A 115,343-nucleotide genomic window follows, 5' to 3' on the forward strand; every position below is an offset into this window, starting at 1 on the left:
AGCCAATTGTTCTTTCGTAAAACGGATTATTTCCCACAGGTAAAAGTTATTTGTGTTTTTGCCTAATTGTCATCGTAAATGAAGTCAATATAATGCACCCATCGAAACGGAACACACCGTTCGGACCAAATTAAAATCGAAGATAGGATGAAGAAATAAATGACTGCTCAAACAATCAAATCGAACCGTGCTGTATTTCGATAAGTGATTTTTCGATTTAGCTGAAAGATTAGCGATTCATTATCCTGATTGAAATCTTTTGTATTTTACTGCCTTTCCCACCCGGCCCACGCCTGGTGGGCTTTTCGCTTAACTTGCTCTCGGAGAGGCTGCTTCGTCTTTCCTGCTATTAATACCAATCCAAATCGGAACGACAACAATGTGGACTAAACTTCGTGACTCAATGCCTTTGCAGTTGATGCTGGCAGCGATAATGGCCTGGCTTTTTGCCCTTACTTTTTCATCGACGGCGGATGTGTCGCAGCAGAGCTGGTATCACCTGCTGATGCTGGGAAAAACCAGCTATATCGGATTGCTGAAAATGGTGGTGGGAGTGGTTGTTATGCTTTCACTTCTGGAGGGAATCACCAGTATTGGTTCGACGGTTCGATTGAAGAAGCTGGGCGTAAGCACCTTGCTGTTTTACAGTTTTACGACCTTGATTGCGATTAGCCTTGGTTTGGGGACGTCATTATTGTTACCGGCATGGCAGCCATTGAATGAATTTGCCCCGGTAACCGATGGTGTCAGGTTGATTAGTGAAGATGCTGCGGGTGGTACTGCTATTGCGGCAAAACTCCTGAACATGGCGCTGGTTAATCCGGTCGCGGCACTGGCAAGCGGTAACTTGCTGGCTATCGTTTTGTTCTCGTTTATGCTCGGGCTGGCTTTGCTCTCAGCATTGCCTGCCAAGCATCCATTATTCGAAATGCTGAGTGGTTTGAACAAAGGGGTCAATGCCATGGTACGTGGTATTGTCCGGTTTGCACCGCTGGCTGTTTTTTCGATTGTGTTTGAGTTCACTCTGTTTGGAGGGGAATCGCTGTTTGGCCAGTTGGCCCTGTTTGCTCTACTGGTATTTGCCCTGACTTTGATCCATGGCGTGGTGGTATTGCCGACCATTGCCAAAGTAGCTACAGGTATTCGTTTTACTACGTTATTCAAGGCAATTTCAGCACCGCTGGCGATGGCCTTTGCGACCTCATCCAGTTCGGCCACGTTGCCGCTGGCAATGCAAAGTGCGGAGGATAAACTGGGTGTATCGAAAAGTACCAGCAGTATGGTATTACCGCTTGGCGCAGTGATGAATATGGATGGTACCGCTTTATTTGAAGGTGTTGCCGCTATTTTCCTGGCACAGTTATTTGGTGTTGATCTGACCACGACAGGGCTCATCATGATTTTCATTATGGCGATGGTATCATCGGTTGGTGCCCCTGGAATGCCATCTGGCTCAATGTCTGGCATGCAGCTGGTACTACTGGCGGCGGGAATTCCACTGGAAGCTATTGCCGTATTGCTGATCATCGAACGTCCGCTCGATACGTTCCGAACTGCTGTTAATGTGGAAGGGGATTTAATCGCGGCTCTGGTCATTGATAAATGGCAGCAGCGAGTGAGTTCACCAGAACTGGCAAGTGAGGGGGTATAGAGACAAGTTGGTTAAATTGGCTGGATAAAAGAACAAGGCTGTTGCCTTGTTCTTTTTCTGTTTTATCGAATTTAGATAAAACGGATATTGACCGCCTGCAGCTTGCTTGTTGAGTCATCCATGATGAACTCGACCAAGCTGCCTGATACTGGCTGGCTCTTGCCGTAGATACTTGTAGCATCAAAGCGGATGTCACCGCCAAGGTCGCAAGTGATCAGGCCTGTTTTATTCTGCGGGTTAAAGCTACGGATAATACCGGTTTGTGAAGTCATCGTGTTTTCCTTTTTGCCCAAACTTTGCTTTGTTCGCCTCATGGCATTAGCGTTAAGTTTGTGGCTATCAAATTGAGTACAAATACATTCCGGCCATGCTGGTTAGCGTGGCTGGGTTCTTTGAAACTCATTGACCTTTATCTCTTCACCGCTAAGAGTTCACCCTACTCATTAGCTCATCACTGCATGATCGTCTGCAACGTTAACGACGACAGTGGAAAGAAATCATCTGCATGATCTTTTTGGGAGGTTCTTCTTACTTTGGCGAGAAGTGAGGAGTGTTCTTCGAAAATCATTGTTAGGTCTGAGTTCCAGACTTAAAAACACTAAACAGAAAATTAGGGGTTGTAAACATTTTTCTTGCACAAAAATGTGACTGATTTTTACTTTTTTGCTAATTAAGTGTGTTTTACTTTGATTTTAAATGATTTTTAATCTGTTTTTTTTACATCTTTTTTTACTGTGCAGAGTGAAATATTTTCTTTTCCTGTCCCTCTGACCGGTTTGGTCGGTAGTTTCTTGCTCAAGTTTTTCGAACAAGACCAATCAAAATATATTATCGAGTGTGAGTAAGGTCACACCTATGATGTATATCAACACGCAGAAAGACTGCGTAACTAAAACCGACAACAGCTCGAAAGTGAGGAAGTTATGAAAAAGTCAATTGCAGGTATTATCTTAACCGTAGCAACATTTTCAGGGGCAGCTTTGGCTGATTTTCGACATGGACTTGACTTGGATGTCTCACCACAAAAAGGTGGTGCATGGGTTGTTGTCGAAAAAGCGGGTCAGCCTCAGGCGGGCGTTCAGGTTTCTCTGCATGGTGAGAGCTATACAACCGCTGAAAACGGCCGGGTGTTTGTTTACAGCAAAGGCGAATCAGCCCAGTCGGTGACGATCAATGCCGTTGATGAAGAGGGTAATAGTGCATCGGTTAAACGTTTTATTCCTGCGAGTCGCTCTTAGGTTATTGTTTTCAGTAAAAAATAAGACATTCGATAACAGCTTGCTTATTTGTTTCTGTATAAAGGCAACGGCTTGGAACCGTTGCTTTTTTATGCCGTCCAATATTTGAGACAGCGTCGTGTAGACTTAAAGTAGGTCGATAACCCTTTACTGCTTATGGGATTGGGTTGTCTTTGTATCAGTTGCCTTATGAAGTAACAGCTATGTTTAGGTTATTGATTGTCGTTGGCTTAGATTTGTTTTTTGCTTTGGCAGTGTCAGGTTGTTCATCGACGCCGAATACTCAGCAATCTTTCCGAGAAGGTCATGAGTTACGCCAGCAGATGGAATTCGTTCGGACCATTGAGCGGCACAATCAGGTTTTTCCCAATATCCGGCTTGATCGGCTGCCGCATTAGTTTCATCTGACTGGGGGGACATGTGCCAGATCCGGTTCGCCGCAGTGGCTCAGGATCTCCATTCTTGCCTCGTCCCTCATAGCCAGTGCTGCGCTCCAGTCTTGTCCTTTGGGATAGATTGGATTGCTGATAATGACACTGACATCCCCACGCCTTGGAAAAAGGGATTTATCGCGGAGCTTGGATCGTGTTCCGCAAAGGGTGATGGGGATTATTGGCAGGTTGGCATCGATGGCTGCGGTAAAAGCTCCCATATGGAATTGATGCAGCCCTGCCATACGGTAGAGGGTGCCTTCAGGGAAGAGGCAGAGTGGCTGGTTGCTTTTTGCACTGCCTGCGATCCGTTTGGCATCGAGAATGCCTTTCTGCACATCAAAACGTTCAACAAATTCAGTGCCGAGCCGGGAGAGAAAAATCCGGGCTAATGGGTTTTTGAGTAGTTCGGCTTTAGCGACAAAGCGGCAATTCAAATCGGTAGCTGCTGTCATGATTAGGCCGTCAAGGTAGCTGGAATGGTTTGCGACCAGGATGAATTGGCTGTCGTCACTGGGCAGGTGCTCTTCACCTTCAATGGTGAGTTTTGTGTTTGTCAGTTTTATCAATGAACGGGCACCAAACCGGGTGATGGCCCAGCACCAGTCACGGTTAGGTATCGCGGCAACCAACAGCCAGACGCTCGGTGCCAGAATCGCCATAACTAACCACATATAGGTGGCGTAGCCAAAATCGAGCAGCATGCGAGAGTAGCGTTTTAACTGTGGCCGGATACCGGCCTGTACCAGGCGTAGCGCTTGCCACCACACAGCCCGTTGGCGAATATCAAGCTGGTTTTGTTCGTAGAGTTCTTTGCAAGCTGCGCGGCGAATTTTCCCGCTGGAGGTTTTGGGGATGGTATGAGGCGGAACGATCACGACATCGTCTGCCGGGTTATCGAGTAAATCGACCGACAGGTTATTGATTTGGTGTTTGAGCTCTTGTTTTCTGGTTTCATTTGTTTGCCGAGTTTCAGCCAGGACAATCAGACGCTCGGTTCCTGATTGTTTGTCGTGGCTGGCAAAGGCGGCGACACAGCCTTTGCGTATTCCATCGATATTGCAGACGGCTTCTTCCAGTTCGTGGGGATAGATATTACGGCCTGCACGGATGATTATGTCCTTGGTGCGGCCGGTGAGAAAAAGCTCGCCGCCGATGGTAAAAGCGCGATCCCCGGTATTGAGCCAGTCACCGTGGTAGAGCTGTTTGGTTTTTTCCGGATCCCGGTAATAGCCCTGAGTGGATGAAGGGCCTTTGAATTCCAGCTCTCCTTCTTCTCTCTCCGGCAGCTCTCGCCCGAACTCATCGACCACTCGGATTTGGTGGCCAGGTAATGGTTGGCCAAGTCCGATAATTTGGATCGCATCGGTATCATCGTCAGTTGCGGTGATGGCACGGCCAAAACGTACCATCGGCTCGCGCTGGATCCGTTCTATTCTTGGTAGTCTGACATCGGTGGGAAAGGTTAGCCCGACGGATGATTCTGCCAGTCCGTAGACGGGGGACATCGTTTCCGGACGGAAACCATATTTGCCGAAGCGCTCGGTAAAGCGTTTGATGGTGCTGGGGCTGACCGGTTCAGCACCGTTCCAGGACAGACGCCAGCTGCTGAGGTCTAACCCTTCCAGCTCGCTGTCATCTATTTTGTTGATGCATAGTTCATAGGCGAAATTGGGTGCCGGGGATAATGTGCCTCGGTGGCGGTGGATAGCCCACAGCCATCGCTGGGGTTTTGACAAGAAGACCAGCGGTGACATGATTACCAGTGGCATAGCGTGGTACAGGCTGCCAAACCAAGTGCCGATCAATCCCATGTCGTGATATACAGGCAACCAGCTGACAAAGACATCGCTGGAATTTGCCTGGACGACCTTGCCCATCGCCCGAATATTGTGCAGCAGATTGTCGTGGGTCAGGGTTACGCCTTTGGGCTGGCCGGTACTGCCGGAGGTATATTGCAAAAAGGCAATATCGTTTGGGGCTGCTTCACCGACGTTCATCTGCTCGGGGGCATGTTCAAGTTCGGGGACGGTAACGACTGTTTTGATGGAAGGTACCAGCATCCGTAACAGGTGGGAAAGCGGTTTGGCTTCCGGTACCGTGATGAGTAGCCGTGCCTGAGCATTGTGGAGAATATTGGCGTGGCGTTTTAAGTGATCTTCTATCTGGGATGGCCGTGCTGGCGGATAGATGGGAACGGGAATGGCTCGGGCATATAAGATTCCGAAAAAGCTATAAAAATAATCATTGCTGGTTGGCAGCATGATAGCGACACATTCACCGGGAGCGATGTCTTGCTCGATTAATCCGCTGGCAATTTGCAGGGCTTTTTCTCTGAGAGTGCGATAGCTGATTTTCTCAACATGGTCGGCATCCTGGTACACGTAGAGGTGGGGGCGGTCGGGATGGGTACTGACATGCCAGTCCAGAACCTGTTGCAGGGTTTCGACATGCTCCGGTGCCGACTGGACAATATCGAGCTTGATTTGCTGGATCACCTGTTCGGATATCGCATGATGGTGATGATTGCTTGCCTGGAGTAATTCTCGCAGTAAATCCCGCGGAGTCTCTATGGTTGCCAGAGTCTGGTCGGGCAGGGAAGTCTCAAATGTTGTCTCAGTACGCTGAATGAGTTCTGCTCGTGTCAGGCTGTCAAAGCCAAGATCCTGATCCAGGCGGCAGTCTAGAGTGAGTGGGACGGATGGTTTTTCTCCTTGCCGCAGTTCCAATATTAGATCTTCTATCAGCTTTAAGACTGATTCGGCAGTTTGTTCCGGCTTTTCTGTTTTCAGGGTTTTGGGATTGACCGTCATAGCAAGCATCCTGCAGCAGAGTGTGGCCCCAATGGAGCGATAAGATAGAAGACTAACGCTTGATTGAATTGTAGTTAAAATCAGTGAATGGGAAGGTTCTGGCTGATAAGTTTTGATAACTTTTACTTATTTTCGAGAAGCTTGGCAAAGTTTGGTGACGGTGGGACGGGAGGTTTTTTTGCGTTTTTGAGGACCGAGTACGGAGGGCTAAAGGGTTATGATTATGACATCGGGGAAAATAAAGGCCCCGCAAGCGGAGCCGTTATCAATCAGGGAGGCGTTATACTTCGCTGGCAATGAAACCGCCGGTCTGGTGCTCCCAGAGCTGAGCGTAAATGCCATCACGTTTCAGCAGTTCCTGGTGCGAACCTTGCTCGGTGATTTTGCCGTCATCGATGACAATTAGGCGATCCATCGCTGCGATAGTTGACAGGCGATGGGCAATAGCGATGACTGTTTTGCCTTTCATCAGTTGGTACAGACTTTCCTGAATGGCTGCTTCGACCTCGGAATCGAGGGCAGAGGTGGCCTCGTCGAGGAGCAGGATCGGCGCGTCCTTGAGTAAAACACGGGAAATGGCTACGCGCTGGCGCTGGCCGCCGGATAATTTCACTCCCCGCTCGCCTACCTGGGCATCGTAACCGGTATTGCCGTGAGGATCGGTTAGCGTGGTAATGAACTCATGGGCATGAGCCTGTTTAGTCGCTCTGAGCAAATCGGCTTCGCTGGCATTCGGGTTGCTGTAGAGAATATTCTCGCGAATCGAACGGTGCAACAATGAAGTGTCCTGGGTTACCATGCCAATCTGGCCGCGTAACGAGTCTTGGGTGATATCTGCAATGTTCTGGCCGTCAATGCGAATGGCACCTGATTCCACGTCATAAAATCGCATCAGCAAGTTGACCAAGGTGGACTTACCTGCACCCGAGCGACCGACCAGGCCGACTTTTTCTCCGGGGCTGATATTCAGGTTTAGTTTTTCAATTACGCCTTTTTCTTTACCGTAGTGGAAGCTGACGTTATCGAATTTAATCCCGCCTTGGTGGACGTGCAGATCGGGTGCCTCCGGTTTGTCCTCGATTGCTACCGGTTTTGACAAGGTTTTCATGCCATCGACCACAGTACCGATATTTTCGAACAGGCCTCCAACTTCCCACATAATCCATTTCGACATGCCGTTGATACGTAGTGCCAGGCTGACGGCAATGGCGATGGCACCAACACTGATCGCTGCATTTGTCCATAGCCAGATTGACAGCCCGGTGATGATGAAGACCAGCAGATAATTAATGGCTTCTACTGAGATATTAAATCCGGTGACCAGGCGCATTTGGCGATACACCGTATCCATAAAACCACTCATGCCCTGCTCTGCGTATTCAGTTTCACGGTTGGTGTGGGAGAACAGTTTTACCGTGGAAATATTGGTGTAACTGTCGACGATCCGGCCTGTCATCATCGAACGGGCATCGGCCTGTTCGGTCGCAATATGCTTGAGCTTGGGAACATAGAGAAGTTGGATGCCGATATAGGCTGCCAGCCAGAGCAGCATTGGCAGCATCAGACGGTAATCTGACTTGCCGATCATTACGATCATGGAGCCGAAATAGACCGTGATATATACCAGTACATCCAGCAATTTCATTACGGTTTCCCGTACAGAAAGCGCCGTTTGCATTACTTTTGTCGCAATTCTTCCGGCGAATTCATCCTGGTAGAAAGAGATGCTCTGGCGCAGCAGGTAGCGGTGTGCCAGCCAGCGGATCGACATCGGATAATTGCCGAGCAGGGTTTGGTGGACGATGAGCGAGTGCAGTGTGATGAGCAAGGGGACGACAATCAGTACGATTAGTCCCATCGCCATCAGTTTTCCACCTTCTTCTGCCCAGAAGGTGTCGGGATTATGGGAAGTCAGCCAGTCAACCAGCTGGCCCATGAAGCCAAACAGGGAGACTTCGACGATGGCAATTAACGCACTGAGAACCGACATTGCAATGAGCGGCAGTTCGAATCCGCGGGTGTAGTGGCGCAGGAATGCGAACAGCTTGCCAGGCGGTTGCTCGGGTTCATGGGGTGGAAATGCTGAAGACAGCTTTTCAAAACGTTTGTACATAGAGTGATGATTCCGGTTGAGCTTAGGGGCCGGCGACTTAGGCCGGTACATTTTTTATTGTTGACAGGGGAGGCGCTTTCGTCGTCGTTGCTGGCTTTGCACATATGGAATGACACTATTTTTTCAGAAGCGACTGAATATCCATAGTTGACAATTATTGTATAGCTGCGTGCGAGCGTCTGTAATTGGTAAATTCATTTGGAAGCGAAAGATAAAGATAAGTAAAGACGAAAAAGCCCGTATTTGGTGTTCGGGCTTTTTCAGGCGATTTATCGGATATACTTTTTAATCTTAATCCGGCTGGCTGTAATGTTTGATGATCTTGGTTACTTCATCAATTCGGCGGATGAAGCTTTGCTTAGAGGCCCGTTCAAATTCTGTGTGATCGCCGTCGCCGAAAGGGCCGAAGCCGTCGAGCGTCGGAGTACCGGCTCCAGAGGTAACGTTGGCATCGCTGACCCCACCACGTTGCTCCGTTTTAAGCGGGTAGCCAATAACTGCAGATAATGTGTTGATAAATTCTTGTTGATCAGCAGATGGTGTCATTACGTTACGCTGTAACCCACCGCTTAGTGAAGCTGTGACCCCCTCGACGCCGTGTTGGGTGATCAAGGCCGGAATTGCGTCCAGAATGCGTTTTTGCTCATTAGTTTCGGCAAAACGGGCTTCGACCATTAATTTGGCATACGGTGAAATAGTATTGGTGCTGGTTCCTCCTTCGATTAAGCCGACATTAACAGTGCTGCCTTGTTCAATCTGGGTTAAATCCGTCAGGGTGATTAATAATTTAGCTGCCGCTAGGTTGGCATTTTTTCCGCTGGTATAGTGGTTGCCGGCATGGGCGGCAACCCCTTTGAGTTCGATGCAGTAGGTGGCAACGCCTTTGCGTCCGTTGACGATTTCGTGGTCTTCACCTGCGGCCTCGAAATCAATGCAGGCGTCATAGTTGATGGCAATTCCCTGGGTTAGTAGTTTGCTATCATCGCTTCCGGTCTCTTCGTCGCTGACCAGCAGAAAGTCGACATTAGTGATATAGCCGTGTTCATTGAATATATTACGCAGGGCTGACAGGGCGACAAAGTTCCCGCCTTTCATATCACAGGTGCCCGGGCCATATACCCACTCTGTATCTTCACTAAATCCCTCGAAGGTATCTGGTGGGAAGACCGTATCAAGGTGTCCCATTAGTAGTAGCCTTGGCTTGCCTGCGACGATCGGACTGGATAGAAGAAGATGGTTCCCGATATGGTCTCGTTGAAAAATTGTTGCCGCCATGCCGAGTTTTTCCAGCCAGGTTTGCATTAGTTTGCCATTGGCATCAACCCCTGCTTTGTTCTGGGTCCAAGAATTATTTTCAACCAGAGTTTTTAAGTCCGAAAAATCGATACGCTTCACAACTTGATTCCTTCCAATGTAATTGCGCTGAACGGCTCATCTGTTGATGAGAATTACCACCTAGGTCACTGTTCTCGACTTTGTGCAACACTATGATGTGCAACTATATTACTACCTATTTGAAGTCGTTTGGATGCCTGTTTGGCATAAATTTGAGGTTCGGGTGATTAAGGAGTAAATCATGGCCCCTCATCGTGTTGGTTTATGGATGTATCAGAACTCTGGCGGAACGGAGATTGAACGCAAGATCGTCTCGAAGTTGAATGAAAGGAATATAGAAGCTATTACAGGGCTGGATTTGAATCACGCCTCGGCGCATAACGGCAGTATTTTCTGTAATGGTCATGTGATGGAAGAGCTCGACCTGTTTTTTTCTTATAACGCCGGGCAACAAGGCCCATTTCAGGTGTACTTGTACCAGACCCTGAGCAGTATGATCCCGACGATTAACAACTACTCGGCGTTTGAACTGACAGAAGACAAGTTCCGTACGGCGCATAGGCTCAAGACTTATGGTATTCCGACGGCTGATCATATTGTCTGTAATAAAAATAATATTGAGCAGCTTAAGGAACACCTTCGTTTCTGGCAGGGAACAGCGATTTGCAAGCCGGTAAACGGTTGGGGAGGCCGGGGGATCATCAAGCTGGAAAGTGAACGGGATCTGGATTTGCTCCATCCGTACATCTCCCAGCAAGATTCACCGCAGTTCTATATTGAACGGGTGATCGAGAACGATTTTACCGACTACCGGATAGATGTCGTTGATAATAAATATGTTGCTTGCTATGGCCGTAAAGCGGCGCCGGGAAGCTGGAAAACGAATGTTACCAGTGGTGGCAGCGTGATGCGTCGGGAGCCGACAGCGGAAGTGGTTGAACTGGCATTGAAGGCCGCGAAAGCAACGGGGTTAGAAGTCGCCGGTGTCGACATTATTTATGACATTGAACACCAGCAGTATGTGGTTCTGGAAGTCAACGGCATTCCGGCATTTGCTACGCCGGATCAGGAGCAGGCTGGTCTTGATTTCAACGATACCAAGATTTCTTACCTGGTTGATTTGATTGAGCGCACCGTAACCCAAGGTGACTCTACTAAACCGGAACTGTTCGCCACAGAATTTAACCCTGCAGATCTTGCAGCCTCTTCAAGCTCTCTCGTTAAGGATAAAATACTATGATTTCTCCAAAGCAGTCTTTGCCGACGATCGGTTTGCTCTACCTCGATCATGTTTTGCGTTTTTTCGACAGATCCAACTTCAAAGGCTGGCCAAACAAGATCGAGCAGGTGGTTTATCACTGGGGAAATGATAAGCAGCGTTTCATCAATGAGGTGAAACGCAAGAAGATCGATGTATTGATTGGTAATGTTCCGGCTACCGCCTATGAAACGTTTCGCGAAATTGCCAGGGCGCTGCCTGAGGTTGAGTTTATTCCGTCGTTGGATACCCAGTTCAGCAATAAGTCCAAGGAAAATGTGACTCACTTCTGTGAGAAGTACCAGCTGCCGATCCCGGCCACTAAGATTTTTTATCAGTCAGAGGAAGCATTGGCATATTTGCGTAGCGCGGAGTATCCAAAGATCGTTAAGCGTTCTTATGGGCCATCTAACTATGGCGGCTATTTCGTCCATAAAGTTGATAGTGCTGACGAGGCCGTTCGTTTATTTGCTGAAAAGCGTTACTACCCGGCCTATATTCAGGATTATGTTCCGATGAAAGCCGACATTCGGGTAATGCTGGTGGGTCATCAGCCGGTTTGTGCGTTCTGGCGTCGTCCACCGGAGGGAGAGTGGCTGACCAATACCAGCCAGGGCGGCAGTATGGATTACCAGGACGTACCGCAGGAGGTGCTGGATTTATCTGTTCGGGTCTCGAAGGCTGCTAATGCCGAATATTGGGCTTGCGATATTGCTGTGAGCACCAAGGATGAGTACACCATTCTTGAATGCGCAACGGCTTTTGCTGCATTCCCGTATATTCGTGACTGGATTGGTCAGTATTTGATGTGGCTACTTGGGCCTGATCATTTCAAAAAGCCTTATTTTGCCAATCGTAACTGGGAAGAGTTGGGCAAGATTGATTCTTCGCTGCTACGTACCATGCGCCACATTAGCTTTGGCCAGGCAAGCTATTCGACAGATACCGGTGAATATGCTCCGGCTGATGAACAGTATTCATTGCTAAAAACCGATCACGTTCTTGGTGAAGAGTGGCCGAGTGAAGCTTGGAACTTCCAGGATATGTATAAAAAAGGCGAGGAAAACCCTTACATTTCTCAAGAAGTAACGAATAGGTCGCCAGAACGAGCAGGGCCGCAGATTCAGCCTTTGGACAGCGGTATAGAAGATCATGCTGAGCTGGCTGTACCGCAGGACAATCTGGAGGAAACCGAGGGTTTACCTCAACCAGAGGAACTCGTTGCCTTCTTTAAAGGTGTTCGGGGGATTGGTTCCGTGTTGGCTGAGGAGATTGTTAGTACCTTAGGCGTGGAAGGAACCGTGTTTGCGCTTAATTATGAGCCGCAGAAATTGACCGGTTTCCGTAACCTGAAGCAGAAGAAGCTGGAAGCTATTCTGAGTAAATGGAGTGAATGTGAACTCACTTGTTAAGGATTGGCGATGAAAAAGCAATATTTATCGTATCAGGAAACGATTGATTTTCTTTCTCAGGCAATGGCGAAATACCCGAACCTGATCCGATTGGAAAGTATTGGTGATACCCATGAAGGCCGGCCGATCATGATGGTAACCATCTCTCAGGATGTTGCCTATGCCGATCTGAAACCGGCGTTGCTGTATACCGGTACGATTCATGCGAGGGAGTGGATCGGCATTGAACTGGCTGTGAATTTCGTTCAGTACCTGCTGGATAATTATCCCAGTAACCCGGATGTGGTTGAGGCTCTGACGCGTAATACGCTTTATATGGTGCCTTGCCTTAATCCCGATGGTTTCGAATATTCGCGTCAGCATTTTTCATTCTGGCGTAAGAACCGGCGGGATAACGGTGATGGCACCTTCGGTGTCGATCTAAACCGTAATTTCGGTATTAACTTCCGCCAATCGGCAGATACTAAATCGAATATTTACGGTGGTCCGGGGCCATTTTCCGAGCCGGAAACTCAGGCAATAAAACGATTTGTCGAAAGTCATAGTAACATCCGGATCGCGCTGGATTATCACTCGCAAGGCAATGTGTTCTTTCCTGCCCATAAATTTAACCATGAGGCGGAAATTGAAGGGACAGACCTGAACATTCTGTGTGCCAACATGGCGAATGAAATCCATAAGGTGACCAAGCGCCAGTATGGGATCCACCGTGGTAAGCCGCCGGCGAACCTGATCCACGGTAGTGGTCGTGAGTATTATTATGATCGCGGGATCTTATCTTCGGTAGTGGAAGTTGGCAGCCGTAATATCCCGGACTATTTGATCAATATGTCGCAGAGTGTGGATGAGAATATTCCGGCGTTACTCTATGCATTGGGAACGGCGATTAACTATTCCGATCTTGCGCCGAAAAGGCCGGAAAACTTCTCTGTTAAGGATGTGTCTGCAAATCAGGTTGAGTTAGTTTGGGATCAGTCGCCGGATGATGATGGCTGTTATTATCAGGTTTATCGCTGTGAGTCTCCTAAACACCATTGTACCAGGGAGAATCTGATAGCGATCACTTCACAAAGCGAATATACCGATAAGCAGCTTAAATCAGGACACCGTTATTATTACAACCTGCGTAAAGTTGATCGTGTCAGTCGGATCAAGTCACCTTTTGCGCCGGAAGTGAAAATCAAAACCTGCCTTGAAAAGGATGAGTTCGCGTTTACCCTGTTTCCGAATCCGGAGCAAATTGGTTATGTCGGTGAGCTGACTACTACTCACAATGCCGAGCACTTCGGTAATAATTCGCTATTTATCGGCGTCAATAAAACCAAAGGGGTGTGCTACGGTGTTATTGATTTCAATATCGATCGGCTCCCACCAGACGCTGTGATCAAGGATGCGGCTTTTTCCCTGTATCCAATGAACCGGGTTGGAGCCAAGATTGAAAACTATGGAGAATGGTCGGTATCTATCCTTAACCCTGATGATATTAGTGACATTACTAATTTCGATGAGATCCAGGCTGCGACACCGCTGCAAACACTGGGTGATGCGATCGACTCAGATCAGTTGACCCAGGGGATTTGGAACAATTGGCGGTTTAGTGCTCTTGAGAAGCAGTTAGTTGAAGATCAGATTGAAAAAGGACGTTTGCTGCTTCGCCTTCAGGGTCCGGATCGACTGCCTCTTGGCAATGATTCCCAGATGATGCAGTTTGATATTGGTTATGGTCGTTTCGGTGGTGGCATCCATTACCGGCCGAGCCTGGATCTTATTTATACCCGACGTCCGTATCATGTTGCGCTGGCCGCGACCGATTGTCATACCATCAACCGTGCAGAGCCGGAGCAAGGCATACTGCGATGTGGCTTTGATGATGAAGGGGACACCGTATTCGGTCAGGTGGCTTTTTCGCTCTCCTGTATTAGCGATGCTGCGGATATAGTGATCACCCAGGCCTATTTTGCAATTGAAAGCGAGTCGTTGGCTGAGGAGTCGCAGCCGATGCGTTTTACGGTTGAAATTGCTGAGTTAGATAATCCTGACTATGACAGTGTTAAGCAACGCGAGAAGATCGAATTTCTGGGTTATGAAGTCAGTAGTGAGGATTTGACGAAGTCGCCCCGCCAGCTCTTTATGTTTGACAGCTCGGCTAGGCAACACTTGGAGCAGTTTCATAGTGAAAGGAAGACCGTCAATCTGATAATTCGCGCCACGTCGTCATCTCGGCAAAAACAAGCCATTGTCAACTGGCATGGGCTTGAGAGTGAGAAACGGCCGGAATTGGTGATTGAATATATCGAACGTCGTAAACAGCCGCTTGAGTCGCCGCAGGCATTGCAGGCAACGTTACAAGATGGTTTGGTGAAGCTGACCTGGGATAATCCTGAACATACAGACTTTGTTGGTGCGTATGTGGTCAGAAACAGTTTCCATCCGCCTCGCACACCGTTCGATGGGGTGAAGCTGTATGCTGGTAAAGACAGCTATACTTTCGATCGGTTTGGGAATGCAAATATCCCGAAATTCTACTCGGTATTTAGTTATGACAATGTGCCAAACTACTCGGTACCAGCGACCCTCAAATTCAGTACCGATGAAGTTACTCCCATTGTCTATGACGAGTTTGAGCCTCAGGATGAGGTAGAGAAACGTTATCGGGACGGGGATTAATCCTCGATAGAAATCGTGCATTTACAGAGCGCGCTTGAGTGGCGATATATGACATAAGCCGTTCGCAGCAAACGTTGCGGGCGGCTTTTTGTTTACGTAGATAATTGTTCTGTTGTGCCATTAATTAATCAATTCAGCGCATGATTATCATTAATTTGAATCATGCTGGTTTGCTTTTTACACTGCAAGAGTCGGGAGAAACTGCGGATGAGAGACAGATGAAGGAATACATCGACAGTGTATTGACCATCAGGGATTTAGGCTCCGGTTTAGAAAGTAGCTCGCGGGATCGCCTGGCTATGCGATTACAGTTGGGGGAACACCTGGCAATTTCAGGTCCGTCCGGGTGTGGGAAAACCAGTTTGCTTTTGGTTCTGGCTGGATTAAGAGCGCCGGTCAGTGGTTCATTTTGTTGGCAAGGGCAACCTATTTGTGCTGAATCCCTCAGATGGTGGCGTCAGCAGTTTTGCTATTTGCCGCAATTGCCGGTGATGGGTGCTGATAATGTAGGTCAGGTACTGCGGTTACCTTGGCAGCTTAAAGCATTAACGTCGAAACAGCCTGATGATGGTCGTTGTCGGGAAATTCTCGAACAGCTAGACCTGCATCATGATTTGGATGTGCCGGTAGAGCAACTTTCTGGAGGAGAAAAGCAGCGCTTGGCGATTGCCAGGGCATGGTTAATGGAGCGGCCGATATGGTTGCTTGATGAACCGACATCGGCGTTAGATCCGGTCAGTCGCAACAGGGTGATAGAGTTGCTCTCAGCACTGCCTCGAATTTCAATTTCGGTTTCTCATGACCCCGTTTGGCTAAAAAGCAGCCATTATCGTCATGATATGGGAGGTCACCATGGATAATGCATTGGAGATCAGCAATCTGGCATTGGCTGGTTTTTATCTTATGCTCCTATTGCCATTATTGTTGTTTCACCGCTGGCAGTTAGGGCTGGGGCGAACTTTGGTTGAATCTGCGTTGAGGATGACGTTGCAACTGGCGGTGGTTGGGATCTACTTGCAGGCGCTGTTTACTTTTCAGAATCCGGGCCTGAATATTTTATGGTTGTCTGTAATGATATTGGTCGCAGGTTTCAGCATCTGCCGTCGGACCGAAGTGAATCTGAAAAAGGTGCTACCGGCGGTGATCATCGGGCATCTGGTCGCTTTGTTGGTGGTTTTGCCCTTGTTACTGGCTGGTGTGATCCAGGCTAAGCCCTGGTGGCAGGCGCAGTACATGATACCGGTTGCCGGTATGCTCTTGGGTAACTGCCTGACAGCCAATGTACTAGCTCTAGAGCGCTGGTATAGCGGCTTGAAAGATAAGCAGAACGAGTATCAGTTCTACCTTGCTCTTGGTGCTCCTAATCCTGTACTTCCGTTTATCCAGACTGCCGTTAGGGCGGCACTGTCACCCCAGTTGGCGTCAATGGCAACGCTGGGCATTGTCAGTTTACCGGGAATGATGACCGGGCAGATCCTAGGGGGGACTGAGCCCTTACTGGCAGTGAAATATCAGTTGCTGATTATGGTGGCGATATTTATGGCTGCGACTTTATCGGTTGCGACGACGTTGGCTGTTGTCAGCCGTTATGCATTTAATCGGTATGGGCAGTTGGTGATATAGGTAAGAAAATAATTAAATAAGGTAATCTAATTAGAAAAAGTATTTTATGGTGATATCTATATTAATGATATTAGGGTGATTAATATCATTAATGTGGTAGGTTCAAGAATTACAAAGAGTTAGTTTATTCAAATGAACCTATCACATTACTTGCTAATTTATATCAATTTCACTAAGCGCAAAGAGTATCAATAAGTTCTTTAGAATCATCATTACCATTAAGGAATGATTCATTTAGCCAATAAACGCCTTGTTCAATTTCATCTTCGTTATTAGCAGCCAAAAGTAAACCAGCACCTAATTGGTACTGTGCTTCTGGTTCACCGTTTTGAGCCGCTTTTTCGAATAGGCTTTGGGAACGTTGCTCATCTTGAGGGCAATGCTGGCCTTGCTGGTAGAGAGAAGCCAGGCAAAGCTGTGCGTAACCGTCACCAAACTTATCGCCAAGTTCTAAATAATACATAGCATTTTTATAGTCATTAGAATCAAGATAATATTGATACATTAATTCAGTGACTTCTGCATTTTCGACAGAAGACTCTTTTAGTGTATCTAGTAATTCATTTGGAACTGAAGCATTCAGAAGCTGCTCTTCAATTTCCGCCAGATTTAATTCTTTTGTATTGTTTGACATGTTTTTTTTATCCCCAAAAAGCGAGGAATAAAAATAACAGATTGAATGAGCACATTGAATAAATGTGCGTTTTTTAAAAATTGATAGTAAATCAATATGCTAGTTTTTTTTTATTTCGATTTATTCTTTAATTCAGTTGGTTAAGAAAACCTTAAAGTGTGATCTCTGTCTCAGAATCGAAGTTTGTTTGTTTGTTTTTTGAACAGTGGGGTTTAACTGTTGTGATTTGCTTATTATGTGAGCTGAATAGGTATTGCTTTCTTTATATGTTGTCGCTATTTGCGGTGACTTTGCTTGTTTGGCATAGATGGCGAGATAGGAAGTGGCGGTAGACTGAAGTTAAATCTGTACATCTTGCTTAGTACTTAGTTCATTTATTTCGTTTACACAACGTGACAGTAGTAACAAATATTGCGTGTTCTCAATTTTGAGGCTGTGTAAAGCAAGCGGAAATCAATGTGTTAACTATACTTCCAGACGAGTACGCTGATCATTGGTGTCGGAGTAACACCATAAGTCGGGATCATTTTTTTTCATACAGGGAAAAAGGTATGACTTTCATGGCTGAAAAAGGTAACAGTAAAAGTGATTACGTTTTAGGGATGGGAGAGAAAATTGTGAAATATCTGTGGTGGACGGGCTTAAAAAAAGCGGCGTCTTCCATGGATAACAAGCTGCCTAAGCCGAAACAACTGATTGTTGAGTTTCAGAAGGGATTGGCTGAGATTAGCTCTTTGAACAAAGTGTTGGGTGAAAACCCTTTTAGGCCGTTTTATGCGGATGATAGTGAGCTTAATTGCAAATCTTACGACAGTAAGCAAAGCTATCATGATGCTTTGCTGAGTTTCTTTATTGATCATGAAACGCCTGAGGACAAGGAAGATCTGATAAAGCCCCTGTTACCGCCTGAGGGACACCTTTTTAGCCATAAGACTCCGAATGAAAAGTGGTTTTTCCTTAATGGCATTGGAACAAATGAAGATATGGCAAGAATCAATGCTCGTATGCTGAGTGACATTTTCAAACGTCCGGTGACACCATTACATAACCCGACTAACGGTTTTATTCATGATTTGGTTGAGGTGCTAAATGGCAGGGGGAATTGCCGTAAAACATCAATTGCTCAATCGGCCAAAGATCAGATTTGGAGTGAGTTGCAAGTAATTAAAGAGAAACTTAAAACCGCAGGACCTACAGGAAGGAAGGAGTGCAAGGTTGTTGTGATAGCCCACTCTCAAGGAGGGGTTATTATGTCGAATGTTATCGGCATGCTGCTTGAGGAGCACCCGGGGGATCCTTTGCTGGATCAGTTGGAAGTCTACACTTTTGCATCGGCACACGATGAGTTCCCGTCGCCATGGGATCAAGAAAGGACTGTTTATGATGTTCCTTTCTGCGAGCATTTTGCCAATGATAATGATTTTGTAGCCCGGCTTGGGGTGATTAATGGTGGCGGAGAGAAGACAACAGGGAATGTTTACGTTAATCATGGAGCCGGTCATTTGTTGAATTTCCATTATCTGAGGGATTTTGAAAAGGGTAAATATGGCAAAGACAGCCGGTTATTTTCGCTTTGTAACGGCAAACGTTTGTCTGATTAATCTACGTATGATGGCTAATATAATTTTGTTTTTATTGGACAAAAAGCGCGATTATCGCGCTTTTTGTCATTTGGTCTGAGGCATTTTGTTGTTTCGTTAGTTTGGTTGTGACTCGGGCAGTAGCTGATTAAGTATGATGGTGACGATCGCTCCTGTTGTAATGCCGGAGTGAAACACGGGGGAGATAGTATCCGGCAGGTGTTGGACAAGGCGAGGCTCAAAGATCACGGATAACCCGGACGAAAGGCCGACACAAATTATTAAAGCATTGCGCTTGCTATCGGATGTCTTTATTAGCATTCGAATTCCGGTGTAGGCAATCATGCCAAACATTATTAAACCGACGCCGCCGATGACAGGTTTGGGGATTGTGATAGCCAGTGCGGCCAGCTTGGGAAGGGCGCTTGCTAAGATTAATAGCCCACCGGTGGTTGCAACAACGTATCGGCTGGCAACTCCTGTGATGCCGACTATACCGACATTCTGACTGAAGGAGGCCAGCGGCATGGCCGTTAATACTGCAGCGAGTGTGCTGCCCAAACCATCAGCCAGCACTCCCCGTTTTAGATCGTTGCCGCTAACCCTTACATGGCAATTATTGCCGAGGGCGATGAAATCGCCGGCAGCTTCGGCAATCACAACGATATACACCAGACTCATGCTGATGATGGCCTCCCAGGAAAACGAAAATCCGTATTTGAGAGGCTCTGGTTTGCCAAACCATGAGGCTTGCTTAACCGGTTCAAGTTCTACCATTCCTAATGTTAGTGCTGCCAAATAGCCACCAGCCAATCCAATAACAATGGCTGCTGCTGCCAGTATGCCGCGGCAGTAGATGGAAACTACTATAACGATAGCAAGCGAAATGATGGCCAGCGATAGCTTCGGCAAGGTGGCAAATTCCGTTCTGGTTGCAGGCGCATCACCAATCCAGTTCACCGCGACTGGCAAGATCGTCAAACCAATTAGGGTGACGATCACCCCGCTGACGATGGTGGGGAAGAGCTTGCGAACTTTGTTCATATAGAACCCCGCGACAATAACCGTCAGCGAGCCAATCAGTGAGGCTCCCATGATACTTCCGACCCCGCCGTCCAGCCCGATTGCGATAGCTACGCTTAGGAATGCAAAGCTGGAGCCCATGACTACAGGCAGGCGGATCCCTACAGGGCCAAGGCCTAGGCTCTGGATGATGGTTGCGATACCTGATGCCAGTAAGGAGGCATTGATCAGGGAGACGATGTGCGTGGGGGGGAGAGCGATGGCTGTACCGACAATCAGAGGCATGGCGACGATTCCCCCAATAGAAGCCAGTAGGTGCTGGACTGCTAGTAAGACAGTAAGGCCAAGAGGTGGACGTTCATTGAGGTGATAGAGCAGTTTCATCCGGGCTCGGTTGGCTGATATTGAGGCTGGGACTGATAGCAGGCAATGAGCTGAGCCGCGATTGAGACTGCGATTTCTGCCGGATGTTTTCCTTTTACTTCTCTGATGCCGATGGGGCAGCTCATTCGGTTTATGACAGACTGGCTGTAGCCTTGTTGACTTAGTCGGTGAATAAACCTTTTACGTTTGTTGGCAGAGCCGATCAGGCCAAAATATGTAAAATCTTCTCGTTTGATAATGGCCCGAGTGATCTCGTAATCGAGTTGGTGGTTGTGGGTCATCACCAGGTAGTAACTGTTAGCTGGCATGTGGATGACTTCTTCAGCAGGGTCGTCACTGACTAATTTTGTTGTTTTTGCCGGAAGGCGTTCGGGAAAGAGATGGTGGCGAGGGTCAACCCAGATAATCCTGAAGGGCAGGGTTGATATAATATGCAGCAAGGCCTTGGCAACATGACCGGCTCCGAATAGGGCAAGGTGGTGCTCTTGTCGATGGATAGGCTCGAAACTGAGTGTCGCGATGCCGCCGCAGCACTGGCCGAGACGGGCGCTGAGGTTGAATTGTTCTACTTTTAGTTGGTGTTCTCCTGTTTGCAACATCTCGCGGGCAATCTGTATTGCTTTGTATTCCAGGTGACCGCCTCCGATTGTGGCGATAATAGAATCATGGGTCACCAGCATTTTGGTTCCGGCGTTTCTCGGTACCGAGCCCTTGTTTTCCAATACTGTGACTATCACACAGGCTTGCCCTTGTTCATCGAGTCGAGCGAGTTCGTGAATCCAGTTATCGCTAAACATATTAGGATCCTTTGAGTCTCTGCTCACCTTATGGTTATCAATAGAGTTTAATTGGTTTTCTGTAGGTTTTTGATAGCCCAGAGCACACGCTCTGGTGTCGCAGGGGTATCAAGTTTTGGTATTTCACCACTTTCAGAAGTATAGGAAATAGCGTTTTTCATGGCACTTAACACCGATATTGCTAGCATGAACGGTGGCTCTCCAACAGCTTTGGAGTGGAAAATGGTTTCTTCCGGGTTGGTGTTGTGCTCAAGTAGCTGGGTTCGGAAGTCTGTTGGCATTTCGGCAATCGTCGGGATCTTATAGCTGGCTGGGCTGTTGGTTGTTAGCCTGCCTTGCTCGTCCCAGACAAGTTCTTCTGATGTCAGCCAACCAACCCCCTGAATAAATCCTCCTTCGATCTGGCCTTTGTCTATCGCCGGATTGAGTGAAGAGCCGACGTCATGGCATAAGTCGGCCCGCAGAAGTTTGTACTCGCCGGTCAGGGTATCGATGATGACTTCGGAACATGCCGCGCCGAAAGCGTAGTAGTAGAACGGGTGGCCCTGTGCCGTTTTTTCGTCGTAGTGAATTTTTGGTGTGCGGTAGAAGCCGGTGCTGGAGAGGGATATTTGATGAAGATACGCCAGCTGGATAAGTTCAACAAACGGCATTGAGTGCGGGCCTATATGAACAGAACCGCTGCGGAATATGACTTGTTCTTCTGTGGCATTGAAATGTGAGCAGGCAAAGGTGATCAGTCGTTGCTTGATGGCTTTGGTGGCATTTTGCGCCGCCTTGCCGTTTAAGTCGGCGCCGGATGAGGCTGCGGTCGCGGAGGTGTTCGGGACTTTGTCTGTTACGGTGTCAGTGATCTGGATTTGTTTGATATCGACCTGAAATTCTTCAGCTACAATCTGGGCGATTTTGGTGTTTAGCCCTTGCCCCATTTCGGTTCCACTGTGGTTTAGGTGGATACTGCCGTCGGTATAGATATGGATCAGCGCTCCTGCCTGGTTGAGGAATGATGCGGTGAAGGATATGCCGAACTTAACCGGGGTGAGCGCCAACCCTTTTTTCAGGATTGGGCTGTTTTGGTTAAAATCGTGGATAGCCTTACGGCGGGCATGGTAGTCACTGCTGGCCTCAAGTTGCTTGGTTACTCTCTGTAGCAGGTTATGTTCCACTTCTTGGCCATAGTGGGTGATGTTACGCCCTTTGCCGCCATAGTAGTTAGTTTTGCGGACTTCGAGGGGATCTTTTCCGAGGTGGCTGGCGATTTCGTCCATGATGCTCTCGATGGTGACCATTGCCTGCGGACCACCAAAGCCGCGGCAGGCGGTATTGGAGGCGATATTGGTTTTGCAGCAGTGGCCGGTAATACTGGCGTTACCCAGGTAGTAGGCATTGTCGCAGTGGAACATGGCGCGATCGATAATGGCAGCAGATAGATCCGGTGAGTAGCCGCAGTTGCTGGCCAGTTTCATTTCTATGCCCCTGATGGTGCCGTTGTTATCAAAGCCGACGGTATAGCGGTTATAGAACGGATGGCGTTTGCCTGTCATCATCATATCTTCTGTGCGGTAGAGCCGTATTTTCGCCGGGCGACCGGTAAGATGGCTTATCACGGCGGCCATGCAGGCAGGCCCTGCCGCTTGTGTTTCTTTACCGCCAAATCCGCCGCCAATCCTGCGGGTATCGACAACTACATTGCGCATAGGCGTGCCAAGTACTTTGGCCACTTGTTTTTGGATATCGGTTGGGTTCTGGCTTGAGCTATAAACAATCACTCCGCCGTCTTCCGTCGGAACCGCACTGCTGGCATGGGGTTCGAGGTAGAAATGTTCCTGCCCGCCGATTTGGATCTCTCCGTTAAGGATGTGGGGGGCTTTGCTGATAGCAGCTTGCGAGTCGCCCCGCTTTTGCCAGTGACTGTCATTGACAAAGTGCTTTTTCAGTAATGCTTCTTTGATATCGAGGATTGCCGGCAGTGGCCGGTATTCGATAATGGCCTCATGTGCGGCTTGATAGGCGGTTTCTGGATCGTCAGCAGCAACAACGAGGATTGGCTGGCCGACATATTCTACTTTTCCGTCAGCCAGCAGGGGATCGCCGGGAAAAATGGTGCCGATATCAATTTCGCCGGGAATGTCTTTAGCCGTGATTACTTTTGCCACTCCTTCGAAGTCATAGCACGGGCCTGCATCTAGTTTGGTGATCTCGGCGTGGGGGTGAGGGCTTAGAAGGGCATAGAGATGGAGCTGGTTGGGATAATCAAGGCGATCATCGATATAGATGGCTTCACCGCTGGCATGTTTGGCGGCACTTTCATGGCGGATGCTGCGACCGACGCCGGTCGATAAGCTTTGTTTACTGCCGGGGGGAAGGTTGTCAGCATTAATGGGGGAATGTTTGTGACTAGCCATAAGTGGTCACCCTGGTTTCAGTTTGGGGGTTCTGCTGTTCGATGAAAAAGCGATAGAGCATGTTTGCGGCAGTTTGCCGACGATAGGCGGCGCTGGCACGGAGATCGGATATTGGCACAAAATCTGAGTCCAGCGCGGCCATAGCATTGTTGATGGTTTCAAGACTCCAGCTATTTCCGACGAGGCTTTTCTCGCAATGGCGGGCACGTTTGGGTATGTCGGCCATACCGCCAAAGGCGATACGGGCAGAAGTGACCATGCCGTTTTCGATGCCGATATTGAAGCCGCCACAGACTGTGGAAATATCGTCGCCAAGGCGTTTCGAGATTTTGTAGGCGCGGAAGAATTTGTTGTGGTTGGCTGGTTTTGGGATGCTAATTTTTACAATAAATTCAGACGGCAGTATTGCCGTTTTCTTGTAGCTAAGAAAGGTCTGCTCGATCGGGCGAGTACGGGATTCATTGCCCCTGCGCAGGGTTATATGGGCTCCGAGCGCGAGCAGCAATGGTGGAGTATCGCCGATAGGAGATGCATTGGCGATGTTGCCCCCCAGCGTCCCTTGATTACGGATTTGCAGTGAGGCAAAGCGGTCGAGCATCTCCCCGAAATCAGGATAGTACTGGCTGAGAATGTTGTAGCAATCGCTGAGCGGGACATTGGCTCCGATAATGATGTGTTCATCGGTTTCGGAGACTTTTTTCATGTCGGTGACATGGCTGATATCGATTAACGTTTCAATCTCATTGTGAAGTTGGGTTACTTCAAGTGCGAGGTCGGTACCGCCTGCGACTATAGTCGCAGGCGGGTACATCAAGAGCAATTTCGCCAGCTCATCCGTGGATGTGGGGATAAAGGCAGAGAGATTGTCTAACTGTAGGCTACCGGGTTCGTTGCGGATGCTGTTGAGGGTATCGATGGTGGCCAGCATCTGTTCATCAAAGTGGTCTTTGAAGGGCGCTAGGGCTCCGAGTGACAGTGCGGCATCAAGAATCGGGCGATAACCGGTGCAGCGGCACAGGTTACCTGCCAGTGCTGCGATAACGTCTTGCCTGCTTGGTTGGGGGGCGTTTTTGCGAAGGGCAAACATCGACATGATGATGCCTGGTGTGCAGAATCCGCACTGTGAGCCGTGAAAATCAACCAGTGCCTGCTGAACAGGATGGAGAGAGCCTTCTTGTTCTTTAAGCCCTTCAACCGTGATCAATTGCTTGCCGTGGAGTGTCGAGACAAAAACCAGGCAGGCATTAACGGTACGGTATCTGAGTTGTCCGTTTGCCAGCTCGGCAAGAACAACTGTGCAGGTGCCGCAATTACCTGAGCCGCAACCTTCCTTGCTGCCGGTTTTGTTAGCCTTGGTTCGCAGGTAATTCAGTACAGTCATATTCGGAGAGAGTTTCTCTTCTTCCCGAAGTTTATGGTTGAGTAAAAATTTAATCAAGGGGGCTCCTTGGCCTAGGCAAAGGTAGAGCTGTTTTGGGCTAACACAATTATGGCAGCTTTGTCGGTAGTTCAAGGGCGAGAGGCTGAAGATCTTATGGGTGAGAGCCATGAGGTTTAGTACACTGTCACCAACGTTTTTCAGTTCACGTGTTTTTCAGTAAAAGGTTAGGTAAAGAATGGTCATCCCTTCAGATGTCTTGCAGAGAGTCGCGCAAGCAACTGATGCAGAAAGTATTAAAGAGACGCAATTAATCCAGTCACTTTGGGGGGGCTATGGCGAGTTGTTTCGTGCCACTTTAAATGGTGGCTGCTACGATTCCGTGATTGTTAAGCACATTAAGTTGCCGCGGCCGAAGCAACACCCACGGGGGTGGAACACGGCGCTATCCCACCAGAGAAAGCTGTACTCTTATCAGGTTGAAGTGAACTGGTATCAGCAGTTTGCTAACCAATGTTCACCACTGTGTCCGGTGCCCCGCTGCCTGTTTGTAGAAGCTCAGGATGAGGAAATCTTACTGGTATTGGAAGATCTCGGGACGCTTGGTTTTAGCGAGGTCCACAAGGTTGCGAATTCAGTACAGGTTAAAGCCTGCTTGAGCTGGCTGGCACAGTTTCATGCTCAGCACTTTGGCGTAGAACCTGAAGGTTTGTGGCAGACCGGGACATATTGGCACCTGGAGACCCGCCCCGATGAACTGGCTGCACTTAATGATGAGCCTCTTAAAGAAGCTGCCGGTCTGATCGATCATACTTTGAAGCAATGCCGGTTCCAGGCCTTGGTTCATGGTGATGCAAAGTTGGCGAACTTTTGTTTTACCCCTGATGGTAGTAAAGTCGCAGCGGTTGATTTCCAGTATGTCGGTAAAGGTTGTGGCATGAAGGACGTGATTTTGTTCATCAGCAGTTGTGTGCCATTTGAGGAGTGCCAGTTTCGAGTTCCTTTGTTGCTCGATCATTATTTTGCTGAGCTTAAGCGGGCTCTGACTAGATTTCAGCCACAGGTTGAGCCGAGCCTGGTTGAGCAGGAATGGCGACCGCTCTATTGTGTGGCATGGGCTGACTTCCAGCGCTTCGTTAAGGGTTGGAGCCCGGATCATTGGAAAATCAATGCTTATACTGAAGGGGTGGCTCAGCAGGCGCTGACTCAATTGAAGGAGATGCAATGAATTTTTCTATTGAGCAGCTTAGGCAATTACTTGAACAGGCAACAGAAGCAGCCTTAAAAGCCGGCAAGTTTATTGCGGGTTTTGATCGCACACAATTGCAAGTCAGTCATAAAGCGGGCGGAAGTAGCCTGAGTGCTCAGGTGGTGACTCAGGTTGATCTCGACAGTCAGGTGCTAATTATCGACACCCTCAGGCCGGGGATTGAAAAATACGACTTGGCGGTGCTGGGAGAAGAGAATGCCTGCGAGGACGATGTCTCTGGCCATGCCCGTTTCAGCAAGTCGTATTTCTGGTGCATCGATCCGCTGGATGGCACTTTGCCTTTTATTGAAGGTTCAGACGGTTTTGCGGTGTCCATTGCGTTGGTTGCGCAGTCTGGCTGGCCGCTACTTGGTGTGGTTTATAATCCCGCGACGGGTGATCTCTATCAGGCACTGAATTCGGCTAATGCACCTGAGATGAAACAGGTGCTGAAAAACGGTGCGCCCTGGCAGAGCAAACCTGATAATTCATTTTTTACCTTATTCGTCGATCGCAGTTTTCAGTCTGATCCGCGTTATCCTGTTTGTATCGAACGGCTGGATGTGTTGGTTCGTTATCAGGGTTTTGATGGCATGAAAGTGGTTAATACTTGTGGTGCGGTGATGAATGCGATTGGCGTGATGGAAAACACCCCGGCTTGTTATTTTAAATTGCCCAAGCCTAGCAAAGGCGGTGGTAGCCTGTGGGATTTTAGTGCCACGGCGGCAATCGCTCAGGCCTGTGGTGTTGTCAGTGCCAGTGATGTTTTCGGTACGCCGTTGGATCTGAACCGTATCGATTCTAATTATATGAATCATAAAGGAGCCATTTATAGCACTGGTGTGGATCATCAGGCTTTGCTTGAACTGGCTCAGGAATGTAGCCAATAACACGATTTTCCTGCTTCGGTTTTGCTATTGCAAAGCCGGATTATCATCTCTAATGCCCTCTTGATTTTAAGATATAAAGATATTTTCTTAGGTGTTACAGCTTGAGCTAGATTTTTATTTCGTTCGATTGAGTGTCCTGAATCTGATGTACCGCATTGGTCATAGCCGCTTTCTGTGAGAAGGCAGCAATATAGCTGAACAATCTTTGCTCACAGTTTCATAATTCGATAGAATTATTGCAATTGATAACTATTATCATTTTAATGGTTTGACTACTACGGTAGTAGCAGTTCTGCGCTTTACGCCGCCAGTATAGATGACGACAACCAGACCAGAACTGCATTGCCAGGGTAGGTGATCAGAGTGGCTGGTGCTTGATTCCCTCAGATGATAACCCGGTCAGAGAATTTACGGTGATACATATACATGTTGCCGTAAATAGCTACGCCTGTACGTAAGTTATCTTGCTTTATTTGTAGCTGAACGTATGGGCGGATTTTTGATAAGGAGTGTTAAATGAACCGTGGAGCGATGAGTAGTCTTCGGTGGCTGTTTCAGATGGCTGCCGAGCACAAAATCAAGCTGTGGTTTTCTATGTTACTTGCCAGTGTTAGTGCGGTGTTTGCACTGGCTCCCTTTTACTTTGTCTACCTTGTTTTAGCACATCTATTAGGCGGTGAACTGGCTGCCGCCGAGATTTTCCTTTGGTGTGGTTTGGCTGTTGCTTGCATGCTGGTTCGGTATGCGTTGTTGATGGCCGCTCTTATGCTTTCCCATAAATCGGCTTTTGCTATTCAGTATCAAGTTCGAACCTTGGCTTTGGGGCACATGGCAAAGCTGCCACTTGGCTTTTTCAGTCAGCGTAGTTCCGGTCGGATGAAAAAAATTCTGTCGGAAGATGTTGAGCGGATCGAGTTGTTTGTGGCCCACCACATACCGGATATGGCATCGGCGCTGGTGACACCGCTGGTGGTCTTTGTCTTCATGTTAGCGGTTGACTGGCGCATGGCGCTGGTTGCGCTTGTACCTTTACCGCTGGCGATCATCAGCCAGGCATTCTTGTATCGTGGTGTGGAGGAAAAGACCCAGCGCTACCATGAGACCCTTGAGCAATTGAATGCCAGCGTCATTGAGTATGTGCGGGCCATGCCTGTGATCCGGGCGTTCAATGCCGGCGGTAAGCCGCATACCCTGTTTACTGACAGCCTTGCCGCATATCGTGAGCTGGTGATGAACTGGATTAAAGACTCAGGCTGGCCGTTTGCCGCATTCAAAACTCTGCTTGATAGTGGGTTGTTGGTGTTGCTGCCCATTGGCGTTTATTTCTGGAGCCAGGGTTCACTGGATATTGCCAGCTTCATGCTTTGTATTCTGCTTGGTGTCGGAATGATGGAGCCGTTGTATAACCTCTGCATGCTCAGTGGTTATCTCAATCAGATTTTCGAAGGGGTTAACCGTCTGCAGGATTTGCTGGAAACACCAGAGTTGTCTGAGCCTGGGGAGGCGAGCTATCCGGCTGATGCCGGTGTTGATTTTTCCAATGTCAGTTTCAGTTATGAAAAACAGGGACCGGAGGTGTTGTCGAATGTCAGCTTCAGTGCGCCGCAAGGAACCCTTACCGCAATTGTTGGCCCTTCTGGTGCCGGTAAGTCAACGATAGCCATGCTGCTGGCCCGGTTCTGGGATGTTAATGACGGTGAGATCCAGATCGGTGGTAGGAATATTTGTTCCCTTGGAAGTCAGCTATTGATGAATCAGGTAGCTTTTGTCTTTCAGGATAGTTTCATGCTGGGACAATCGGTGCGCGATAACATCACCATGGGTTTGGATGCCAGTGATGAGCAGGTTATTGCGGCTGCCAAAGCTGCGCAAGCCCATGAATTTATCTCTGCATTACCTGATGGGTACGATACTCAGCTCGGGGAGGCTGCTACCCTCAGCGGAGGTGAAAAACAGCGGATAGCCATTGCCCGTGCGGTTTTGAAAGATGCGCCGATCCTGATCCTCGATGAAGCGACAGCATATGCAGATGCCAATAACCAGGCTCAGATCCAGTCCGCATTGAGCCGTCTGATCACCAATAAAACGGTCTTTGTCATCGCCCACCGTCTCTCCACTATCGTCGGGGCCGATAACATTCTGGTGATGGAGCAGGGCAAGCTGGTCGGTAACGGGACACATGAACAGTTGCTTGAGTCGAATACGGTTTATCGGACGCTGTGGGCGTCACACCAGCAATCCCGCCAATGGGAGCTTTCTACACGCTCTGCACACCAGAAATCGGTACACCAGCAAGAGGAGCTGATCGATGCTTAGTCAAATGAAAAGGCTGACAGGAAAAGAGAACCTTAACCTCGGTCATAATATCGGTCTCGGTTTTGTTGAAGCGGTGTTGACCGGGTTGCCTTATGTTTTTCTTTATCTGGTGATCAGGGAGATGTTTGCCGCCACGCCGGATATGGCTTTGATTTGGTTTTACTGTGCGGTAATGGCAGTTCTTTTTGCTGCCAGGGTTGTTGTCTCGCGTAGGGTAACAATTGATGGCCATACAATGGGTTATGACGCCGGTGTTGATATGCGTAATCACTTGGCGAAGAAGTTAAAACGGGTTCCTATGGGGTATTTGCTCAAGACGGATCTGGGCACATTGAACTCAACCATGCTGCAGGATGTGGCCTTCACCGAACAGATTTTTTCTCACCTGTTCGCCCAGCTGGTGATTACCATCAGTTTGGTGAGCTTAGTTGCCATCGGCCTTAGTTTTGAAGACTGGCGGTTGGGCTTAGCAATGTGTATCGGCCTGCCAATGGCGGTGGTGGTGTTTACCCTGCTTAAATGTATCGGGACTCATTTGAGCCGCACACTGTTGGAGTTGGTCGGGAAGATGAACGGTTCGCTGATGGAATATATCCTCGGGATCAAAGAACTGAGAGCGTTCAACATGGCGGGTAAGCGTTTCACCAAGTTGGATAAGCGACTGAAAGAGCTTCAGTTTCTGAGCCTCAAGCATGAGTTTATCGTCGGCCTGGCACCTTTGGGTTTCATTTCGTTTGTTGAACTTGGTTTTGCCGTTATGTTGCTGACTGGGGTGTTTCTATCCCTCGACGGGGATCTGGAGCCGCAGGTTTTCGTTCTGTTCCTGATTGTCTCCAGTCGCTTCTTCAAGCCGTTGATGTCTATCGCAATGTATCTGGCGGAATATGGTTTTATGCGCCAGTCAGCCAATCGTATCGAGGCCATTCTACAGGAACCTGAACTGAAACAGGGGATTATGAATCAAAGGTTGAAACCGGAAATCGAGTTTAACGATGTCAGCTTCTCTTACATTGATGATGTGGTGCTCAAGCATGTCGATTTACACTGTAAGCCGGGTACGCTGACCGCGCTTGTTGGGCCGTCAGGCTCAGGTAAAACCACCATCACCAGCTTGCTGGCTCGGTTCTGGGATGTTGATAGCGGAATGATTTCGATTGGTGGTCGGGATATACGTCACCTGACGCCAGAGTGTCTGGCTGATCATATCAGTATGGTGTTTCAGGACGTTTATCTGTTTAACGATACCATCTACAACAACCTGACTTTGGGGATGGATAACCCGAGCCGTGAAAAAGTAGAGGAAGTGTGTAAGGCGACCTGCTGCTGGTCATTCATTTCTCGATTGCCTGGCGGACTGGACAGTATGATTGGCGAAGGTGGGGCGACCCTTTCTGGTGGTGAGAAGCAACGACTTTCCATTGCCAGGGCGATACTGAAAGATGCGCCAATTATTCTGCTTGATGAGGCAACGGCGTCACTGGATCCGGAAAACGAAAGTGAAATCCAGACGGCACTGAGTGCCCTGATCAGAGAGAAAACCGTGATCATGATAGCTCATCGTCTGAATACCATTGTCAGTGCCGATCAGATTGTAGTGCTGGATCAGGGAGAAGTTATCCAGTGTGGTCAACATGCGGAGCTGGTCAACCGTTCAGGTTTGTATCAGCAGTTGTGGCAGGCACAGCAACAAAGCCAGGGCTGGACGCTGGCAACCTGCTGATAACGGTATGCGATGAACAGTTAATAATACAGGTCGCTGCGGCGGCCTTTTTCTTTATTGTTTGTTCTTCCTTATACCGCATTATCTCTTGGCTGTTCAGGAATAGCAGGGAAATGGTCAGTAATAGAAGGAAAATGGCGGAAACAGTGATCACCGGTGGAATAAAAGCCTCCAGTGAAGTTTCTGGCATATGCTAAAAACAAAGCGTATAACTGGCATATGCTAATAACCTGGGTGTTATTCATAAGCAATGATATTTATAGATAAGAGAATTAATGATGGATCAGTATCAGGTAACAAAGCAGGCACATGATAATTGTATTGCGTGTGGTCGTGTTGATCATAATCCCGATTCGCTGGGCTTGGCATTTACGCTCGGGCCGGATGGCACTGTCACCGCACCCTTTAAAGTCAGTACTCGTTATCAGGGGTATGATGGCTTACTGCATGGCGGCATGATAAGCACCTTGTTAGACGCGGCCATGACTCATTGTCTTTTTGCTCAGGGAATTCAAGCTCTGACTGCAGAGTTGACAGTGCGGTTTTCTAAACCTGTTGAAGTAGGGCAGGAAATTATGCTGAAAGCACGTATCTTAGGGCAGCGCGGAGGTATATATCAGCTGGAAGCTCGTATAACTCAGGGTAGGCAGCTATTGGCTCGCGGTAAAGCAAAATTTATTGAGCCTAAATAGAGCTTAAAAGTGAAGCTGACTTTTTAGATTAAAGTCTTATCAGAACGTGCATTATTCTGATAGGGCTTTGACAAGTAATTTGAGTTTCGACTCTTGCTACCTGCGCACTAGCTCTACTTCAATCCATGAGGCCATCAATTGTAAGCAATCAATATCAAGATTTCGGAATTGTCTGGAATAAGGTGCTGCGCTGGAAAAATTAAGAGTGCCGAACAGCGTATCACCGCAATATACCGGGACGCCGATGTAGGATTCCAGTTGTTGTTGTCGATAGACGGGATGCTGAGCAAGTTTAGAGCTTTGTCCGACGTGCTCAATAGCAACCGGCCCGTCTGCTCGGCAGGTCTCGGAACAGTATGTCAGGCCAAGTGCAAAGCAATCCCCGGGATTGATGGAAACTGAGCTGGGACAGACGCAATGCTCAATAATATAAGTGTCATCTTCAATTAGAGAAAGGATACCAATATAACTGTAATTGTTTGTGTGATTTATATTAGCAATATTAACCATGAATATGCATTCGAATGACTGAGTTGGTGCATATTGAGAGGTGCGCCTTAATTTTAACGAAATACCCTAGTTTTACAGTCAGATTTGAATCGTGATTAAGGGTTTTTTTAGGCAGTTAAATATCAGCAATAACGAAATTTAATTTGAAAATGAATTGAATCGGTTAATTTTATTGCATCTATTACAAATCTGAGTTGATTGTCTCGTTAAGTATTAGGATTTCAGTAGACCGGAATAACTCTAAAGGAGTATATGTCTTGAGGTTCTGCTTAAATAATGGCCAGTGTTGTGTGGTGTATAAAGATGAATATTCAACAAGTCTTATATTGTGGCAGCGAAAAGAAATTAAATATTAATGGCGAAAAATATTGAGGATTATATTTTAAGTATTTTACTTATGAAGAATTCACCATTTAGTCTCTATTGTTCAAAGATAATAAATCATGACTTTTATATGCAATTTTATTTATTTTATTGATTTATAGATATTTGCTCTATTTCCAATCATTTTTTGTGGTAGGAGCTTCGATATTTTTCACCATAAAAAATGATGTTTTTTGCTCATCTGACCAGAAAAAAAGTGTTTCTTTTTATTAGAAAAAACAGATAAGGTTCATAAAAAATTACAAATGGTAATCTCCTGTAATAATAGGTGACTATTTATCATGCTGTGATAATTCCTAATAAAAATACGTTTGTTATTAAACGTTGAGCATATTAACAGGATGTAATGCAATTTACTGAGAATTTATATCAGGCACTACTTTTGCCTGTTAATGATGAAAATTTTTGTGGTGTTTATTTAAAAGCTAATCGTCAGCAATTTCGACCATTGCGCAATGAATTTAATTTAGCGCAAACTTCACAAAGACAATTAATTCAAAGTCCCGATCCGGCAGAAGTTGATGCACTTGTTGAAGAGAATCTTCGTAATTGGAACACGCTGTCCGATAGTTTGGTGAAGGTTTTTACGACAGATACCCGCGATATTGAATTAGTTGGCTGGATAATGGCGGCACAAGTTATTATCGACCCGACACTCGAAGGCACAAAACAAACCAGTTCATGGCTGAAAACGCTAGTTGTCGAACACTGGGATAGCCTGCATCCGATTCTTCCTGACAACAAAATTAAAGCTGATAGTGATGATGAAAAAATCAACGAGATTAACGCTTTTAAAGTGAAATCATTTGTTCAGCTAGTGGGCGAAAGTGAAGAAAGCAGTTTACTTTACTCGCCACTCTTACTGCAGCCATTGATCGGTGATCTTGATTACTCGCGTTATTTAAGTGAAGAGCGAAAAGGTAATTTACCTGAGCTGCGCCAGCAATATCACAGCGTGGTTATGGAAGAGCGCGCTCTAATCACTGAGCGAGTACAAAACCTTGTTGAGTTGAAAGCAAACTTCAGCGCAATAGACAGTTATGTTGCTGGCTTGTGCAAACAGAGTTTATTACCCGCTCCGGGATTTCAGTTTGTTATTACCTTGCTATCTAAGCTACTTCGGGCGATTGAGTTTTTGTCTGGGATTAAGCCGGCGATAACAGCGGAGGCTCAGCCAGAGCCTGATTTGTCCGTTAGTCCTGAGGGAGAGTTAAGTTCAACTGCTCCTCCGGCGTCTCCTGAACCTATGGGGCAGTCCGCGATGCAACCACAGCAACACGTAGTCGAAACCGTGTCGTTTACGACCATAGCTGAACAACAAGATTTTAATCGCGATCAGGCGTTCCATCAGTTGCGTGAGCTAGCAGAGTTTTTTAAGAAGACAGAACCTCATAGCCCAGTTTCTTATTTGCTGGAAAAGGCGATTCGATGGGGCTACATGCCACTGCCTGATTTGATGACTGAGTTGTTATCAAATCAGCAAGAAACGATTAATCGTGTGTTTAACCTATCCGGTTTGGATGAGGTTGGCCAAACGAACTTACCTGAATTGAATCGTGCGCGTACCGCAGGCTTGACGCATAAAACGGCGGAGCCTGCCATTGAAGTGAACGATACCCAACCTGTGGATTTATCTTCTTCTTTGGAAGAGGAAAGGACACATCAGCAAGAACTGCAAAAGGAACAGAAATCAAACTCAAGCAGTAATTCGCTTTGGTAGTTGGTGCTGTTTCTCCAAACCTAAAACAACAGAGGAAATATTATGGCGAGCATCTATATGCGCATTGATGGCGTAAAAGTTGATGGTGGTGCAACGGTTGAAGGCCTTCCGCAAGACGGTTGGTTTGCACTGAATTCTTATAGCTGGGGTGCCGTGCGTCAGGTGGCAATGGACATCGGTAACGGCAACAACGCTGACTCAGGCATGGTTGCGATGAGCGAAGTTAACATTACCAAAGAAGTTGATGGTGCTTCTGAAGATCTGCTTTCTTTCCTGTTCAGCCCTGGTGCAGAAGGTAAGGATGTAGACATCGTGTTTACAAAACCGGCTCGTGACGGTTCTGGTGCAGAGATCTACTTCCAGGTTGGTCTTAAGAAGGCTCGCCTTGTTTCTTATAACGTAAGTGGTAGTGACGGTTCTCAGCCATTTGAAAGCATCGCACTTTCTTACATTCAGCTAGATCAGAAACATCACCATGAAGCGGATGGCGGCAAGATGGAAGCGGGTGGTCTTGTTTCTTACCACGTACCGCAAGGCAAACTGCTTTCTGGCGCGAAATAATTTTGATTTATGCGTCGCTGCTTAAGCGACGCATAATTTGATTTTCTGTAGGTCATTGTTATTAAAAATCAAATAGGTGGGGAAGCATGGCTCTCAACTCACAACATAAGCGTGTAAGTAAAAACCGCGTCAGTATTACTTACGATGTGGAAACAAATGGTGCGACTGAAACCAAAGAATTGCCCTTTGTCGTGGGCGTGATCGGTGACTTCTCTGGCCATAAACCAGAAAGCGAAAAGGTTGATTTGGATGAGCGTGAATTTACCGGTGTTGATAAAGACAACTTCGACACGGTAATGGGGCAAATTAACCCGCGTTTATCTTACAAAGTTGACAACAAACTGGCCGATGATAACAGTCAGTTTGAAGTGAATCTAAGCCTGAAATCCATGAAGGATTTCCACCCTGAAAGCCTGGTGGAACAGATTGACCCCCTGAAGCAGCTGGTTGAAACCCGTAATCAGCTTAAAGTACTGCTGAGTAAAGCGGACCGTTCGCGCGATCTTGAGCGTTTGCTGAAGGAAGTATTGCAAAGTGCGGATGCGATTCAACATCTGGCCCAAGAACTGGGTGTGAAAAATGGGGAGGCTGAATAATGTCAACTGAACAACAAACGGCACCGCAGCAGGCTGTTGCTGAAGGTGAATTGAACTTTCTTGATCGAGCTATTACAGCGACTACACAAACTCCGGCAGATACGACAAAAGAATTATTATCGGTACTGACGTCACAAGCGCTTGACGGAACAGTTACTTGGGATAAGAACCTGACGTTGACGATTGAAAAAGCGATAGCAGCGCTTGACGTTAAAATTTCAGACCAGCTGTCTACAGTAATGAAAAATTCAGATTTTCAAAAGCTGGAAGGCACTTGGTTGGGTCTGCAGAAGTTGGTGAAAAACAGTGAGCTTGGTTCAGATTTGAAAATTAAGCTGGCTGATTACACGAAAGATGAGCTTCTGGAGCAGTTTGAAGATGCACCGGCGATTGATCGAAGCCGTTTCTTTACCATGGTATACCAGGAAGAGTTCGGTACTGCGGGCGGCCAGCCATACGGCGCTTTGATTGGTGATTACGAGTTTGGTTACGGTGACGAAGATGTAGCATTGATGCGTTATATGGGTGAAGTGGCTGCCGCTTCACATGCGCCGTTTATTGCTGCTGCAAACGCGAGTATGTTTGATTTCGAATCATTCGAAACCTTCTACGAAGGTAAGCCGGTAGCAGCTGGTTTTGATTCGCCAGCCTACGCTAGTTGGAATGCGTTCCGTGCCAGCGATGACTCTCGATATGTTGCACTTACGCTACCAAAGACGATTGCACGCTTACCTTATGGCAAGAACACGGTATCGGTTAGCTCGTTCAACTTTGAAGAATTCAAGTTCGATGCTGATGGTAATGCGGCACCTCAATCTCAGGATGATTTTGTCTGGAGCAATGCGGCTTATGAATATGGCCTATTGCTGACTCAGGCATACACCAAATTCGGTTGGTGTACTGCAATTCGCGGTACTGATAACGGTGGCCGGGTCGAGAATCTGCCTAACTTTACTTATAACACGCCTGCGGGAGATCTGGTGCAGCAATGTCCATCAGAGGTGAACCTGACTGATGAGCGTGAGAAAGAGCTAAGTGACTTAGGCTTCCTTCCTTTAGTGCATTACAAAAATACCAATTATGCGGTGTTTATGGGCGCACAGACGACACACAAGCCAAAGACTTACACCGATCCTGATGCGACAGCTAATGCCGCTATTTCGGCTCGTCTGCCATATACGATGGCAAGTAGCCGTATTGCCCAGTACCTGAAGGTGATGGGACGTGACCGAATCGGTTCGAATCTGGATCCTGCCAATGTTGAAAAAGAACTTAGCGACTGGATTCACCAGTACGTTAATCCGAATGCGATTGGTAATGAAGCCAAAGCAACGCATCCGTTGGTAGAAGCCAAGATTTCGGTTGAGGAGCAGATCGGTCGTCCGGGTTGTTACTCTGCCGTGGCTTATCTTCGCCCTTGGCTGCAAATGGAAGAATTAACCTCTTCGTTGCGTATGGTCGCAAACATTCCTGGTTAATGGGTATTCTCGGGGGAGCCAGGCTCTCCTGAGTTGGGGTATTTATGACGACATCCAATCCAACATCATCCGCCACTGTCTTAACTGATTTGGGACTGTGGCGAATGCTGTTAGATAGCGCTCAACAGCAAGATATTTCGGGGTTTAAAGCGCAGCTTTGCCGGGTAATCAATCAGCTTGACCTGCTGATGAGTGAACAGTTGTCAGAAGTGATTCAGGCCAAGGCGTTTAAGCAACTTGAAGCCAGCTGGTCAGGGCTTCAGAGTTTGACAGAGCTGCCTGTTTCAAGTCGTAGAATTAAAGTCAAATTGCTCGACTTTAGTTGGAACATGTTATCGACCGATCTTAACCAGTCGTTCGAGATCAGCCGCAGCGCCTTGTACAAAAAAGTCTATGCCAATGAACTTGATACTGCAGGCGGTCATCCGTTTGGTCTGCTGGTTGTTGATCACTTGGTTAAGTCAGATCTCGATGAAGAGGCTGATTTTGATGATCTTTACACGTTGCAGTTGTTGGCTGAACTGGGTGAGCGTTCGCTTTGCCCGGTGGCGTTAGGTGTTGATCACTACTTTTTCGGCGATGAACCACCACGGTTGATGCATGATCCGGCACGTATCCGGCGAATTTTGGCGAGCTTGGATCTGCAAAGCTGGAAGCTACTTCGTCGTCATGCTTCCAGTCGCTTTCTTAATTTGGTTCTTCCTCAGTTTCGCCTACGTTCACCAAGACATAATTATCAGGCGGGTTTTGTTTTCGATGAGGCTGCAACTGATAAAAGCGTGTTGTGGGGCAATTCTGTCTATTTACTGGCTGCAAATGTGATCAGGGAGTTTGACCGTATTAGCTGGTTTGGTTTTTTGCGCGCCTATGATGAATCCGGTTGCTACGGTGCACTGGTTGATATCGGTAATAGTGTGAATGAACCGCTCAAAGCCCGGGTCGATCTATTTAGTGAAAGCGATGGGTTTTGGTCTGAGCAGGGCTTTGTTCCGCTATCAAGTGTTTACCTGAGCGGTCAGCTTGGTTTGTTTAGCAATCAGTCGGTATGGAAACCGTTGGATGAGGCCGGAAAAACCAGTGGAATGTTGCAGACTAATTTAATGGCTTGCCGTTTTGGCCACTATATCAAAGCGCAAATCCGTGATCGTGTCGGTAGCTTTGATAGTGCGATGACCTGCCAGCGTGACTTGGAAAAATGGCTGCAAAATTACATCAGTGCGATTGATTACGGTGATGAGTCGGTTATGGCCCGTTACCCGTTGAAACGAGCCGACGTTAGCTTCGAACAAGATCATTATGATCCGACCAAATATCGCTGCCAGATCAGGCTACAGCCTCAGTATCAATATGAACTGCTCGATACTCACATCGTTCTGCTAACGGATGTGTCAGCCCGCAAGTTGGGAGAGGCCGAATAATGAGTTTGATGAGCAAACTGAAAGGGCAGTGGGGCGGAGACATAGACAGTGTGCGCGATGCCATTATTGAAAATTTGTCGGGTTTATTATCGTCAAAGGCTCCGATTTGGCAGGGCTCTATTTTGCCTCCCCAAAGTCAGGGATCAATTGCAGGGTACGGAATGGTTAACTTGGTTCGAGGCCAAGGCCGTGCCAGTAGTGATTTGGTGATCCTCGATGTTAAACAGCTTATCCGTACTTTTGAACCAAGACTGAAAGATGTTCAGGTTGAATTAGATGAAGAGTCTATTTCGACCAATAAGTTGAAATTTAGAATTGAAGGCGTGATCACCAGCCAGTTTGGTGAGGAAGTGGTGGTTTTTGATTCCAGCCTGGATTTTACCACCAGCAGTTTAGATGTAAGGAAGACCAATCTTGTCTGATTCACTATTAAGTTATTTTGAGCAGGAGTTGGCATTTATCCGTCAAGAAGCGGGTGATTTTGCTCGTCGTCATCCAGGGGCTGCCAAGTCTTTGGGGATCAGTAGTGATAGTGTTGACGACCCTCAGGTAACACGGCTGATTGATAGTGTTGCATTGCTTAATGCCCGTTTGCAGCAGCGGTTGGATGATTCGTTCCCGCAGTTGACAGATAGCTTGCTGCGTTTGCTTTTCCCTCATTTTTTGCGCCCGATCCCTTCATACAGCATTGTTAAAATGTTGCCGATGGAAGAAGTGAGTGCTAAGCAGCTGGTACCGAAAGGAACCCATTTAGGGGTTGAGGATACGGATACCGAGGCGGCTGTTTTCCGCACTTGCCAGGATGTTGAATTGTATCCAATCAAATTAACTGCGGCATCTGTCGCGATGGCGCCTTTTGATGTTGAAAAGCCGGTAGGTGCTGAACAGGCACGGGCGATGCTTGAAATTGAATTGAATACGACAGATCCGACAATTTTATTTTCTGATTTGGATTTAACTTCGCTAGAACTCTTTATGCGGGGTGAGATGCAATCGGTGTTACGCCTTTACGACCAGTTGCTTACAGGGATCAAACAGGTGTGTATTCAGTATGGCGAGAATTCCGTTTCTCTCGGCCCAGGTGCATTAAAAACGGTCGGCTTTGATGATCGTGATTTTGTCTTGCCTTACAGTGTGCGCAGTTTTGGCGGCTTTAAGCTGTTGACTGAGTTTTTTATGTTTTCGGAGCGCTTTCATGCCGTCAAGCTGGAGCTGGGGCAGCTACTTCGCTATGCCCAAACCAGTCAGGTCCGTTTGCAGATCTTTCTTGATGATATGCCGGTTGATTTGGCTCGCAGCCTGGGAACAGAGAACTTCCATCTTTTTTGTACACCAATCGTTAACCTCCAGGAATTGACAGCGGAACCTCTGCATATTGACTTTAGCAAGGCTCAATATCCGATCATGCTTGATGCCGGAGGTCAGGAGCAGCTGCAACTGTTCTCCATAGATAAGGTTGCTGATGTCACTGAACAGAAGGTGTGTCAGGTGCCGTCTCTCTATGGCGATAAATTCAGTGGCGCTGAAACCGGTCTGCGCTGGCAATTAGTTCAGGAGTGGCTTGCTAATGGTCACTTGCAAAGTGGTTTGCGGGTGGCAGATCTCGAACATATCAGTGCTGAAAGCGCTGCCAGGACCTGGCTGTTGTCCACCACGTGCTCAAATGGTGAGCTAGCCAGCCAGCTGTCAGTTTCAAGCCAGCTTCATTGCCGAGACTCGATTTCGCTGCCAGCCGATATGCAGTTGCTGCGTCGACCGACGAGCCAGGTCAGGATAAAGGCCTCGGAGCAAAATGCCTGGCCATTACTCGCTCATTTGCACTTCAACTACCACGCTTTGTTTGGTTCTGACGATCCGGTTTCGGCATTAAAGGCGATGCTGAATCTGTATAACCACAATGAGAGCAGTTACAACAGCGCTTATATTTCCTCAATTCAGGGATTGTCGCAGGAGCACGTGGTAGCGCCAATCCGTATTTCGGGTAAGAGTTGTTTTGCCAGCGGTACACGCCTGAGTGTGACACTCAACCCGAAGATGCTTGATGGTGGCATCGAACTGTTTTCACAGTTGCTTGATCGCTTTTTTTCTTATTTCACCGGTTTTAATAGTTTTACCCAAGTGGTGATTTATCTGGAAGGGATAGAGGGGCCTCATCGAGTCTTTCCAAGGAGGTCGGGTTGCAAAAATCTGCTTTAACCCAATTGCTGAGTGCACCTTATCGCTTTGAATTACCCCACGCGATGCAGCTGGTTAAACACCAGGCTGCAATCTTGGGTAAAAGACCTTCGGTAACGTTCTCAGCCAGTTTGCTCCCTGCTTATCAGCCGTCAGATATTGTTGAAGTGCAGGCTCCGCATGGGAGTTCTTGGCATTTTAGCTGTGATTTGCCGGCTTTGTCTGGCAGTCAGGGAGTGATGCCACGCTATAGCTACAGTGAATCGCTCAAGGAGTTGTTCGAGCAGGGTAACTCTGCGCTGATCGATTTTTTTAACGGTTTTAATAACCGTTATTTTCGTCTCTATTGCCAGACCGCAGTGAAAAATGATCTTACCGCACAGGCGGAAGAAGAGCATTTTGCCTGGAATCGTCACGATCTGTCGCTGACGGAAATGCTTACTAATCTCACTGGTGATTTGGCTTGCGGCAGCGTGTTACCGAAAGGTCACATGGTTCAATATGCCGGGCTGATGGGGTTGAAGTTATCTTGCCTGGATACGCTTGCCGGGTTGCTGGCGGATTATTTTGGTTATGAGTTTGAAGTGGAACACGGTGAGGTGGATTACCAACCACTGCTGCCATGTTGCCGAACTCAGTTGGGCGCTAAGGGACAGAACAACCAGCTGGGATTTGATGCGCTAATCGGTAAAAGTGCTGTGACGGCGTTTCAGCGGTTAGAGATCACAATCAAGCCGAAGAATAAAGAATTTAGCCAGATCAGAAATAATCGCCGGTTGGTCAAGGCGATTGATGCCTTTATCCGTCATTACATGGGGGTAGATATTAGGTTAAAGCTGCTGATGAAAGTCGAGGGTAAATACCTTCCCGGCCTGCAGTTGACCCGCAATAGTCAGACTGATATTCGATTGGCGCACTCCACCTGGCTTGCGCCGCAAGAGATCACGCAACAACACGTGGTTATGCCATTAAAACAGACAGGAAAAGACGATGATCAACGTTGAACTACAGAGTTTGGTCAAGCGACTAACGCCGTCGTTAAAAAGTGCCCTTGAAATGGCCGCCGGCGATTGTATGGCTCGCACACATTTTAGTATTGAACCGGATCACTGGTTCTATCAAATATTAAATGAGCCGAAAAGTGGCTGGCTGGACTTGTTGCAGCAAAGCATAGACCGTGATCAATTGATCCGGCTGCTTACCCAACAGCTAAGTTGCTTGTCTCGTGGTAATGACAGTTCACCATCGTTGTCTCCGTCATTAGTGGAATTGCTTAAAGATTGCTGGCTGCTGGCTTCGGTTAATCACAGCAATGGTGAGATCAACGGTTACCATGTGCTGTTGGTGATGAAGCAGCGGATAGAGCAAGGTGGTTATAACGGTGAACTCAGTACCTGGCTTAACTCCTTATCGGCGGAATCGCTGAAAGCGAGTGCAGTCAGGCAATCGTCAACTCAGCGTGCCGAACTTAACACCGGCTCGGCCGAAGTATTGGCAGGGGGTGAGGCCAGCACCGTTGCGCTGGACAAATACACGCATAACCTGACAGAAGCTGCGCGAAACGGTGAGTTAGATCCTATTTCCGGTCGTAATCCGGAAATTCGTAAATCAATCGATATTTTGGGCCGTCGTCGACAGAACAGCCCGATTTTGGTTGGAGATCCGGGTGTAGGTAAAACTGCCATTGTTGAAGGCCTCGCACAACAAATTGTTGACGGAAATGTGCCTCCGTCGCTGGCTGATGTAGAACTTAGAACCTTGGACCTGTCTTTGTTGCAGGCTGGTGCCAGCATTAAAGGTGAATTTGAAAACCGGCTCAAAGACGTCCTGACCGAGGTGAAGCAGTCGCTACGTCCGATCATTGTCTTCATTGATGAAGCCCATACCTTGATTGGGGCCGGCGGTGCGGCTGGACAGAATGATGCAGCCAACTTACTTAAACCTGCGTTGGCTCGCGGTGAATTTCGCACGATTGCAGCAACTACCTGGGCGGAATACAAACAGTATTTTGAGACCGATGCGGCTTTGGCACGCCGTTTCCAGCTTGTTGCGATTGGTGAGCCAAACGAAGAAGACGCAATTCAGATGTTGCGCGGGGTAACGCGAGGCTTGCAAAAGCACCACCGGGTGACAGTGCTGGAAGAAGCCATTGAAGCGGCAGTTAAGTTATCTGTTCGCTTCTTACCTGAGCGCCAGTTACCGGACAAGGCGATAAGCCTTCTTGATACCGCCTGTTCGCGTATTGGCCTGAGCCAGAGTGCTTTACCGCAACAGCTTGACGGCCTGGCCGAGAAAATTCGCTATGCAGTGAATGAAAAAAACGCTTTGGAACATGAACATGCGATGCTGGCTAATGGCGCTGAAAAGCTGGTGGCGATAGGTCAAAAGCTGGATGCGTTGGAAAGCGAGTATGCAGTACTTGATCAGCGTTGGAATGATGAGAAGCAGCTAGTTGCTGAAATTATTGCGTTGCAGGAGACGATTGCTGAGCGTTTCATCGCTGGCGATGATGTTGCCGGAGGGGCAGAACAACAGCAATTGGCAAGCAAGATGGAGCAGTTGCATCTGCTGCAAGGTGAGGTCCCGCTGGTGATGCCGCAGGTGGATAAGCAGACTATCGCAGAAGTGATTTCGCTGTGGACGGGTATTCCTGCCGGTAATATGGTCAAGGATGAAGTGGAACGCCTGTTGAATCTGGAGCAGAAGATTAGCGAACGTGTGATTGGCCAGACGGCACCTATCGAGGAGATCGCGAAGGCTATTCGAATGTCACGTGCTGGCTTGACCGACCCTCGCAAACCAATTGGTGTATTTTTGATGTGCGGTCCTAGCGGGGTGGGTAAAACCGAAACCGCATTGGCACTGACTGATCTGCTTTATGGCGGTGAGAAAAATATCACTACCATCAACATGACTGAGTTTAAGGAAGAGCACAAAATTTCGATGCTGCTCGGTTCTCCTGCGGGTTACGTCGGCTACGGAAAAGGTGGGGTGTTAACTGAGGCGGTACGTAAGAACCCTTATTCGGTACTGCTGCTGGACGAGATGGAAAAAGCACATCCAGGTGTCCATGATCTGTTCTATCAAATCTTTGATAAAGGCTCGATCTCTGACAGTGAAGGTCGCGAAATCGACTTCAAGAACACCATTATCATCATGACGTCTAATGCCGCGGACAGTGCGGTGGTAGATGCCTGTGTCGATACGAAACCAAGTGTACCTGAGTTGACCGAGACGATTTTCCCTGCGCTGCAAGGTTACTTTAAACCGGCATTTCTTGGCCGGACTACCGTCGTACCGTACTTCCCGTTAAATCATGATGAGATGGCAAAAATTGCCCGCTTGTCGCTTGGTCGGATCGAAAAACGTGTACGTAGTCATTACGGCGCTATCTTCTCGTATAGCGAAGAGTTAATCGAGTACCTGATTGCCCAGAACCACTCTCCGGAAACCGGAGCACGCGCTATCGAGCAGATCATTAACCGAACCTTGATGCCAGAGCTTGCGACGCAATGCATTGTTCGTTTGAGTGAAGGTCTAAATATAGAAAACGTTGAAGTTACCATTGATAGTGGTGTTGTAAGTATTTTTATTGAATAGCGTTTTTTAGTATGAAACGTAATGGAGTATATTAATCATGCCTGAATTAGATATTGGTAAGCAGTTAAAGGCGGGTAAGGCAGATCCTATTATCGACCTTGCACTAGGCAGCGATAAATTTAAAGAATTAAACGGACTAATAGATAAGCATGTAATTGATAAAGTCGAACAAACAGCGATTATTCAAGAAACAAAGCAAAAGTTCTCAGCCAGTTTTAGTCGGGTAGCAGCTCAAAAGCTACAGGCTTTTGCATCACCTAAAATGTCTGATTCAGATAGTTTTATCAGCCATGAGCGCTATAAGCGAGGAACTTATGGTGGTGGGGATTATCTAGATAACTCAGCTCATGCTTATGAATCGGCTACGAGTGGCCGGATATATAAAGCACGCCGCAAAATTGTCGATTTATTGCGAGTGCAAAAGAAAAACCCAATAAAATACATAAAGTTACCATTCACTCTTATTCCCGGTGGTGAGATTGCGGTTAAATATACTTTTAAAGGAATTGAAGCCGCAACTAAGGCTATGGGGAGCGCGCGAAAAGCGCGTAAACGTCAAAAGTACGATGCCGCAAACTTAGATAGTTTGACTGAAAGTCTTGGTGAGCAAGAAGCACTGAGGAAAATTGCAAAATGGCATGCAAAAGATATTTCAGAACTTGGGCAAAAGCTACAACGCAATTTGGCTAAATTAAAACAAGCAGCCGTTTTACTTGATAATCGTCAGGTTGTGTTAGAGCGCCTGATTGAAAATAGTTTCAATATTGATGGTCTACATCATGATGAATTTCAAGAAAGCATGAAAATAAAAAAAGCGCGTAATGATGTTGCAATGAGTTATCACGAAGTGAAGCACTATGTCGATAAGATTCAACAGATGTGTTTTGTTATGCAAGCAACCTCAGTTGATGTAACAGCACATATAACTTGTTTTGATGCTTATCTTGATGAAACAAAAGAATTGGTCGATTGGTCTTTTAATCACTAGAGGTTAAATCAAACCAAAGTCATCTTACTTAAGAATCATTTCATCCCAGTGAAATATTAAAAATGGGACTAATTCAGTTGAGGGTGAGGCTGGGTTAGTCCTGGGTGAACTTAAGATTGTTATCAATTAATTGATTGGGAATTGAATTATGTTTGGCCGAAAGAAAAGTTACGATTTAGAAGAAGCTAGGAATAGAAATCATATTCTAAGTGATGCAGGCATTGCGAGTGTTGGCACACAAGGTACATATACACCTAAAGACAAGAAAAGCGGAGCTAAGTTAAAACCACGTCAGAAGAAATTACCTAAACAAAAAGGTATTACAAAAGAAAATGTGGTTGATGAAGCAAAGATTTATGGTGAAATCGCCAAAGACATGCGTAGCGATATTATGGGCTACGTAGGGGATATGGCGAGTGCGACTAAAGATGCCGTTGAGTTAGCAAAAGGCTCGGGTGGGCTTTATACCGCGGGCAGCGGTATTGAGTGTGGTGCCGGTGAAATTATTGGTGCTGTTAAGCTCGGGCATGATGTTATCTGCAACATTTATGAATGGGTGGGTAAAAGAGAAGCGAAAGCATTACCGGTGAATCCATTGCTATCTCCTATTGATGCTTCACTCTATCAGAACACCAAAACCGCCGCTTATTTCAAAAAAAGAATGGTTAAGAAAATTGGTGGTGAGGCGTTCTCATTTACTGGCAGCGTGCTCAGTGGTGTCACTCATATCAATGCGTTAGGTGCAGCGCGTCATGGACGCTCAGATGCCAAAACAATTGCTCACCTTGTGCGATTGAATGAGATGTTAAATGAATATCGCTCTAAAGGTTTAGAGAAAGAGTATCAGCTGTGCAAAGTCATTTTTGACAGTAAGAAGTTAAAGCTTGAGTCACAATCTGCGGCTCTAGCCAGCGATTGTATTCCGGGCAATGTGGTGACTGGAGCGGTTTCAGCATCGGCAAGCTTTATCCATGGTCAAACACTGGCAATAAGACTTGAAAACTTGGGTGCTGATATCGAAAAAGCAGCCAAAGTACTTCATTACCGTGCTTTTTATGAAATGGACGATGATTATGGCATCGCGGGATTATTTGGTGAGGAAGCGACGAATGAGTACGCCAAAGAAACACCTGCGCTAGATATGGTACGTGAGCTATTCACTCAAATCGCAAAAATAGAAAAAGAGCGCGTTATCGTCAATATCGGTGGTCATAAATTAAAAGTTGGTGGTGAACATTATCGTGCTGACAAGTTAATGCGTGAACCAGCTGGTTGGTTAACTATTGTCGATAAGTTAAACCTTCTTTAAATCAATCAGTGGCTAATAGCGGGGGTTATTTAGTCACTGATATTATTTGCATATTTTTTGAGTCTTTTTAATGAGTGTATTTAGTTTTAGTCAACAAAAGTGGATCAGAGATTATTTGAAAATCGCAGTTGTTCATGGCGGCGAGAAAACAGAACCAAATAATTTCATTTATGAAAATTTGAGTCCACGTTCAACTAAAACCTATCAACCTGTTGCATTTGATATTGCTGATGCGTTGTGCGAGTCGGGTTTTCAGTACGTTGAAGTGTTGCCGGAAAATATCGATCTACCACAGCGTTTAAAGCAGTTAGATATTGATTTAGTGGTTGCAAATAGTGGCGGTCTTCAAGGCTTTGACTCTATGTGTCACCTTCCGTCAATGCTGGAAATGCTGGGTGTTCCGTATGTTGGTCATGCACCAATGACGGCGGGTATTCTTGATAATAAACACCTTTTCAAGCATGAGATTAATGCTGCTGGTATTCCTACCGCGCCATTTATTACCGTAGGGCAAGGGGAAAGTATCTCAGATCCTGTTAACCAGGCAAAGTTAGATCAGATTGAAGCTGAATTCGGCAGCGCATTTATTGTTAAACCGGTATCAGGCCGAGCGTCTATCCATGTGTACCCTGTTTTTGACCGCGCTGAATTGGCGGCAAAGGTCGAAGAGGTGCAGGCGGCGACGTTTAATACTGTGATGATCGAACCTTATCTTTCTGGTCGAGAGTTCGTTGTGGCTGTCGCGGGCCCTGTCGTTTATAAAAATGATCAATTAACTAAGCGCGATGAACCATTTGCGTTTTCCATTACCGAGCGTGTTCTTGCTGAAGATGAACCTATTTTTACATCTATGGATGTAAAACCGATCACCGGAGATCGCCTGTGTAAAGTTGAAGATCCTGAGTTGCGTCAGGCTCTGGCCGATATTGGCAGTAAGATCTTTAAGCAACTTGGGTTGCATACCTTGGTTCGAGTGGATCTGCGAATGGACAATAATGGCAATCTTTATGTGTTGGAGACGAATCCTAAGCCCGATTTAAAACGTCCGGAAGGCAGCAAATTGAGCATCGTTTGCCACGATATTCAAGGCGAGGGTATGAGCTACCACGACTTAATTCAATCACTTGTTTTTAATCGCCTTGTTTACTTGCATCAACATCGTCCAGCTGCGCTGGCGCACTGTCTAAATGATGACTTCTTCCGTCTGGAAAGTGCGTAGGTGCCGAAGTGAGATCGGTCAAAGATAATATTCGACTTACCTTTGGCGTAGCAATAGTGACCATGTCGCTATTGCTCGTTCTGGTGGTTGGTTATGCCCAGGCGCTTAAGAGTTATCGCCAGCTTTCCACTGATACCGTTTTGGCTCAGACCGAGGCGGCACGCCTGGGGATTGAGCAAATTCTTAATTCCGGAGTGCCGTTATCGGAAATTGCCGGACTTAACCTGGTACTGCAGCCGATTGTCGAATCAGATTCTTTGGTCATAAGTTTGGTTCTGCTGGATGGGGAGAAAGAGCTTTACCGGTTCGGACCGCAGCAAGATAGTGCCAATTACACGGCGATACCGCTCAATAATAAGTTTACCCAGATCGGGACACTAAAGGTGGCTTTGAGCCAACAGAAAGTGGAGGCGGCGGTAACCGACAGCTTCCAGCCGATGCTGTGGTTAATTGCTTTGCTGCTGTTGATTTTTGTTGGCAGTGTGCTTAACAGCCGACAGCGTACAGTTTATCTGACCAGCTTCAGTATGGTGTTCTTTGCTATGGCGGTCAGTGTGATGATGCTAGTGGGGGGGCTGTACCGCGATGGTTTGCAAAGTAAGGCTATCTCGCTGGCTGATATTGTCAGCCATCGTTTGGCACCGGTGCTCGAATATAATGTTGGCCAGGATATGATCACTGGTATTGACGGGATGCTGGATAACTTCCGCCAGGTGAATCCCGAGTTGGCGACTATCTCTGTTTATAAGGGGAACCTGCTGGTAGCAAACAGCCATGATGGTAATACGATGGGCCAGATGCTGAGTGACACCGGTGGGCTGGACTATACCCATCAGACTTCTGAGCTGGGTGAAGTTCGTTTATCGTACCAGGCTAGTATGGTGCTGACGCAGCTTGCCCGGGTACTGAAGAACTTTGCAATTTTGTTCTTTGCTTGCGGGTTGGTTTGCTTTGCCTTTATTCGGTTGCTGAGCGGCGAGCCCAATCAAAGCCGGAGCGATTTGGTTCTGGAGCGCTTGAAACCGCTTTTTTTAGGGGCGGTGTTGATGGAATCGCTGATGGCTCCGATTATGCCTCAGTTTCTGGTTTCGGTAGCGGAATCTTCGGGCTTAGGTGCCAGTGCGTCATCAGTCTTTTTTACTCTCTATTTTGTGGGGTTTGCTTTGACCCTGCTTCCTGCCGCCCGCTTGATTGAAATGTACGATATTCGCCGGGTACTGCTGCTCGGTATCTCATTGTCAGCGGTTGGCTGCGCTTTGCTTAGCTTTGAGTCGGGATTGGTTAGTGTGCTGGCTGCACGCTTGATATCGGGGATGGGTCAGGCGCTGATCTTTATTTCTGTACAGGGGTATATTTTCCGATTTAGTAGCAAGAAGAATAAAACCCAGGCGGCTGGGATTATTGTGTTTTGTTTTAACGCCGGTTTCATTGCCGGGGCGGCTATTGGTGCGCTACTGGCTAATTATTTTGGCGATACAGGTATTTTCACTCTGGCGGCCTGCATCGGGCTGGTTATGAGCCTGTTCAGCCTTGTATTGCCGTCGATGAAGGTACGAAAGGCGTCGGTGGGTTCGTTGCGGGAGAATGTCTCGGCCATGATGGCTGACTCCTGGCGCTTGATGAAGATCCCAGCGTTTGTTCGCACCATGTTGCTGGTGGGAATCCCGACAAAAGCTGCACTGACAGGTATTGTTTCGTTTGCTGTGCCATTGATGCTGGCTGAACAGGGAATCAGCAAAGAAATCATTGGGCAGGTCTTAATGTCGTATGCGGCTGTGGTGCTGTTTGTCAGCCATAAGGTCGGGCCGTGGGTAGATAAACTCGGTAGCAGCAAAACAGCCTTGGGTTTGGGTAATTTTCTGGCCGGGCTGGCACTGGTGGTATTGGCGATTGCGGTCATCATGCCAGAGAAGTGGTTAGTAGTAATACTGATGACAGCCGCGATGATGCTGATGGGCTTTTCTCATGGCCTGATCAATGCGCCTGTAGTTACGCATGTTGTGGTTGGAACGGCTCATAGTCAGGAGTCTGATTCGGTTGTTGCTGCTACTTACCGTTTCCTGGAACGCTTTGGTCATGTCTCCGGCTCGATTGTTGTGGGTCAGCTGTTGCTTTGGCTGGGTGCCGAGCAAGCTTTGCTGGCGCTGGCTGTATTCTTTGTTTGCGCAGGTGTGTTGTTTGCCATTTTTGACCGCAGCATGGCTAAGGCGGTGCGGGCATGAGACGTTTGTTATTACTTGTTTTGTTGTGGAGCTCATCGTTGATGGCTACATCCACCTGGCCGACATGGCTTGGTGATAATCTTCAACCGGATAGCGCCAGTCACTGGCGTGCAGAGGCCAGCGAGAGTGAAGTGAATTTCGTTCCACTCCGCTCACTGCCTAAAATTCTGGTAATCGTCTCGCGCAAGGCGAGCTCTTATGATACCGCGCTAAAGACTTTACTTGGTGTCTATAGCCGCGAATTGCCTCAGACGCAGTGGCTGGTAAAAAAACTGCCGTCGTCACCGGTGGGGCTGACAGCCATGCTTATTGAGGCTGAAGAGCAGGTTGATTTGGTTTATACCGTCGGGTCAAAGGCGACGGTCGCGGTGCATAACATTTATCAGGGCGGTTTGTTGCCGGTTGTTTCGGTGAACGCGAAGGATCCGGTTCAGTTAGGACTGATTGAAAATTATCAGGGTTCAGGCAACAACTTTGCATTTACCTCATTAAACCTGCCTGCCGATGTAAACCTGAGCTTTATGAAACGGTTTAAGCCGAGTCTTGAGCAAATCGGGATTCTATATGCCAAGAGCAATAAAAGTGCCTATCTCACCCAGTATTTACCAATGAAGCAGCTCGCCGAGGAGGCGGGTTTGACAGTGGTGCCGATTGTGGTTGATGAGAGCGAACCATCACAACGGTTGAATGCTGCAATGCAATTGTCGATGGCTCACCTGAAGAAGGCGGATCCGAAGCTTGATAACACGTTGCTGTGGCTAACAGGCAGTTCAAGTTTGCTGGCGAGGGTAGCTGAAATCAATCGTTACTCTGAACGTCTGCCTCTGATCTCGGCTGTACCTGATGTAGTCAGGAGTAGCTCTGATAGCGCATTGATGTCGTTTGGTGTCAGCTTTGTTAACAATGCTCATCAGGCCGCTTTGTATGGCCTAAGGATCCTTAAGGCAGAGACAATGGCGGGTGAATTGCCTGTTGGGATAATTGCCCCGCCGGACATTGCGATTAGTTTTCAGCAGGCGAAGCGGATCGATCAACAAATACCGTTTGTTCTTATGGAAATGGCCAGTGATGTCTATGGGATTGATGGCAAAATTATTCGTTCTGAGGGAAAACCCGTGCGGGAGAATCAATGAGTTTAACCCAGAGATTTAGTCTTGATGTAATCCTTCGTTGGCTGTGCTTAAGCCTTCTATCTGTGAGCTTTGCGACAAAGAGCGAAGTAAGGCCCGAGCGTCTGCTGTTGACTACCCAGCCGTGGCGTCCTTACCAGTATCAAGAAAATGGGGAGATGAAAGGCCCCGGGATCGCTCAGATCAAATGTGTCATGAAGGAGATGCAGCAGCCCTACCAGATCACGATGACCAGTTGGGATCGTGCACAGATATTGATCGAGGTCGGTGAGCAGCACGGCTTTTTTCTGGCGTCTAAGAATGGGATCCGGGACAAGTTTGCTGATTACTCTTCTTCGGTAATGACCCAGACATGGAGTTGGTACAGCTTGTCAGATTCGATTGATACCCAGGACCCGATGTTTAAAAAAGAAGTTGCGGTAACGGCGTTATTCGGTTCCAACAAGTGGTTCTGGCTACAGAAGCAGGGGTATCGGGTTGAGAAAAAACCACGCCGACCGACAGCCATGATTGAGTTATTGCTCGCGGGTGATGTCGGTGCCGTGTTGGCCAATGATTTTGTGATGGAGGCGGCGATATGTGAACTGGGCGTTAGTCACCGTGCTATCAGTAAAACCAGGGCGAAGGAAAAGACACTGGGTGTTTATTTTTCCAAGAAATTCACTAAACAGTATCCCCGTTTTTTGAATGAGTTCAATCAGGCTGTCGCCAAGTGTAAGGAGCTGTAAATGCCATTATCACTAAGAATTATTAGTTCTCCTGATGGAGAGCCTGTTTTGGAATGGAGCAAGAATTTTCCGGAGGAGGGCGGCAGCATAGGGCGCGCCTTCGGAGCTACGATGCAATTGTCAGATGCATCGCGGGAGATTTCTGGTTCCCATGCTTTGATTAACCGTGGCAGCCGTGGTTACCAAATTATGGATGTCAGCACCAATGGATTGTTTATCAATGGTAACCCAAAGCCGTTGGGTAAAAATAATCAGTCGGCTTTGAATGATGGTGATGTCCTTGATTTAGGAAAATATCGTTTGATGGTGTCTTGCTTTGTCCCTGAACAAGCAACAGCCCAGGCCTCCTCGGCGGTACCATCTCCACTGGCTGGCTGGGAGGATGACCCATTTGGAGGCGATCTGCCTTCTATTACCAATCATTTAGAATTGGAAACAGAGGTTTTGCCTGTTGAAAATGTAATGTCATTTTCGGCCGTTCCGGATGCGGTGATTGACGACCCTTTCGGTCGGTTAGAGCCGGAAGTAGATCCCGAGGTAGTTCCTGCGCGATCGACCTGGTTACATGATGATAGCTTTGATGATGATCCGTTTGCCGATGATCGCACTGATCAGCTAGCGGTATCAAGTCGTAGTCCTGTTGCTCCCCGGGGACATCAACCGGTCCCGAATGCTATGCCAGCATTTGATCCGCAACAGCTGGTTACGATGCAGGCTAAACAGCAGGAGCTGATGACGCAGGCGGCCGAGATGGCTCTGGAGCGTTTGCTGACTGAAATGGCACCGCCGAAGTTGGAGCAGATGTTTTCTGACTTCGCTCCGGTTCGCTTGTTTGGACGCAAGCCCGATTACTGGCAGATGTACCAGCGTTACTTCCAGCGTCAGCAAGAGAGCCAAGAGTGGCAACTGAAATTCAAGGCGTATTTCGCTGAATGTTTACGTATTAAACAGTCACTCGGAGAGAAGTGAGATGATCAGGAAACTAGTTGTGATTGCTCTGGCGCTGTTGCTTGGTGGCTGTAGTAGCTGGATGTTTTGGAAAGATGCTAGTCCATTGCTGTTGGTGGTCAATATTGAGGCCGCCAATAACATCAATCCGAATGTTGACGGTTTGGCTTCTCCGCTTGAAATGCGTATTTACCAGTTGTCTGACAGTGAGGCATTTAATCAGGCAAGCTTTATTGATCTGTATAGCGATGATCAGGGGACGCTCAAGGCTGATTTATTGTCGAAGCGACAACTTGAAAGTGTGTTTCCCGGCGATACGCGTCAGCTGACAATGCCACAGATCGCCGAGACTCAGTATATCGGTGTGGTGGCGGCGTTTGCCGATTATCGGGAGGCAAAAAGCAAGGCTCTTTTACCGGTTCAGGCTGGGCTGCCTATTGCCGTAAATATCATTATCGATGGCATCAATATCAGTGTTACAGGTCAAGAGGACTAACAAATAATGGATAAGAAAAAAGTAGTTTGGTCTGAGGGAATGTTCCTGAGCCCGCAGCACTTTCAGCAGCAAGAACGCTATCTAGAAGGTTTTACCAAAGCATATTGCGGTTTTATGAACCCGGCTCGTTATGGCCTTGCAAGCCTGGAGTTGGATCATTCGCTAACCAGTATCGGCAAAGTGGGAATTAAACGAGCGAGTGGCGTTTTTCCTGATGGGACGCCTTTTGATCTGCAAAATGGCCTGGCTCTAGAGATCCCGGCTGGTGCTATTGATAAATTAGTTTATCTGGCTTTGCCAATACACCGTTCTGGCGTGGTTAATGTTGGTGACAAGCTGGATAAGAATCGTCGCTATCACCGTGTTGATCACAACGTGTTTGATACCAGCCGTGATCATAGCGAAGCATTGCTGCTGGAGTTAGCTGAACCCAATATCGTGCTCAAACTTGAAGGCGAGGATTTGCAGGATTACACCTTGATCCCGATAGCCCATGTTGCCGAACACAAATCAGATGGTGAAGTTGAGTTGAACCGGGCTTTTATTTCTGTATCGCTCTATTTTACAGTCTCCGATTACCTTAAAGATAATGTTAATGATATCTATGCCCAGATGCAGTATCGGGCCCGGAGTATCTCACAGAGGTTGCAGGTTGAATCGGCTAGCAAGAGCCACCAGGCACTGATCCGTGATTATCTCTGGCTGCAGGCCCTCGGTCGTTGGCTACCTAATGTGAAATATTGGCTTGATACCGGAACGATTTCGCCGCAGGAGGTCTACCAGACATGCCTTCAGATGGTCGGAGAGATGCGGGGCCTGGATGGCGGCATGCCGCAAGAATATGACAGCTGGGATCACAGCCGGCTCTATGCGTTGTTTGCTGGGCTATTTTCTGACATGCGCATTCTCTTGCGTGAAGTGCAGCTTGATAATGTATCCACGTTGGCATGGGATGAAAGCTTGTTTAATAAACGTCGTCTGCTTCGTACCCTGGTGCAAGATCGCAATCTTTACAATGCGGGACGTTTTATCCTGGTGGTATCGTCACCGCTTGGTTCTGTTCAGCTTGGAGAGCAGTTCCCGCATGCAGCCAAACTGGCGGGTAATAGCATTATTGCTGATTTGGTTCGTAATGCCCTGTCTGGTGTTCCACTACGTGCGTTGCCTGTTGCGCCTTCGGAGTTAAGAGCCCGGAGCGATGTGGCTTATTTTGAACTGGATACCCAGTCCGATCTTTGGCGGGAGTTGGTGCAAAAAGATGAACCGATCGCCCTTCATGTCGATAGCCGCATTGGCGATGTCGAAATTGAATTTTACGTGATTCGTTAGGGGGCGTGATGACATCGCTATTTAATGAACAAGAGACCATTGCTATTCGCCGGACAGAATCCGATCAGCAGTCAGTCAAGGTTCATCAGGTTCCGAACCTTGATCTGACGGGTACCGAAAAGCTGATTGAAAACCTGATGATATATGGCAATCCACTGCTTAATGCCAGCAGCGAGTTATTGGGCCTGCTGGTTAGTTTGCCAAGGCAGGCGTCGCCATTGGATATTGATGCTTTTCGTCAGCAGTTGCTTGATGGCATTGCTGACTTTAAGCGTCGAGGTCTGTTTCTTGATTACCATCCAAGCGTGATTGAGAAAGGCTGTTTTGTCCTTTGTGCGGCTTTTGATGAAATCATCCTGTATACCGCCTGGGGCGAGCAGGCTCGTTGGGAAAACCATTCTTTGTTGAGCAAGGTGTTCAATCAGCGCGATGGCGGTGAGGTCTTTTTTCAGTTAATGGAGCAGGCCCGTCGACAGCCATCAAAACTGGTTGATTTTCTGGAGCTGCAATATGTCCTGATAATGCTTGGTTTTCTTGGTAAGTATCGTCATTCGAACCGAAGAAAAATCAATGAGCTGAAGTCAGAGTTGTACGCGGTGATCCGCCATTACCGTGATGAGTCGGCATTACCGGTACCGCAGACACCACAATTGCCGCCGGCCAAGCGTCCCTGGCAATTCCTCAGTGTGCCGAAACTACTGTCACTTGGGCTACTTGCAGTGGTGGGATCATACTTTTTTTCCGAGTTTTGGTATGACAATCGCAGTGAATCGACGTTGTCAGCATTTATGTCGCTTGATATGGATGGCTTCTCCCACGCAACAGAAAGCGAGGAGCTGGTTTATGTCAGTACCCCGGAAGATCTTGGTCTGATTGAGGCTGAACCTGAAGCCACAACCGATACCGTCGCCGCGGCCATGGTTGTTGAGTGGGAAGTGCTGCTGGCAACGTTCTCTGCGCAGGATAACGCAAAGCGCCTGGTCGAAGATATGAAAGGAAACGGCTACACCGTTATTGCTCGCGAAGTGGAAAATGGTATTGAGCTGGTGGTGCCAAACCAGGTGGATTTAACTCAGGCTAAGGTACTGAAGAACGAATTGAATGTACGCTTTGGCCTAAATGCCATCATCCGTCGTAGCAAACAAAAATAATGAAAAATATGAAATTGAATAAACCGTTACTCTTGATAGCGCTTGTTTTGCTTATTGGCTCTGGCATGGCATGGCTATTTATACCGGCTGATCCTGAAACGTCTTCAATCTTAAAGCCTGCTGTTGTGTTGGGGTGTTTGGTTTTGGCGGTGATTTGTTCACTAGCGGCTTATTGGTTGCGGGCTCGTGATGAAAAAGAGCAGCAATTGCATGAACAGACTGTATTGTTCAAGCAGGATGTCAAAACGATTACCCAGCTGTTTAAAGCGGCGGTGAAGCAACTTAAAGGCCGACGCGGCAATAAGCTCAATAGTTTGTATGAGCTGCCTTGGTATGTCCTGATGGGGGGCGAAAAAGACGCGAAAAGCAGTCTTTTGCAGCAAAACAATTTAGAACCTGTATTGCATCGCACTAATGATGAAAGCGATACCGAGCAGTACGTTCGTTTCTGGAGCAATGATCAAATGGTGGTGGTTGAAGTTGGCCATCGGTTGTTTGATGAAGAGGGAATTGATGACGGGCTTTGGCAGGTCTTTGCCAAGCAGTTGCTGAAATACCGCCCGCGCCAGGCCGCCAATGGTATTGTTACCGTTATCGGCTGTGATCGTTTGTTGCAGGGGGATAAAAAAGCACGTCTGATCCTTAGTTCGAACTTCCAGGAAGCTATCCTGACCCTTGGTCGGTATACAGGGCTTTCGTTGCCGGTTTATAGCCTGTTTACCAAGGCGGATATGATTGCTGATTTTGTTGACTTTTTTGCCAGCTATTCCGGTTGCGATGTGGACAACCCGTTCGGTATTACGCTGCCGATAGGTGAAATTCCCCGATTTGAGGCTCACTTGTTTGAGAAGGAGTGCAAGCACTTGTTGGAAAGCCTGGCGAAGCAACAATTTCAACTGCTACGCGAAGCGCGTCAGGATGAAGCTAAATCCATTGTTGCTCTGCCTTATCAGCTCCGGGTTTTTTTTGAACGTGCCGGTGAGCTGTTGTCAAATCTTGGCCGGGAAAACCGTGTCCGCCAGGCTGTGTGGCTGAGGGGAATGTATTTGGTGACAACCGGGCAGAAAGGAGCGAGCTACGATCTGCTGACCAAGTTAGTCGCGGATAAAGGCGCGTTTAATGCCGATGTGTTACAGCCGGTGCCACCGGGACGCAAGAGCTTGTTTGCCAATCGGATTTTCAGCCATGTGGTATTGCCGGAATCGCCAATCGTCGGTGTGAATGAACCTCGTCATTATGGTTATATTGCTGCCCGTAGTGGTATGGCATTGGTACTGGTTTCCGTGTTGACGGCTTTCGGGCTTCAGATGCGAGATAATTGGGATCAGGACGAAAATTTTCGTAGTCGCGCGGTAACTCAGCTGAGCCTTTACAGTAATGATATCAGCAGACTCCGTGAGGGAACGCCTGATCTTGAAGCCTTGATACCGGTATTGAACGAATTGCGGGTTGTTGCCGAGGAAGGTAACCAGCCATTGTCGTGGTATAGCAAGGTGAGTGTTTATCAGGCTGAGACTGCCGATGAGATTTACCGTCGCTATCAGCAGCAGCTGCAGTTATTTCTGTTGCCGCAGCTGGCCGATGTATTGAGCAGCGAACTCTACGTTTATGTCAATCTCGGTAATCCGAGCAAGGTGTTTGAGCTGCTGCGCTATTACCAGATGCTATTTGACAAGCAGCGCCTCGACCAACAGGAGATGATTAGTTATCTGATAGATACCTTGAATGATCAAGGAGACCTATCGGCTGACAATATTAATAATCTCGGCTTGCTGATGAATGACCTGTTGGTTAGTGAGTATGATCAGGTACTGCAACCTAACGATGAGTTGATTTCGGTTGCAGCACAGAATCTTGAGGGGCTGTCGCCGGAGCGTTTGATTTATGCGCGATTAAAGGCGATGCCGGAATTCCGTAACAGGGTCGATATTCGCCGCCAGCTTGGTGACAAATTTGGTTCATTGTTCCGGTTCAAGCCTGACTTCCATGGCTATCTGATGCCGGAGCTGTTTACTCGCCAAGGGCATTCGAATATTGATCTGACGGTGAAATCCCCGATCCTGAAAAAGCAGCTTGATGAGTTCAAAATGATTCAGGGAGATATGTCAGGTGCTTCGGTTGCTGAATTGACCGAGCTGAGTAAGAAAGTTCAGCGGCTATATTACGCCGATTATGTGTATCAGTGGAAAGAGCTGGTTAGCAATATTGAGGTGAAGACGTTTACCAGTCTTGCTGATCTGGCGTATGCAGTGAAGATTGCTCGAGAGCCAGCTAATAGTCCGTTGATTGATGTGCTTGATGCCGTTGTGGTCAATACGACGCTGGCGGTAGAGAACAATGCTGACACTAAAGGCAATACCAAGGCAGCCAGACAGCTAGGGTTGAAAAAAACAGCGAAAGTGCTGAAAAAGGTAGATAAGATTAATCGAATTGCCGGAGACAAATTGGTTCGCCTGCAGCCTTCATTCGTGGTTAATGAAGCTTTTAGTCGCTACTCCACTTTTATGGCTCCGCAGGGCAAAACGCCTCCGGTTGATGAGCTGATTGCGGCACTTGATAATCTGAATGCGTATTTTGATACTGCTTTGTCGAGTAATAATCCGGGCAAGGCGCTTCACGGGTATGCTCAGGCACATGCCGCTGGCAGCCAGGATGTACTGGTTAATTTCCGCCGTCAGGCCAGCAGCGCACCGGGCCAGGTGGCCGACTGGGTTAAAGCGTTGGATGACCAGGCATGGAAACAGGTTATTAATGGTGGTGTAGGATACCTTAATCAACAGTGGAAAGAGCAGGTGTATTCATTCTATCGTCAGGCTATTGAAGGCCGATTCCCGTTTGCTCCGCAGGGACGAGGCGAAGTGGCGATTGATGATTTTTCGGGTCTGTTTAAGCCTCAAGGGCGGATAGACAATTTTATTACTGAGCACCTAAAGCCGTTTGCCTATTGGGATAATGGGGCGCTGAAATTGGCTGAAGTGGATGGTGAGACATTGCCGTTGCGTAAGGAAACCCTGAGAGTTCTTAAGCAGGCGAAAAACATTCGTCATCTTTTCTTTGGCCCTACAGGTCAGGAGTTGGCTTTGCAATTACGGGTTAAAGCCAGTTCGATGAGTACCACGGTGACTGAGTTTACGATTCGTGAGACAGAAAACCTGTTTGATTACCGTCATGGACCGAGGTTGTGGCAAAATATCGCCTGGCCGTCGATCGGTGAAGATGGTTATCTATCCGTGAACTTCTATAAAGGAAAGAATCGTATTGCCAGTAAATCATATTCTGGCCAGTGGTCGTTGTTCCGGGTGCTGTATGATGGGCAGTCAAGCGCAACGAGCGATCGGCGGATCCGTAAGCTGGTTTATAAGCTGGGCAATGAAGATGTTGTACTGCAATATACGCTAAAAGGCAGCAATCTGGCTCTCAGCAAAAAATTGCTGACCAGTTTTTATTTGCCATCCCGTTTGTAGGGTTCGTCACTGCCGTGAGTTTCTTGACACCGATTTGTTCTGGTTTTCTGTTGGCTGATCGTTTTGGGATCAGCCAACAGCTTACGTCCCGGATTAATGTGGCGTACGATTGCCAAACAGGGAAAGAAGTAGTGGTTAAGCAGGCTCTGCGCGAGCAATTGCAACGTGAGTGGCTCTGTTTAAATCAGTGCTGCTCGCCTTATGTCATCAAACCTATCGAATTCCTTCCGGAGCCGTCGTTGCTGGTATTGCCTTATCTGGCCGGAAGGAGCCTATTGTCTTTTACCTCAGAGCAGTTGACGTTGTTCCTTTCTGTTATTCCACAAATTGCTCGAGCGGTTGATTATGTCCACTGGCAGGGGTGGGTTCACGGTGATATCAAGCCATCAAACTTTATTTATAACCCGGAAACAGAGCTGGTGACTTTGATTGATTTTGGTGCGGCCCAGCTTATTGGTACAGCGCATGCCGATATATCAAGCTGGCAATTGACACCGGGCTTTAGTTCTTCTCAGCGTTATAGTGAAAATCATAAGGTAGATGTAACGGATGACTGGTATGCATTGCGACAATGGCTTGTCCAGCTGGAGAGCCAGAAGATGTCTTTCAGGCAAAAACGGGAGCTTGAACGATGGATTAACTGGTTAGATAAGAAGTTAATAAATACAAATAAAGCCTGATATGATCAGGCTTTATTTGTATTTATTAGGAGAACAGCAGAAGAGAGCGATGAATGGTTAACCGCCGATCAGTACTGTCGGCATACCCATAACGATGACCCCGCCGTGGGCGGTGGTATCGCCCATACGAGCAGCCGGTTTATTATTGATTAATACGGTAGCACTGCCTTTTACGACACTGTCGGGCGGGCCGACACAGACACAGATTTGTCCCAGGGTGGCGGCGGGTAAGTTACCGATCAACACCGTAGATGGGAGTGGTAATAGCGGTCCGCCTACATGGGGGATGGGTACGACAGCTGGTGTTTGCATCGGGCAAACGTGCATGTCTGTGGCTCTGGCTGCAGGAAACATGGTTATTCTCCTATCTGTCCGTTGCCACCCTGGGCAATATTTAATCCCATCGCCAGGTAGTGTTGGTAACGCTTTTCGGCATCGGTGCCATCAGGCATTACCGCGGAAAGGTTTATTGCTCCGGCGACGGCATGGGAATATAGGTGCTCCGGCGGCGGCACTACCGGAGCATCAATGCCGGTCATACTGCCACCGCTCCAAAATGCGGCCTGCGCAACCCAGCCCGCGCCGCTTTGTAGGTCGGCTTTAATAGCCATTTGCTCAGCAAAGCGACGAGATGTTTCATCCGGCGTGTGGACCCAGGCCTTGGCAGATCGGATTGCATTCGCTTCGTCATCGTTCCAATTATCACGGGTTGCTGTACAGCAGCAGGCCCACCAGACGGCTTCCCTTACTGGTAGGGCATGGGCAATAAAGAGAACAACATCATTGAACAGCTCGGCATCAGTAGCGGCTTGGATTAAAGATGCAGGATCGATGTACTGTTTTGCTAGAGTGCATATATCGTCACTGGCTTCGTAGAGGCTCAAGATATTTTCAGCTTTCGTGTGTGGAATTTTTAAATAGCTCATTAGTTTACCTTGGCAATCGCCCCTTGGATCTGCACCATGGCACCAGCTTTGACCTGGGTCATCGCACTGCCGTTAATACCAACCATTGTGCCTTTGATATCCGTTTTTGCTTTGCTTTCGATGGCTACCATCGTGGCCTTCATACTGGCTTTGCCTTGTCCGTCGATTGAGACTTGTGCACCAGAAATTTTCACTCCGCTTTGGCTGAGTTCGATGCTGCTACTGCCGACAGAAAGTTTGATTTTATTTTTGCCTTTGAGTTCGATGGACTGACCATCGATAACAACGTTGGAACTGGCACTAATTTCGGCATTCTTGCCAGCATTGGCACTGATAGTGGTATCAGATTTTAGTGTCAGATCTTTCTTGGTTGCAATGTTGAGATTATCCTCGGTCTCCAGGCTCATTGCTTCTTTGCTTTTCCAGCTTGCGGTTTTTTCAACCTCAAGAGTTGCTAGCCCTTTTACTGTTTGTTTACTGTTATTTTTGACCGTGATGGTGAGGTCTTTTTCTGCTTGGAGGAAGATTTCCTCTTTGTCTTTCTTATCCTCGAATCTCAGTTCGTTGGCAGTACTGCTGTTGCCATTAGGGGTGGTTCGGGTTTTGATTCCGCTTTGGGTTGCAGTACTGTACGGCGGTTTATTTTTGCCGTTATATATCGAGCCGGAAACAACCGGTCGGTCGGGATCTCCATCAATAAAACTGACCAGAACTTCATCGCCTATCCGTGGAATGAACTGAACGCCGAACCCGTTACTCGCGACTGCTTGTGCAACGGGGATCCAACAGGAGCTCTTTTCATCTTTCTTGCTGTCTTTATCCCAGTGGAAATGAACCTTTATTCGACCAAATTTGTCTTGGTTGACTTCTTCACCGCTAGGGCCAGTAACTTCGCCACTTTGAACGCTGTATAGGCGTGGTTTTTCGATAAAAGCCGGACGACAGACGATGTTGGCAGGCAGACAGCGGAAGTGGTTTTGATATTCACATTTCAAACCGCCTTCATTGGCCTGAAAGTAGTGTTCGGCTTGAGTGATAATGAACTCTTGGTTGAATTCAGATTCGGCGTGATCGGTGAGGGAAAAGCGCAGTCCTGCACCCAGCGACGCTATTGATGACTGAGCATGCACCTGGACTTTCTGAGCGTCGAGGCTTTCCATTTGCCGTTTAGCTGCATCGCGGATAGCGTTTTTGTCGCTATTCCCCTGGCCAAAGAAGTGTTGGCTCAGTGCATTGTTTTTTACTGTTGCCGTGGTTTTTCTGTCGCCGCTTGATAGGCATTCGGCTAGTTCTTCACTGTGATCGGCAAGAGAAAGTTTGCTGGTACCTAGCTGATTGCGGTAACGCCATCGGGTAATGGCAAAGGTTTTGTCTTTGGCTTTGGTGATAAAAGGAACACTACTGTTTGCGGCTTTGGAAAAGTCTTGGTTATTGTCGCCAATAACGATGCTCGGTTGGCTGCCACTATGATCGCAATGGTAATGCCATCCCTCACTAGCCAGCATCCGCCGCAGGAAATCAAGATCGGTTTCATTGAACTGGATACAATAAGTGTGCTTTATGCCTGCGCCCCTTACCGATAATTTAAAGTAACTTTTTAAGCCTGAATCCGATAAGACCTTTTCGATGATCTGTTTGGTATTCATATCCTGAAAAGCCCGGCAGGAAGTGCGGAAGGCAAAAATAGACAGTGGATCAATGGCTTCTATCCGGTAGGTATAGAGCTGTTTGTTGACGTCAAAATCCAGGTTTTCAAGTGATGAAATCACCCCGAGGAAACGACGAACTTCTTTTCGATTTCCTTCCGTTCCAGGTGAATAGCGGACGTCGAAGACTTTTCCGAGAACTTTATTTGAAATCTTGTCAGCAGAGACTAATGTAGCCAAATAGTCTGAACGTTCGGAAATCTGCTCTGTTACCTTAAGCTCAGTTACAATGTAATGCCCCTTGCCATCTAATTTGGCGAGTATTGGGCGTTGTTCTTGTTTATAGTCCACCGCTGACATATAGGTTCTCGTCGTTATTATACCGATTTGATTAATTCAGCACTTCTTTATGCCGGTTACGAGGGTATGTTTTTTATAAAAAAAACAATGCAACTTGTTGTGTTAGAGGCGTGATTAATCGTATTGATTATACCGTTAAAATACCTTTAACACAGCTCAGATGACTTTGATATGAACAGTTTTAACGGCTAGTTGAAGCGTTTTTTTGTAGGGATTTTGTCGAAACTTCTTCAAGCCATGTCGTGAAGCAACTAATAGCCGCGTTATGGTGGTGTGAAATAAGGTAGTAACCGATAACCAAGTCGTATCCGGTTGCTTGATGATTAACTAAATCACCTTCGACAAAGGTGCAGATCTTGATTCACTGGTATTGCGGATAGAAATCCCGAAGTCTGGGGACCAGCCATTTGTAGGCAAGAAGCCGGATATCGACCCTAATGGTTTGGATGTATACCGTTATGCCGGCTAGCCACTTACTCTAAATGGATATTGTCGGGAGGTTAGCAATTGCCTTTTTTCGCCTGGCCTGGAGGGCAGAACTTGCTCTTGCCGCTATGATGTCCGCCATCGTTGGTTGTAGCTCTGATATTGACGCCATCCACTTCGCCTTCGACATGGGTAAGCTGGCAGCCGCCAAGCAATAAGGTGATAAGAAAAGCGCTAAAAAAAGTGTATTTTTTCATGGTAGTTAAGCCTGTCCGTTGTCCGATATCCCTTGCGAGTATATTAGTTTCTATAGTGGGGAATGTTAGGTGAAAGTCAGAGGAAAATAATACTCAGTAGAATCTGTAGTAAAATTTAAGGGTAAATAGTTTTTTATGTTGCTATGAATGAATTGGTATCATTCTGAATAGAAAGAAATTTTCAGTTTGATTTCAAATGTTAGGAGGCCGTGATGAAACGAGTCTTTTACATTAGCGATGACTTAGACGACCTGGAGCTGGTGGAGTATGAGTTGGAGTTGAGTGGTATTGGCTCCCCTCACATCCATGTGCTCAGTGACAAAGATGCTGAGGTTGCCAGCCATCAAAATCTTCATCCTGTGAAATCCTATATGCGCAATGATGTTATCCATTCGACCGAAATTGGTGCTGTAGTGGGTATTTGCGTCGCTGCTTTTGTACTTATATGTGCTTATCTTACCGGCCTGACAGAAGCTGTTGGTTGGGTTCCGTTTGTGATGTTAGCGATAGTTATGCTGGGCTTTACTACCTGGGAAGGTGGATTGTTTGGTATTCAGGAGCTGCATTACCAGTTTCATCGTTTCAAACACGTCCTCAAGTCCGGCAAGCATGTACTGATGGTGGACGTGGAGCCAAGCCAGGAAATGACTGTGGCCAATGTGACACTGGCCCATGATAAGTTGAAGCCTGCGGGTACAGCCAAGGCCCCCCCCCAATGGGTTGTTGCGGCTCAAAATGGCTGGGAAAAAATGAAGCGTACATTGTCGTAGCCTATATGAATTTGTCTACTGGCGGAACATGACAGAAAGCCATAAGTTAAATATGTAAACTATGACTTAAGCGCTCGGGGGGCTAAGAAATTATTCACTCGCTTACTTTGGGTGCCATACTTTTATCGCAACACAGATGCTGTGGCTTAGCGATTACAAGGTACGAGCATTCAAAGTAAGGAGTAAACAGTGAAGAATATATTTGTCTTAGGTTCGGATGAGTTTAATTTGTCACTGATGAAAACGCTGGCTTCTGCCTCAGACTATTGTTTTCACGTACTGTTTGATTACGATGAAGTGAGAATGGGTGTGGGGCAACCTGTCCCCATACTTTATAAAGACGGTTTGGCAAAGCTGAAAAGCTTCCCGGGTAGTGTTGATGCGATTGTTGGTTATTGGGACTTTCCGGTAAGTACCTTGCTGCCTTTGTTGTGCCAGCCATTTAACTTGCCATCCCCTTCTTTTGAAGCCCTGCTTAAGTGTGAGCATAAATATTGGAGCAGACTTGAGCAACGCCGGGTCATACCTGAATACATTCCGGACTTTTGTGTTGTTGACCCCTTTGGTAATGACCCTGGCCAACAGATATCCCTTCCTTTTCCATATTGGCTCAAACCGGTAAAAGCTGCCTCTTCTCAACTTGGTTTCATGGTGCGAAATGTAAGTGAGCGGCAGGCTGCTATTGAAGAAATACAACAAAAGATAGCCCGCTTTGCTGAGCCGTTTAATTACTTGATGCAGTTTGCTGAATTACCGGATGAGGTGAAAGCGGTTGACGGTAACTACTGTATTGCTGAAGCCATAATTTCTAATGGGCAGCAATGTACTCTGGAGGGGTATGTTTATCATAGTCGTTGTTGTGTTTATGGCACAGTCGATTCCATCCGTGAAGGGGAGCATAATTCCAGCTTCTCGCGTTATCAGTATCCTTCCACACTACCACCACATATCCAGCAGAAGATGATCTCAGTTACTGAGCGTTTTCTTCAGCATATTGGTTTTGATAATGGTCCTTTCAATATTGAATATTACTGGGATAGCGAGGCTGATCGTATCTGGTTGCTTGAAGTTAATGCCCGGATCTCTAAATCACATTGTCCGCTGTTTAATTCTGTCGATGGGATGTCTCACCATCAGGTCATGCTGGATTTGGCGTTGGGGAAAGAGCCTGATTTTCCTCACCGGCAAGGACCATTCCGTTATGCAGCGAAGTTTATGTGGAGAGTGCATAGCGATGCTGTTGTGGTCAAGGTTCCATCTGAGCAACAAATACAGGCTGTTATCAGAGAGTTCCCCGGCTGCGAAATTAAACTGCATATTCATGAAGGAATGCGTCTGTCTGATTTGATAAATCAGGATAGTTATAGCTATGAGATTGCTGTGGTGTTCATTGGCGGGGATAGCGAGCATGAATTGCTGGAAAAGTACCATAATGTTAAGCAGGCACTGGATTTGGAACTAAGTCCTTTGCCATGCAGTATGCCACGCGATGAAAGAGAAGGAAAAAGTGATGGCGGTTGTCGAGCAGTTTCCACATAAGATTCAACACATTGAGCATACTTGGATCCCCATGCCTGATGGTACTCGTCTGGCGGCTCGGATCTGGATGCCAGAAAATGCAGATGCCCAACCTGTTCCAGCGATCCTGGAGTATATTCCTTATCGTAAACGAGATGGTGTACGCCTGCGTGATGAGACTTTCCATCCTTATTTTGCCGGGCATGGTTATGCTTGTATCCGGGTTGATATTCGCGGTAGCGGTGATTCGGAAGGCGTGATGACAGACGAGTATTTACAGCAGGAGCTGGATGACGGGGTTGCCATTATTGACTGGTTAGCTCAACAGCCTTGGTGTGATGGCAATGTCGGGATGATAGGGATTTCTTGGGGAGGTTTTAACGGGCTCCAAATCGCTGCCATGCAGCCAATTTCCCTTAAGGCTGTCGTTAGTGTCTGTTCGACGGATGATCGCTATGCCGATGATGTTCACTATATGGGAGGCTGCCTATTGGGTGATAACCTTTCATGGGCATCGACCATGTTTGCTTATAACTCTTTGCCGCCGGATCCTGAGGTTGTGGGTGAAAAATGGCGTGATATGTGGTTTGAACGTCTTCAGGGGAGCGGATTGTGGCTTGATACCTGGCTACAGCATCAGCATCGCGATGAGTACTGGAAACATGGTTCAATTTGTGAGGATTTTTCTCAGATCAATGTTCCTGTAATGGCGGTAAGCGGTTGGGCTGATGGCTATAGTAATGCCGTGTTTCGTCTGCTGGATAAGTTGAGTGTGCCACGGATGGGATTGATTGGCCCCTGGAGCCATAAATATCCGCATATTGGTGTACCGGGTCCGGCAATCGGCTTTTTACAGGAATGTCTTCGTTGGTGGGATAAATGGTTGAAGGGGATAGAAACCAACATTATGGATGAACCCATGCTGCGTGCCTGGATGCTCGACAGTATGCCGCCATCAACCTTTTATCATCAGCGCTACGGGCGTTGGGTTAGCGAACCGACCTGGCCTTCATCAAATATCGGGGAACAGACTTTTCTGTTAGCGAAATATCGTCTGGAGGACGAAGTTCAGAGCGTTCCCGAAGAGAGGTTGGTATTACAATCGCCATTAAGCACCGGATTGTTTGCCGGAAAGTGGTGTTCTTATAGCGCCACACCGGATCTGCCGCATGATCAGCGTGAAGAAGATGGAGGGGCTTTACTCTTTACCAGCGCTCCGTTGGAAGCACCGTTAGAAATACTGGGAGCCCCGGTAGTTGAACTGGAATTGTCAGCCAACAAACCTGTCGCAATGCTGGCGGTTCGGTTGTGCGATGTTCATCCAGATAACAAGAGTTCCCGAGTGACTTATGGCCTGCTGAATTTAACCCACAGGGACAGCCATGAGCAGCCGACACCACTTGAACCCGATAAGCGTTATCGGGTTAAGGTGCAGCTTAATGACGTTGCTCAAACGTTTCCAATTGGACACCGTATCCGGCTTTCGATTTCTTCTACCTATTTCCCTCTGGCCTGGCCGCCGGGCGAACCGGTCCAACTTTCAATTTATACCGGTCATGGTCGTTTATGCCTGCCTGTCCGCTCTCCGCGAGAAGAGAACGTATCGTTTGAACCGGTTCAGCAATCAGCCAGTGGCGCCAAACAGCAGCTGAAGGAGGGGCATCATAACTGGCGGGTGATAAGAGAGCTGGATAAAGACTTATCAACCCTGGAAGTGATTAACGACAACGGTACTTATCGGCTCGAAGACATTGACATGGTGGTTAACCGCGAGGCCAAAGAGTGGTACTCCTATCAGTGTGATGACTTTCAGTCACCGAAAGGACGGACGGAATGGCGATGGGGATTTGAGCGGGGAGACTGGTCGGTTGAAACTGTTACACGAACGCTGCTGCATTGTGATGAGTCCTACTTCTATCTGGATGCAGAACTTGATGCTTACGAGGGTGAGAAGCGAGTGTATTCACATAACTGGAACTTACGTATTAAGCGCAATTTAGTGTGATCTTTTGAGTGGTTGATAGGTGGGCACAAGCTTTGGGTAATGGCTATCTCTAAATTTAATGTCTCAGGCAAGCTCTTATGGCGCTAGAGGACTTAGGGTAGGAGGATTCACGGTGAAAGTTAAAACATTGAGTGGTACTGAGGTTGACCTGTCTCAGCAAGAGCTGGATGGATTGAAATCGAGATTAAATGGGTTAATGATTTTTGCCAGTGATTCTGAATATGAGGACTCGCGCACGGTCTGGAATGCGATGATTGAGCATTATCCCGCGTTTGTCGTTCGGTGTATCGGTGCAAGTGATGTGATGACATGCGTACAGTTTGCACGTGAACATGATTTACTGCTTTGTGTAAAAGGTGGAGGTCACAATATCGCAGGACTGGCAACTGTCGACGGAGCTTTGATGCTTGATATGTCTCTGATGCGCGGTGTGTGGATCGACACCAAAGCAAAAGTTGCTCATGCCCAGGCCGGCTGTCTACTCGGAGATGTTGATCGAGAGACACAGGTACATAATTTAGCGGCGGTACTGGGATTTGTCTCACGAACCGGAATTGCCGGCCTCACCTTGGGAGGCGGCTTTGGTTACCTGACACGGCGTTGGGGCTGGGCATCCGATAATGTGGTGGGGATGGATGTCGTGACTGCCGAAGGTCAATTAGTTCATGCGAGTGAGCAGGAAAACTCCGATCTATTTTGGGGGCTCAGAGGCGGAGGCGGAAACTTTGGTGTCATAACCGGTATTGATTACAAACTCTATCCCCTGGGATCAGAGATTATTGGTGGGCCCGTCGCATGGCCAGCCAGTGAGGCTCCTAGCGTATTGAAGTTATATCGAGAGCTTACTGAAAATGCACCACCGGAACTTACCCTTGCATTGTTATTGCGTCTTGCACCTCCGGCTCCTTGGTTGCCAAAGGAATATCACGGTAAGCCTGTTGTCATTATGCTTGCTTGTTATAGTGGTGATCTTGAGCAGGGAGAAAAAATTGTCGCGTCTATCAAATCACTGGGTAATCCTATCGGCGATATACTGACACGTAGGCCCTATACGCAGTTGCAGTCATTGCTTGATGCAACGCAGCCTAAGGGGCGTCGCTACTATTGGAAGAGTGAATACCTTCCTGCTGTGGAAGAGGGTTTATGCCAGAAAGTAATGGAGCATGCAGACAAGATTCCATCGCCTTATTCGGCCGTTATTTTATTCCATTTGGCAGGAGCACTGAATAAATTAGAAGATGAACATTCGCCAGTCGGTAATCGCAATGCGCATTTTGTACTCAATCTTGCCGGATCCTGGGAAGATGAAAACGATGATCAGCTGAATATAGATTGGGCAAGGCGGGCCTGGGAAGATATGAAATCTTTCTCTACCGGAGGGACGTATATTAACTTTTTGGTTGAAGATGAAGGTCTTGAAAGAATGGAGGCTGCTTTGGGCAAAGGGTTAAAACGTCTTTCAGAGATCAAGGCCAAATGGGATCCTGAAAATCTTTTCCGTACCAACCGCAATATCAAACCTTACTATTGAATTTTTGTTTTATCTTAGTTTGAGTGGAGAGGAATAGACCATTTTCTCTCCACTCAACTGCTCGCTGCGGAAAATTACGTAACTCACCTAAGTGGTGAACTATTTTGATTTTATACCAATCAGCATAAATACTTGAACTTTATATTACGAAATCATCTGAATTATTACTTATCCCGGCAGGTATTAATCTAAAAACAAACTAATTATTTAATTAATTAGTGCAACTGAATCTGCCTCCTCTATCGCTACTAAATTTGCCTTCAGCATCCCAACCATTGATAAAGCCCTTACAGGCAGCATATCGAACATCTCCAGTTTGCCATTTGTAGTCTTTTTCATATCCATCAAGGACAAACATCTGTGTATAATACTTATTCCAATCACTTTTAGTTTGACCGCACCGCTTACCATTAATTTTTCTTGTTGTTGAGCACCACGCAACTGTAACTTTATAATTACAGCTATTTTTGAAGTAAGTTTTATCTCCATCTTGTTGTACATTAATACAACCCATAGCGCTTTGTCCTGCCAGTGTTGAAGCAGAAAACAATACGCTTAGTGCTACAACGAAACTAGTTATATATCTGGACATTGTAATTACCTCATATCTATAGAAAGTAATGAAGCGTTAAGTACAATTGCAATTCGATGACCTTACATTTGTTCTAACTGATTCGTTGTTTCCTCCATCCACTCTTGCATAAACTCTCTATCACTGGCAGTGCAACCCGTGAAAAAAGCGAGGATAATTACGAAAAGTATTAGTTTTTTTGACATCATACATACCTCCTTTTTAAAACAAATTGTATCCTCTCTATTTGTAGTACCTAAATTAAAAGGATCGTATATCGTTAAAATCAATTGAATTTCTGCGACGAAATCGAATTAAGGCTTCATTTACTATGATGTTAGGTGGGCTGAAAAAGAAATACATCACCCGCATGGGGGATAAGTTTATGAAAGCTAAGAATCTGAACTTATATCTCAAATGTCATTGAAGTATGCGTTATATGTCGAATGTATATTCATCGATTATATTCAGCTGAAATGTTCTCGGGGATAAAATCACCATTGTGATTGCATGTTCCAATTACATTGGAACATGCAATTGTTGAAGTGTAATATTGCCATAAATCAGCCACTAAGTTTAGTGAGCTCTAGGATCATATAATGAACGATTTAGAACTATTAATTAAACTGCACATCACTCAATATCGTCAGGGGCCTGGCGGGAAAGAAGAAACGCTGCTTGCGGCTCGTCTTGCCGGTCTGAGCTCTGAGCAACCCTTTAATATTGCTGATATCGGTTGTGGCACCGGGGCGTCGACAATTGAGTTAGTAACGCACTTTGATTGTTCCATTCAGGCTGTAGATTTTCTTCCTGAGTTTATTGAAACGCTAAAATGCAGGGCGGTGCAGGCGCAGGTTGGCGACAAGATCACGCCGATAGTTGGCAATATGGAAGATTTGCCTTTCGAGGAAGAATTTTTCGATGTGTTGTGGTCTGAAGGCGCTATCTACAACATGGGGTTCGAAAAAGGCATTAGCGAGTGGCGCAAATACCTCAAACCGGGCGGTAAGCTGGTGGTTTCTGAGTTAACCTGGTTAACAGAAGAGCGGCCGGAGGAGATTACCCGTCATTGGGCTAGCGAGTATCCGGAAGTGGCACCCGCAGCAGTAAAAATAACTCAGCTGGAAAAGCACGGCTATAAGCTGCTGGGTTATTTTCCGTTAGGTATTCATTGTTGGTTGGAAAATTATTATCAGCCGCTACAAGCCCGCTTTGTATCTTTTATGGCGGAACATCTAGACAGGCCTGAAGCTGCAAAGGCGTTGGTAGAGGAACACCTGGCTGAAATTGATCTGTATGAGAAGTACAAAGATTTTGTTAGCTACGGCTTCTACATTGCTGAGAAGGTGTAGTTAGGAAAGTATAGCCAAAAAAGCTGATTCGTCATTTCATCAAAATGAATACAAATAAAAACGGAACTCACCAGGTTCCGTTTTGTTATTTTGTGGTTCGTTTTGAAATAAATGATATAACCAGATCTGACAATATGGCGGTGATGAGTTGGCTCTATATATCACCACTTGTAGGTGAGGCCGAAATTTACACCTTGCTCATCAGGTTGAAAGTAGCCGGTATAAGCCAAATATTCAGCCGAGAGGCTTGTGTTGTCTCCTGCATCGTAAGAAATTCCGATTCCCCATGATAGGCCATCATCTGTGTCAATATCACTCCACCCTATAAGCATGTAAGGGCTGATTACAACTGGAATTGTTGCTTTGCCGTAGATGCCAGTTAGGTCAGAATCCCACCCCTTTGCAATGCGTGCTTCGGCTGCTAACACTTCCCCACCATATCCAAGCGTTAGTCCTGTTACCTGGTCAGAATCAACAAACCCACCGAATATGCCCACATAGGGTGTAGCGCTAACAGTGAATGTAAATAGTGTTGTTAGTAACAGTATTTTCATGAGGAACCCCTTCAGCAAGAATAAAACAGGGTAAACCTAGCTTATTAAAATATAATCGAATGTAGCATCAAAGATATGTAAAGGATTTCTAAATCTAATAACGCTTGTATTGTTAATAATAGTAAAATGATTATGATGTTTTTACTTAATGTTGCTTCTAATCTGAAGTTAGCGTCATTGAGAAAATAATTATTTATAATGTGTGTGTAATTTAGTCTAATCTGTTGAGAGCTATATTAAATTAACTTCGCTATACCAACTATTATGACTTTGTTCTGTCGTTCTTTAAGCTTTTCGATTTTGCGCTATTCGCTTTTATCGGATGAACCTTATCTCCCAAACAAACCTTAATTTGTTCGCCATCTAAGGTTTCATGTTGTTCCAGATCCTGAATTAAGATTTCCAGTTGTTTCTTGTGGCTTGCAATTAAATCTATTGCCTGTTTTTCAGCTTCTGCGAGGAATGTTTTTACGGCTTTGTCGACAGACTGGGCTGAGCTTTCGGAAAAGTGCCGCGGTTGGGCGATTTCTTTGCCTAAAAACGGGTGTGATTCGCTGTCGCGGAGATCGACCGGGCCAATCTCTTTCGACATGCCCCAGCGGGAAACCATGGCTCGTGCCAGCGCAGTGGCCTGAGCAATGTCATCATCGGCACCGGAACTGATGCTGCCAAGCATGACTTGCTCGGCACTGCGCCCGCCCAGTATTACTGCCAGTCGCGCTTTTAAATAGCCTTCAGACAGGGTGTAGCGTTCATACTCAGGTAGCTGGTGGGTAACACCCAGCGCCCGTCCCCGTGGAATAATGCTGACTTTATAAATCGGGTCGGCGTCAGGCTGGAAATAAGCCACAAGGGTGTGGCCGGATTCGTGGACAGCAAGGCGATGGCGTTCGTCGGGCTGTATTGCCAGAGTACGTACGGTGCCCAGCATCAGCTTGTCTCTGGCTTCATCAAAATGCGCCATGCTGACCTTGGTGGATTTATCTCGGGCGGCAAACATTGCAGCTTCGTTTACCAGATTTTTGATATCAGCGCCTGAGAAACCGGGTGTGCCGGCGGAGAGTTGCTCAAAGCTGACATCGTCATCCAGTGGCATTTTGTGGGTATGGACTTTCAGGATGGCAATGCGGTCGTTGCGATCCGGCAGTTCCAATACTACATGGCGGTCGAAGCGGCCGGGGCGTAGTAACGCCGGGTCGAGCACATCAGGGCGGTTGGTTGCTCCCAGCACGATGATGGCTTCATGGCCGCTGAAACCATCCATTTCGGCGAGGATTTGATTCAGGGTCTGTTCGCGTTCGTCATGGCCGCCACCGAGTCCGGTGCCCCGGGTACGGCCTATGCTGTCCAGTTCGTCGATGAAGATGATCGCCGGTGATTTTTCTTTCGCTTCCTCGAATAAATGGCGGACGCGCGAGGCACCCACACCCACGAAGACTTCAATAAATTCAGAACCGGATATGGAATAAAAACGGACTCCGGCCTCACCGGCCAGTGCCCTCGCCATCAGAGTTTTACCGGTGCCCGGAGGCCCCATCATCAGCACACCACGCGGCACTTCAGCTCCGAGCTGGCGAAAATGGCTGGGATGTTTTAGAAATTCTACCAACTCGGCCACTTCTCGCTTGGCTGAGTCTTGTCCGGCGACATCATCAAAGGTGACATTGGGAATGTCGGATTTTCGCGGTGAACCGCGAAGGAAAGAGTCCAGTTTACCTTTGCCGCCGAGCCCGCCTGTAATGTTTTGCTGAGCTCGGTTGATGGCCCAGAACCAGAAGGCAATAATCAGTATCCACGGCAGTAAGTTTAGCATAACCAGCCATAGCCCCCTTTCGTCGTCCGGCGGAAGGACTTTCAATTCGATGCGCTGTGCTTCAAGGGCGGGTAACAGGTTTTCGTCGCCAATATCGGGAATGCGGGTCTCGAAATGTCGGCTTAATTTTTTTTGTGGGCCAATGGATTCTTCCTGCAATAGCGATATTTCTGCTTTACTGCCCTTGAGAGTGACAGAAGCCACTTTGCCCTCACTCAGTAGTGCTTTGAATTCGCTGTAGGGAATGCTTTTCGATGGAGTCGTATTTGAATCTTGCGTTAGCAAAAAATAAAACATGATCAAAGCAAAAACGAGAACCGCATTGATGATCCAGTTCTGGATGTCTGGTGTTTTTTTGGGGTCTTGAGGTTCTTCTGGCATCTACGTTCCTGCCTGGTAGCCAAGGTACTGTGAGCGGCATACACGGTCATGCTATGCCTTGGCTTAAATGTAGCAGGCGCAGACGGTGTCACTTGTCTGAGATTTGCTAGGCGCCTTTTGTTAACCTCTCTGTTCACTGAAAAACAGCTCTCTTAGCTGAAATATATAGTCGGCCTCGCTGGCCATTAGGACAACAAAGACAAGTAATACCAGCGGCGGTAGGAAGATGGTGTAGACCAGAGTCAGCCTTTCCCACAGCATGTGCATGAAAATACTGGCGATTAGTCCGGCTTTGAGTGCCATGAAGATCAGGATCCAGCGTAACACGCCTTCAAGGTGGAAATAGTCGACGAAGTGCCAGTAGAGACCTGCGATTTCAACAAATTCGTAATTCCCGCTGCGTTTATAATTACCCCGCCAGACTTTGGCGGCGACGATCAATAGGTACAGAACCCCGATGCTGACATGGAGACCGTGAAAGCCAGTGATCATAAAGAAACTGGAACCGAATTGGGCCGCGCCTTCTTCATGCCCCACGGGCGTACACTTTAATGCATAGCCACGCAATTCAGAATAAGCATAGTCGTGCTGACACTGAGCTGCCACGGCTCACCAAGTGGTTGCCAGTCAGTGAGGGACATCCGGGTCTAATCCGAGCGGGTTTGTGGCGGTAACGAATCACCATCCCTGAAAAACGTGTGATGGAAATGAACCCCAAAATATGAATTGTTGTTGCTTACTATTATTAATCATCAATTAGCTTAGCGGAGTAACTAATACCCCGCGAGCAACAATCTGGTTTTAATACACGGCTTTTATATGAAAGGGTGAAAACAGTAGATATCCGTTTTTGAAAACATATCGAACTATGGGCGGTAAATCACAAAACTATTTGATGCAAATAAGAGAACGTTCGCTATTGTTAAAAAATACACTCAAAAATCTGACTGTTAGGAGTGGTATGTGGCAGGAGCAAGTTTATTAACGCTATTAGATGATATTGCGACCGTACTGGATGATGTAGCGATAATGAGCAAGGTTGCAGCGAGAAAAACCGCGGGTGTGCTGGGGGATGACTTGGCACTGAATGCACAACAGGTGTCGGGAGTCAGGGCTGAACGGGAAATCCCGGTCGTTTGGGCGGTGGTAAAAGGTTCGTTTCAGAATAAGCTGATTCTGGTTCCGGCAGCATTACTGATCAGCGCGATCGCGCCCTGGCTTATCACCCCGATGCTACTTATTGGTGGTTTGTTTCTGTGTTATGAAGGCGCTGAGAAAATAGTCGAGAAATTGTCTTATCATTCCCAACTCGAAGACTCGGACTTTCTGGAGGGGATGGATGAGGCTGAAGATCTCGTCGAGTTTGAAAAACAGAAAATCAAAGGCGCGATTCGAACCGACTTTATCTTGTCTGCCGAAATTATCGTTATCGCCTTAGGAACGGTACAGGGAAATAGCCTGGTGACTCAGCTCCTGGTTATCAGCCTGATTGCGGTACTGATGACGATTGGTGTCTATGGTTTGGTCGCAGGCATAGTTAAGCTTGATGATCTTGGGCTATACCTTGTTAGAAATAATCATGTTAGTACGATGAAACATGCAGCGGGAAATGCTTTGATTAATGCTGCTCCGTATCTGATGAAAACGCTTGCCGTGGTAGGCACCATTGCGATGTTTCTGGTTGGCGGCGGGATTGTCGTCCATAGTGTTCCAAACTCCCACGAACTGGTTCATCTCCTGACAGAGCGAACAGCGATGATCCCCGGTGGTGCAGTGATGCTTCCGGCATTACTTAATGGCGTGATTGGTGTGTTAGCCGGCGGCATGGTTCTCGGTACACTTTCTGTTCTTAGCCGAATGAAAGCGGTAGCTAAATTGCGATCTTGAGTTGGTTTTTGATGCTATATAACCTCTTTTTATTATAGGAGTTATGTTACCGATGGATTTGGTATTAATATAGCCGGGTTATGTTGCCTGATGAATAGAGAAAAATAATGAAAAACGCCCTGCTTGCGACGACTTTTGCTGCCATTTTGAGTGTGTCGAGCTTTCATGCAGTTGCTGAAACAACCCCGGTGACTTTTCAGGATATTCCTGAAGTGATGTCTGAGTTCTATTCTGCCAAGGTGTTTCGTAAAAAGGCGTTAACTTACGGTCGTTTGCCACACCCACGTGAAATCGGCCGTATTCTTCCTAGCTTTGTAGCTGATGAAAATGGTAAACCAAAACTGGAAACTGAAAATGTTATCGCCTTTGGAGATGTGATTACGCGTAACCCTGAACCTGTCAGTGGTGCAGTGTTCAACGAGTGGTTAGTGCCAAAGGAAAAATGGCTGGAAACTTACGGTGAACTGCCGAAGTTGATGCGCTTTATGCCCTTCCAAAAGAATAAAACCATAAAGGCGATACCTATCACTGATGAGATCTTAGCATTGCTCGGTAGTTCGAATGGTGAAACTGCGGTTATTGCTGTTGAGTGGAACGAAGCGGGGATGACTGTTTACAAGGATGGTTACCTTACGGATGGCGGTTATGGTATCGCTCCGGAAGAAATGGCTAAGACCTACGAGAAAATTGACTAAAATAGTTCCCCGCTATTTATAACGGGGAGTTCGGTAGTAAACTCTCGCATTTACGTTGTGTTTATTAGGTATTGCTCTTCTTTGCGGCTTCTTTGGCTTTTAAGTAAGCATCAATCGCGCAGGCGCCTTCATGGTTTTCGTAGCCTGGCGCATGAGCCCGCCATTTCAGATCCACATTCACAGCAAGAGCCTTGAACGGATCGACCCACTGTTGCGTGTAGTCGGAAAATGCCTGACGGTAAGTATTCAGCAGGTCGCTATAGGCCGGGTCGGTTGCCAGGTTGCGGGTCTCTCCCGGGTCTGTGACCATATCAAACAGTTCTTCCCCACCTTCCTGGTAAACCGTGTATTTGTGGGTTTTGGTGCGGTACATCCGTGCCGGTTCTACTGTCATTTCGCGGCTGGTATACCACTGGCTGACCACGGCCTCGCGCCAGTCTGCAGGCGTTTCTCCTGTCAGCAGAGGTAGTACACTGCGTCCATATAAACCTTCAGGTGCCTCGATATCGGCATAGTCACATAGGGTTGGCACTAGGTCGCAGAGTGAAACCAGTTCGTCGTTCTGCTTGCCCTCAGGTATTCCTGGGCCGGATATGACAAACGGAATATTGGTTGTTTCTTCATAGAAGAAGTTGAATTTGGTGACCAGACGATGGCTTCCCATTCCGTCACCATGATCGCTAAAGAAGATGATCAGGGTATTGTCGGCAGCATCAGATTTTGCCTGGGCATCGAGAACCCTGCTAATAGAATCATCACCCATTTTGGTGTAGTGGTAGTAGGCAGCCAGATACTGGCGGTAATTCAGCTCGTTCCAGTGAGCCGCCTGGTGCATCCGGTGGTGTGTACAGCACAGATGCTGGATTGCTGGTGGCCGTTCGGTAATGGCATCCAGGTTTTCAAAGTTGTTGCGCAGGGGCGGTAGTGGGCCCAGACCCGGGATATCACCGTGCGGGCCATCAAAGGCGCCTACCCAGCCACAGATGTTGTGTGGGTTATTAAAGTCGACGGCCATAATGAAAGGCTTGTCATGCTTTTTCTGTAAGTACTCAACGCTTTTTTGTTCAGCGTAAACATCTTCCCGCGAGTCATAGTTAACAGGAAAAGCCTCTGGAGCATCAATATCTATCTCAATCTGCTCGCTGCATTCAAACCCTTTGAGAGAACCGAAGTCATGGCGTTTACCAAAGTGGACAGCTTCGTATCCGGCTTGAGTGAACAGTTCTCCAAGCGTTGTCATTGTTTCCGGAATGTTCGGACTGTTGTTGCCGTGCACGCCGTTCTGGTGAGGTAGGCGTCCGGTCCAGAATGAGGCTCGGGAAGGTCCGCAAAGTGGGTACGCGCAATAGGCTGAATTAAACCGGGTGCCGCTACGTATGATTTTGTCGATAGACGGTGTTTGTACCTCTTTGTTGCCATAGCTACCGATAGCATGGCGGGAAAGCTGGTCGGCACTGATGAGCAGGATATTTTTTGGTTTGCCTTTAGGTGTGTTCTGGACTGCGGTTTCTGCGTCCTGACAACCGGTAAGCGCTGCAACGGCCGTCGTTGTTGCGGCAGCTCCTGCAATGCTTTTGATGAAATTACGTCTGGTGATGGACATGAGATTGATTGCATCCTTGTATTTAGAGCATGTTAGTTCAGTGAGTACACCTTGAAATCATCAATGCGTAGGTGGCTCTTCCAGGTCCTAAAGCCAAACTTACCGGATTTGAACTGCTCTTTATCTTTGATTTCATAAAGTTGTTTGTCGTTTGCAAACACCAGGATCTTGTCATCGAGATTGACGATTTTGATATTGGTGTGTTTGTTTGGCACATTCATGAAATCTTGTTCGTTAACGTCATATTCTGGCAGTAGCGGGCGGGTTCCATCGCCTGGATAGCGGCGGAAGCGGGTAGTGCTGTTGTCGTTGGCACCGTAGCCGATGTAATAGAGGCGCATCGGGTCATATTTACGCATGTCACCGCCGCGCCAGGCAGATTTCGTGAAAAAGTCGTTGTTGCCCGGCTCTTGGGCCATCCAGAAAAAGTTAAGATCAGTTCCCCGGTCATTGACTCCGCCGTTAACAACAACCGCCCCGTTGAACTCAATAACAGAAGGTGTCTGGATATCTTCTCTGAACCAGATGGTGACGCCGGCCCCGTCATCAATATCAAGTTCCTGGTTGATTAATGACACCTGGGTTTTGTCTGTTTTCTCTACAACCCATTGCTTCATGTTCTGGTTGAAGTTATCGCTGTAAAGCAATGTGCCTTTTTCGTTGATCAGCGTTTGTGGGTTGATCTGTGTTTGTGGATCATGTGGTTGCGGATCAACAGATGTCGCGGCTTGAGTGAATCCGGCAAAAGCCAGAGCAGCAACAAGCGTCAGTTTTGTCATAGATTTCATCTTTACGTCTACTCTTGTTTTTTTGAGGTGAAGAGATGTCTGCTGCAAAGGCAGCTATTAAAATTTGCTTTGTTCGCGTTTCATATTGAAGCGGTAATGCCATAAAGCTATTAACTCACCGAAAACTAACTTTCGAAATTTTCGGTTGTCGTTTGTTTTCGTATCGTAAGTTAATGAAGTTATTTAAACTAGTGTGGAGATCACAGAAAGGGAAGGTTGGATTAATGATGGGGCTGAAATAATTGGCTTTGAGGCAGTAATAAATATCAGAATATATTTACAACAATGATGAAATAATAAAGAAGCCCCGATGGGAAAAATGTCGATATTGCACTGATAATAATATTTACAGGCTGTATGCCACTTGATGGGTATATAAAAAGGACAAGCTTTGAGTCTTGTCCTTTTTTGAGCGTAAGAGATAAATTATAAATTAAAGCTATAACCAATAATCAGTTTAATTGTTGTTTTATCCGCTTTGTTTGGAATATCTTCTGAAGTCAGTTGGGCAATGGTGTCATCAGGTCGGTAGAAGGACTGTTTGAAGTTAAAGTTAAGTCCTTTTAGCATGCCGGATTTCGGAATATATTTAGCCTCAATGACATGCTCATATTCACTGCCGTATTCGATATCGCCACTGTTTTTCCCTTTTATTGGTGAGTCTGCCCAGTGATAGCGGTAGGATAATTCCAGATCCTGCAATCCAAGATGGCGGAAATCATAAGACAGGCCGACCACCATTGCCTCGGTACCGTCGCGTCGGAAGCCGTGGTAGCCGCCAGTTGTCGGTAACTTTAACCACCCTTTGGCATTACCGAAACCGTAGCTGAAACTACCATTTTTATCCGGGCTATCCAGTGGTGCGTTGATCTTGGTAAAACCGTACCAGAGCGACCAGGCATCATGATCTAGTTGAAACTCGTAGCTTAAAGCCGAGGCATAGCTTTGGAAGTTGGCTAGATCTTTTTCCAGTTCTTTTTGCCACAGATCACCTGCTTCATGGTTGTAATAATATTGCGCTTTCATGAACAGGCTGGTTTGTGGGGCGAGCCCCATTGTGTACCAGGCATCGGTATGGTAGCGGCGCAGATAATCTTTTGCTTCTCCGTAGGCGATTTGGTAGCCGCCGTCGTTACCAAATTTCCGGCGAACACGTGCGGTATACAGATTATCGTAAGTAAGAGGGTTAATGTCGTAATAGTTTGAATTACCTCTTAAATCTCCCATTTTATCTTCATTGCCGGCCATAAAGTCGGTAACAAATGCACCATCAAATAAGTATTCTTGATAGTTCTGTTTCAGCATGATACCGCGGTAGCTGGCTAGCAGGGCATCATCGTGATCGGCGGTTGAAATCAAGCCAACGGTATAGAAACCGTCTCCGATTTTCATGCTGCCGGAGCCCCAGCTGAACTGAATATTGGCGACTGGAAGTTTGCCGTACCCTTCTGATTCATTACATTTGTACTGGCCTGTTCCTGGTTCTTTTCCGGTCCAGAAACAGTCTTTACTCTTAAAGATTTTTTCTCCGGCATTCCAGTTATGAACATCGCCCGGATAAGACGTGTCTAGCTCAAACACATAACCGTAGCCAACGTTGAAGTTGGTTTTTACCGGAGTCTGCCCGATACGGGGTTTACCTGACTTATAGAATAAACCGACAGATTGTCCCCATTCATGTTGGTGGTATATACCTTCAATGTCTTTCGGTGCGTATTTAGTATATTTCTCTGTTGATTTGTAATAGTTGATCAGAGAAACGGTTGTTATATCCCCTGTTGTCAGATCGTCAAAAGTTTGGCTAATAACGGATGTGTGTCCTGCTAGTGGAAATATGGTGAGGTATGTTAGTAAAACAGAAAGTAAAACTTTTTTGGTACTGCTTTTACTACAATCCTTTTCACCTGTTATAGGAAACATTTTTCTCTTCTACTCCGTGTTTCAATACCGAACAACAATTCACGATGGCGAGTGAATATGTTGTCAAATGCGTACTTTTTAATTTTCTATTATTCATCCTACCGCTTGCTTTCGCTTTCTTTCGTGCTGTTTGTCACGAAAGTAAAAATAAGTGCAAAGTGAAAAAACAAAATCAAGATCACTGAAAAAAGAAAATGCAAAACATAGTATGAAAGGGAATGAAAGTCTTCCTCTTGCCACGAATGTGAACTAAGTCATATTTCAAGGAGGGGATATAGGCGATTTTGATATGTGGATGAGGAAAAGAAAATGGCAGTAGAAAATGCCAGAAAAACAAAGCAGAAGTCTTTGCTCTCTGTTGCTGTGGCGACAGGGTTGCTTTTGGGTGGGGGCTTCCATGCTGCAACTGCCAGTGAATTGGTTACTGACTTAAATAGTTTGACAAGTTTTACGCAGTATCAGCAGGTGAAGACTGCGAATGCACCCCAGGCCGCTGCTCGGATGGGGATTGCCGATAACGCGGTAAGTGGTGGTGCTGATGCAACTGAGGCATACATTATTCGTCGTATACAGGAACAGGCTGAAGGCGAAGATAATGCGGAGCTAAAAGCTTTACTGGCGTCGGCAACGACAGATGCTCAAGCTGCGCGTCTGGCGGGAGAACTGACGCCGGACCAGAGCGGGGCAAATATTTATGGTGTGATTCAGGCGCAGGATTTGTTTACCAATACGCTGCGTAAGCGTACGTCAGACTACATCTTGGGAGATTTTGCCAGAACGTCTGTATGGGCTACCTACCTGTCATCAGACTATATGATGCCGGTGAAGTCTGATGGAACTAACCGTTACGACGGTTTTGACGCGACTTCCTCTGGCGCTGCATTTGGTTTCGAAAAAATATTGTCTGCAGATACCGTGATGGGGGTGGCATTCAGCCAGCAGCAGGTGGATGCAGCAAGTCGTTTGTATAACAACAAAACGGAGATTGATTCCTATCTGGCCTCGCTATACGCCACCACGGTATTGTCAGACTGGTATTTTAGTGGCCGGGGAGTTGTTGGCTGGAGTGCGAATACTGCTCACCGGGCGATTAGAGAAAGCACAGGTTATACCGGCAAGACGGATGCGACGGCCCGCTTCAATAGTCAGAATATCGCCTTGCAACTGGATGCTATGTATCCAATGTACTGGCAAAACTTCGCTCTGCTGCCAACCGTATCGGCTAATTACACCTGGGTGAAGGTTGAAGATTATGCCGAAAACTATATCCGCGAATTTAACAATAAGGGAGAGCCGGAACGGTCTTCCGGATCCCCTGCCGCACTGGCTTACGACGAGCAAAGCTATCAGGAATTGAACCTCGGTCTTGGGCTGGAAGCGTCCTACAGTTTTTACTTTGATTATGGCGTGATCCAGACCCGCCTTGGTGCTGGTGCCTCTTTTGAAATGCTTGATGATGAGCTGACATCAACTGCTCACCTTGTCAGTGGCAGCGAGAAATTTACAGTCGGTGTCGCTGAGCGTGAAGACACCCGTTATCAGGCTTATGCCAGCCTGCTGTGGGAAACCAACGGCAGTTTCAGCTGGAGTTTCAGTGCCGAGAGAGAGTGGGACGACAAGGCGGAAAATATGATGCTTTATGGGCGTGCAGTGTATTCCTTTTAATGATTTGCTGATTGTTGAACGTGGTTATAAGTAAATGAAAAATAATAAATTATCCAAATTGGCATTGCTGGTTACTGCTGCGGTTGTAAGTGGTTGCAGCCAAAGCGAAGCGGGAAGTGCAACCTCCGTGACTGATACAACATCGTATTATCAGCCGGGCGGTATTATGTATTTTTTTGAGTTGGGGCTACCCGAAACCGTTTCCGTGTCACCGGACAGTACGCTTTCACTGTCTCGCTCGCACTTTAAGGACGGCTCGACCAGTCTTGAGTGGCACTATGAGCCCGGTGCGAAGCTGACCTTTTCGGAGCCTGTCGGTTACAAACCGTTTGTTGCCAACGACAGCGACCAGTCGCAAAGTACGTTTTCTGCCTGGATTTATAATCCGGCGGCTCAGGATAGCAAGCTGACATTTGAATTCGGAACGAACGAAAGAGCTGAGGTATCGTTTGATATCAATATGAGTTTTACCGGCTGGCGCCATCTGTTGATTCCGTTTTCCGATATGCAAGGGACTCCCAGCGAAGGGATGAACTATATGCAGATGTCTGTACCTGAAGGAATGGAGGCCGGGCAGATTTATCTTGATCAGGTGATGCTGAGCATCCCGGTTGATCCCCGCTGGCCAACCCGTGATGCGGTTGCACCTTATATTAATACTGAATCTGATACGGCGCCAAACCGTCACTGGCTGGCACTGTATCGTTATCAGACATTCCTTGATGGTGCAAAAGGTGACACCGCCGAGCTGCCTCTTGACCGCCAATCAATCCATACCATCAATCAAAAGCTGGAAGAGTTTGCTTTATCCGCTAAGGCGGCAACACCGGATCTGACTCAACTGCGCAGTCAGTACGGCACCTATGAACTGACCGAGAATGATGGCGTCGTTACCGGCAAGCCATTAAGTAATAAAAACCGCCTGAAAATTTTCCTTGATAAGGGGGTGAATAAAGGTCTGCTCAACGAGGAAGGTTTCGACACTGTCTTTGGTGGAACTGAGATCCGCAACTATGGCGAGTATATGCTGGAACTGGCAAAAGCCATGCGAAGTGATATTCCCCCCCTGGAAAAACATACCTTGGGGGAGATGTATATCAACCTGACCCGCTATGCTCTCGATCAGGGCTTAGCGGCGAGCAGCGGTTTGGGGACCGCCCACCATATGGGCTATAGCTTGCGGGCGCTGTTTCAGGCGCACTTCCTCAGCCGCGATTTGCTGGCTGAAAACCAGCTGCTGGATGAAGTCAGTGAGATGATGTCCTGGTTTTCATTGACTGGCCGGGTTTACCGCCCTGATTCTGAGATGACGAATTTTAATGTTGATGTCATGAATACCCAGCTGCGCGGTATGCTTTACAGTATTTTGATGCAGCCTGATGAGCAGATCAGGGCTGCGCGTCTGGCGCAGTTCAGTTTCTGGTTGTCCCGTTCAATCACTAATTCATATGGCCTCGGCGGCGGCTTTAAGCGCGACGGCTCTATATTCCACCATGCTCAGCACTATCCGGCTTATGGGAAGGGAGCGCTAAACGGGCTGACACCAGTTATCGAAGCGCTGAGCCGTACTAGCTATTCGGTTACCCCGGCTGCCCACGAGGTCGTCAAACACGCTGTTGCTATGACTGAGGTTTACAGTAACGACGCTTTGACTCTGGTATCGGTAAATGGCCGTCATCCTGTCGAGAAACAGGATATCGACCTGTCGCCATTCAGACACATGGCGATGGCGGGCACTCCGGACGGCAAGGCACAGATTGATACTGATATGGCCGGCTCTTATCTGCGCATGTCGAAAAAACAAGATGCTTTTAGCCGTTACCTGAAAAAACAGGGGCTTAGCGCAACAGCAGCGCCGACCGGGCACTGGTCAATGAACTTTGCCAATTTGTCGATTCAGCGACGAGATGGCTGGGTAGCCGCCGTCCGTGGTTTCAGCCGTTATTTGGTAGGCAATGAAAGTTATGCCAATGCCAACCGCTATGGCCGTTATATCAATTATGGCCAGCTGGAAATTATGGGGGCAGATGGCAAGCAGCGGGCATTTAGCCATGACGGTTGGAACTGGAACCGCTGGCCGGGCACAACGGCGGTGCAGCTGCCTTTCAATGAGCTGAGAGCGAAACTGCGCAACGTTGATTCCTTTAGTGGCCTTGAGGAAATGCTGTTTTCGGAGCAAGCCTACTCCGGCTCGCTGAGCCATCAGGACAACGGTATGTTTGCGATGAAGCTGCAAGGTCATCCGAAATATGATGCCTCATTCGGCGCCAACAAATCGGTGTTCTTCTTTGATAATCGGATCGTTTCCCTTGGCAGTAATATTCACACCCGGGATCTGCGTTACCCGACGCAGACAACGCTGTTCCAAAGCGTGCTGCGTGAGGGTGAAGGCAGTGTGAAAGCCAATCGTCAGTCGGTGTCTGAAGCTGACAATCTGACGATTAACCGTGGCATTAAACCGTCGCTACTGGTTGATCCTCAGCACAATGCCTACTTCATTCCCGCCGGTGAAACCGTCAGCCTGAGTGTCGGTGAGCAGCAGTCTGTCAGCCAGAAAGACAGTAAACCAACCCGTGGTCGTTTTGCGACAGCGGTACTGGATCATGGTAAGGCACCGACAGACGGCAAATATGAATATGCGGTACTGGTTGATGCTTCAAAAGCGGAGATCGAGCAGTTTAACCGCCAGTTCAAGTCAAAGCAGAAACCGTACCTGGTTAAAAAGCAGGACAAAAATGCGCATATCGTCTGGGATCGTGCTTCAAACACAACCGCATATGCTTTATTTGAGTCTTCTGCATCCATTGATGACGGGCTTGTTAAGTCAACAGATTCGCCTGTGATGGTAATGGTGACACCGTATAGCAAGCAACTTTCCCTTTCCGTGGTTAATCCTGATTTGAACCTGTATCAGGGTAAGGATCTCAGTCAATACAACGCTCAGGGTGAGCAAAAAGAAGTGAGTATCTATTCCCGCCAGTGGAAGGACAACCGCGCAGCACCTGTTACCACAAAGCTGGTGCTCAAAGGAAAGTGGAAATCCCTTGGCAAACTGCCTGCCGGGGTTGAATTGTCAGCCCGCGCTGATGGCACAACCTTGTTGAATGTGACAACGGTTCGTGCTGAAGGCGTTGATATAGAACTTGGCAAAATTTAATCACGATTGCGAGATAACTGGTCTGTTACCTGATAAGGGTAAGACCCATATGGCAGCCAGATCATTGTCGGTTGGCTGCCGAAAAGGAATTGAACATGTTAGATAAAGTATCTGTTGGCAACAAAACAGCTCTTGCTGCCATGATTGCCCTGCTGCTTTGTGGTGGTGCGGCGGCAAATACCGTGACGGCTGAAGCGAATGCGCAAGCGGCCAAGGTCGAAACAAGCGACGCTGTCGTTCAAGGTGGTGGTGCTACTCAAAACGAAATTATTGAAAATGAAACGCCGAATCCGATGCAGGCTCAAATCATTTCTTTCGAAGAGCAGGCAATGCCTGACTATATTAGCGCATCAGATACATCTGAGTTGATACTGACAGGCAAGCGGGCGGTCAATGGCCAGCAGTCTCTTGCTTGGCTGTGGCAACCGGGTGACAGCGTTAAGATCGATAAGACGTTTCGCTATTACACGCCGAAAGAGGCTTATGCAGCATATGGCCGAAATTCTTCGACCGTTTTTTCTGTCTGGATCTATAACGAAAAACCAAGCGATGGTGAGTTGTATTTCCAGTTTGGCTCAATGGGCGGCAGCAACTTTACGATGAAACTGGACTTTACCGGTTGGCGAACTGCCGGCCTGGCATTCCATCGTGATATGCAGGGCAGTCCATCGTCTGAAATGCAGGGGCTGACGATTACGGCTCAGAATGCTACAGAAGGTGGCAAACTTTACATTGATCGGGCAATGGTCAGTATCGATGATATCCGCTATCAATGGTCAGATTATCAGGTAACGACTCAGTTAGATGAACCTGAAATTGACTATGATTTGCCGGAAACGTTGCCAGAAGTGACCGCTGAGGAGCTGGCAGCACTGGATATGATTAAATCTGCTCTGACAGAGTACTCCATTGGTGATAGCAAGCTTACACAGGAAAAACTTGATGAGCTTCGCGAGCAATACACAAAGTATCACCTGACAAAAAAGGACGGGGTGATCCGTGGGCCGCATATCGTAACTAAAAAGCAGCTGACTATTTACCAGGTCGATGATTTGTCTGAGCAGGATAAGGTGTTGGTTGATGAATATGTAGGGCTGCGTAAATTTACCGAGTTTATGGAAAAAGTGGGCCAGGCATCGCATACCACTGACGATCCTGAAGTGAAACGGGAAATGCAGCAGATGTACTTGTTGATGACTGAGCACTTATTGGATCAGGGTTACCAGAAAGGCAGTAGTTTAGTCACAACACACCACTGGGGTTATGCTTCCCGTAGCTGGTATGCTTCAATGCTGTTGATGGAACAACCTCTGCGTGATGCCGGTTTGCTCAAGCCGCTGCACGAATCATTACTGTGGTATTCGAGGGAGTTCAAAAAGCGCGGTTTTGATATGAAAGTCGGACCGAAAAGCTCGGATATGGACTACTACAATACTTTGTCGCTGGCCCATATTATTATGTTGCTATTGGAAGATAACGATCAGGAACGTGTAGCGTTAATGCACAAATTTGCTTCGTTTATTTCCGGTAACCTGGCACAAACCCCACCGGGCTACGCTGATGGTTTCCGTCCGGACGGCACGGCATTTCGTCACCGCGGTAACTACCCGGGCTATTCATTTGCAGCGTTTCGTTCAGCGTCATATATCGCCTACTTGTTAAGCAATACGCCATATGAGCTGACACAAGTTGCTCGGCAAAATCTGAAAAAGGCTATGTTGGCTGCCCGGGTATACAGTAACCCGAACCCAGGTGTTGGTACTAGTGGGCGCCGTCCCTTCTTTGGTACCTCGCTGGATAAGTTAGTCAAAGGCTATCGTTGGCTGGCATTGGCCGGAACGGAAGGTAAAGATGTTGATCAGGAGCTGGCGGCGGCGTATCTGCGTATTGTCGGTGGCACTGAGAAAGATGGAGCAGACAACTTCGGAATGCCAATTAAGCCGGAATTCCACCCGCAAGGTTCTTATACCTTTAACTATGCGGCAATGGGGATTCACCGTTATCAGGACAAGATGGTAACCATGAAGGGCTGGAACCGTTACGTCTGGTCTGCTGAGATTTATCATGATGCAAACCGTTACGGTCGTTATCAGAGTCATGGCAGTGTTCAAATCCACAAATGGGGTGAGGAAGATAAGTGGGGTTATAGCCAGGAAGGCTGGGACTGGAACCGAGTGCCGGGGGCTACCACGATTCATTTGCCTTGGGAGCAGCTGAATGCGCCAAACAAACATACAACAATGCTAAAGAACAAAGTTCGCTTTAATGGTGCAACGGATCTGAAAGGCCAGTATGGTGCGTTTGGCTTTATTTTGGAGAACCCAAGTAAATGGCCTGATGTAATTGACCCGAGCTTTACGGCTAAGAAGTCGGTCTTTAGTTTTGATAACAGATTGGTGCTGGTGGGAAGCAATATTCACAACAGCAAATCGGATTATGCGACGGAAACAACCCTGTTCCAATATAGTCTGACTGATAAAAACCGCGATATGTGGGTTAATGGCGAGAAAATTACTGCATTCCCTTATGAGCGCAAGCTACAGGCGGGGGATTGGTTGATTGACGGTATGGGGAATGGCTATTACGTGGTGAAAGGCGGAGAGATTAATGTACATCGCCAGAACCAGGAGTCACGCGATAACCAAAAGATGAAGCCGACCTTTGGTGACTTTGCAACTGCCTGGATAGATCACGGAAATGCACCGGATCAAGCTGAATATGAATATATGATTATGCTTGATGCTACGCCGGATAAGATGGCAGAGCTAGCAACTTTGATGTCTGAGCCGAAAACGCGTCCTTACGAGATTATCCGCAAGGATGGCAAGGCGCATGTGGTGCATGACAAGGTATCAGGTGTTACAGGTTATACCGCGTTTGGCTTTGTTCGTATGTCTGATCAATGGGTACGTGCGATCAGTACTTCTTCTGTCGTGATGGTCAAAGGAGAAGGCGAAAAGCTGGAAATGAGCGTAGCCAACCCTGATCTGAATATGGAGAAAAATACATTAAGTCAGATAGTGCCAGTGTCTGTCACTCTGAAGGGAGCCTGGATGCTGTCTGAACCAACGGAGAATGTATTTATTAATCAGAAAGGCTCGAAAACTGTAGTGACGGTGAACTGTAAGGATGGTTTACCGGTACAAATTGATCTGAATAAAGCATAACAAATATAGTTCTATCTCCTGTTTGGCACCCTGTTTAAGAGGGTGCCTTTTTTTATCTCATACCTATCTACTTTCGACATTTTGTTGACATCCTTTTTGTTATACCAAATTGAACGAAAGAAATTGAAACTACCTTTTTTCGAGTATTCGCGTCCTGTCTTTTAAGGTTGTTTTTTGAACTGTCATTTATTGTCATTTTAGATCACAGATTCACTTTCGAAAGCTTTTGAAGGTTTGTCTCTACGGTTATAGTCTTACCGAAATCAAACGAAAGTGAAATTCCTAAGCCTTGTTTCTTTTTGATGCGGGGCTGTTCAAACTTGAAGAGACGGATATGAAATACAGACATAGTACTCTAGCACTCGTTATTGTTACGGCCCTTGCCGGCTGTAACGCTGAAGATAACAAGGAATTAGATAATAAGAATAACAACATCTATGCTCCTGTTGTTAAGGGCGACGTGACCATTCCTGCCTTGCATGTAGGTGAAACCGTATCTGGCATGTATCAATACTTTGATCCTAACCCTCAGCCTCGTCCCGAGGGTAACAGTCAATATGTATGGCTGGATGACCAAGGCGCTGAGCTGGGTACAGAGCAGGCGTTGCAGCTGATCTATGACCACAGCAACCGTAATGTGAAGTTCTGTGTAACACCGATTGCTAAAAGTGGTGTTAATGTTGTTGGTGAGCAAGCTTGTAGTGAACTTAAGCCTGTTAATGAGCCGCTGGGAGAGAAACCTGTTGCCCTGAATGTGGCTGTGAGCGATTCCAGCCCGTCAACGGGTGATACTTTGCAGGGAAGTTATGAATATTCGCATGTTGATGGCCTGAAAGAGGGGGAGTCACAACTGCGTTGGTATGCTGATGATACTGTTCTGGCTGGCGAAGAGGGTGAAACGCTGGCACTGGCTGCAGATAAAACCGAGGGTAAACGCATTAAGTTTTGTGTTACTCCTGAAACCAATGGTAATCCTGCGCTGCAGGGAGTCGAAACCTGCTCTGAATCGACTTCGGCTGTTGCCCCTTCCCAAGGTTTGGCTCCTGTTGCGAATAACCTGGCTATAAATGGTGAACCGTATGTCGGAGCAGCCCTGATTGGTAATTATGAATTTGCTGATGCCGATAATGATCCTGAAGGGACAAGTGAGTACCGTTGGCTTCGTGGAGGCAATGCGATCGCAGGAGCGACACAAAAGAGGTATACCGCAACGGAAGATGATAACGGCGAGATTGTTACGTTCTGTGTTAAGCCGGTATCAGCAACAGGCATACCAAGTGAAGGTACTGAAGTTTGCCAGGCGATGAATGCCGCTATTTCGAAGAAGGTTGAAGCGGCACCGACAGCGACGAATGTCGCTTATTCAACAGCTGGTGATATCCCGGAAGTTGGTGCTGTACTGACTGGCATTTATGAATATCAGCAAGCTGATGAACCGCAATCACCTGAAGGTGAGTCAGCTGCGTTCTGGAAAGTCGATAATGTCCCTCAGGATGATTGTACTGATGTTAAGGCGTGTAATTATACGGTTGGCAATGCTGATTTAGGTAAGGTGCTGCAGTTCTGTGTTAAGCCTCGTACTGTGTTAGGTACACCGGCAGATCAGGCGTTTTGCTCAGCTGATATCAATCCGGTGGGGATCAAGATCAGCGGTGAACTGGAATATGATAAGCAGTTACTTGCGGTTGCCTACGGTTATACCGAAGATCTGAATACAGCAGGACACTGGAAAGTGGATAGTAGTAATCAGAATGGTCCGGCAGATCAGACAAACCTTACGGAGCAGGTTACCGGTAATAGTTATCAGATTGGTGTGCGTAACGGACTGGCATCTGACTACGCCTGGTTCGATGCTCAAACGCCGGCTGATGCCCGGAACTTTATCGGTAAATCGGTTACGTTCTGTTTGGACACTCAATATGGTGAAAAGTGTGTTAATGCAGCTGATTTCACCGAGGTAACCGGTGGTTTGTACTATGATGCGACCAATGCTGCCCTGCGTGGTATTGAACCTGTTCGTGAAGTATCGGTTGGCTCGTCAACCTACCACCGTCCGCTGACAAAAGCTGAGGCTGCACTTAAGGAGCTGGCCAAGTTTGGTGCTGGTATTCCGAATGCTGACAGCCAAGTGGTTATTAATGGTATTGAGTGGGCGTTGTTTACCCATGATAGTGGTGCAGTCTTAGGTGCCTGCCGTAACTTGTATATTAATAATGGTGAGTGGCATCTGCCTCAAGGGTATTTCAGCGACAGCAACGGCCGTTACGCACCAAATGCTTATGTGGACGAAGGTAATAACCCACCGACTAACAGCAAAGAAAGCCTGAAGGTACTGAATGAAACCAAGATCTCTACCAAGAAAGATGATGGTTTTTTGATGAGTCCAGTATTTGGCTGGCCAACAGGAGCCGATGGTAAAGGACTGGAAGCTTATAAGATTACTTACAATACGTCGACTAAGACAATTGACCCAGGAAATAGTCAGTTTGGTAATTACTATGTGATTCGTATGTATGGTGTTGCCAAGTCGAATACCTCTGCCGCAGGTAAACCAGGTGACAATATGTTCATCAGCTGTGTGAAGTAATGTCGTTTCAAGCTAAGTGAAAAACCAGCCGTTAGGCTGGTTTTTTTATGCTTACTATATGGTTTGAGTTAGCAGCAATTGTCCTGCGAACGGCTTTTTTGTCACTGAGTTTTGTTGTGATTAACAGATAAATAAGTGAAAGGTGAGAGCGTAGAGGAGAAGGCGTTAGGAATAACTTATTTGGGATAAGTAGAGGTTTTCGATAGATGTGAAAAAGGAGATGTAAAAAAGGTTTCCTGCCTCAGGACAGGAAACCGATATGTTTAGGTGTAGGCATTAAGGACGCTAGCCGGAACTTCAGCCGGGCGCCAAGGGTCACCCGTATATTCAAGCCATGGCATCAGTTCTTCTTCAATCAGCTTTTCAACCAACGCCGTATTGCTTTCGGCAATGTTAGACATTTGGTAAGGATCTTGTTGGTTGTCATGCAGAACATAAGTTAGTGGTTTGCCAATCTTACGGTCGATCATCAGGGTGTAGCGATCGGTACGGATGCCTCGTCTGCCATAGGACTGTGCACCGTAAGGAATGAAGGTATAGAGCTGTGATGTCGGGCGTTTGTCGCCATCTTTGCCCAATACGGTATTTGCGTAGTTGGTGCCTTCTACGGTATCCGGGATATATTCATCCATTCCCATCAGGCCAAACATTGTCGGATAGATGTCCGGAGCGGAGAACAGGATATCATCCTGACCAGGTTTGATTTTACCCGGCCAGCGGAACATCATCGGGATCCGCATTGCCTCTTCATAGTGAACGTTTTTGGTTGGTTTTCCGTTCGATCCCAGGCAGCAACCGTGATCAGAGAAAAAGATAACTAATGTGTCTTCAGTCAGGTTTAGACGATCCAGCTCATCAATAATACGGCCGAACTGCTCATCCACACCATTGACCATCGCCATATATTCTTTGAAATACTTCGGGCCGTAGCCATCCAGGTATTCTTTATCCCACTGAACATTAGGGCGGGTATTCAGGCTTTCTGACGTTTCCCCGCTGAAGCGGTCGAGATATTTCTGTGGAACCTGATCGTAAGGCGAATGTGGTGGGTTCATCGAAACGACCAGGGTAAACGGCTTATCATTATCGCGGTACTGGCCGTTTTCGTTTCGTAAGTAGTTGATCGCAATATCGGCTTCATGTTCCGGACTCCACTGGTTAATTACCAGCGGTTTGTCACGAGGTGTTTCATTGGTCCAGTACATTGGGGTCAAGTGCTTGTCATAGGTGCCGTAGGAGTACCAGAAGTCAAAGCCGTGGCGGCGATCCGGTGCCGTCCAGTCGTTCCAGTAACGGCCTTCCATCGGGTTGTTATAACTTGGTACAAACGGTGCTTCCGGTGCATCGAGGTGCCATTTGCCGATATAGCCCATGCTGTAGCCTTGGGCTTTCATTATATCTGACCAGGTCTGTGTCTGCTTCTTCAGCTCTATTCCGAAATCCTTGCCGCCAAACTTACCTGGCATTGCCGTATGACTGTTGCCCTGAATACCGTTGCGGTAAGGGTATTGCCCGGTCATCAGCATGCCGCGAAAAGGAGTACAAAGCGGAAAGTTAGAAACAGCCTGTGGTAGTACCGCACTTTGCGTGGCGAATTTGTTGAGGTTAGGCGTTAATGATGGATCCTGATTCATAAATCCGAGTGTATGGGTGCGCATTTCATCAGGGAAGATGATCAGAAGGTTTGGCTTTTTCGTTTGTTGCGCTGAAGTAGGGGGGGCTATTTTCGATGCCAGGGAGCTGCAAGCCGGAGTGGCTGCAACCGCTCCCGTTACGGCAAGTCCTTTGAGCAGATCACGACGAGAGAAAGACATTAATTGTTTCCTTTATTAATATGTTACAATATGCATAAAGACTGTGATGTGGGTATAAAAAGAAAGAGATTTGATTTCTGTTTCTTTTGTTTTGGGTGTCTAATAGCATTATCGTAAATCATCGAAAGTGACGTGGCTACGTCACAGATCACAAAAGTGCTTATATTGTTACAATACCCTTTCAGGTTGAAATATTCTTCTTTTGCTTTGCGATTAGATTTACGATAACTTCTTCCTATAGAAGATATTTACACCGTATTTAGTGAATGATAGCTTTCATTACGCTATTGAGCGAAAGGTTTTGTAAGTATTTGGATAAGACATCAAAAGAATGTGAAAGAGATCGCAAGTTTCACCTCTTCCCGTTGTGCCTTTAATTTTTGATTGTAAGCTAAAAGCGAAACCAAACGAAAGCTTGGTTTCAAAGGAGACTAAACGAAATGAAAAGTGCTGTCGAAAGACGAATGGAAATCGTCAATGTGGTTAACCAAGATGGTAAAGCCCGTGTCGAGGACCTTGCTTCGAGATTTAATGTCTCCAGTGTCACCATTCGTAGTGACCTCAGCTTTTTGGAAAAAAATGGTTATGTCGTTCGCTCTCATGGCGCCGCCATACCAAACACTGGGGTAATTGCAGAGTTAACTGTTCATGAAAAGCGCCGTCAAAATGCAGGCATTAAAACTTTACTTGGACAGGCTGCTTCGAAATTAATCGAAGATGGTGACACCGTCATTCTGGATTCGGGTACTACTACGCGAGAAATCGCCGCCGGCCTTTCAAATGCTGAAAATGTAGTAGTAATGACCAATGGTCTGGATGTGGCTATGGAGTTGTCATCAAAACCAGGTGTTGACGTCTTGATGACTGGTGGTGTACTTCGTAAGAACGCACTGTCTTTTTCAGGTTCGCAAGCTGAGAATAGTTTAAAGAACTACCGGTTCGATAAAGTATTCTTAGGTGTGGACGGTTTTGACCTAAGAGCTGGAATCACAACACATAATGAACAGGAAGCTAGCCTTAACCGTTTGATGTGTGAGATTTCCGAACAAGTGATTGCGATTGCCGACTCAAGTAAGTTTGGTAAACGTAGCTGTCATATGATCCGCGAGTTTGGTCACATTGACACACTGGTCACTGATTCCGGTATTCCTGACGATTATGTCCAGGGATTACGGGATATGAAGGTCAATGTCATTATTGTTGAAAAGACAGACTAGTACCCTCCCTTAGATGTACTAACTCCATAGCAACCTCGCAGATGTTGATTTTGGAGTTAGTACATGAACACCCTTCTCGATATCGTAAAGCGCCATAAGGCGGGTGAACAAAACGGAATTTACTCTGTTTGTTCTGCTCACCCATTCGTGATTGAAGCTGCAATTCTTCAGGCGCTTCACGATGATTCTCCACTGCTGATTGAAGCGACTTCCAACCAAGTTGATCAGTATGGTGGTTATACCGGCATGACGCCGGCTGATTTTCGAAACTTTGTTTTCGATATGGCGGAAGGGCTTAACTTTCCTCTTAGCAACCTGATTCTTGGCGGTGACCACCTAGGTCCTAACCGCTGGCAGGATCTTCCAGCCACCGAAGCAATGACGAAGGCTGACGCTCTGATTGCTGCCTACGTTGCTGCCGGTTTCAAGAAAATTCACCTCGATTGCAGCATGTCCTGTGCTGATGACCCTGTGCCATTGTCTGATGAAGTCGTGGCCGCTCGTGCGGCACGTCTGGCTCGTATTGCAGAAAAAGTCGCTTTTGATACGTTTGGTGTCAGTGATGTTGTCTACGTGATCGGTACTGAAGTGCCGGTTCCGGGTGGTGCCGCTGAAGAGTTGGAAGGTGTTGAGGTGACGTCACCTCAAGCTGCGAAGAAAACTATTCAGTGTCATCAGCAGGCCTTTGAAGCTGAAGGCGTAGCGAATTGCTGGCAGCGTGTGATTGGCTTGGTTGTTCAACCAGGTGTTGAGTTTGACCATACCGGGGTGATTGATTACTGCCCTGAAAAAGCGCAAGACCTGAGTGGTGTTGTTAATAGTTACGACCATCTTCTTTTTGAAGCGCATTCTACCGATTACCAGGCTGATAAAGCTTATCAGGCTCTGGTAAGGGATCATTTCGCTATTTTAAAAGTGGGACCGGCATTAACGTTTGCAATGCGGGAAGCTCTATTTAATTTGTGTGATATTGAAGAAGAAATCACGGCTAAATCTCATTGCTCTAATTTAAAAGAGCAAATTGAAAATCAGATGTTAACTAGCCCTGAGTATTGGCAGAAATATTATCAGGGTGATGAAAGCCAACAACGATTTTCTCGTTGTTATAGCTTCAGTGATCGCATCAGGTATTACTGGCCAGATAAAAATATCACAGAATCACAAAATAAGTTATTTAGTAATTTATCGCGTTCCGGCATGCCATTGCCGTTAATTAGTCAGTATTTACCCGAGCAATTTGCTGCCGTCAGAAATGGTGAATTAAAAGCAACACCTAAAGCTTTTGTCATTGACAAAATTCAGCATGTACTTCGCATTTATGCGAAGGCTTGTACTCTTTCAAAATAATCAAGGATACCCCCATGGAACAACATTTAGGTTTTGCCGAGAATGATCTCGAAAGCTTAAAAGCTTTCTGGACAGCAAAAGAAATTGAACAACAACCTAGCTGCTGGAAAAAAACCTACGCGATTATTGATGAGTGCCGCCCTGCAGTTAATGCTTTTATGGAATCTGTATTGGCGCATCCCGAGTTGCGAATTGTTTTGACCGGTGCGGGCACATCTGCGTTTGCCGGTCGTGCACTGGCACCAGCCTTAACCAAGGTGACAGGCTGTCGCGTTGAAGCTATTGCATCGACAGATATTGTTTCTAACCCGTATCAGTATTTTGCTGAAGATATTCCTACCTTGGTGATTTCTTTTGCCCGCTCAGGGAATAGCCCGGAAAGTGTGGCAGCTGTTGAACTTGCAAATCAGTGTCTTAGAAATTGCTATCACCTGATCCTGACTTGTAACAGCAAAGGTGAACTTTATCAGCGTTGCAGCAGTGACAAGCGCTCTTTCGCCTTGTTGATGCCGGAAGAAACTAACGATAAGTCGTTTGCGATGACTTCAAGTTTCTCGTCAATGATGGTGGCTGCATTTTCAGTTTTCGCTAATGGAAATGAACTTTCGAAAGGTATCGAAAGATTTTGTAAGTGTTCTGAGGCATTGATCAAAGAAATTAATTCTCCAATCAGTACTATGTCACAACGGGATGCGAACCGAGTTATCTATTTGGGGAGCGGATGTTTTCAGGGCCTGGCACAGGAGTCTGCATTAAAACTATTAGAATTAACTGCTGGTAAAGTTGTTGCTTGTTTTGATTCTCCTTTAGGTTTCCGTCACGGGCCAAAGTCTATTGTTGATGATGAAACAATTATCGTTGTTTATATTTCAAATGATCCATATACCCGTAAATATGATTTGGATTTATTGAAAGAATTACGTCGAGACAATATTGCTAATTATGTTGTTGCAGTTACTGCCAAAAAAGATGAAGTAATAACTGAGGGTGAATATATTTTAATTGACAATATGGAGTCAGCTTCCGATGTTGAATTGCTGTTCCCATATATGTTGATTGCTCAATTATATGCATTTCATCGTTCATTAGTATTAGGTAATACACCAGATAACCCATGTCCGACAGGTGAAGTTAACAGGGTTGTTCAGGGCGTTACCATCCATAAATTTAATAATTAAAAAAAGGTTTATCTTATGACGTCACCAAATATTGTTTGGACGCGAATTGATGAGCGTCTTCTACATGGTCAAATTCGAATTACTTGGGGAAAACATACCGAAGCGAATTTAATTCTGGTCGCTAATGATGAAGCTGCTGAAGGCCCTAATGCTGCATTTATGCAGGCAGGCATGAAGGCATCGGCGGGTGGTGAATATGCCGTGCGTTTTTTCTCTATCCAAAAAACCATTGATGTCATTCATAAGGCATCGCCAAAGCAGAAAATATTCATCCTTTGTAATTGTCCGGAAGATGTTGCCCGCCTTGTTGAAGGTGGTGTGCCACTTACTCATTGTAATGTTGGCAACATGCATTTCCATGAGGGCAAGCGCCAGATTGCCAAAACAGTATCGGTTGATGACAAAGATATAAATGCCTTTGAACGTCTGGTTGAGCGTGGTGTGATTTGTACGGTGCAAAATACACCAGACCAAGCGCCTGCAGATGTACTTGAACTTTCCTCGGTGGGCGCATAAGCGTCCCCCAAACCTCCCTTTAAACAGAGATTTAAAAAAGGAATAAATCATGTTTTTTGAAGCTTCGCTTGTCGCAATATGGGCGTTCTTCTGTGGTATCGATAAATTCGATGTCGCGCTGAACATTCACCGCCCGTTAATCACCGGCCCGGTTGTCGGCCTGATCATGGGTGATATGCAAATCGGCTTGATTGCTGGTGCTACCCTGGAACTTGCCTGGTTAGGTTTGGTGCCTAATGCCGGTGCTCAGCCGCCTGATGTAACTATGGGTACGATTGCCGCCGTGGCATTTGCCGTAATGACGGGTCAGTCAGCGGAAGTAGCCATGGGTGTCGGTATGCCTATCGCGGTTCTGATGCAGATGCTGGTTATTGGTTTCTTTGCGCTGACAGCATTCACTATGGGCAAGGCTGATGAATATGCTGAGCGCGGTGATGCTGCTGGTATCGACCGACTGCTGATCACAACTATCTCCCTACGTTCAATGTTATATGCAGCGGTTGCTTTCGCGACAGTCTACTTCGGTGAACATGCCGCGACCTGGATTGATGAAAATGCACCCAAGGTGCTGCTGGAAGGCTTGGGTATCGGTGCCAAGATGGTTCCTGCTATCGGTTTTGCGATGCTGCTTAAAATCATGTGGTCGAAGGAAGTGGCCGGTGTGTTCTTCATTGGTTTCGTTATGACAACGTACCTGAAATTGCCAATCATGGCAGTAGCAATCCTGGGCGCTGCCGCCGCTGCACTGTACTACTTCTTCAGTGGAAATAATGGAAATACAACTAACCAAGTAGAGGAATTCGAAGATGGCATCTGATATCACTGCAGGCACGCTAGCCGATAAGAACGCAAAGGTTCATGAAAGTCTGGTTGATGATATTGATTCATACGAAGACACCACGCCGCGCAAGGTAATTACCAAAAAAGATCTTTGGCTTTGTGCAATCCGTGGTCTGTTCATGGAAGGTAACTTCAACTTCGAACGTATGCAGGCGGGTGGTTTTGCTTACTCGATTATTCCTGCACTGAAGAAAATTCACGGTAACAATAAGCGCGACTTTGCCAAGTCTCTGAAAAACCACCTTCAGTTTTTCAATGCGAGCCCTAAGTTGTTCACCTTCTTGCTGGGTACATCCATTGCAATGGAAGAGAACAAAGAGAAGCCTTCAACCGTTAACGTAATGAAAGTTGCCGGTATGGGGCCGACAGGTGGTATCGGTGATGCAATTGATCATATGACCCTGATGCCGTTGACATTGGCTCTGGGTGCATCGATTGCAATGGATGGTTCGATTGCCGGTCCGTTCGTGTTCTTCTTCTTATATCAGATTGTTCACTTTGCAGTGTACTTTGGCCTGATGTTTATGGGTTACAAGGCCGGTACTGCTGCCATGGTAAGCATGAGTGATGCGACCGAGAAGCTGGCTAAAGCGGCCAACATTATGGGTATCTTTGTTATCGGGGCCTTGTCGGCCACCTTTATCAGGGTACAAACCACGGCCTCGCTCGAACTCGGTGGCAAAGTGGTTGAGCTGCAAAGTGCCTTGTTCGACAAGATCATGCCGAACTTACTGCCGCTGGCATTGGTGTTCTTTATGTTCAAGATGGTGAAGGGAACCGGTTTCTGGGCTAAGCCGCCGGTACTGATTTTCTCCACCCTTGCTGCCGGTGTAATTGGTCACTTCTTTGGCATTCTCTAACTAACACATTTCGATAGACCGGGGGGAGCAACTCCCCCCATATCAAGGATTTTCAGATGATTGGTATTGTTGTTTCGGGTCACATTAACTACGCAACGGGTATGCAGTCGGCAGTTAGAGCTATTGCCGGTGAGCAAGAGCAGATGGCCTTTATTGATTTTGTTGAAACCATGTCTACAGAGCAGCTGGAAGATCGTTTGCGCCAGGTTGCTAAAGAAGTGGATTCGGGGGAGGGAGTATTGTTTCTTACCGATATCCCGGGTGGTTCGCCATGTAACCGTGCGCTGTCGATCATGATGGATACAGCAAACATTGAGCTAATTGCCGGTGCCAACCTGCCGATGATTGCCAATGCGGCTTTTGAGCGTGATGGTGCTGAGCTGAAAGAGTTGGTTGAGACACTGCTTGAAATTGGTACGTCCTGCATACAGGACATGCGTAAAGAGCTGGAAGCGGTGATGGAGCCAGAGCCAGCTGAATGTGAAGACGGACTATAACCATGCGTTACGCCTTATTCCCGGATCGGGTTTTTACCCCAGCAGGTATTGTTACTGACACCTATGTCGTGATTGCTGATGGAAAAATTGAAGCCCTGACTTCTCAGCAGCCTACAGATTGTATGGTGACTTGTCTTGAAGGGCAGTCTTTGATGCCGGGCTTTATTGATATTCATATTCACGGACGTCAGGGTGCGGACGTCATGGATGCGACTGATGCCGCGTTGCAGCAGATTGCCGATGCGCTACCGAAAACCGGTGTGGTTGGTTGGGTCGGAACCACGGTGACTGCACCTTGGCAGGATATTCTCGATGCTCTCTCACAGGTTCGCAGTTATATCGAGCAGCCACAACCACAACAGCAGGGTGCGGAGCTGCTGGGCAGTTTTCTTGAGGGGCCATATTTCACCGAGCCTCACCGTGGTTCACATCCGCCTGCATACCTGAAATCACCGACCACTACCGAGCTTGAGCAGCTTAAAGAAGCGGCGGGCGAATCATTGATTCGAGCGGCTGTAGCCCCTGAAGCTGATGGTGCGATGCAAGCCATTAGCTGGATGACAGAAAACAAGATCAAGACATCGATAGCTCATACCGATGCGACGTTTGACCAAGTTACAGACGCCTATCACCGGGGGGCGGACTGTGGTGTGCACCTTTTCAACGGTATGCGCGGCCTACACCATCGCGAACCGGGCTGCTGCGGCGCTGTCCTCTACCACGACATGTTAGCCGAGCTGATTGCCGATGGGATTCATGTTAATTCGGTGATGATGCAACTGGCTTACCGGATGAAAGGTTATCAGGGGATTGCGCTGATCACGGACTGTATGCGAGCAGGCGGCCTGGAAGACGGAGAATATCAACTTGGTGCGCAGACGATCACGGTGACACATGGAGAGGCTCGAAGTCCTTGCGGTTCGCTTGCAGGCAGTACCTGCAGCCTGGATCAGGCTCTGCGTAATATGGTGTTTGAAAGCCAGGTGCCGGTTTGGGAAGCCGTGCAAATGGCATCGGCAGTACCTGCCCGCTATCTCGGGTTAGCAGATCGACTTGGCGGTATTGCTGAGGGGATGGATGCCAGCCTGACGGTTATGAATGAAGATTTACAAGTGCAGGGCACGTTAATCAAAGGTCAATGGGCCTACCACGTTGCGGCAACGAACTAGCCGTTGCCTGCCTTGCTACAACAAAGAATAAGAGGTTTTACATGGAAATTCGTCAACCTATCCATAGCGCACATGCCAAGCAACTTGATACTGAAGGTTTGCGCGAACAGTTTTTGATTGAAAATATGTTTCAGGCTGGGCAGATCAACCTGACTTACAGTCATATTGACCGGATCATTGTCGGTGGTGCGGTACCGACAACCGAGGAGTTGGCATTGGAAGGCGGCAAGGAAATCGGGGTGGATTTCTTCCTTGAGCGCCGTGAACTGGGTGCGATTAATATCGGTGAGCCGGGATTGGTGATCGTTGATGGTGAAACCTATGAAATTGGTACGCGCGAAGCCATTTATGTTGGTAAAGGCGCCAAAGAAGTGAAATTTGTCAGCGTTTCGGCGGAGAAGCCGTCTCGTTTTTACGTTAACAGTGCGCCAGCCCATATGACATATCCGACCCGCAAAATTACGCGTGAAGATGCATCACCGGAAACGCTCGGCAGCCAGGAAAATTGTAATGTACGAACTATCAATAAGTATCTGCATCCATCAGTTCTGCCTACCTGCCAGCTATTGATGGGGCTGACTGAGCTGGCTCCGGGCAGTTTGTGGAATACCATGCCTTGCCACACTCACGAGCGCCGCATGGAAGTGTACCTGTACTTCAATATGAAAGACGACAACATCGTTTTCCATTACATGGGTGAGCCGCAGGAAACCCGTCATATTGTTATGCGTAATGAACAGGCGGTGATCAGCCCGAGCTGGTCAATTCACTCCGGTGTCGGCACGGCCGCGTACACCTTTATCTGGAGCATGGTCGGTGAAAACCAGACTTTCCATGATATGGACCATGTTGCGATGAGCGACCTGAAATAATCATCTCTATCAACTTACGTAATGGTTCTGTTTAGCTGCAAACCAGGGCCATTACGACAGACAGCATTAGCAGGAATTCCAAATGAATATCTTTGATTTATCAGGCAAAGTTGCCATTGTAACAGGCTGTAATACCGGTCTTGGCCAGGGAATGGCACTTGGCCTTGCAAAAGCTGGAGCCGACATTATCGGTGTGGGCCATATTGAGGCACCTGAAACTCAGGAGCTGGTGGAAGCTCTGGGACGTAAGTTCCATTACATTACGGCAAACCTGATGGTACAGGACGGCCTTGAGCAGATTGTTGCCGAAGCCGTGGAAGTGATGGGGCAGGTTGATATTTTGGTAAACAACGCCGGTATCATTCGTCGTGAAGACATCTTAGAGTTTTCAGAAAAAGACTGGGATGATGTTATTAACATCAACCAGAAAACATTGTTCTTCCTTTCGCAGGCAGTTGCCAAGCAGTTTGTTCAGCAGGGTAACGGCGGCAAGATCATCAATATTGCATCAATGCTTTCCTATCAGGGCGGCATCCGCGTACCTTCCTATACCGCCAGTAAGTCAGCAGTGATGGGCCTGACCCGTGCGCTGGCAACCGAGCTTGCTGAGCATAACATCAATGTCAACGCGATTGCTCCGGGTTACATGGCAACAGACAACACCACCGCGTTACGTGCCGATGAAGCGCGAAATGCAGCGATCCTTGAACGCATTCCAGCCAACCGTTGGGGTTTACCATCAGATCTTGAAGGTCCGGCAGTATTTTTGGCTTCAAGTGCCAGTGATTATGTTAATGGCTACACCATCGCTGTAGATGGCGGCTGGCTGGCACGCTAAGGAGTGAGTGAGATGGCAATTGGCACGAAACTGGATGTTCTGGCGTTAATGAAGCGGGTTTACCGCTATCAGGCAGCCAACCAGACCCGCAGTGTGATCCGTCGTAGTGGTAAAACCCGCTTTATCAAAGATACCGATTGGGAGCGCGGTGTGTTCTGGTCTTGCGCTGCCGCAGCCTGGAAAGCGACTGATGATAGTGAGTACCTGGACGGTGTGATGGACTATGCCCTGCACACTGGTTTCCGCACCGGCCCGAATGCTCGCTTTGCTGACGATCATATCTGCTGTCAGGCCTATTTGGATGTTTACCCTGTGGTTAACCAGCCAGAAGCGCTGGAGCCAACAATCAAGGCGCTGGCGCTGATGGTGGAAAACCCAGAACCGGGTCGTAAGGACTGGTGGTGGTGTGATTCGTTGTTTATGGCTCCGCCTTCTTTTGCTGCACTTTCTCAGCAGACCGGTGACAGCAAATACCTTGACTACATGCATACTGCATTCTGGGATTCGGTTGATCACCTGCTGGATCCTGAAACAGGCCTGTTCTTCCGTGATCACCGTTATATCCCTGATGGTCAGGGTAGCGAGCTTCGTGAAGCCAATGGTCAGAAGGTATTCTGGAGCCGCGGTATTGGTTGGGTTTTGGCTGCTGTACCACGTCTGATGGCTCGTATGCCGGAAGAGTATCCGAACAAAGCGCAATATCTGGAGCTGTTCAAAAATTTGGCTGCAGAGGTGATCAAGTATCAACAGCCGGACGGTTTCTGGCGCACCAGTTTGCTGGACCCGGACAACTTCCCTGCACCGGAAAGTAGTGCTACGTCTTTGTTCTGCTATGGTCTTGCCTGGGGGATCAATAACGGTTTGTTGGACAGTGAAACATATCAGCCTGTAGTGGAAAAAGCTTGGGTTGCTCTGCAGGGAGCCGTTCATGACAACGGCATGATTGGCTGGGTACAGCTTCCTGCCTTTAATCCGCGTGATGTGAAGTTCGAGCATAACATCGATTACGGTGCCGGGGCATTCATGCTGGCAGCAACCGAAATGGTCCATCTGGCTGACTAAGGTGGCCTGCACATAACGAGAAAAAACAAAAAGCTGATTTTATTCCGATAAGGTCAGCTTTTTTATTTATTACATAAAAATCAATAAGGAAAGACGTGATGAAAAAGATTTTGGGGCTGTCAGCAATTTTGTTAGGAACCCTGGTCGGGTTTCAGGCTTCGGCGGGGGATGCAAATTCTCAGTATTCAATTCACTTTGCTCAACAAGTGCCGGTGATTGATGGGAATGGTACTGATCCCGCCTGGGATAATGCGCAGTCGTTGACGGATTTTACTTTCCCGTGGCGTGCTGATGCTGCTCCGGCAACGGAGTTTCGTGCTTTGTGGGATCGTGAGGCGCTGTATTTTCGCTATGTGTTGGAAGATCAACACATAGCGGTTGGGGCTGATCCAGAACGTGCAGTCTTAGATTCGGATCGTGCTGAAATTTTCCTGGCGAAAGATTTGCAGCTGTCTAGCTACTATACGATGGAAATTGACCCGAAAGCGCGCGTATTCAGTGCCGATGCTGCTTACGACATGACGAAGAAGAAGCGAGTCAAGCTAGATAGCAGCTGGAACTGGCCGGGTCTGGTGACCAAGGCAAGTATTACGGACAATGGATATGTTGTTGAAGCGAAATTGCCGATGGCAACTATCACAGGTCTGGAACTTTGGCAGGATGAGGCTCAGTCAGAACTACTGTGTGCTCTGATGCGTGCGGAATTCACTCCGAAGCAGGATAGTAGCCTGGATATGGGCTGGATGACCTGGATTGATCCGAAGACAGCGAAACCGAACTTCCATAACCCGGGCACTTTCGGCACTTGTAAGCTGGTGAAATAACCTTAGTAAAATTACAGGCCTCTTCTTCATGCTGCTTGGCGGGATCGGCAGCATGGGGGAGAGGCTTTTTCATTTGAAGCTACCCTGATAGACAGGAACAAGGAACAGGAAATATATTCGTCATGTCCGCTCAAAATACTTACTTGCTTGCGCAGGTGTTTGGTTTTTTTAGTTTTGCTATAGGCTTATATGCTTTCTATCAGAAAAAAGATAGCAAGCTGAAATTGTGGATGGCGGTGCTGTGCCTGATGAACGCCATTCACTTTTTGTTATTACATTCATTTTCCTCTGCATTTTGTGTCGCAGTTTCTATGGTCAGGAATCTGATTACGATAAAGGTGCGCTCTAAGTGGGTGATGATGGTTTTCATGCTATTTAGTTTTGCTGGTTATTTTTCTGTCCAGCAACCGAGCGAGGTATTAGGGGTAACCGGAATTTGTGTGGGTACTTACTCGCTGTTTATGCTCGAAGGTATAAGGCTTCGACTTGGTTTGTTAACCGGTTCGTTGTTATGGCTGGGCAATAATATTGCTTTGGGCTCTATTGGTGGTTCACTGCTCGAAGCTTGCGGCGCAACCATGAATGCAGTGACCTTATATCGCCTTTATTGCGATACAAAAGACAGCAACAAAAAGCCTGGTGATAAAAAAGCCCTCGCAACGGATGAGGGCTTGGTGAAGTGATGATTTTTGTGTTTAATTTCCGTGTTTAGCGGCGACGGTAAATCAGTCCCAACAGGCCGAGAAAGGCAAGCATTAACGGGCTGGTGGAGCCTCCGCCTGAGCTGCCTGTCTGGTTGCTGTTACCCTTGTTGTTACCATCATCATCATCGCCTTGGGTGAGCGTCAGGTTCACTGAGCTGCCAAACAGGCTTTCAACCGTGATACGAGTCTTACCATTGTGGTGTGAATAAGCTTGTGAAGCCGTCATTTCGTTAATATTCCATTCCCCGTCGATTTCGACCACAATCGTGACCGGCGGTGTCGGCTGGTCATTTTCCTGCAGATTCAGCTCCGGTGAGGCAATACTCAGATAGGCTTCTTTATCGTTGAGCTGAGCTAATACCTGGGCTGTGGTGCTGATTGTTTTGACCGGGCCTTTGTTGAAAATTGCTGAGCCAGTGCTGCTATAGCCGTAAAGCTGGTTGCTGCGGTCAAACAGAACCTGGTCGTTATCGCTGCGCTCCAGAGCCGAAAACTGCGGTGAGTTGTTCATTGCATTGGCAAACGCCGTCATTTCTGTCGGTGTCGTTTCCATCACCATGACATACTGATAGCTCGCATTGTTTGGTGCTACGCCATGATCAATCCAGGCGGACGTGAACTCGCCTGAGGTTTGCGCTTTGGATTTGTTATGGCGTGAAACCTGACTGCCTCGGCGAACCTGAACATTGTCGGCTTCCATCAGGTAGTAGCCAACGTTGTTATCATCGATCAGCCAGTCACCAGAAGACAAAGTCGCTGAAAAGTTCGCTTCTTTATGATTTACACCGTTGATCCACAATCCTTCAGGATTGCTGCCGATGGCCAGCTGGAACAGGGTGGTTTCAGTACGGTTTGTACCGTCTGAGTTACTGATCCCGGCTCCGGTCAGGAATAACTTATCCCCGGCTGCAAGAACATGTTTTTCAGCTTCAAAAGAGGGTTCAAAGTTATTGATAGTCTGTGGAGCCTTGTGCTTGAAAGTAAACAAGCTGTATTGGTTTTTAAGCGATGTTGAGCCGCTAATCCCATTATCTGAACGAACCATCAGCGTAGAGGTTTTTGGGCTTTCCAGTGAGTCATAATCTAAATGAATAGTCGTCGCACCGGGGTTGCGGTTCCAGTCCCACCCTTCTTGCTGATAGCCGAAATGAGTTGGATCGCCGTATGGGATCACATGGGCACTGCCGTGGCTTTGGTAGCGACCATAACGGTTATCGTTGGTATAGATTTCCGAAGACCAGACATCCTTGTTATAGCCTTTGAGTACCGCCATGCGATTACCGTTGCGGTGGATAGCAAAGGCACCGCCGTTAAAGCTCCAGCTCCCTTCTGGCAACGAAGCCGGGGTAATACTCTTGCCAAAAATAGCACTGCTTTGTTGGTGGCTGGTATTGGTGACCTGAAGATAAATCGCCGCCAGTTCTTCGTTGAGCGAAGGGTAGCTGTTTGCCAGCCATTTCAGGCCATCGCTGTAGCGATTTACGCTGAGATCGGTAAACGGATGTCTGCCGGATAAAGCTAGCGGGACATAAGGATTACTGTAATGCCAGCCTGCTACCATGACAGATTTGAGATTATCCAGAGCGTCATTGCTGAGGCTGAATCCGGTGTCCTTGAGTATATAAGCAACGTGGGCAGCGTTTTCGAAAGCCGAGAATGCATAGCCAGGATAATGACCGTTGTGACGCCAGGCTGTGCCGTCCGGCCGTAAGCCGTCATTGGTGCCCGGTGGTGTCTGGTTAAGTGCGCCGGAGAAGAAAGCCGAAAACGTGTGCAGCAGTGCAATACGCTCGCTGTTATCAGGGTTTAGCAGCAGTAGGGCCAGATGTTGGCGCGATAATGTATTGAAATAGTCGAGGTTTGAGCTGCCGCTGTTCAGCGCCATATCAAAGCTGTCTTTGAATTCGCGGGAGAACCACAACAAGGCGCGGTAAGTCGGTTGCAATAAATTACTGGCGGCAAGTTCATCAGCCATCATCAAGGCCGAGATATACCACCAACGACCGCTGTACCCCCAGTGGTGACTGGTAACCAGCGCACTGCCATCGGCGAAGCCCTGATCCAGAAGGTGCTCGGTCATCAACCGGTACATCTCTGCCAGCCGCTGTTCATCGGCACTGAAAGCCGGGTTGTTATAGGCTTTGGCGATATCCAACATCAGTTGAGCGTAACCGGATAGCTTTTTGCCTTGGTTGTCGGAGTCGCCCAGCATGACATAGTTGTCAAAATCAGCTTTATCTGCGGCTAGGAGGTGAGCCGGTTGATAAATCACTTGCTGTTTATCGGTCAGAACATGACGGCCGGTAATATTGCCCTGACTGTCTTTGCTGATGCCAAACTTGCTGAAGCGGGTTTCAAGGCTGGTCAGGCTGCCTGGATTGCCGCTAAATTCGGAGATCAGGGTTTGCTTGATTGTATCTGCATCATCAAGTTCTGCCTGAGTTGGAGCTGGCAGGTTATCCGGGAGGGCAAAGACGATTTCCGGCTCGTTGTAACGGGTTGAGACCTGAGCGTCAGACCATTGATAGCGATTGTCATCGACGGAAACCATTACCCGGTCGATGTTCAAGGAGCCGGCGGTAGCGTTGGCCGAGGATGGCGCGTGAAATGTCAGTTTGGCTAACTGATCGGTGACAGCTGGAATGAAGTCGGCATTCAGTGATACCCCGATAGCACGCCAGCCGGTGAAATTGAGTTTTACCGGGAAACTGGAGGCATTGTTAGCACCGTTGTCAGCCAGCTCTACCGTTAGGGAGTCGTCTACAGCTACCGGGTTATACAGCCAGAAGGACAATACCTGGGTTGCACCTCGTCCATAGGCTGAGGTGGCCTGTGAGTCCGTCAGGCGAGTGAAGCTATGGTCAATCGTCAGAGAGTCACCTTTAGTCCATTGCCAGTGTATGGATTGATCTCCATGGATGGCACGGACCTGACTTAACTGGCAGTTACTTGCTGTTATCCAATTCGGTTTATTTGGCTCTTCGAAGCTGAGTATTTGAGACTGAAGGTCAGAAGCGTAGCTATACCCGTTCATACCTGCAGATAAAATAACGGCAGTAATAACCTTCTTGTCCGTTACCTTTGAAGTCGGTAAGGCATATTTTAATTTCATTTAGAATAACCCTGAGTTTTTATTCCGTGCCTGAAAACGCGCAGATAATACAGCCTATTACGGCTAAGTCATAATGCGTCCGGAATCGTTATTTATTAATGATATTTGTTAATTTTCCAGCATCTTTGAATTACGTTGTGTTTTCTTTCTCTATTTGATTTTATTTAAATCAGTATATTGGCTGGATTGATTCAACGTGTCCGATTCTCCTGACACACTGTTGCCTCTGTTTTTCACTACTGTTTGTTGGTTTTGATATAGCTGATACTCAGTGATACGACAAAAATGCGATGCGTGTTTTAAGAGTAGAATAGCCTATATGGCTGTATATACTGCGATTTTTTACTGTTAGCTATTGATTTGTCAGGATTATAAGTAATGAGAGCCTTTAATGAACGGGTTCTTTTGTTTTCTTTCGTTTGTTTTCGTTGTGTGGTTTTCATCACAGTCAATAATTGAAAATCAAATTACTATGCATGCACATTAAGAGGTCGAAGTAACGGATATTAATATCTGCTGTAATTCGAAAAATAATTAAGCTTTGTGAAACTCGATTTTTATATTAATACGGTTTTATATTCTTAGGAGAAAAAATGTTTCGGTTAGATCAGTACAGTTTCGGCAAACGGCTTGGTGCGGGATTTGCGATTATCATCATGATGCTGTTGCTGGTTTACGGGGAAGGATTCCGTGCCCGTTGGGTAACCGATAATGAGATTAATCAGTTAAATGCGGCCAATGTCGGTGTTCGAGAGGTCTTCGGATTGCAGGTGCTGGAAAATAACTACCTGAACACCCGGGATCCCATTTATGCCCAGCGGTTTAAAAAATGGCACAAGGTCAATTTGGATAACTTTGTTGCCAGTAAGGCGCTTTTCAGTAATAAGCAAGATCGTGGTTTGGTCGATCAGTTTGAAGCTGCCAGTATTGAGTACGGAAAAGAGTTCGACCAGTTTAATCAACAGATGAGCAGTATCCAAAATCTCACAAAGCAGATGGCTGAAGCCGAGAGGTTATGGGCGGAGCAATACCTGGCTGATTCAGCTCAGTTATTACTGGCACGGTTGGAACAGGCTCGCACGCAGACGGAATTGTCGCTGGATCCGGTATTAGTAAATAAGTGGGAAGACGATTTAAGCCAGTGGGCAAGCTATGTGCCTACATCAGAGGTTAAGGCATATCGTGGTAAGCTCAGTCAGGTTGGCCGCTTAGTGAAAGAGTCAGTCGGCACGCGTGAGATTATGCTTAAAGCCGCGACAGAGGTACGTGATAGTGCCAAATCACTGGTTGCTAATGTTGAGCTGCAAATGGCGAAAGACAAGCAGCTCAGTGCTGTAGTTGGCATTGTTGTTTGCCTCTCTGCTGTTGTGGCCAGTTTTTTCATCGGGCTGGTGATCACCCGTTCTGTCGTGAATCCGATTAAGACTACCATTAGTATCGTGGAGCGCTTAGCTGATGGTGAGCTCTATCATCAATTGTCATCAGAGGCCCGAGATGAGCTGGCAAGTCTGTCTCAGGCTATCAACCATATGACAAACTCACTGCGCCATATGGTCGGTGATATCAGCCACAATCTTGAGCTGTTGAATAGCATGACATCCGAAATGGACTCGATTGCAGAAGAGAACAACAGCGGGTCACAAAAGCAGTTGTCCGAATCCGAATTGGTAGCAACCGCCATGACTCAGTTGACTGCAACAATGAGCGAAATCAGCAGCAGCGTGACCGACGTTGCCGAAAGTGCCAGCCAGAGCCAACAGCTGATTATGCGCTGTAATCAGGTGACGGATACCGCAATCGAAGATATACGTCACCTTGATACCAATATTACGGATGCCGCCGGGGTGGTTGAGCAGCTGGCGCAGGGGACAGAAAATATCAGTTCTGTACTTGAGGTGATCAACAGTATTTCCGAACAGACTAACTTGCTGGCATTGAATGCGGCGATTGAGGCTGCCCGGGCCGGAGAACAAGGACGCGGCTTTGCTGTTGTTGCTGATGAAGTGCGATTACTGGCACAAAGAACTCAGGCATCGACACAGGAAATCCACACAATTATTGAAGCATTACGTCATGATGCCTCACAAGCTGTGACTGTAATGGATTTAAGTCGGCAGTCAATGTTGTCATCACGCCAGCAGGTAAACGATATTGGCACCCACCTTGGTGACGTATCTGAACTGGTTAACAATGTTGCTGAGCAGGCGATCAATTTGTCATCAGCATCGGTAGAGCAAAATGTGACGGCAGAATCTTTTAATGAAAGTATGCAGGTGATTGTCGGTATAACTCGCCAATCATCAGAAACCGCAGCGCAGCTTGCAAAAACGGCGCGTCAGTTATCTCAGTGCAAAGATGAAATTAATATTCATATGTCGAAGTTTCGCTTGTCGTAAATAATGTATGAGATATTTAAAAACACCGCCTTTGAAAAGGCGGTGTTTTTATTAATTAATGATATTTTAGTTGGGTGGTTATATTAAATGCTCTTTACAATAGACCTGCTATTGCATCTTCGAAGATGTCGGTTAAGGGAATATCATCCATCATATTCATTTGCTCCGGATAACCGACAACATGCTGGTAGGCAGCCTGAACCAGGTATTCAATGAGTAGTGGGTTAAATTCGCCTTCCAGCGGTGGTGTTTCCGCTTTTATTTGTTTGTATTTTTTGCCTTTGGTTTCTGCAATCATGCCTGTGATTAAAGCACGCTGGAATGGCGAAGGCAGCACCGGAGGTAACTCAAAGAGATATAAAGATTTGAGTTTTTTCAGCGATTTTGTATTCCAGGCATAAGGCACAATATCTAACGAGTTGGCAACGCGGGTACATTTATCGCCAAGCTGTTCATCAAAGTAATTAGCGAAGTCGGCATTACCGGCTGTTGGCCCGGCAAACGGAATTGTGGATATATCAATGTTAGTGGAGAGTTCCTTTCCCTGAATGTCCTTCAGCCACAATGCCGCAGTGGAGGATAAAGCGCCGCCTTTACTGTGTCCGGTTACACAGACTTTTGCTTTACCTTCTGTTCCTATCTTCTCGTTCAGAAATTGCAGTACTGTTTTACCTTCGCCGGGAATGCCGGATTTGGGTTTTAATTTCTGTAGGGTTTTGAGACCGTAGCTGGTGCTCTTGGAAATTTTAAGCTTGCGATCTTCAACGGATGCATAAGGCCATTTCTTCATCTTTCTTACCATGAAGTCATTAAACAGCCAGTCTGAAATGGATACCGGGTTCGTGCCGCGAATGGCAATCACGTATTCGCCTTCAACGCCTTTTTTCTGCACCACATACATCATGGCATCGTTGAAGATAGTATAAGGAATGGTGTAAACCGCAGGCCCCCAGACGACCTCCCAGTCATCATCCTGAAAAGGCTTCCACTCTTTTAGGGCCTCATTCATTTTTTTCAGGATGAGTTCGGCATTTTCTTGTGCGGAGCCGGTGTGGGTAATGCCGTAATAGCTCATGTAGCTGAATGCCAGCATGAGTTGTTCCTTGGTATAAGCCATAATTCCACCTTTTAATCACATTCGATAATAATGATGAATATATTCAGATAATGAAGTGAATATTTGGGTGAGGTGTGAATGGAATCTGATGTAATTTATAGAGTAATTAATCCATGTAAAATAACAAACACACGCGATCACTGTAATCAATATTAGCCTTGTATTTTGTGCTGAAATTAATCGTGTCATTTTTGTGATCACTAAGAGATTAATATTTGAAAACAGTTGTCATGTTGGTTTTATATTCTGACTCAATTCGCTGTTTGTACTTTCCTTTATCGCATTACAAAATTTCCGTTATGCCATGATGAATGGGGTAGCCCACAAGCAAATTAGCCCCCCTCGCTTGAGAGTTGTTTCTTGTTGGAGGGGTGACGGCGTAACTTTGTTGGTGGCGAACCAATGAGTTTTACTGCAACTTTAAAACTTTCATCGTGAAGAGGTTTTGTTCTGATAACCGACTCTGCCACATGAGCAAAACAACGAAGTGACATCCCTTGGAATGGATGCAATTTTATGCTGGTATTTTTGAGTGTGATCAATTGGTTAGTAAGTAAACAACATACTGTACGATTAGGTGAAGGTTATCTGATATCATTTCTTTTTATTGTCTAAATTGTCAATTGTCAATTGGCATTATGTAAAGCCGAAAGGTTTTGAGGTACTAAATGCACAACACTCAATCTGCCAGCTATCTCGGACGTCATTCCGTACGCTGGAAGTTCCTTCTTGCGGCAGGGGGAAGCCTGGTTATCACGGTCACGGCACTTATTTTTTCGTTCTTTTATGCTAACCAGCAAACGCAGGATTTGGTACGTCAGCAGACGGAAGAAAACCTTAAACAGTCCGCAGAGCTATATATTGAAGAACTGGCCGGTGAGCAATCCCTTTTGATTCAACGCTTATTCGACCGTTCGTTTGATCGTGCTGAGATGTTACGCAGCAGTCTGCTTTTTCTGAAAAAGAATTCCGCAGAGAATCAGATACCGGCTGAAAAATTACGTCTTTCCATGAATCAGCTTATTCAGCAAACGGTCAGTGATAACGCACAGATGCTGGGTATCTATGTGGTGTTTGATAAGAATGCCCTGGATGGTGAGGATGCAAAGTTTGTTGATGCTGATGAATTGGCTGGTACAGGCACGGGGCGCTTTGCTCCCTATTGGGCCCGTAATTCAGATGGTAGCGTTGAACTTGAGGTGCTGCTTGAAGAAGATTTGTACGACACAGAGGTTGACGACAACCAGATGCCAATAAATGAGTGGTATGCCTGTTCGATGCGAAATAATGGTCAGGCATGTGTTCTCAATCCTTATCTTGATACGGTTGATGGTGAAGAGATGCTGATGACTTCTCTGACCTTGCCATTGAAGGAAAATGGCAGGCTGATTGGTATGTTGGGTATTGATTTTAGCCTTGCTGATATCCAGAGCATGATAAATCAGGCCGACCGTCGTGTTTTTGAGGGGGACGGTGAAGTTATCTTGTTGAGTCATGGTGGTTTGATTGTTGGTTACGATGCCAAGCCTGCACTGGTAGGCGAACACCTGAAGGCGGGTAATTTTGTATCTGAAGGTTCGTTGCTGAGCTGGCTGAAAAATCCAAAGCATTCCGTTCAGTGGCAAAATGACGGTCAGATCCTGGAAGCATGTGTTCCTGTTAAGCTCGCAGGGAATAAACAATCCTGGGGAATGGTTTTTGAACTGCCTCGTGAGAGTGTGATGGCCCGTGCAATTTCTCTGGAACAGTCACTTAAAACAGCTAATGCAGATAATGCTTCGAAAATTATCTTGATAGGCGTTGGGGTGACGCTTCTGGCGCTTGGGCTGATCTGGGTATTGGCGATTCGTCTGGTGGCACCGATCCGGCTGGTGGCAGATCGTCTTCAGGATATTGCAACCGGTGAAGGTGACCTGACCCGCAGGCTGACGGTGAACAGTGACGACGAGCTTGGGGCGCTGGCAAATGGATTTAACCTGTTTGTCGATAAACTGCAGGGAACGGTGAAGCAGATTGCCCACTCAGTGGAAGATGCGAAATCGAGAGCCGAGGAAGCATCTCAAATATCTAATCGCACTAGCGACGGAATGCAGCAGCAATTTAATGAAGTGGATTTGGTTGCCAGTGCGGCGGCCGAGTTAGCGTCAACAGCACAGGAAGTCGCCAATCATGCAGGGCAGGCTGTTAGTTCGGCGAAAGAAGCCAATAATGCCGCAGAGCAAGGAAAAGGTGTGATAGCCCAGACGACTGAGGCAATGTCTTCGCTGGTTGAGGAAGTCAGTGCTACTGTTCCTATTGCTGATCGTCTGGCGCAAAATAGCGACAATATTGATTCAATTCTTGAAGTTATCGAAGCCATTGCAGAGCAAACTAATTTGCTGGCACTGAACGCTGCAATCGAGGCTGCTCGTGCAGGTGAGCAGGGGCGTGGTTTTGCGGTTGTTGCAGATGAAGTCAGAACTCTGGCCGGTCGTACTCAGGATTCTATCAGTCAGATCCGTGAGGTGATCGATTCATTGAAGGCGGGCACCGGTGAAGTGGTTGAAGCAATTCAAAAAGGTAATGATAAAGCACAAATCACGGCTGAGCAGGTGACGGAAACTGTCGCGGTTCTGGAGCAGATCATCACGTATATCTCCAGTATTGATGACATCAGTAACCTTATCGCTGTTGCCGCAACAGAGCAGCGCAATGTTGCCGGAGAGCTGAGCTGTAATGTGTCCAATATTCGGGATGTCAGCCAGTCGGTGAGTACCGGGGCTGAAGAGTCCGCCAGAGGCAGCCAGCAGCTGGAAACTCTGATGCAGGAACTGCAAGTTCTGGTTCGCCAGTTCAAGGTCAAATAAGGCCAGTGACTCCTTTCTTTCTGAAGGCTGCAATGGCTTTCAGGAGGAAAGGAAAAACATTTCACATACTTAATAAAATCATACAAATACGTCACTAGTATTCTTTTCCTGTTGACCATCAGATTTTGATCACAATCTCATTAATTTGTTGTAAATAATGTAATTGCAGGAAATTGCGAGGTGTAGATCTCAATGATAAACTTCTTGATATCTTGCTTCGTATAATCCCAATGATATGGTTTGGGAGTTTCTACCAAGAGCCTTAAACTCTTGATTATGAAGTCTGTAACTTTATGCATAGCCTAGTAAAGGTAGAGACTCATGAATTACTTTGATTTACCCAAGATTGATCTACATTGCCACCTGGATGGTAGCGTTCGTCCGCAAACCATCCTTGACCTTGCCTGCGAGCAAAACCTGACTCTGCCTAGCGAAGATATTGCTGAAATCAAAGACATGATGGTTGCGCCAGAGACTTGTCCGAATCTGGATGAGTACCTGAAGCGATTCGAACTGCCGCTTTCTGTAATGCAGGAAGAAGAGGCGATTGAGCGTATCTCATTTGAAGTATTTGAAGATGCGGCTAAAGAAAACGTTAAATACCTGGAAGTACGCTTCGGCCCGCTACTGCACACTCAAAAAGGCCTGAACCTTGATCAGATCATCGGTAGTGTCGTGAAAGGCATGAAAAAGGCAGAAGAGCTGTACGACATTAAAGGTAACTACATTCTGTCTATTCTGCGTACCATGCCTAAAGATCAGATTAATGAGGTTATTGATGCCGGTGCGAAATACCTGAATGACGGTGTTGCTGCATTCGACCTGGCCGGTAGTGAAGTA

The 115,343-nt window shown here is 47.1% G+C and carries 86 protein-coding genes and 1 riboswitch (1 of these 87 cut by a window edge); of the genes, 61 read left to right on the top strand and 25 right to left on the bottom strand.

Translation table 11 applies throughout. The features are described from left to right. Positions 1 to 379: 379 nt before the first annotated feature. Positions 380 to 1,651 (top strand): dicarboxylate/amino acid:cation symporter, encoded by a 1,272-nt coding sequence (locus Q0852_RS09625; protein ID WP_299017655.1) that lies wholly within the window; start codon positions 380 to 382, stop codon positions 1,649 to 1,651. Positions 1,652 to 1,722: 71 nt separating this feature from the next. Here the strand turns inward: Q0852_RS09625 and Q0852_RS09630 are convergent, their stop codons facing one another. Continuing rightward, on the bottom strand, positions 1,723 to 1,923 hold the full coding sequence (locus tag Q0852_RS09630; RefSeq protein ID WP_299017659.1) for a hypothetical protein: 201 nt from the start codon (positions 1,921 to 1,923) through the stop codon (positions 1,723 to 1,725). A 651-nt stretch (positions 1,924 to 2,574) separates the two neighbouring features. Here Q0852_RS09630 and Q0852_RS09635 point away from each other — a divergent pair. Further along, the gene (locus Q0852_RS09635) at positions 2,575 to 2,889 is read left to right on the top strand and encodes a hypothetical protein (RefSeq protein WP_299017662.1); all 315 of its coding nucleotides are present in this window, start codon (positions 2,575 to 2,577) and stop codon (positions 2,887 to 2,889) included. Between the two features lie 207 nt (positions 2,890 to 3,096). Here the strand turns inward: Q0852_RS09635 and Q0852_RS09640 are convergent, their stop codons facing one another. The 4 genes from Q0852_RS09640 to Q0852_RS09655 all read right to left on the bottom strand — a co-directional run bounded on the left by Q0852_RS09640 (position 3,097) and on the right by Q0852_RS09655 (position 9,641). Further along, positions 3,097 to 3,309 carry a hypothetical protein gene (locus tag Q0852_RS09640; protein WP_299017664.1) on the bottom strand — a complete coding sequence of 71 codons (213 nt, stop codon included), beginning with the start codon at positions 3,307 to 3,309 and terminating at the stop codon, positions 3,097 to 3,099. Then, entirely contained in the window at positions 3,290 to 6,133 is a 2,844-nt protein-coding gene (locus Q0852_RS09645; protein WP_299017667.1) for an AMP-binding protein, read from the bottom strand. Before Q0852_RS09645 ends, Q0852_RS09640 begins: the two co-directional genes overlap by 20 nt. A gap of 280 nt (positions 6,134 to 6,413) precedes the next feature. Next, positions 6,414 to 8,246: an ABC transporter ATP-binding protein gene (locus tag Q0852_RS09650; protein WP_299017670.1), complete on the bottom strand. Its 1,833-nt coding sequence runs from the start codon at positions 8,244 to 8,246 to the stop codon at positions 6,414 to 6,416. 291 nt (positions 8,247 to 8,537) lie between these two features. Continuing rightward, positions 8,538 to 9,641 carry a M20 family metallopeptidase gene (locus Q0852_RS09655; protein ID WP_299017673.1) on the bottom strand — a complete coding sequence of 368 codons (1,104 nt, stop codon included), beginning with the start codon at positions 9,639 to 9,641 and terminating at the stop codon, positions 8,538 to 8,540. 181 nt (positions 9,642 to 9,822) lie between these two features. Here Q0852_RS09655 and Q0852_RS09660 point away from each other — a divergent pair, with 181 nt between their 5' ends. The 5 genes from Q0852_RS09660 (at position 9,823) to Q0852_RS09680 (ending at position 16,541) form a co-directional block, all read left to right on the top strand. After that, on the top strand, positions 9,823 to 10,821 hold the full coding sequence (locus Q0852_RS09660) for a RimK family alpha-L-glutamate ligase (protein ID WP_299017676.1): 999 nt from the start codon (positions 9,823 to 9,825) through the stop codon (positions 10,819 to 10,821). Then, positions 10,818 to 12,251 (top strand): hypothetical protein, encoded by a 1,434-nt coding sequence (locus tag Q0852_RS09665; RefSeq protein ID WP_299017680.1) that lies wholly within the window; start codon positions 10,818 to 10,820, stop codon positions 12,249 to 12,251. The genes Q0852_RS09660 and Q0852_RS09665 overlap by 4 nt, the downstream gene beginning before the upstream one ends. Positions 12,252 to 12,260: 9 nt before the next feature. Continuing rightward, positions 12,261 to 14,918 carry a M14 family zinc carboxypeptidase gene (locus tag Q0852_RS09670; RefSeq protein WP_299017683.1) on the top strand — a complete coding sequence of 886 codons (2,658 nt, stop codon included), beginning with the start codon at positions 12,261 to 12,263 and terminating at the stop codon, positions 14,916 to 14,918. Positions 14,919 to 15,136: 218 nt separating this feature from the next. Next, positions 15,137 to 15,778, top strand: coding sequence for an ATP-binding cassette domain-containing protein (locus tag Q0852_RS09675; RefSeq protein WP_299017686.1), 642 nt, complete (start codon positions 15,137 to 15,139; stop codon positions 15,776 to 15,778). Beyond that, entirely contained in the window at positions 15,771 to 16,541 is a 771-nt protein-coding gene (locus tag Q0852_RS09680; protein WP_299017689.1) for an ABC transporter permease, read from the top strand. Before Q0852_RS09675 ends, Q0852_RS09680 begins: the two co-directional genes overlap by 8 nt. 172 nt (positions 16,542 to 16,713) lie before the next feature. On the opposite strand, the gene Q0852_RS09685 is transcribed toward Q0852_RS09680, so the two are convergent. Beyond that, positions 16,714 to 17,175, bottom strand: coding sequence for a sel1 repeat family protein (locus Q0852_RS09685; RefSeq protein ID WP_299017692.1), 462 nt, complete (start codon positions 17,173 to 17,175; stop codon positions 16,714 to 16,716). Between the two features lie 551 nt (positions 17,176 to 17,726). On the opposite strand from Q0852_RS09685, the gene Q0852_RS09690 reads away from it, so the two are divergent. After that, the gene (locus tag Q0852_RS09690) at positions 17,727 to 18,776 is read left to right on the top strand and encodes a hypothetical protein (protein WP_299017695.1); all 1,050 of its coding nucleotides are present in this window, start codon (positions 17,727 to 17,729) and stop codon (positions 18,774 to 18,776) included. A 96-nt stretch (positions 18,777 to 18,872) separates the two neighbouring features. Here Q0852_RS09690 and Q0852_RS09695 read toward each other — a convergent pair whose 3' ends face one another. From Q0852_RS09695 to xdhA, 4 genes are read right to left on the bottom strand one after another with little or no spacing between them, the layout of a single operon-like run. Further along, a complete protein-coding gene (locus Q0852_RS09695; protein WP_367278127.1) occupies positions 18,873 to 20,162 on the bottom strand; it encodes a nucleobase:cation symporter-2 family protein in 1,290 nt (429 codons plus the stop codon). Next, positions 20,159 to 20,959, bottom strand: coding sequence for a xanthine dehydrogenase accessory protein XdhC (xdhC, locus tag Q0852_RS09700; protein ID WP_299017697.1), 801 nt, complete (start codon positions 20,957 to 20,959; stop codon positions 20,159 to 20,161). The genes Q0852_RS09695 and xdhC overlap by 4 nt, the downstream gene beginning before the upstream one ends. Positions 20,960 to 21,006: 47 nt before the next feature. After that, a complete protein-coding gene (xdhB, locus tag Q0852_RS09705; protein WP_299017700.1) occupies positions 21,007 to 23,364 on the bottom strand; it encodes a xanthine dehydrogenase molybdopterin binding subunit in 2,358 nt (785 codons plus the stop codon). Beyond that, positions 23,357 to 24,802 carry a xanthine dehydrogenase small subunit gene (gene xdhA / locus Q0852_RS09710; RefSeq protein ID WP_299017703.1) on the bottom strand — a complete coding sequence of 482 codons (1,446 nt, stop codon included), beginning with the start codon at positions 24,800 to 24,802 and terminating at the stop codon, positions 23,357 to 23,359. Before xdhA ends, xdhB begins: the two co-directional genes overlap by 8 nt. Positions 24,803 to 24,980: 178 nt before the next feature. Here xdhA and Q0852_RS09715 point away from each other — a divergent pair, with 178 nt between their 5' ends. The 5 genes from Q0852_RS09715 to Q0852_RS09735 all read left to right on the top strand — a co-directional run bounded on the left by Q0852_RS09715 (position 24,981) and on the right by Q0852_RS09735 (position 31,609). Then, complete coding sequence (locus Q0852_RS09715) at positions 24,981 to 25,970, top strand: phosphotransferase (RefSeq protein ID WP_299017704.1); 990 nt, start codon at positions 24,981 to 24,983, stop codon at positions 25,968 to 25,970. Continuing rightward, positions 25,967 to 26,881: an inositol monophosphatase family protein gene (locus tag Q0852_RS09720; protein WP_299017706.1), complete on the top strand. Its 915-nt coding sequence runs from the start codon at positions 25,967 to 25,969 to the stop codon at positions 26,879 to 26,881. Before Q0852_RS09715 ends, Q0852_RS09720 begins: the two co-directional genes overlap by 4 nt. A gap of 516 nt (positions 26,882 to 27,397) precedes the next feature. Next, a complete protein-coding gene (locus Q0852_RS09725; RefSeq protein ID WP_299017707.1) occupies positions 27,398 to 29,197 on the top strand; it encodes an ABC transporter ATP-binding protein in 1,800 nt (599 codons plus the stop codon). Continuing rightward, a complete protein-coding gene (locus tag Q0852_RS09730) occupies positions 29,190 to 30,917 on the top strand; it encodes an ABC transporter ATP-binding protein (protein ID WP_299017711.1) in 1,728 nt (575 codons plus the stop codon). Before Q0852_RS09725 ends, Q0852_RS09730 begins: the two co-directional genes overlap by 8 nt. Positions 30,918 to 31,192: 275 nt before the next feature. Further along, positions 31,193 to 31,609: a PaaI family thioesterase gene (locus Q0852_RS09735; protein WP_299017714.1), complete on the top strand. Its 417-nt coding sequence runs from the start codon at positions 31,193 to 31,195 to the stop codon at positions 31,607 to 31,609. Positions 31,610 to 31,705: 96 nt separating this feature from the next. Here the strand turns inward: Q0852_RS09735 and Q0852_RS23970 are convergent, their stop codons facing one another. Further along, positions 31,706 to 32,119 carry a GAF domain-containing protein gene (locus Q0852_RS23970; RefSeq protein WP_367278128.1) on the bottom strand — a complete coding sequence of 138 codons (414 nt, stop codon included), beginning with the start codon at positions 32,117 to 32,119 and terminating at the stop codon, positions 31,706 to 31,708. 766 nt (positions 32,120 to 32,885) lie between these two features. Between Q0852_RS23970 and Q0852_RS09740 the strand changes: the two genes are divergently transcribed. The 21 genes from Q0852_RS09740 (at position 32,886) to Q0852_RS09840 (ending at position 59,715) form a co-directional block, all read left to right on the top strand. Continuing rightward, on the top strand, positions 32,886 to 34,223 hold the full coding sequence (locus Q0852_RS09740) for a type VI secretion system ImpA family N-terminal domain-containing protein (RefSeq protein ID WP_299017717.1): 1,338 nt from the start codon (positions 32,886 to 32,888) through the stop codon (positions 34,221 to 34,223). Between the two features lie 42 nt (positions 34,224 to 34,265). After that, positions 34,266 to 34,784 (top strand): type VI secretion system tube protein Hcp, encoded by a 519-nt coding sequence (locus Q0852_RS09745; protein ID WP_299017720.1) that lies wholly within the window; start codon positions 34,266 to 34,268, stop codon positions 34,782 to 34,784. A gap of 86 nt (positions 34,785 to 34,870) precedes the next feature. Then, positions 34,871 to 35,380 (top strand): type VI secretion system contractile sheath small subunit, encoded by a 510-nt coding sequence (tssB, locus tag Q0852_RS09750; protein ID WP_299017722.1) that lies wholly within the window; start codon positions 34,871 to 34,873, stop codon positions 35,378 to 35,380. Next, positions 35,380 to 36,858, top strand: a complete 1,479-nt coding sequence (gene tssC, locus Q0852_RS09755) for a type VI secretion system contractile sheath large subunit (protein WP_299017724.1) — start codon at positions 35,380 to 35,382, stop codon at positions 36,856 to 36,858. The genes tssB and tssC overlap by 1 nt, the downstream gene beginning before the upstream one ends. Before the next feature lie 44 nt (positions 36,859 to 36,902). Then, complete coding sequence (locus Q0852_RS09760) at positions 36,903 to 38,276, top strand: type VI secretion system contractile sheath large subunit (RefSeq protein ID WP_299017727.1); 1,374 nt, start codon at positions 36,903 to 36,905, stop codon at positions 38,274 to 38,276. Then, positions 38,276 to 38,698, top strand: coding sequence for a type VI secretion system baseplate subunit TssE (tssE, locus tag Q0852_RS09765; RefSeq protein WP_299017729.1), 423 nt, complete (start codon positions 38,276 to 38,278; stop codon positions 38,696 to 38,698). Before Q0852_RS09760 ends, tssE begins: the two co-directional genes overlap by 1 nt. Continuing rightward, the gene (tssF, locus tag Q0852_RS09770; protein WP_299017732.1) at positions 38,691 to 40,472 is read left to right on the top strand and encodes a type VI secretion system baseplate subunit TssF; all 1,782 of its coding nucleotides are present in this window, start codon (positions 38,691 to 38,693) and stop codon (positions 40,470 to 40,472) included. Before tssE ends, tssF begins: the two co-directional genes overlap by 8 nt. Continuing rightward, positions 40,454 to 41,455, top strand: a complete 1,002-nt coding sequence (locus tag Q0852_RS09775) for a type VI secretion system baseplate subunit TssG (protein WP_299017735.1) — start codon at positions 40,454 to 40,456, stop codon at positions 41,453 to 41,455. Before tssF ends, Q0852_RS09775 begins: the two co-directional genes overlap by 19 nt. Further along, entirely contained in the window at positions 41,442 to 44,051 is a 2,610-nt protein-coding gene (gene tssH / locus Q0852_RS09780) for a type VI secretion system ATPase TssH (RefSeq protein ID WP_299017737.1), read from the top strand. Before Q0852_RS09775 ends, tssH begins: the two co-directional genes overlap by 14 nt. A gap of 37 nt (positions 44,052 to 44,088) precedes the next feature. Continuing rightward, positions 44,089 to 45,039 (top strand): hypothetical protein, encoded by a 951-nt coding sequence (locus Q0852_RS09785; RefSeq protein ID WP_299017739.1) that lies wholly within the window; start codon positions 44,089 to 44,091, stop codon positions 45,037 to 45,039. 148 nt (positions 45,040 to 45,187) lie between these two features. Then, positions 45,188 to 46,348 carry a hypothetical protein gene (locus Q0852_RS09790; RefSeq protein ID WP_299017741.1) on the top strand — a complete coding sequence of 387 codons (1,161 nt, stop codon included), beginning with the start codon at positions 45,188 to 45,190 and terminating at the stop codon, positions 46,346 to 46,348. A gap of 70 nt (positions 46,349 to 46,418) precedes the next feature. Next, entirely contained in the window at positions 46,419 to 47,567 is a 1,149-nt protein-coding gene (locus tag Q0852_RS09795) for an ATP-grasp domain-containing protein (RefSeq protein ID WP_299017745.1), read from the top strand. Positions 47,568 to 47,629: 62 nt separating this feature from the next. Continuing rightward, positions 47,630 to 49,789 (top strand): MFS transporter, encoded by a 2,160-nt coding sequence (locus Q0852_RS09800; protein WP_299017903.1) that lies wholly within the window; start codon positions 47,630 to 47,632, stop codon positions 49,787 to 49,789. A gap of 41 nt (positions 49,790 to 49,830) precedes the next feature. Continuing rightward, the gene (locus Q0852_RS09805; protein ID WP_367278130.1) at positions 49,831 to 50,922 is read left to right on the top strand and encodes an ABC transporter substrate-binding protein; all 1,092 of its coding nucleotides are present in this window, start codon (positions 49,831 to 49,833) and stop codon (positions 50,920 to 50,922) included. After that, entirely contained in the window at positions 50,919 to 51,647 is a 729-nt protein-coding gene (locus Q0852_RS09810; RefSeq protein WP_299017751.1) for a transporter substrate-binding domain-containing protein, read from the top strand. The genes Q0852_RS09805 and Q0852_RS09810 overlap by 4 nt, the downstream gene beginning before the upstream one ends. Then, positions 51,648 to 52,616, top strand: a complete 969-nt coding sequence (locus Q0852_RS09815; RefSeq protein ID WP_299017754.1) for an FHA domain-containing protein — start codon at positions 51,648 to 51,650, stop codon at positions 52,614 to 52,616. 1 nt (position 52,617) lies between these two features. After that, a complete protein-coding gene (gene tssJ / locus Q0852_RS09820) occupies positions 52,618 to 53,091 on the top strand; it encodes a type VI secretion system lipoprotein TssJ (RefSeq protein WP_299017757.1) in 474 nt (157 codons plus the stop codon). Positions 53,092 to 53,097: 6 nt separating this feature from the next. Continuing rightward, the gene (tssK, locus tag Q0852_RS09825) at positions 53,098 to 54,420 is read left to right on the top strand and encodes a type VI secretion system baseplate subunit TssK (RefSeq protein WP_299017760.1); all 1,323 of its coding nucleotides are present in this window, start codon (positions 53,098 to 53,100) and stop codon (positions 54,418 to 54,420) included. A gap of 8 nt (positions 54,421 to 54,428) precedes the next feature. Next, entirely contained in the window at positions 54,429 to 55,571 is a 1,143-nt protein-coding gene (icmH, locus tag Q0852_RS09830; protein ID WP_299017762.1) for a type IVB secretion system protein IcmH/DotU, read from the top strand. An 8-nt stretch (positions 55,572 to 55,579) separates the two neighbouring features. Then, positions 55,580 to 59,035 (top strand): type VI secretion system membrane subunit TssM, encoded by a 3,456-nt coding sequence (tssM, locus tag Q0852_RS09835; protein ID WP_299017764.1) that lies wholly within the window; start codon positions 55,580 to 55,582, stop codon positions 59,033 to 59,035. Between the two features lie 50 nt (positions 59,036 to 59,085). Next, the gene (locus Q0852_RS09840; RefSeq protein WP_299017765.1) at positions 59,086 to 59,715 is read left to right on the top strand and encodes a protein kinase; all 630 of its coding nucleotides are present in this window, start codon (positions 59,086 to 59,088) and stop codon (positions 59,713 to 59,715) included. A 57-nt stretch (positions 59,716 to 59,772) separates the two neighbouring features. On the opposite strand, the gene Q0852_RS09845 is transcribed toward Q0852_RS09840, so the two are convergent. The 4 genes from Q0852_RS09845 to Q0852_RS09860 all read right to left on the bottom strand — a co-directional run bounded on the left by Q0852_RS09845 (position 59,773) and on the right by Q0852_RS09860 (position 63,330). Beyond that, positions 59,773 to 60,069: a PAAR domain-containing protein gene (locus Q0852_RS09845; protein WP_299017768.1), complete on the bottom strand. Its 297-nt coding sequence runs from the start codon at positions 60,067 to 60,069 to the stop codon at positions 59,773 to 59,775. 2 nt (positions 60,070 to 60,071) lie between these two features. Beyond that, complete coding sequence (locus Q0852_RS09850) at positions 60,072 to 60,641, bottom strand: Twin-arginine translocation pathway signal (protein WP_299017771.1); 570 nt, start codon at positions 60,639 to 60,641, stop codon at positions 60,072 to 60,074. Then, positions 60,641 to 62,647, bottom strand: a complete 2,007-nt coding sequence (locus tag Q0852_RS09855; protein WP_299017774.1) for a type VI secretion system Vgr family protein — start codon at positions 62,645 to 62,647, stop codon at positions 60,641 to 60,643. The genes Q0852_RS09850 and Q0852_RS09855 overlap by 1 nt, the downstream gene beginning before the upstream one ends. A 500-nt stretch (positions 62,648 to 63,147) precedes the next feature. Then, on the bottom strand, positions 63,148 to 63,330 hold the full coding sequence (locus Q0852_RS09860) for a hypothetical protein (protein ID WP_299017776.1): 183 nt from the start codon (positions 63,328 to 63,330) through the stop codon (positions 63,148 to 63,150). Positions 63,331 to 63,542: 212 nt separating this feature from the next. On the opposite strand from Q0852_RS09860, the gene Q0852_RS09865 reads away from it, so the two are divergent. The 4 genes from Q0852_RS09865 (at position 63,543) to Q0852_RS09880 (ending at position 69,154) form a co-directional block, all read left to right on the top strand. Then, entirely contained in the window at positions 63,543 to 64,100 is a 558-nt protein-coding gene (locus Q0852_RS09865) for an NAD/FAD-utilizing enzyme (RefSeq protein ID WP_299017779.1), read from the top strand. Between the two features lie 189 nt (positions 64,101 to 64,289). Continuing rightward, positions 64,290 to 65,639 carry an ATP-grasp domain-containing protein gene (locus tag Q0852_RS09870; RefSeq protein ID WP_299017782.1) on the top strand — a complete coding sequence of 450 codons (1,350 nt, stop codon included), beginning with the start codon at positions 64,290 to 64,292 and terminating at the stop codon, positions 65,637 to 65,639. Next, the gene (locus Q0852_RS09875) at positions 65,590 to 67,623 is read left to right on the top strand and encodes a CocE/NonD family hydrolase (RefSeq protein ID WP_299017783.1); all 2,034 of its coding nucleotides are present in this window, start codon (positions 65,590 to 65,592) and stop codon (positions 67,621 to 67,623) included. Before Q0852_RS09870 ends, Q0852_RS09875 begins: the two co-directional genes overlap by 50 nt. Positions 67,624 to 67,735: 112 nt before the next feature. After that, positions 67,736 to 69,154: an FAD-binding oxidoreductase gene (locus tag Q0852_RS09880; RefSeq protein ID WP_299017785.1), complete on the top strand. Its 1,419-nt coding sequence runs from the start codon at positions 67,736 to 67,738 to the stop codon at positions 69,152 to 69,154. 211 nt (positions 69,155 to 69,365) lie between these two features. Here the strand turns inward: Q0852_RS09880 and Q0852_RS09885 are convergent, their stop codons facing one another. After that, positions 69,366 to 69,746, bottom strand: coding sequence for a hypothetical protein (locus tag Q0852_RS09885; protein ID WP_299017787.1), 381 nt, complete (start codon positions 69,744 to 69,746; stop codon positions 69,366 to 69,368). Positions 69,747 to 70,324: 578 nt separating this feature from the next. On the opposite strand from Q0852_RS09885, the gene Q0852_RS09890 reads away from it, so the two are divergent. Beyond that, positions 70,325 to 71,077: a class I SAM-dependent methyltransferase gene (locus Q0852_RS09890; protein WP_299017789.1), complete on the top strand. Its 753-nt coding sequence runs from the start codon at positions 70,325 to 70,327 to the stop codon at positions 71,075 to 71,077. A 161-nt stretch (positions 71,078 to 71,238) separates the two neighbouring features. Here Q0852_RS09890 and Q0852_RS09895 read toward each other — a convergent pair whose 3' ends face one another. From Q0852_RS09895 to Q0852_RS09905, 3 genes are all read right to left on the bottom strand, one after another. Then, on the bottom strand, positions 71,239 to 71,631 hold the full coding sequence (locus Q0852_RS09895) for a hypothetical protein (protein ID WP_299017793.1): 393 nt from the start codon (positions 71,629 to 71,631) through the stop codon (positions 71,239 to 71,241). Between the two features lie 262 nt (positions 71,632 to 71,893). Then, entirely contained in the window at positions 71,894 to 73,825 is a 1,932-nt protein-coding gene (gene ftsH / locus Q0852_RS09900) for an ATP-dependent zinc metalloprotease FtsH (RefSeq protein WP_299017796.1), read from the bottom strand. 120 nt (positions 73,826 to 73,945) lie between these two features. Continuing rightward, positions 73,946 to 74,431, bottom strand: coding sequence for a cytochrome c oxidase subunit 3 (locus Q0852_RS09905; protein WP_299017798.1), 486 nt, complete (start codon positions 74,429 to 74,431; stop codon positions 73,946 to 73,948). 357 nt (positions 74,432 to 74,788) lie between these two features. Between Q0852_RS09905 and Q0852_RS09910 the strand changes: the two genes are divergently transcribed. Together Q0852_RS09910 and Q0852_RS09915 are read left to right on the top strand one after the other, a co-directional pair. Continuing rightward, positions 74,789 to 75,712: a DUF808 domain-containing protein gene (locus tag Q0852_RS09910; RefSeq protein WP_299017801.1), complete on the top strand. Its 924-nt coding sequence runs from the start codon at positions 74,789 to 74,791 to the stop codon at positions 75,710 to 75,712. 107 nt (positions 75,713 to 75,819) lie between these two features. Further along, positions 75,820 to 76,407: a hypothetical protein gene (locus Q0852_RS09915; RefSeq protein WP_299017804.1), complete on the top strand. Its 588-nt coding sequence runs from the start codon at positions 75,820 to 75,822 to the stop codon at positions 76,405 to 76,407. A gap of 64 nt (positions 76,408 to 76,471) precedes the next feature. On the opposite strand, the gene Q0852_RS09920 is transcribed toward Q0852_RS09915, so the two are convergent. From Q0852_RS09920 to Q0852_RS09930, 3 genes are all read right to left on the bottom strand, one after another. Beyond that, positions 76,472 to 78,010, bottom strand: a complete 1,539-nt coding sequence (locus tag Q0852_RS09920; protein ID WP_299017807.1) for a sulfatase-like hydrolase/transferase — start codon at positions 78,008 to 78,010, stop codon at positions 76,472 to 76,474. A gap of 32 nt (positions 78,011 to 78,042) precedes the next feature. After that, entirely contained in the window at positions 78,043 to 78,789 is a 747-nt protein-coding gene (locus Q0852_RS09925; protein WP_299017810.1) for a DUF6250 domain-containing protein, read from the bottom strand. 435 nt (positions 78,790 to 79,224) lie between these two features. Next, positions 79,225 to 80,718, bottom strand: coding sequence for an OprD family outer membrane porin (locus tag Q0852_RS09930; RefSeq protein WP_299017813.1), 1,494 nt, complete (start codon positions 80,716 to 80,718; stop codon positions 79,225 to 79,227). Between the two features lie 309 nt (positions 80,719 to 81,027). On the opposite strand from Q0852_RS09930, the gene Q0852_RS09935 reads away from it, so the two are divergent. The 4 genes from Q0852_RS09935 to Q0852_RS09950 all read left to right on the top strand — a co-directional run bounded on the left by Q0852_RS09935 (position 81,028) and on the right by Q0852_RS09950 (position 91,294). Then, positions 81,028 to 82,383, top strand: a complete 1,356-nt coding sequence (locus Q0852_RS09935) for an autotransporter outer membrane beta-barrel domain-containing protein (protein ID WP_299017816.1) — start codon at positions 81,028 to 81,030, stop codon at positions 82,381 to 82,383. Positions 82,384 to 82,417: 34 nt separating this feature from the next. Next, entirely contained in the window at positions 82,418 to 85,540 is a 3,123-nt protein-coding gene (locus Q0852_RS09940; RefSeq protein WP_299017819.1) for a chondroitinase family polysaccharide lyase, read from the top strand. Between the two features lie 95 nt (positions 85,541 to 85,635). Continuing rightward, entirely contained in the window at positions 85,636 to 88,707 is a 3,072-nt protein-coding gene (locus Q0852_RS09945; protein ID WP_299017823.1) for a chondroitinase family polysaccharide lyase, read from the top strand. 334 nt (positions 88,708 to 89,041) lie between these two features. After that, the gene (locus Q0852_RS09950; protein WP_299017828.1) at positions 89,042 to 91,294 is read left to right on the top strand and encodes a hypothetical protein; all 2,253 of its coding nucleotides are present in this window, start codon (positions 89,042 to 89,044) and stop codon (positions 91,292 to 91,294) included. A 263-nt stretch (positions 91,295 to 91,557) separates the two neighbouring features. Here the strand turns inward: Q0852_RS09950 and Q0852_RS09955 are convergent, their stop codons facing one another. Continuing rightward, complete coding sequence (locus Q0852_RS09955; RefSeq protein WP_299017831.1) at positions 91,558 to 93,108, bottom strand: sulfatase-like hydrolase/transferase; 1,551 nt, start codon at positions 93,106 to 93,108, stop codon at positions 91,558 to 91,560. 440 nt (positions 93,109 to 93,548) lie between these two features. Between Q0852_RS09955 and agaR the strand changes: the two genes are divergently transcribed. From agaR to Q0852_RS10020, 13 genes are all read left to right on the top strand, one after another. Beyond that, positions 93,549 to 94,325 (top strand): transcriptional repressor AgaR, encoded by a 777-nt coding sequence (gene agaR, locus Q0852_RS09960; RefSeq protein ID WP_299017834.1) that lies wholly within the window; start codon positions 93,549 to 93,551, stop codon positions 94,323 to 94,325. 63 nt (positions 94,326 to 94,388) lie between these two features. Beyond that, a complete protein-coding gene (gene kbaZ, locus Q0852_RS09965; protein ID WP_299017837.1) occupies positions 94,389 to 95,672 on the top strand; it encodes a tagatose-bisphosphate aldolase subunit KbaZ in 1,284 nt (427 codons plus the stop codon). A 14-nt stretch (positions 95,673 to 95,686) separates the two neighbouring features. Further along, positions 95,687 to 96,850 (top strand): SIS domain-containing protein, encoded by a 1,164-nt coding sequence (locus Q0852_RS09970; protein WP_299017904.1) that lies wholly within the window; start codon positions 95,687 to 95,689, stop codon positions 96,848 to 96,850. 15 nt (positions 96,851 to 96,865) lie between these two features. After that, a complete protein-coding gene (gene agaV, locus Q0852_RS09975) occupies positions 96,866 to 97,366 on the top strand; it encodes a PTS N-acetylgalactosamine transporter subunit IIB (protein ID WP_299017839.1) in 501 nt (166 codons plus the stop codon). A gap of 49 nt (positions 97,367 to 97,415) precedes the next feature. Next, a complete protein-coding gene (gene agaW, locus Q0852_RS09980) occupies positions 97,416 to 98,183 on the top strand; it encodes a PTS N-acetylgalactosamine transporter subunit IIC (protein WP_299017842.1) in 768 nt (255 codons plus the stop codon). Next, a complete protein-coding gene (locus tag Q0852_RS09985) occupies positions 98,173 to 99,066 on the top strand; it encodes a PTS system mannose/fructose/sorbose family transporter subunit IID (RefSeq protein WP_299017845.1) in 894 nt (297 codons plus the stop codon). The genes agaW and Q0852_RS09985 overlap by 11 nt, the downstream gene beginning before the upstream one ends. Before the next feature lie 56 nt (positions 99,067 to 99,122). Further along, entirely contained in the window at positions 99,123 to 99,563 is a 441-nt protein-coding gene (agaF, locus tag Q0852_RS09990) for a PTS galactosamine/N-acetylgalactosamine transporter subunit IIA (RefSeq protein WP_299017850.1), read from the top strand. Positions 99,564 to 99,565: 2 nt separating this feature from the next. After that, positions 99,566 to 100,732 carry an N-acetylglucosamine-6-phosphate deacetylase gene (gene nagA / locus Q0852_RS09995; protein WP_299017853.1) on the top strand — a complete coding sequence of 389 codons (1,167 nt, stop codon included), beginning with the start codon at positions 99,566 to 99,568 and terminating at the stop codon, positions 100,730 to 100,732. 41 nt (positions 100,733 to 100,773) lie between these two features. Then, positions 100,774 to 101,604, top strand: coding sequence for a 5-dehydro-4-deoxy-D-glucuronate isomerase (gene kduI, locus Q0852_RS10000; protein WP_299017856.1), 831 nt, complete (start codon positions 100,774 to 100,776; stop codon positions 101,602 to 101,604). 82 nt (positions 101,605 to 101,686) lie between these two features. Continuing rightward, positions 101,687 to 102,442 (top strand): 2-dehydro-3-deoxy-D-gluconate 5-dehydrogenase KduD, encoded by a 756-nt coding sequence (gene kduD, locus Q0852_RS10005; RefSeq protein WP_299017859.1) that lies wholly within the window; start codon positions 101,687 to 101,689, stop codon positions 102,440 to 102,442. Positions 102,443 to 102,454: 12 nt separating this feature from the next. Continuing rightward, a complete protein-coding gene (locus tag Q0852_RS10010; protein WP_299017861.1) occupies positions 102,455 to 103,504 on the top strand; it encodes a glycoside hydrolase family 88 protein in 1,050 nt (349 codons plus the stop codon). 98 nt (positions 103,505 to 103,602) lie between these two features. Then, positions 103,603 to 104,328, top strand: coding sequence for a CBM9 family sugar-binding protein (locus tag Q0852_RS10015; protein WP_299017863.1), 726 nt, complete (start codon positions 103,603 to 103,605; stop codon positions 104,326 to 104,328). Between the two features lie 122 nt (positions 104,329 to 104,450). Beyond that, entirely contained in the window at positions 104,451 to 105,011 is a 561-nt protein-coding gene (locus Q0852_RS10020) for a YgjV family protein (protein ID WP_299017866.1), read from the top strand. A gap of 25 nt (positions 105,012 to 105,036) precedes the next feature. Here Q0852_RS10020 and Q0852_RS10025 read toward each other — a convergent pair whose 3' ends face one another. Next, complete coding sequence (locus Q0852_RS10025) at positions 105,037 to 108,144, bottom strand: chondroitinase family polysaccharide lyase (protein ID WP_299017869.1); 3,108 nt, start codon at positions 108,142 to 108,144, stop codon at positions 105,037 to 105,039. Positions 108,145 to 108,737: 593 nt separating this feature from the next. On the opposite strand from Q0852_RS10025, the gene Q0852_RS10030 reads away from it, so the two are divergent. Next, positions 108,738 to 110,540, top strand: coding sequence for a methyl-accepting chemotaxis protein (locus tag Q0852_RS10030; protein WP_299017872.1), 1,803 nt, complete (start codon positions 108,738 to 108,740; stop codon positions 110,538 to 110,540). Positions 110,541 to 110,634: 94 nt separating this feature from the next. On the opposite strand, the gene Q0852_RS10035 is transcribed toward Q0852_RS10030, so the two are convergent. Further along, positions 110,635 to 111,657: a hypothetical protein gene (locus tag Q0852_RS10035; protein ID WP_299017875.1), complete on the bottom strand. Its 1,023-nt coding sequence runs from the start codon at positions 111,655 to 111,657 to the stop codon at positions 110,635 to 110,637. A gap of 668 nt (positions 111,658 to 112,325) precedes the next feature. On the opposite strand from Q0852_RS10035, the gene Q0852_RS10040 reads away from it, so the two are divergent. Both Q0852_RS10040 and add read left to right on the top strand, forming a co-directional pair. Further along, positions 112,326 to 114,503 carry a methyl-accepting chemotaxis protein gene (locus Q0852_RS10040; protein WP_299017877.1) on the top strand — a complete coding sequence of 726 codons (2,178 nt, stop codon included), beginning with the start codon at positions 112,326 to 112,328 and terminating at the stop codon, positions 114,501 to 114,503. A gap of 197 nt (positions 114,504 to 114,700) precedes the next feature. After that, positions 114,701 to 114,800: riboswitch (purine riboswitch) on the top strand. 24 nt (positions 114,801 to 114,824) lie between these two features. Next, positions 114,825 to 115,343, top strand: partial view of an adenosine deaminase gene (add, locus tag Q0852_RS10045; RefSeq protein WP_299017880.1) — the 5' portion only. Its footprint extends 477 nt past the window's final position; 519 of the gene's 996 nt are visible here — the first part of the coding sequence; the start codon lies at positions 114,825 to 114,827; its stop codon lies beyond the right edge, outside the window.

It is taken from the genome of uncultured Photobacterium sp. (genome assembly GCF_947502415.1).
In the GTDB taxonomy this organism is placed as follows: domain Bacteria; phylum Pseudomonadota; class Gammaproteobacteria; order Enterobacterales; family Vibrionaceae; genus Photobacterium.

Bases quoted from the DNA above. Each gene is read 5' to 3' on its own strand.
- Q0852_RS09845 (WP_299017768.1), bottom strand. From the start codon at position 60,069: ATGTTTCCTGCAGCCAGAGCCACAGACATGCACGTTTGCCCGATGCAA.
- Q0852_RS09745 (WP_299017720.1), top strand. From the start codon at position 34,266: ATGGCGAGCATCTATATGCGCATTGATGGCGTAAAAGTTGATGGTGGT.
- Q0852_RS09660 (WP_299017676.1), top strand. From the start codon at position 9,823: ATGGCCCCTCATCGTGTTGGTTTATGGATGTATCAGAACTCTGGCGGA.
- Q0852_RS09695 (WP_367278127.1), bottom strand. From the start codon at position 20,162: ATGAAACTGCTCTATCACCTCAATGAACGTCCACCTCTTGGCCTTACT.
- icmH (WP_299017762.1), top strand. From the start codon at position 54,429: ATGACATCGCTATTTAATGAACAAGAGACCATTGCTATTCGCCGGACA.
- Q0852_RS09800 (WP_299017903.1), top strand. From the start codon at position 47,630: ATGTCGCTATTGCTCGTTCTGGTGGTTGGTTATGCCCAGGCGCTTAAG.
- Q0852_RS09955 (WP_299017831.1), bottom strand. From the start codon at position 93,108: ATGTCTTTCTCTCGTCGTGATCTGCTCAAAGGACTTGCCGTAACGGGA.
- agaR (WP_299017834.1), top strand. From the start codon at position 93,549: ATGAAAAGTGCTGTCGAAAGACGAATGGAAATCGTCAATGTGGTTAAC.
- Q0852_RS09675 (WP_299017686.1), top strand. From the start codon at position 15,137: ATGAAGGAATACATCGACAGTGTATTGACCATCAGGGATTTAGGCTCC.
- ftsH (WP_299017796.1), bottom strand. From the start codon at position 73,825: ATGCCAGAAGAACCTCAAGACCCCAAAAAAACACCAGACATCCAGAAC.
- Q0852_RS09855 (WP_299017774.1), bottom strand. From the start codon at position 62,647: ATGTCAGCGGTGGACTATAAACAAGAACAACGCCCAATACTCGCCAAA.
- Q0852_RS10040 (WP_299017877.1), top strand. From the start codon at position 112,326: ATGCACAACACTCAATCTGCCAGCTATCTCGGACGTCATTCCGTACGC.
- tssB (WP_299017722.1), top strand. From the start codon at position 34,871: ATGGCTCTCAACTCACAACATAAGCGTGTAAGTAAAAACCGCGTCAGT.
- Q0852_RS09735 (WP_299017714.1), top strand. From the start codon at position 31,193: ATGATGGATCAGTATCAGGTAACAAAGCAGGCACATGATAATTGTATT.
- Q0852_RS09935 (WP_299017816.1), top strand. From the start codon at position 81,028: ATGGCAGTAGAAAATGCCAGAAAAACAAAGCAGAAGTCTTTGCTCTCT.
- Q0852_RS09680 (WP_299017689.1), top strand. From the start codon at position 15,771: ATGGATAATGCATTGGAGATCAGCAATCTGGCATTGGCTGGTTTTTAT.
- kbaZ (WP_299017837.1), top strand. From the start codon at position 94,389: ATGAACACCCTTCTCGATATCGTAAAGCGCCATAAGGCGGGTGAACAA.
- Q0852_RS09645 (WP_299017667.1), bottom strand. From the start codon at position 6,133: ATGACGGTCAATCCCAAAACCCTGAAAACAGAAAAGCCGGAACAAACT.
- tssC (WP_299017724.1), top strand. From the start codon at position 35,380: ATGTCAACTGAACAACAAACGGCACCGCAGCAGGCTGTTGCTGAAGGT.
- Q0852_RS10015 (WP_299017863.1), top strand. From the start codon at position 103,603: ATGAAAAAGATTTTGGGGCTGTCAGCAATTTTGTTAGGAACCCTGGTC.
- agaF (WP_299017850.1), top strand. From the start codon at position 99,123: ATGATTGGTATTGTTGTTTCGGGTCACATTAACTACGCAACGGGTATG.
- nagA (WP_299017853.1), top strand. From the start codon at position 99,566: ATGCGTTACGCCTTATTCCCGGATCGGGTTTTTACCCCAGCAGGTATT.
- tssK (WP_299017760.1), top strand. From the start codon at position 53,098: ATGGATAAGAAAAAAGTAGTTTGGTCTGAGGGAATGTTCCTGAGCCCG.
- tssE (WP_299017729.1), top strand. From the start codon at position 38,276: ATGAGTTTGATGAGCAAACTGAAAGGGCAGTGGGGCGGAGACATAGAC.
- Q0852_RS09795 (WP_299017745.1), top strand. From the start codon at position 46,419: ATGAGTGTATTTAGTTTTAGTCAACAAAAGTGGATCAGAGATTATTTG.
- Q0852_RS09885 (WP_299017787.1), bottom strand. From the start codon at position 69,746: ATGTCCAGATATATAACTAGTTTCGTTGTAGCACTAAGCGTATTGTTT.
- Q0852_RS09930 (WP_299017813.1), bottom strand. From the start codon at position 80,718: ATGTTTCCTATAACAGGTGAAAAGGATTGTAGTAAAAGCAGTACCAAA.
- Q0852_RS10010 (WP_299017861.1), top strand. From the start codon at position 102,455: ATGGCAATTGGCACGAAACTGGATGTTCTGGCGTTAATGAAGCGGGTT.
- kduD (WP_299017859.1), top strand. From the start codon at position 101,687: ATGAATATCTTTGATTTATCAGGCAAAGTTGCCATTGTAACAGGCTGT.
- Q0852_RS09970 (WP_299017904.1), top strand. From the start codon at position 95,687: ATGGAACAACATTTAGGTTTTGCCGAGAATGATCTCGAAAGCTTAAAA.
- Q0852_RS09945 (WP_299017823.1), top strand. From the start codon at position 85,636: ATGTTAGATAAAGTATCTGTTGGCAACAAAACAGCTCTTGCTGCCATG.
- Q0852_RS09635 (WP_299017662.1), top strand. From the start codon at position 2,575: ATGAAAAAGTCAATTGCAGGTATTATCTTAACCGTAGCAACATTTTCA.
- Q0852_RS10025 (WP_299017869.1), bottom strand. From the start codon at position 108,144: ATGAAATTAAAATATGCCTTACCGACTTCAAAGGTAACGGACAAGAAG.
- tssH (WP_299017737.1), top strand. From the start codon at position 41,442: ATGATCAACGTTGAACTACAGAGTTTGGTCAAGCGACTAACGCCGTCG.
- Q0852_RS09625 (WP_299017655.1), top strand. From the start codon at position 380: ATGTGGACTAAACTTCGTGACTCAATGCCTTTGCAGTTGATGCTGGCA.
- Q0852_RS09760 (WP_299017727.1), top strand. From the start codon at position 36,903: ATGACGACATCCAATCCAACATCATCCGCCACTGTCTTAACTGATTTG.
- Q0852_RS09865 (WP_299017779.1), top strand. From the start codon at position 63,543: ATGAAACGAGTCTTTTACATTAGCGATGACTTAGACGACCTGGAGCTG.
- Q0852_RS09785 (WP_299017739.1), top strand. From the start codon at position 44,089: ATGCCTGAATTAGATATTGGTAAGCAGTTAAAGGCGGGTAAGGCAGAT.
- Q0852_RS10030 (WP_299017872.1), top strand. From the start codon at position 108,738: ATGTTTCGGTTAGATCAGTACAGTTTCGGCAAACGGCTTGGTGCGGGA.
- xdhB (WP_299017700.1), bottom strand. From the start codon at position 23,364: ATGGCTAGTCACAAACATTCCCCCATTAATGCTGACAACCTTCCCCCC.
- Q0852_RS23970 (WP_367278128.1), bottom strand. From the start codon at position 32,119: ATGGTTAATATTGCTAATATAAATCACACAAACAATTACAGTTATATT.
- Q0852_RS09940 (WP_299017819.1), top strand. From the start codon at position 82,418: ATGAAAAATAATAAATTATCCAAATTGGCATTGCTGGTTACTGCTGCG.
- Q0852_RS09715 (WP_299017704.1), top strand. From the start codon at position 24,981: ATGGTCATCCCTTCAGATGTCTTGCAGAGAGTCGCGCAAGCAACTGAT.
- Q0852_RS09640 (WP_299017664.1), bottom strand. From the start codon at position 3,309: ATGTCCCCCCAGTCAGATGAAACTAATGCGGCAGCCGATCAAGCCGGA.
- Q0852_RS09895 (WP_299017793.1), bottom strand. From the start codon at position 71,631: ATGAAAATACTGTTACTAACAACACTATTTACATTCACTGTTAGCGCT.
- Q0852_RS09875 (WP_299017783.1), top strand. From the start codon at position 65,590: ATGAAAGAGAAGGAAAAAGTGATGGCGGTTGTCGAGCAGTTTCCACAT.
- Q0852_RS09850 (WP_299017771.1), bottom strand. From the start codon at position 60,641: ATGAGCTATTTAAAAATTCCACACACGAAAGCTGAAAATATCTTGAGC.
- kduI (WP_299017856.1), top strand. From the start codon at position 100,774: ATGGAAATTCGTCAACCTATCCATAGCGCACATGCCAAGCAACTTGAT.
- tssM (WP_299017764.1), top strand. From the start codon at position 55,580: ATGAAATTGAATAAACCGTTACTCTTGATAGCGCTTGTTTTGCTTATT.
- Q0852_RS09790 (WP_299017741.1), top strand. From the start codon at position 45,188: ATGTTTGGCCGAAAGAAAAGTTACGATTTAGAAGAAGCTAGGAATAGA.
- agaW (WP_299017842.1), top strand. From the start codon at position 97,416: ATGTTTTTTGAAGCTTCGCTTGTCGCAATATGGGCGTTCTTCTGTGGT.
- Q0852_RS09950 (WP_299017828.1), top strand. From the start codon at position 89,042: ATGAAATACAGACATAGTACTCTAGCACTCGTTATTGTTACGGCCCTT.
- Q0852_RS09690 (WP_299017695.1), top strand. From the start codon at position 17,727: ATGACTTTCATGGCTGAAAAAGGTAACAGTAAAAGTGATTACGTTTTA.
- Q0852_RS09650 (WP_299017670.1), bottom strand. From the start codon at position 8,246: ATGTACAAACGTTTTGAAAAGCTGTCTTCAGCATTTCCACCCCATGAA.
- Q0852_RS09925 (WP_299017810.1), bottom strand. From the start codon at position 78,789: ATGACAAAACTGACGCTTGTTGCTGCTCTGGCTTTTGCCGGATTCACT.
- Q0852_RS09805 (WP_367278130.1), top strand. From the start codon at position 49,831: ATGGCTACATCCACCTGGCCGACATGGCTTGGTGATAATCTTCAACCG.
- Q0852_RS09685 (WP_299017692.1), bottom strand. From the start codon at position 17,175: ATGTCAAACAATACAAAAGAATTAAATCTGGCGGAAATTGAAGAGCAG.
- Q0852_RS09720 (WP_299017706.1), top strand. From the start codon at position 25,967: ATGAATTTTTCTATTGAGCAGCTTAGGCAATTACTTGAACAGGCAACA.
- Q0852_RS09670 (WP_299017683.1), top strand. From the start codon at position 12,261: ATGAAAAAGCAATATTTATCGTATCAGGAAACGATTGATTTTCTTTCT.
- Q0852_RS09915 (WP_299017804.1), top strand. From the start codon at position 75,820: ATGAAAAACGCCCTGCTTGCGACGACTTTTGCTGCCATTTTGAGTGTG.
- Q0852_RS09985 (WP_299017845.1), top strand. From the start codon at position 98,173: ATGGCATCTGATATCACTGCAGGCACGCTAGCCGATAAGAACGCAAAG.
- agaV (WP_299017839.1), top strand. From the start codon at position 96,866: ATGACGTCACCAAATATTGTTTGGACGCGAATTGATGAGCGTCTTCTA.
- Q0852_RS09725 (WP_299017707.1), top strand. From the start codon at position 27,398: ATGAACCGTGGAGCGATGAGTAGTCTTCGGTGGCTGTTTCAGATGGCT.
- Q0852_RS09630 (WP_299017659.1), bottom strand. From the start codon at position 1,923: ATGACTTCACAAACCGGTATTATCCGTAGCTTTAACCCGCAGAATAAA.
- Q0852_RS09665 (WP_299017680.1), top strand. From the start codon at position 10,818: ATGATTTCTCCAAAGCAGTCTTTGCCGACGATCGGTTTGCTCTACCTC.
- Q0852_RS09730 (WP_299017711.1), top strand. From the start codon at position 29,190: ATGCTTAGTCAAATGAAAAGGCTGACAGGAAAAGAGAACCTTAACCTC.
- tssJ (WP_299017757.1), top strand. From the start codon at position 52,618: ATGATCAGGAAACTAGTTGTGATTGCTCTGGCGCTGTTGCTTGGTGGC.
- Q0852_RS09920 (WP_299017807.1), bottom strand. From the start codon at position 78,010: ATGTCCATCACCAGACGTAATTTCATCAAAAGCATTGCAGGAGCTGCC.
- Q0852_RS10035 (WP_299017875.1), bottom strand. From the start codon at position 111,657: ATGGCTTATACCAAGGAACAACTCATGCTGGCATTCAGCTACATGAGC.
- Q0852_RS09810 (WP_299017751.1), top strand. From the start codon at position 50,919: ATGAGTTTAACCCAGAGATTTAGTCTTGATGTAATCCTTCGTTGGCTG.
- xdhC (WP_299017697.1), bottom strand. From the start codon at position 20,959: ATGTTTAGCGATAACTGGATTCACGAACTCGCTCGACTCGATGAACAA.
- Q0852_RS10020 (WP_299017866.1), top strand. From the start codon at position 104,451: ATGTCCGCTCAAAATACTTACTTGCTTGCGCAGGTGTTTGGTTTTTTT.
- Q0852_RS09890 (WP_299017789.1), top strand. From the start codon at position 70,325: ATGAACGATTTAGAACTATTAATTAAACTGCACATCACTCAATATCGT.
- Q0852_RS09860 (WP_299017776.1), bottom strand. From the start codon at position 63,330: ATGAAAAAATACACTTTTTTTAGCGCTTTTCTTATCACCTTATTGCTT.
- Q0852_RS09815 (WP_299017754.1), top strand. From the start codon at position 51,648: ATGCCATTATCACTAAGAATTATTAGTTCTCCTGATGGAGAGCCTGTT.